Raw genomic sequence first — 115,343 nt, 5'->3', positions numbered from 1 at the left:
GTGCCTTCGAGGCCATCGAGCTCCGCGACGGCGACCCCAACCGCTACGGCGGCAAGGGTGTCGAGAAGGCCGTTCTCGCCGTCATCGAGCAGATCGGCCCGGAGCTCGTCGGCTACGACGCCACCGAGCAGCGCCTGATCGACCAGGCCATGTTCGACCTGGACGCCACGGACAACAAGGGCTCGCTCGGCGCCAACGCCATCCTCGGCGTCTCGCTCGCCGTCGCGCACGCCGCCTCCGAGGCCAGCGACCTGCCGCTGTTCCGCTACCTGGGCGGTCCCAACGCGCACCTGCTGCCCGTCCCGATGATGAACATCCTCAACGGTGGGTCGCACGCCGACTCCAACGTCGACATCCAGGAGTTCATGATCGCCCCGATTGGCGCGGAGTCCTTCTCCGAGGCCCTTCGCTGGGGTGCCGAGGTCTACCACACGCTCAAGAGCGTCCTGAAGCGCAAGGGCCTGTCCACCGGCCTCGGCGACGAGGGCGGCTTCGCGCCGAACCTGGAGTCCAACCGCGCCGCCCTCGACCTCATCCTTGAGGCCATCAAGGAAGCCGGTTACGCCCCGGGCAAGGACATCGCGCTCGCGCTCGACGTCGCCGCGTCCGAGTTCTACAAGGACGGCAAGTACGAGTTCGAGGGCAAGTCCCGCTCGGCCGCCGAGATGACCGAGTACTACGAGGAGCTCGTCTCCGCGTACCCGCTGGTCTCCATCGAGGACCCGCTGTTCGAGGACGACTGGGCCGGCTGGAACACCATCACCTCGCGTCTTGGCTCGAAGGTCCAGATCGTCGGCGACGACCTGTTCGTCACCAACCCCGAGCGCCTCTCGCGCGGCATCGAGGAGGGCTCCGCCAACGCCCTGCTCGTCAAGGTCAACCAGATCGGTTCGCTGACCGAGACCCTGGACGCCGTCGAGATGGCCCAGCGCAACGGCTTCAAGTGCATGATGTCCCACCGCTCCGGCGAGACCGAGGACGTCACCATCGCCGACCTCGCCGTCGCGGTGAACTGCGGCCAGATCAAGACCGGCGCCCCGGCCCGCTCGGACCGCGTCGCCAAGTACAACCAGCTGCTGCGCATCGAGGAGATCCTCGACGACGCCGCGGTGTACGCGGGCCGCAGCGCCTTCCCGCGCTTCAAGGGCTGAGCGGCTTCACAGGCTGAGCAGCTTCGAGTCCAAGGCTGATCAGTGTGAAGGGCCGACGCCCTAGCCAGTCGTACGTACGTCCCCGGCCGCGGTCCCGTACCGTGTCCGGGGACGTCCGTGTGTAACGGGGAGGCGCGAGAGCGATGCGCAAGAACGCCAAGGGTAAGGACCGCGACCGGTTCTCCACCGCGGCTCGGCTCAAGGCGCTCGGCGAGCAGACCGCCGCCCGCGTCTACCGCTCGCAGAGCAAACGACAGGCCCGCCGCTCCCGGCTCACCGGCCGGGCGGCGCTGCTCGCCCTGGTGCTGTGCTCGATGATCGTGGCGCTCGCCTACCCCATGCGGCAGTACGTCTCGCAGCGCGCCGACATCTCCGACCAGCAGCGCAGGGCCGTCGACGCCCAGAAGGCGGTCGAGCAGCTGCGGGACGAGAAGGCGCGCCTCCAGGACGACGCGTACATCGAGAAACTGGCCCGCGAGCACCTGCACATGCAGTTCCCGGGGGAGACCGGCTTCACCGTCGTCGACCCGGGCACGGCGAACAAGCACCGCGAGGACAAGGTCGAGACCGGCCGCGCCTGGCACTCCAACCTCTGGGACGGCGTCGACAACGCCGACCGCCCCGCCAACTGACCACCTGCTAGCGATAGAGACTGACCCAGGCATGGAAACGCCCCCGCCCCAGACCGAACGCACCGAGCCCACCGACGCGGACATCGCCGCCTTCAAGCAGCAGCTGGGCCGCCCGCCGCGCGGGCTGCGCGCGATCGCGCACCGCTGCCCCTGCGGCAACCCGGACGTCGTCGAGACGGCCCCGCGTCTGGAGGACGGCACGCCGTTCCCGACGACGTACTACCTGACGTGCCCGCGTGCGGCCTCCGCGATCGGCACCCTTGAGGCGAACGGCGTCATGAAGGAGATGACGGAGCGCCTCGCGAGCGACCCGGAGCTCGCCGCCGCCTACCGCGCCGCGCACGAGGACTACATCGCGCGCCGCGACGCCATCGACGTCCTGGAGGGCTTCCCGAGCGCGGGTGGCATGCCGGACCGGGTCAAGTGCCTGCACGTGCTTGTCGGTCACTCGCTGGCCGCGGGCCCGGGCGTGAACCCGCTCGGCGACGAGGCGATCGCGATGCTGCCCGAGTGGTGGGCGAAGGGCCCGTGCGTGACGCCGTGCGGCGGGGAGGACGACAAGTGACGCGCGTCGCCGCGATCGACTGCGGTACGAACTCGATCCGCCTCCTGGTCGCCGACGCCGACCCGGCGACCGGGGACATCGTCGACCTGGACCGGCGCATGACCATCGTCCGGCTCGGCCAGGGCGTGGACCGCACCGGGCGGCTCGCCCCCGAGGCGCTTGAGCGGACGTTCGCGGCGTGCCGCGAGTACGCCGCGGTGATCAAGGAGCTGGGTGCCGAGCGCATCCGGTTCGTCGCCACCTCCGCCTCGCGCGACGCCGAGAACCGGGACGACTTCGTACGCGGCGTCCTCGACATCCTGGGCGTCGAGCCCGAGGTGATCTCCGGCGACCAGGAGGCCGAGTTCTCCTTCACCGGCGCCACCAAGGAACTGCACGCCGAAGGGGACTATCTGGTCGTCGACATCGGCGGCGGCTCCACCGAGTTCGTGGTCGGCTCCCGGAGCGTGCGGGCCGCCCGCTCGGTGGATATCGGCTGTGTGCGGATGACCGAGCGCCACCACCCCGGCGACCCGGCGACCCCCGAGCAGATCGCCGCGATCCGCGCCGACATCGAGGCCGCCCTCGACCTCGCCGAGCAGACCGTGCCGCTGCGCGAGCCGCGCACCCTGGTCGGCCTCGCGGGCTCGGTCACGACCGTCGCCGCGATCGCGCTGGGCCTCACCGCGTACGACTCGGCCGCCATCCACCATTCACGTATCTCTCACGACGAGGTCGCCGCGGTCACCGAGCGCCTGCTCGCCTCCACCCACGAGGAGCGCACCCGCATCCCCGTGCTGCACCCGGGCCGGATCGACGTGATCGCGGCCGGTGCGCTGGTGCTGCTCGCCGTCATGGAGCGGACCGGGGCCCGGGAGGTCGTGGTCAGCGAGCACGACATTCTGGACGGAATCGCCTGGTCGATCGCCTGATCGTGGCCCCGCGAGTGCCTTTGGGCCCGGCCGCGCGAGAAAGTTCGTGAAGTTCTTCACAAGGAAATCGGGCCCCCGGGCCGAGGTTTGTGGTCCCAGGACCGCTTTCCGAGGCTCAGGGGCCCCTTCCGTGCGCATTCCAGACGGTGGTTGGCGCGTTACGCCTGCGTTTCATGCGGCAGTGGTCCAGCGGGCGCGGAGCCGTGCGGGCCAGTTCAGGAGGGGTGAACAACGTTCTCCCCTACACCGTGGTTCCCTCGTCGCGCCATGACCTCGGTCACGTGGGCCGCGCAGTGTAGCAGAGCCCCTGTCAGACCTTGTGAAGGGGCGCACGAGCGGGGGGTCATCGGCGGGTGGATACTCGATGGCATGAGCACCACGGAGCGTCCCAGGATCCTCGTAGTAGGTGGCGGGTACGTAGGCCTGTACGCAGCGCGACGCATTCTGAAGAAGATGCGTTACGCGGAAGCGACCGTCACGGTCGTCGACCCGCGCTCGTACATGACGTACCAGCCCTTCCTCCCCGAAGCCGCCGCAGGCAGCATCTCGCCGCGTCACGTCGTCGTCCCGCTGCGACGCGTCGTGCGCGGAGCCGAGGTGCTCACCGGCCGGGTCACCAGCATCGACCAGGACCGCAAGGTCGCCACGGTCGCGCCGCTCGTCGGCGAGGCCTATGAGCTGCCCTTCGACTACCTGGTCATCGCGATGGGTGCGGTCTCCCGCACCTTCCCGATCCCCGGTCTCGCCGAGCAGGGCATCGGCATGAAGGGCGTGGAAGAGGCCATCGGCCTGCGCAACCACGTTCTGGAGCAGCTCGACAAGGCCGACTCCACCACCGACGAGGACGTCCGCCGCAAGGCGCTGACCTTCGTCTTCGTGGGCGGCGGCTTCGCCGGCGCGGAGACCATCGGCGAGGTGGAGGACATGGCCCGCGACGCGGCCAAGTACTACACCAACGTCAAGCGCGAGGACATGCGCTTCGTCCTGGTCGACGCCGCCGACAAGATCCTTCCCGAGGTCGGCCCGGAGCTCGGCCGCTGGGGCAAGGAGCACCTTGAGGGCCGTGGCATCGAGATCTACCTCTCGACCTCCATGGACTCCTGCGTGGACGGCCACGTCGTGCTGAAGAACGGCCTTGAGGTCGACTCCAACACCATCGTGTGGACCGCGGGCGTCAAGCCCAACCCGGCGCTCTCCCGCTTCGGCCTCCCGCTCGGCCCGCGCGGCCACGTGGACGCCCAGCCGACCCTCCAGGTCACCGGCACCGACTACATCTGGGCCGCGGGCGACAACGCCCAGGTCCCGGACCTCGCCGCGATCAAGGCCGGCGTCCCGGCCGAGCGCGCCTGGTGCCCGCCGAACGCCCAGCACGCGCTGCGCCAGGCCAAGGTGCTCGGCGACAACGTGGTCTCCGGCATGCGGGGCTTCCCGCAGAAGGAGTACTCGCACTCCAACAAGGGTGCGGTGGCGGGCCTCGGCCTCCACAAGGGCGTCGCGATGATCGTCATGGGCAAGATGAAGATCAAGCTCAAGGGCCGGCTCGCCTGGTACATGCACCGTGGCTACCACGGTCTGGCCGTGCCGACCTGGAACCGCAAGATCCGCGTCTTCGCCGACTGGACGCTCGCGATGTTCCTCAAGCGCGAGGTCGTCTCCCTCGGCGCGATGGAGACCCCGCGCGAGGAGTTCTACGAGGCGGCCAAGCCCGCCCCGGCCCCTGCGGCCAAGGTCGAGGACAAGGCCGAGCAGAAGGCCAAGGCCTCCTAGCCTCAAGCAGCGTCACCCCGAAGGGGCCGTCCGCCATCCGTGGTGCGGGCGGCCCCTTCGGCGTGCCCGGCGCCATCCGGGCCGGCCCATGACCGGTTTCCGGCCAGGAAGATGGTGTATGCAGACACCTTGTCACCCCCGTGCGTGGTAGCGGGATTGCTCCGCGCCCGGGCACTGTTGACCGGGGTGCTGAGACATTTCTGCGAGGCACGGAGGTGTGCACCATGGCCGACGCGGCGCTGCGGCTGACCGCTCTTGCCGAGGAATTGCTGGGGGAGGCACTCCCGGTACGTATCCGGGCGTGGGACGGCAGTGAGGCGGGCCCGCCCGGCGCCCCGGTTCTCGTCGTACGCCACCGGCGCGCCCTGCGCCGGCTGCTGTGGAAGCCGGGCGAACTGGGCCTGGCCCGCGCCTGGGTGGCGGGCGAGATCGACGTCGAGGGCGACCTGTACGCGGCTCTCGACCTGCTGGCCGGGCTGATCTGGGAGCGCGGCGGCGAGCCCAAGGACACCGTCCACCCGGTGCGCGACCCGAGGCTGCGGGCCGCCGCCAAGGCCCTGCTCAAGCTGGGCGGCGCGCTGCCCCCGCCGGCCCCGCCCGCCGAGGAGATGCGGCGCCGCACCGGCCGGCTGCACACCAAGCGCCGCGACAAAGAGGCGATCAGCCACCACTACGACGTCGGCAACGACTTCTACGAGCTGGTGCTCGGCCCGTCGATGGTCTACTCGTGCGCGTACTGGGAGAGCCCCGAGGCGACCCTGGAGGACGCCCAGCGCGACAAACTCGACCTGATCTGCCGCAAGTTGGCCCTCAAGGAAGGCGACCGGCTGCTGGACGTCGGCTGCGGCTGGGGATCGATGGCCATCCACGCGGCCCGCGAGTACGGCGCGCACGTCGTCGGCATCACGCTGTCGCGCGAACAGGCCGCGTTCGCCCGCAAGCGGATCGCCGAGGAGGGGCTCACCGACCGGATAGAGATCCGTGTCCAGGACTACCGGGACGTCAAGGACGGCCCGTTCGACGCGATCTCCTCCATCGGAATGGCCGAACACGTCGGCATGGTGCGGTACGCGGAGTACGCCGACATCCTGTTCGCCCTGCTCAAGGACGGCGGGCGGCTGCTCAACCACCAGATCGCCCGGCGCCCCGAGCGGGACGAATCGGCGTACGAGGTGGATGAGTTCATCGACAAGTACGTCTTCCCCGACGGCGAGCTCGCCCCGGTCGGCCGCACCCTGGCCGCCCTGGAGGAGGCCGGGTTCGAGGCGCGCGACGTCGAACCGATCAGGGAGCACTACGCCCTGACGCTGCGTCACTGGGTGGCGAACCTGGAGTCCGACTGGGCCCGCGCCGTGCGGTACACCAGCCCCGGCCGGGCCCGGATCTGGCGGCTCTACATGGCCGCCTCCGCGCTCTCCTTCGAGCGCAACCGGATCGGCGTCAACCAGATCCTGGCGGTGAAGACCCCGGTGGGCGGCGCCTCGGGAATGCCGCTGAGGGCCCGCACCTGGAACTGACGGCCCCTGACATGACGGCGGAGGGGCCCGGGAGTCAGACTCCCGGGCCCCTTCAACTCCCGTATACCTAAAGGCAGTTGCCGACCTACTCGGTCTTGATGGCCGTCAGCATGTTGAGCTTCGCGGCGCTGCGGGCCGGCCACATGGCGGCGAGCACGCCCACCAGGCCGGCGAGCAGCAGGAAGATGCCGATGCGGTCCCACGGGATGACCAGGGCGTAGTTCGGGATCGACTTCTTGATGGTCTGGCCGATGGCCCAGGCGAGGAAGGAGCCGAGGCCGATGCCGATCACCGCGCCGAACATCGAGATGACGATGGCTTCCAGGCGGATCATGCGCTTGACCTTGCGGCGGTCCAGGCCGATCGCCCGCAGCATGCCGATCTCCTGCTGGCGCTCGAACACCGACATCGCGAGGGTGTTGACGACGCCGAGGACCGCGATGATCAGGGCCATCGCGAGCAGGCCGTACATGATGTTGAGCAGCGTGTTGATCATGCCGCCGAACTCGTTGCGGATGTCCTGCTGGTCCATGATGCTGATCGCCGGGTTGTCACCGAGCGCGCTGACCAGGGCCTTCTCATTGGCGCTGGTGGCGCCGCCGTCCGTCTTGACGAAGATCTGCGGGATGTAGGGCTTGGTCTGGTGCGGGTCGAGCACGGAGGTCGGGGCGAGCACCGAGTCCAGGAACTCGTTCTCCTTGTACGTCGCGCCGATCGTCAGCGAGCCCTTCTTCTGGTCCGCGAACTCGACGGCGACCTTGGAGCCGGGCTTCCAGCCGTGCTTGGCGGCGGTCTTGTCGTCGACGGCTATCTGGCCCTGGCCGAGGGTGGCCAGGGAGCCGGACACCGGCTCGACGTTGATGACCTTCTCGATGTCGCCGGGCGTCACACCTGCCACCGACTGGCCGCTGCCGTCGAGCTGGAGGTACGAGGACTCCTTGGGGGAGACCGCCGAGACGCCCGGGGCCTTGCGCAGCGCGGACAGGACGTCCTTGTCGAGCCCGGAGCCGTTGGCCGCCATCTGGACCATGTAGTCGGCCTTGATGTTGTCCGTCGTCATCTTGTCGATGGCGCTGCCGAGCGTGACGCCGAGCACGGACAGCCCCGTGACGAGGGTGAGGCCGATGGCGAGCGCGGAGGCGGTGGCGCCGGTGCGGCGCGGGTTGCGCACCGCGTTCTGGCTGGCGAGCTTGCCGGAGACGCCGAACGCCTTGCCGAGCGCGGGCCGTACGAGGGCGATGACCGGGCGGGACAGGAGCGGGATCAGGATGATGATGCCGACCAGGGCGAGGAACGCGCCGAGGCCGATGAGCATCTTGCCGTCCTTGCCGGCGGCGGCACCGGCCATGACCGCGGCCGCACCGCCGAGGGTGATGACGCCGCCGATGGAGTTCCGTACGACCAGGGACTTGGTGGTGGCCACGCCGTGCACGCTGCTCATCGCGGCGACCGGCGGGATCTTCGCGGCGCGCCAGGCGGGCAGCAGCGCGGCGATCAGGGTGACGAAGACGCCGACGGCGAGGGCGGCGATCACCGGGGTGGCCGAGATGATCAGCGGGCCGTCCGGCAGCTTGGCGCCGAAGGCGCCCATCGCGGACCTGAGCCCGGTCGCGAGGCCGAGACCGAGGGCGAAGCCGATCGCGGAGGCGATCGTGCCGACCACGAGTGCCTCGGCGAGCACCGAGCGGCGGACCTGGCCGCGCGAGGCGCCGACGGCGCGCATCAGGGCGAGCTCGCGGGTGCGCTGGGCGACCAGCATGGTGAAGGTGTTGGAGATCAGGAAGATGCCGACGAACAGCGCGATGGCGGCGAAGGCGAGCAGCGTCTGGTTGAGGCCGCTGAGGCCCTTCTCGATGTCCTTGGCCTCCTGGTCGGCGAGCTGCTGGCCGGTCTTGGCGTCGGCGTCCTTGGGGAGCAGCGGCTTGACCTCGCCGAGGATCTTCTGGGCGTCGGCGCCGGGGGCGGCGGCCACGCTCACGTTCTGGAAGTAGCCCGGCTTGAGGTAGAGCTGCTGGGCGACGGCGGTGTCGAACAGGACGAGGCTGCCGCCCGCGTTGACCTGGCCGTCCTCGGTGGTGAAGACGCCGGCGAGCTTGTACTGCTTGACCGGCCCGTTGGTGGCGACCCGCACGGTGTCGCCGACGGTGTACTTGCCCTTGTCGGCGGTGTCCTTGTCGAGCGCGATCTGGTCGTCCTCCACCGGGCCCGAGCCCTGGGTGAAGGTGTACGCCGGGTCGTTGCCGCCCTGGCCGGGGGCGAAGTTGCCGCCCTTGTTGGCCCAGCCCTGGCCGATCAGCTTGCCGTCGGTGCCGGCCACACCGGCGAAGCCGTCCACCCGGCCGGTGGCCGAGGCGACCCCGTCGAGCTTCTCGATCTTCTGCAGGGTCTGCTTGCTGACACCGGGCTCCCGCTCGGCGTCGTCACGGCTGCCGTACGTGGTGACGGCGACGGCCACCTTGTCGTAGCTCTTCGACGACTGGTTGCGGAAGGCGTTGCCGAGGGTGTCGGTGAAGACGAGGGTGCCGGAGACGAAGGCGACGCCGAGCATGACGGCAAGCACCGTCATCAACAGCCGGGCCTTGTGCGCGAGCACGTTGCGCAGGGCGGTCTTGAACATGGGGTTTCTCAGTCCTGGGTCGGGTCGGGCCGTACAGGCGCTGGGCGCCAAGAGTCAGCCCCTCCGGCGTTCGAGGAGCGGGGGTCTGGGGGCGGAGCCCCCAGGAATACCGGGTGCGGGCTTGGAAGGCCCGGCATCAACTGGCTAGGGGGTTCGGGGGCGGCGCCCCCGACGGCTCGGGGTCAGCTGGTGCGGCCCTTCGCATCGAAGGCCTTCATCCGGTCCAGCACCCCGTCCGCGCTGGGCCGCAGCATCTCGTCGACGATCCGCCCGTCGGCGAGGAATATGACCCGGTCCGCATAGGACGCGGCGACCGGGTCGTGGGTCACCATGACGACGGTCTGCCCGAGCTCGCGCACCGAGTTGCGCAGGAAGCCGAGGACCTCGGCGCCGGAGCGCGAGTCCAGGTTTCCGGTCGGCTCGTCACCGAAGATGATCTCCGGCTGGGAGGCGAGCGCGCGGGCCACGGCGACGCGCTGCTGCTGGCCGCCGGAGAGCTGGGTGGGGCGGTGGGAGAGACGGTCGGAGAGGCCCACCATGGAGATGACCTGGTCGAGCCACTGCTTGTTGGGCTTGCGGCCCGCGATGTCCATGGGCAGCGTGATGTTCTCCAGGGCGGTCAGCGTGGGCAGCAGGTTGAACGCCTGGAAGATGAAGCCGATCTTGTCGCGGCGCAGCTGCGTGAGCTGCTTGTCCTTGAGCGAGCCGAGCTCGGTCTCGCCGATGCGGACCGAGCCGGAGCTGAAGGAGTCGAGGCCCGCGACGCAGTGCATCAGCGTGGACTTGCCGGAGCCCGACGGGCCCATGATCGCGGTGAACTCGCCCTGCCGGAAGTCGACCGTGACCTGGTCCAGGGCGACCACCTGGGTCTCGCCCGTGCCGTAGACCTTCGACAGCTCGATGGCGCGGGCGGCCACCGCGGTCGCGCGGTGTGCGGTGGGGATGGTGGTCACGGAGGTACTCCTGTCGAACGGCTTTCGGGGACTTCTCCATCCTCTCCGGCGCCCGGCGCCGGATCGTCAGTCCCTGTGCCCGTTCGCTGGCCCTCTTGAGTCGGACGGAAGAACCACCTCCGTCCTCCTGAGGTATGACGACACCCCTGAGAAGACGCGGGATCGAGGCGGGCTCCGCCGTCGCTCAAGCCGGGCTCCGCCGATCTGTGCCAGCGTCAGGTGCGGGGCGCGATCGGGCATCGACTTTCCGTCATTCCGGACCCGTATATCGGGGTCCCCCGGCCGCCCTGCCAACCGCCTCCGGCATGTGCCAACACCGCCCCCAGCTGTGCTGACGCACCATCAGGCGTCAATAAAATAAGACAACATCGGGTGGTTGTTCCGCTGTTCGGGGGATGCGTCGGGCTAGGCGCGTCCCGCGAAACGCGGAGCCGCGCGCCCTTGCCCGGATGGTGGAACGCAGACACGGCGAGCTTAAACCTCGCTGGCCTTCGGGCCGTGCCGGTTCGAGTCCGGCTCCGGGCACTCATGCAGCTTCCGGCTTCCCGCGCGTCGGGTCGTCGGACCCTTGCACCCCTCCCATCGACCGGTGAAGATCCTCCCTAGGCATTACGCCGGTTTCTTTGCGTGCCCATTACCCTTGACGACAAGGCCGCGCACGGTGGCCATGGAGGAGTGAGATGAGGAGCAGCAACCCGGTCTTCTCGCGACGGGGGTTCAGCCGCGACAACGGCTACGCCGGTTTCAACACCGCGCAGCAGCCGCAGGCCGGGGGCAACCCGTACGCGCAGGCGCCCACGAACCCGTACGCGACGAACCCGTACGCGCAGCAGGACACGCAGCAGGGCGCCCCGCAGGCGCCGGCCCGGTCCGGTGTGATGACGATCGACGACGTGGTCACGCGCACCGCGATCACGCTCGGCACGGTCGTCGCCGGTGCGGTCGTGGCGTGGCTGGCGCTGCCGGTCGACGCGGCGAACATCAGCAAGTCGTACGGCATCGCGGTCGGCGCCGCGCTGATCGCGTTCGTCCTCGCCATGGTCCAGTCCTTCAAGCGCAAGCCGACGCCGGCGCTGATCCTCGGGTACGCCGCCTTCGAGGGCGTCTTCCTCGGTGTGATCAGCTCGGCCGTCACGACGCATGTGTCGGCGGGCGCGGTCCCGCAGGCGGTGCTCGGCACCATGGCGGTCTTCGCCGGAGTGCTCATCGCGTACAAGACCCGGCTGATCCGGGTCAACCGCCGCTTCACCGGCTTCGTCATGGCCGCGGCGATCGGCTTCATGCTGCTGATGCTGGTCAACCTGCTGTTCTCGGCGATCGGCGGCGGTGACGGCCTCGGCTTCCGCAGCGGTGGCCTCGGCATCCTCTTCGGGATCATCGGCATCATCCTCGGCGCGTGCTTCCTGGCGATCGACTTCAAGCAGGTCGAGGACGGGATCACGTACGGGGCCCCGCGCGAGGAGTCCTGGCTGGCGGCCTTCGGTCTCACCATGACCCTGGTGTGGATCTACCTGGAGGCGCTGCGGCTGATCTCCATCCTGCAGGGCAACGACTGACCCGGGCGCCACTGAACGCCACGAGGGGCTCCGCCCGGCCATCGCGCCGGGCGGAGCCCCTCGCCGTTGCGCGAGCGGGGTGGGGCATCAGGGGCCGAAGGTGAACCAGTTCACGTTGACGAAGTCCGCGGGCTGACCGCTCGTGAACGTCAGATACACGTCATGCGTACCGGTCACCCCGCCCATATTCGCCGGCACCGTACGCCAGCTCTGCCAACCACCCGTGTTGGCCACGGCGAAGCTGCCTATGGGCGCGCTGTCGGGGCTGTCGAGGCGGACCTCCACCAGACCGCTGACCCCGCCCGCCGCCCCGCTGGCCACCCTCGCGGAGAACTGTCTGGCCGGCGTCGTACCGAAGTTCACGCCCTTGTAGAGCGCCCAGTCGCCACTCGCGGCCGAGCCGAGGTCCTGGCCGCCGCCGCTGTCGGTGGTGGTCTCCTTCGTCAGGCCGGACTGCTGGTCGTACGACTCGGCCTGGATGGTGCCGTACGCGTCACGGTTTCCCGTCGGCGGAGTGGTGGGCGGGGTGGTGGTGCCGGAGCCCGCGGACCGCAGGACGGTGACGTAGTCGACGACCAGGGGGTGGCCCGGCTGGGTGCCCGCGTCGGGGCCGCCGCCGAACGCGTCGGGGAAGCCGCCGCCCATGGCGACGTTCAGGATGACGAAGTAGCCGTGGTTCGTTGCGTTCGCCCAGGTCGTCGCGTCGACCTGGTTCTGGTTCACGGTGTGGAAGTCGACGCCGTCCAGGGAGAAGCGCATCTGCTCGCTGGGGCCCGAGCGGTCCCATTCGACGGCGTACGTGTGGAAGCCGCCCTGGCAGGTCGTACCGGCGCAGGCCTTCTGGCCGCCGATGCCGGTGGTCTCGTTGCAGGGGCCGCCGGGGCTGGTGCCGCAGTGCATGGTGGACCAGTCGTTGTTGAGGCCCTGGACGTTCTCCATGACGTCGAGCTCGCCGATGCCGGGCCAGTTCCACCAGTTGCCGCGGAAGGGCGCGCCCAGGGCCCAGAACGCCGGCCAGTAGCCCTTGGCGGCGGCGCCCGTCACGTTCGGCATCTGCAGGCGCGCCTCGATGCGGAGCTTGCCGCCGGCCGGGGGCTGGAAGTCGGAGCGCTTGGTCTCGATGCGGCCCGAGGTCCAGTTGCCCGCGGCGTCGCGCTGCGGGGTGATGCGCAGGTTCCCGGCGCCGTCGAGCGAGACGTTGCTGGTGGACGAGGTCATCGTCTCGACCTCGCCGGTGCCGAAGTGGGCGGGGCCGCCGGGATAGCTGGTGCCGGTCGTGTACTGCCAGTTCGCGGTGTCCACGCCGGATCCGGCCGGGCCGTTGAAGTCGTCGGTGAACACCGTGGACCAGCCCGCCGGGGGCGGTGGGGCGGAGGCGCCGGCGGGCTGGGCGACGAGGGCGGCGGAGGCCGCGGCGAGGCCGAGTGCGGAGAGTACGGCGATCACGGCTCGCCTGGCCGGGTTGCGTCTGTGGGGCGTCGGGCGCATGTGGGGGTGCCTCTCTCGGAAAGAGAGCGCTCTGAGAGCGCTCTCAGCGACGGGCTGCGCGGTCACTGTGCTCCCCGTCGTCCGGAGCGTCAAGAGGTAAAGCGGTGAAACCCCTTGTGGCGATGGGGAGTTCACCTACTGAAGGCGTGCCAGGGCGTACCAGGTGGCGTGCGCATCCGGGCAGCACTTCGCCCCGCCGACCGGTCGTCGGCGGGGCGAAGGGGCGGTGCGCTTCCCTTCGGGAAGCCTTGCGGCGGAGCATTTCCTCCCGGAGCTAGAGCAGGCGGCGCGCGGCCCGCCTCAGGTCGTACTCATGGATGATCGCCTTGGCGTGCCCATAGGCGAGATCGTGCTCGCTCCGGAGCCAGCTGACCTTCTCCTCGAAACGGAAGAGGGAGGGGCCTTCCTCGACGGTGCGGAGCCAGTCGGACACTTCACGACCGGTGCAATGGGGGATGCGGGAAAGCAGGTTGCGATGGGTCTCTTCGGAGAAGACTTGGGACATCGGCGCCTCCGGAGGCATTGCGCGTACTGGTCCTTCACTGCACCGTGCCTCAGGGTTCGCGTATTGGCAACAGTGCGGGGGAGGCGCGTAGGGTCGCGGCGTGCTCGATGTGAACCCGTTGATCTTGGCCGTGGACCGCTTCGCCGACCGGCTGCGTGCCGCTCCCGAAAGCCGGCTGCGGCGCGGGGCGGCGGCCGAAGGGCTCGCGCTGGCCCGGGAGTTGGCCGTCCGCGCGCAGCGCGTCGAGGACCCCGAGGGCGAGCCGCGGATCATGCCGGACGCCGGGATGTTCGCGGTCGCGGACCAAGTCCTGCTCGCCGGAAGGGACTTGGCGCAGGCGCTCCACACGGCGAAGACCCCGCCCGGCGGGGAGCCGGACGGGGCCGTGAAGCTGGTGGAAGCCGCGGAGGAGCGGGCCTTCGGGTAGGTCCTGGGCCTCGCCCAGGTGGGTCAGAGTGAGGCGATGACCCGGTCCGCGAGGATGTAGACGCTCTCCTCGCCGCACGAGAAGGTCAGCGCGTACGCGCCGGACACGCCGGAGCCGCCGAGCAGCACCGGGGCGTCGCCGTCGCGCAGGGCGTCCGCGAGGCGCTCCGCGGTCTCGCGGTGGCCCGGGGTCATGCAGAGCGTGGTGCCGTCGGCGAAGACGTACACGTCGAGCGTGCCGAGCGGGCCGGGGCGTACGTCCGCGAGCGCGGTACGGGACTCGGCGAGCTCCTCCAGGCGGGAGACCGTGGCCTCGTGGTCGGCGACGACCGGCGTCTGGACCGGCACGAAGTCGGGGTGCGAGGGGTGGCGGCGGCGGGCCGCGGCCAGCTCGGGGGAGTCCTCGGGGAACTCCTCCGCCGTCTCCAGGGCCTCGGCCATCTCCAGCGCCTCGGCCTCCAGGCCCGCGAAGTCCGCCTGGCGGGGCAGGAAGAACCCGGCGTCCTCGCCGAGGCCCGCGAGCCCGCCGAGCATCGGGGAGGGCGCGTCGGCGGCGTCCCTGGCCTCCTGGGCGGCCCAGAAGGCGCGCGCCTCGGCCAGCTCGCGCTCCCGCTCCTCGGCGAGGGCCTCGGCGACGGCGGCACGTATTTCCGCGGCCGGGGTCGCGCTGGAGCGGGCCTGCTGGGGCAGGGAGACGCTCTGGTCGGCGCGGTGTTCGGCACGGGCGGCTGCCAGGTCTTCGCGCAGAGCCACGACCTGCTTGCGCAGCCCGTGGGCAGCGTGCAGGGCAGCGGCGCCCACGGCCGTGGCAGCGGCCGTGGTCAGCAGCAGGGCAAGAGGCATGGCGCTCACTGACTTACTCCCGGATTCAAACGATTCCCCGACTTCCTACATCAGCTTGTCGTGAGCCCGCTCCCGGTGTCAGTGCATTACGTCACGAAATGGACAGGTCTTTTGGCCTGGGGTTTAGGGCTGTAGCTGCGCTGACCTGGGAAAATACTCTTCCCTCAGGAGATACGTCACATCCTGGGGGAGATTCGGTCACGGTTAGGACGCGGAACGATTGGCTGTGAGCGACCTGTGGGACGCCGGAGCGCAGGTCAGGGGGCCGAGGGTCGCGCTGCGCGTTCAACCTGTGGCGGCTGGGGCGTCAACACTGCGTCGACCAGGGGTCAACGCAGCGCTCCGGCCGCCCGGGACCTCTTTTGGTCCAGGTCCCGGGCGACGCTTCGGTTGGGGTTCTAGCTGAGGCGCTCGATGACCATGGCCATGCCCTGGCCGCCGCCGACGCACATGGTCTCCAGGCCGAACTGCTTGTCGTGGAACTGGAGGCTGTTGATCAGCGTTCCGGTGATGCGGGCGCCGGTCATGCCGAAGGGGTGGCCGACCGCGATGGCGCCGCCGTTGACGTTCAGCTTGTCCAGCGGGATGCCCAGGTCCTGGTAGGACGGGATCACCTGGGCGGCGAAGGCCTCGTTGATCTCGAAGAGGTCGATGTCGTCGACCGTGAGCCCGGCGCGCTTCAGTGCCTGGCGGGACGCCTCGACCGGGCCGAGGCCCATGATCTCGGGCGACAGGCCCGTGACGCCGGTCGAGACGATGCGGGCCAGCGGGGTCAGGCCGAGCTCGCGCGCCTTGGTGTCGCTCATGATCACGAGGGCGGCGGCGCCGTCGTTCAGCGGGCAGCAGTTGCCGGCGGTGACGAGTCCGTCCGGACGGAAGACGGGCTTGAGGCCCGCGACGCCCTCGACGGTGACGCCCGCGCGAGGGCCGTCGTCCTTGCTGACCACGGTGCCGTCCGGCGTCGTCACCGGGGTGATCTCGCGCTCCCAGAAGCCGTTCTTGATGGCTTCCTCGGCGAGGTTCTGCGACCGCACGCCGAACTCGTCCATCTCCTGGCGGGAAATGCCCTTGAGCCGGGCGAGGTTCTCGGCGGTCTGGCCCATGGCGATGTACGCGTCCGGGACCAGGCCGTCCTCGCGCGGGTCGTGCCAGGACGCGCCCTCGGACTGCGCGACGGCGGCGGTGCGCGCCTCGGCGTCGGCGAAGAACGGGTTGTGGGTGTCGGGGAGCCCGTCGCTGCTGCCCTTGACGGACCGGGACACCATCTCGACGCCGGCCGAGATGAACACGTCGCCCTCGCCCGCCTTGATGGCGTGCAGGGCCATGCGGGAGGTCTGGAGCGAGGACGAGCAGTACCGGGTGATCGTGCAGCCGGGGAGGTGGTCCATGCCCATCTGCACGGAGACGATGCGGCCCAGGTTGTGGCCCTGCTCGCCGCCGGGGAGGCCGCAGCCGAGCATCAGGTCGTCGATGTCGCGGGGGTCAAGGCCGGGCACCTTGGCGAGGGCGGCCTGGATGATCGTGGCCGTGAGGTCGTCCGGACGGAGGTCCTTGAGCGAGCCCTTGAAGGCGCGGCCGATGGGGGAGCGGGCGGTCGAGACGATCACGGCTTCGGGCATCACGGCTCCAGGGGATGGGAAGGCAGGACTCCCTGGGAAGTTACCCGCACGTAGTGGATTGGTCATCCGGGGCGGCGTGTGATGCGGGACTCTTTTCTAAGCGGTTGCTCAGGGGCGCTCAGCAGTTGCTCGGCGGTTTGCTCAGTGGCCGCCCGGTGGAGTTCTCGGCGGGCTGCTCGGTGACGGGCCGGCACGTCGCCCAGGACCCCGGGGCACCCCGGGGCCGCCCCCGTCAGGGCCTGGTCAGCGCCTCGTGTGCGAGCCGTTGCGGGCCGGCTCCACCGGGGTCGGCAGCCGGCGTCGGCGCCGGTGCTTGAGCAGGGCCCAGGGCGCCCGGGCCGCCGTGACCTCGGTGCCCGCCTGGGCCGCCGCGGCCGAGGCCGCCTTCGCCACCGGCAGGATGTCCTCGTCGCGCGAGGCGTCGGGGTGGTCGGACTCCGGCCACAGGCCGAGCGAGGCGCACAGCGTGGGCAGCACCGCCATCGCCGCGGTCGCGTACCCCTCGGCCGAGGGATGGTAGTTGTCGGGCCCGAACAGCTCCCGGGGGTTCGCCTCGAACTCCGGGCCGAGCAGATGCCCGAGCGACACCGTGCGGCCGCCCTGCTCCACCACCACGATCGTCTGCGCCGCGGCGAGCTGGCGCGACACCCGGCGGGCCAGCCAGCGCAGCGGCTGGTAGACGGGCTCGATGGTGCCGAGGTCGGGGCAGGTCCCGACGACCACTTCGGCCCCTGCGGTACGCAGTCGGCGCACGGCGGTGGACAGGTAGCGCACCGACGTCGTGGGCGCCATCCGGGTGGTGACGTCGTTCGCGCCGATCATGATCACGCAGACGTCGGGGAGGTGGGCGGGGTCGGCGAGCAGCAGGGACACCTGGCGTTCGAGGTCGTCCGAGCGGGCCCCGGGCAGCGCCACGTTCCGCAGCGTCACCATGCGCTCGGCTACCGCCGCGAGTCCCGAGGCGAGCAGCGCGGCCGGGGTCTGGCCCGCTCTGCGCACGCCCTGGCCGGCCGCCGTGGAGTCGCCCAGCATGCCGAGCCTGATCGGCTGCGTACCGTTGGCGAAGGCCGTTCCGTACAGCCCGTCCGCGTTCGGGGCCTGCGGGGAGCCGACGCCCACCGAGCGTTTCGCGAGCGCCACCTCGGCCAGGACGACGCCGACCGCGGCCCCGGCGAGCAGCCCGATGCCGCCGCCGCCGAACGCCGCGCCCGTCGCGATCCGCCGTGCCACCCTGGCCCTCGACAGAGTCCCCGCCACCGCCACCTCCCGGAAGCTCGCAGTCGTACAACAGCTAACTGCCCGGTAGCGGGTGTCGCTCAATCCCGTGCAAAGGTGAACACCCCGTCGTGGTCCGCATACGCTGGCGGTACCTAATCGGAGACCCGGAGACAACGGTGCGATTCCACGACTCGATGATCAGCCTCGTAGGCAACACCCCGCTGGTGAGGCTCAACAGTGTGACCCAGGGCATTCAGGCGACAGTCCTGGCCAAGGTCGAGTACTTCAACCCGGGCGGCTCGGTGAAGGACCGGATCGCCGTCCGCATGATCGAGGCGGCCGAGCAGTCCGGCGCGCTCAAGCCCGGCGGCACGATCGTGGAGCCGACCAGCGGCAACACGGGCGTGGGCCTGGCCATCGTGGCCCAGCAGAAGGGCTACAAGTGCATTTTCGTCTGCCCTGACAAGGTCTCCACGGACAAGATCAACGTGCTGCGGGCGTACGGCGCCGAAGTCGTGGTCTGCCCCACGGCGGTCGACCCGGAGCACCCGGACTCGTACTACAACGTCTCGGACCGCCTGGTGCGCGAGACGCCGGGTGCCTGGAAGCCGGACCAGTACAGCAACCCGAACAACCCCCGTTCGCACTACGAGACCACCGGTCCCGAGCTGTGGGAGCAGACCGAGGGGAAGATCACCCACTTCGTCGCGGGCGTCGGCACCGGCGGCACCATCTCCGGCACCGGCCGCTACCTCAAGGAGGCCAGCGACGGCAGGGTGAGGATCGTCGGCGCGGACCCGGAGGGCTCCGTCTACAGCGGCGGCTCCGGGCGTCCGTACCTGGTGGAGGGCGTCGGCGAGGACTTCTGGCCGACCGCCTACGACCAGGACGTCACCGACGAGATCGTCGCCGTGTCCGACAAGGACTCCTTCCAGATGACCCGGCGCCTGGCCAAGGAGGAGGGCCTCCTGGTCGGCGGCTCCTGCGGCATGGCCGTCGTGGCCGCGCTCAAGGTCGCCGAGGGCCTCGGCCCCGACGACGTGGTGGTCGTGCTCCTCCCGGACTCGGGCCGCGGCTACCTGTCGAAGATCTTCAACGACGAGTGGATGGCCGACTACGGCTTCCTGGAGGAGGCCGGTCCCTCGGCGCGCGTCTCCGACGTGCTCGGCTTCAAGGAGGCCGGCCACCTGCCCTCGCTGGTGCACATGCACCCCGAGGAGACGGTCGGCGAGGCCATCGAGGTGCTCCGCGAGTACGGCGTCTCGCAGATGCCCATCGTGAAGCCGGGCGCGGGTCACCCCGACGTGATGGCCGCCGAGGTCATCGGCTCGGTCGTCGAACGCGAGCTGCTCGACGCCCTGTTCACCCAGCGCGCCTCCCTCGGCGACGCGCTGGAGAAGCACATGAGCGCGCCGCTGCCGCAGGTCGGCTCGGGCGAGCCGGTCGGCGACCTGATGTCCGTGCTCGGCAAGGCGGACGCGGCGATCGTGATCGTCGAGGGCAAGCCGACCGGTGTGGTCAGCCGCCAGGACCTGCTGGCCTTCCTGGCCCGCACCCCGCAGTAGTCCGGAGGCTTCCCCGGCTTCCGCAACCCCCCTACGGGGAGCGGGAGTCGGCGAAGCAGCCGAAGTCGCGCAACTGGTACGAGCGCGACATGTGCGCGCAGCACCCGCTTAACACGGCTCGTGCACAGTGGTGGATGTCGGCAGGGGAACCCGGGCAGGGGGCCCCGGCCGACGCCACCAGCGGCGTCGAGGGACCTCCGGAGCGGCTCCCGGACTTCCAAGGACGCCCAGGACGCGGAGACCGGCCCTGACCCGGGACCGTGTCCCTCGCGGGGACCGCCGTCGTCCCGCCCTCCGGGCAACCGGGGGTGCGGCGGTCCCCGCGATCACCCTTTTCCGGGGCCGGCCGAGCCCAACACGGGGGTCCCGTACGGGAGTTGCGGCGCAGAAGTCCTGGCGGTCCCGACGACCCCGGCGAGCCGGTGCTTCCGCGCGGAAGCCATGGCTCAGCCGTCTCGGTGTTCTCGTACGGAAGCCACGCCTCAGCCCGTCGCAGACACGGGCTCTCAGCGCTCCCGTACCGAAGTCATGCCTCAGTCGTCCTCGCGGGGCCGCCGTATGCGCTGCCACGGCCAGAGGTGTGCCGCGTGTACGGCGTTCACGGCGACGATGCCGAGCCATGTGGTGAGCAACCCGGAGTAACCGGCGTTCACCGCGCCGATCGCGGAGAGCGGTACCGCGAGGATCAGCGAGACCATGGCGAAGCCGAAGCGCTCGCCGAAGTTGCTCTCCGGACCGCCGCGGTCCGGGCGGCCGCCGCGGGCCACGACCATCTGCTGCTCCGCCAACTGCCGCCGCACCCGCCGGTCCACCGAGCCGTCGACCCGCTGCTCGACCTTCTCCAGGAAGGAGTCGACGAGCGCGGACTCGTACTCGGGGCCGAGGTCCCTGCGGGCGTGCAGGGTGGCGTCGAGTTCCTTCTTGAGCTCGGTGTCCTTCAGGAGGCTGGGCCTGGGCTCGGTGTCACGGGCATCCATGCACTTCACGGTACGGACCCGAAGCCGTTTCCACACGGGGGGTACCCCCCGTATTTCTTCCTCGTGCCAGCACGAAGAAGAGCGCCGCCGAGACGTTCTTGCCCGCCGGCGCCACCGCCGTGCCGGCCGGCATGATGCCGCCGATGCGGAGGGCGCGGGCGCGCGGCCCGATCAGTACGTGGCGCGGGTGCCGGTCGTGCGGGGCGGGTAGCGCGAGCAGTCCGCGTCCTGGTCAATCAGATCCGCGGCACTCGACCCAGATCGGGAGTTCGGCGAGACCGTTCATGACCGCAGTGTCGTGGAAACGCAGCTCTGACGGCTCCATGGTCAGGCCGAAACCCGTTGTTCCCGAGAGAATCGCGCGCAGGGCCTGCGCCGCGATCAGGCGCGTGACGGGAATTCCCAGGCATGAATGCCGCCCGCGGCCGAACGTCAGATGCTCGAAATCCTGACCGCGAGTGGGGTCGAACCTGTGAGCATCGGGAAGTGCCGAGGTGTCCCTGTTGCAGGCGTCCACCCCGATGATGAGCAAAGTACCTGCGGGAACCGCGTACTTGCCTATCACCGATGGCTCTTTCGTCATCCGATAGATTCCCCGCCCGATCGGGCTCGCGTACCGCTGTACCTCATGGATGAGGCCAGGCAGCAGCGTCTCGTCATCGCGTACGAGACTCTGAGTCCTCGGATCTTGCGCCAGGCAGAGGATTCCGTTCGTAATCAGTGCCGCCAACACCTCGACACCCGACAGCGCGAGCAGTCGAGTGTTCGCCGCGACCTGTCGATCGTGGAGAGAGGGCAGTTCCGCCATCAGGTCCGACACGAGGTCATCGGCGGGGTGGGCACGCCTGTCGCGCACCCAGTCGACGAGTGTGCCGTCGAGTTCGCGCACCGGGCATCCCTGGTAAACCGCGGTCCTCAGGGCCGAGACGAGGTTTGCGTCAAGTCCGAGCAATCGCGACATGACACTGTTGGCGATGGGCTCGCCGATCGACGCGACCGCGTCGAACCTCTCCAGGGTGAGAGCGTTGTCGATCGTGTGTTGGACATCCTGAATCAGCTGTTCCGATACATCGCGCACGCGAGTGTCGATGACCCGCCGAAGTGCGCGCCGCACGCGACGATGCTCTTCCCCGTCGGTTTGGTTGACCGAGAAGACCATCTCGGACACCGAATCCGGATGCGAATCGGCCGGCTCGTCGAAAACGCTCGCCATGAGTTCGCCGGCACTGCCGTAGGTGTCGACGTCGGACAGGATGCGGGTGGCTTCGCGGTGATCGTTGACAAGCAGCCCCACTCCTGCCGATCCCATACGCATCGGAACGACGGCAGCGGCGGGATCCGCCGACCCTCGCGACATGGTCCGCTCATCGAGTGTCTTGCGGAAGAGAATGTTGCCTTCAGACACACCAGACTCCTTGCCTTACGGCAATACCCACACAGTGATCGCCGGATCGAAAGACGAGATCGTGCAATCCAAGAGCGTGCAGACTGGCTGCCTCTACCGGGGTGATCGTGTGCCCCCAACGGCTTTCGTCGAGAACGGCTGCCGCCGGTTCCGAGCGGTCGACATCGACGCGGCGACGCTCCCCGTAGCGTGTGTCCTCAACGGCCAGGAACGTCGGGCCGCGCCGAAGGACAAGGGATTCTCCCTGCCGCGCCGACCACGCGAAGGTGCCGTCCGACTGCCGTGGCGGGTCGAGGTGGCGAAGGCACCCGACATCGAGGCCGCCACATTCGCCGCTCCACGAAACCCGCAAACCAACGCCGCGCGCGTCGCGGAGCAGCGCGATCAAGGAGACGAGTTCGCGATCGCCCATCTCCGACATGGCGAAGTGCCCGACCAGTCGAACCCCGGCGTATCCCGACCGGGTCAGGGCGACGAGATTCTCCCTGCTCCGCATCGAGTGGAGATGGACTGGCGCGAAGAGCCTTCGCCGGTTCGACCGCCGCTCTGCTGTCTGCTTTGTCACCAGCGCAATCCTGTCGCGAGCGCCAAATAGGTGGAATCCTCGTGAAAAATGATTCCGAGCTCCTTCCAATTCTCGACGAGCTCTTCGAGCCGACCTTCCGGCACTGAAATCCCGAGTGAGCACATCGTGGAAGCGAGTGCGGGAAGCGTTTTGCCCTTGGCCAGTGCACGGTAGGCCTCGGCTTCGAGACCTGGTTGCAGCACCACCTCGCGGGAGGGCCAGGCGGGCCGGTCATCGACGACGACGAGCGAGTCGTCCGGCGCCGGCAGGGCGACCAGCCGGGACATCGATCCGTTGGCCTTCCAGTTCGCGACCGCTTCGCGCAACATCTCAAGCGTCTCAGGCGATATGCCGGCGGGCTCGGACTCGAATACGTAGACGAAGTCGTCGAGGGAGTCCACCACTCCCTCGTAAGCGCTCACCAGGTTGCGCGAGGGACCGAGAGCCTGGAGACCGAGTTCCGGATCGTCGAAGTAGGGGCTGAAGCGTTCCAGTTTGATCGGGAACACCCCGGCGGGCGGTGTCAGATGGTGGAGGGACGGCAGCGAGTCGATCAATGCCGTGTATTCGTGGTCATGCTCCCCGGGGAAACCCACGAGGATGTTCCACGAGGGATAGATCCTGCAGGTGGCACAGTCTCGTAGGAATCGCACGTTCTGCCATCCGGTCACCCCCTTGCGCATGATGCGCAGGATGCGTGTGCAGAGGCTCTCGATGCCTGGTTGTAGTTGTGTGAAACCGGCGCGCGCAAGGGATTCGAGTTGAGTGAAATTGAGGTTCGACTTCACCTCGGCGAACAGCCGGACGTCCCATTCGGCGGGCAGTGCCATATCCGTGGTCAGTCGAACGACATGGTCGGGCGCCAAGATGTTGTCAGAGAACACCAGGTCAAGCACATTGTGCCGAAGGACAGCCCGGCTGGCCTCCGCTTGCACGCGCTCGGCGGACTTTGCGCGATGTGCCATGGCCGACCCGTTCAAGCCGCAAAATGTACAGTGGTGCTTCGCACCCCACCAGCATCCGCGGCTGGCCTCCAGAGGAATCTTCACGTCTACGAGTTGACCGGCCGGAGACTTCCGCAAATCGCGGAAATAGTGATCGTAGACGGGCTCCGGAACCGCGTTCATGGAGACGGGTGTCGGTCCGATGGGGTTGCTTACCGAGGCTCCGTCGATGTCGGATCGCCAGCACAGGCCAGGCACGGCGCGCAGCAGTTCGTCATGCCTGTCCTTGTCACCGCTACGGAATCCTGCGATGTGGGCGATGAGTGGCGCGATCGAGCGCTCCGCCTCGCCCCGGATCACGTAGTCGAACTCCGTGCGAGCGCGGTGGACTGCCGTACCTTGAACGCCGTCGCAGTTCGCCCCGCCGAGAATCGTGACCATGCTCGGGCACAACTCCTTGACGCGGTGCGCGAGCGCGAACGAGGCGATGTTCTGATCGAATGTCGTCGTCAATCCCAGGACATCGGCACCTGACGCTACGAGATCTCGGGCCAACTCGTCGATGAAGGCGGGCGCCGCGCGGAACATCGCGCAATAGGCATCAACGTGCTCACTGTCGCTCACGAGGTCATAGAAACTCGTGTGGCGTGGGTCGATACCGGGACGGAAACAGCTGGAGAAGACCCATTCACCGACCCCGAACACCTCGGCATCGACGATCAGTTCGTAGTGTTCACGTTGGAGGCCCGCCTCCCGGATCAAGAAGTCGAGCCACTGGATATTGGCATAGACGACGTCGAGCTTCTCGACTTCTCCGCGCTGCTCGAACAGCGGGGCGATCGTGCTCAGCGCCAGTGAGGGCATGTCGACCACGGCCCAGGGCATGCAGACCAACGCAACCGAAAGGACATCCTCGTGCACGACCGGCGGGCTTGGATCCAGCACCGGTCGGTTGTGCCCGATCTGCATCAATTCCACTTCGGCTCCTCTTCGTTGGTCTGTTTCAGGATGCCTTTTGGTCGGCGGGCTTTTCGATCGTGGTGGTCACCCGGGCGCCTCGGAAGAGCACCGGGATCCACAGGAGGCATGCCAGCAGGGGGACCGCGGCGTAGGTGGCCATGCCCACACTGGCCCCCAATCCGTCCATGAGCGCGCCGAGGACGAGATAGCCGGTGCCGATGAGTACCGATTCCACGAATGCGATCATTGACAGCAGGCTCGCCCGGTGGCGCGACGGCACTGCCTCGTTGAACACGTTGTCCACGAGCACGGCGGTGATCTCGGGAATTCCGACCAGGACCAGGAACGCGGCGATGGTGACCCAGACAATGCCGAAGCCGCTCAGGCCGAGTGCCCCGGCGAGCGTCACGAGAGACACCGGGACGATGACCCGATACCCGATGCGCCGGTTCGCTCGGTCCGACAGCAAGGGAACGAGTCCCCCGACGAAGAATCCCGCCGAGATGACCACGCTGACCAATGCGGTGCCCGCTCCCTGATCGGAGAGGGTCTTCTGGGTGAAGATGATGTAGGGAGTCAACGTCGCATGCATCAATCCGGACACCGCGACAAGCGTCACGAGCGCCGGCGTGGCGACCCGAAGCATCGCCCGCCATGCTGTGGCGTCGCCGTGCTCCTTCTCGGCTCCGTCCTGCTCGTCCACCGCGTCCACGCCGCGGATCTCGGGCACCCGTGACATCAGCACCACCACGGCCAGCACGAGGCACGACGCCGAACCGACGTAGACAACTCCCCAGGAAAACCGCTGCAGTTGGCCGCCAAGGACGATGGCGACTCCCGAGGTGACCGTCCCGAGCATCGTGAACCGGGACTTGATCTTGACGTAGCCGGCCGTCGCACCGCGACGCACGAGCAGGTCGTACAGCAGGGCGGTGTCCGAACCGGATACGCATGCCATGCCCACGCCCTGGCCGATGAACAGCGTCAGGAACATCCAGTAGTTGGAGGACGCCACCTGGCCGAGCAGGCATCCAGCTACCAGCACCTGACCGATCACGATGCTGGCACGTCTGCCGATGCGGTCGGCGATGATTCCCGTCGGCATCTCGGCAAGTCCGCTGACCAGGTAGATCAGTGTCTGCAGCAGGGCCACTTGTGCGACGGAGAAGCCTCGCTGCTGAAGGAAGAGGACGAACACGCCACGCTGGAAAAGCGAGTTGGCGAGCACGGCGTATACGTAGAACGGGCGCGCAACGCTTCGTACCGCATCGTCGACCGCAGCCGACCCGCCGAGGGCCTCAGTGGTGGTCATGCTGCGGGTTCCCCCTGGTGACTCCGGTGATCATTTGGTGTTGGGCCTGTGCCGTCGACCGGCGTGCATCTCCTGGAAGCCCTCCACCACCGGCAGACTCGGCTCCGGCCGGCCGTGCCCGATCCGCGACGACTCCGCGACAACTCCGCTCCGGCTCCTGTCACCGGCTCGACCTCATTCGCTCACCAGCTCACGGGCATCTTCTTGACGCCGTACCCGAGCCCGTCGTCCATGAACGGGAGGTCACCGAGGTCGACGGCCAGGGTCAGTGTCGGAATGCGCCGGAACAAGGCGGCGAACACGACCTGGAGCTCCAGGCGGGCCAGCGGTTGGCCGGTGCACTTGTGCACGCCGAACCCGAAGGCGAGCTGCTGGCTGGCATCGCGGCGCAGGTCCAGCTCCCCGGCACCGGGGAACACGCTTTCGTCGCGGTTGCCGATCTCCTCCGGGAGGATCAGACCCTCGCCGGCGCGGATCACCTGCCCGGAGATCTCGATGTCCTCCACGGCCACGCGGCGACGGCCGGGCTGGACGGTGGTCAGGTACCGCAGCAGCTCGTCGACGGCCGCGGCGACCCCGGGTCCGTCGGATTCCTTCAGCACAGGGATTTGGTCGGGATGCTGGAGCAGGGCCAGCGTGCCCAGCGCAATCATGCTGGCCGTGGTCTCGTGCCCCGAGACCAGCAGGAACAGGACCAGCATCACCAGCTGGTGCCGGTTCAGCTGGCCGGTGGCCAGCCGTTCGGTGGCCAGCTGGGACAGCAGGTCGTCCTCGGGGGCAGCGAGCTTGCGGCCGATCAGTTTGGCCAGGTAGTGATACAGCTCGCGCTCGGACTTGCTCACGAGGTCGTCCGGAACGTCGCTGCCGGTCATCGTCCTGATGGCGTGCTGGAAGAAGTCGTGGTCCTCGTAAGGGACGCCCAGCACGTGGCAGATGGTGATGGACGGAATCGGCAGGGCGAAATCCGCCACGAAATCCGCCGGCTTCGGGCCGGCCAGCAGAGCATCGATGTGGTCGTCGACGACTTGCTGGACCGTGGGCCGCAGTTGCTCGACCTTGCGGGGGGTGAACGGCCGGGCGATCATCCGGCGCAGCCGGAGGTGCTCGGGGCCTTCCATGGCGGTCAGGAACTGGCCCTCTTCATGGTGGTCCCGCAGAAACTGACTGTGGAACGGGTAGCCCGGCTGCATCCAGTCCGCGCTGACCCGGCGGTCCGACAGCAGCGCGCACTGCTCCGCATGCCTCGTCACCAGCCACGGAGTGCTGTCGTCCCAGAGCCGAACCCGGACCAGCGGCGCCCGGTCCTGTAGCTCGGCGAGCTCAGGTGCCGGATCCAGCGGACAACCAGGCGCCCTGGGAATCGGAAAGTACGGGACTGCCGTGGATTCCAGATGAGGAACGTTGGCCTGCGAAGACGTCACAATCCTAGCTCCGTCCCGAATGTCACATAACGGAAGACGCATTAAAAGTGGGGCCAGTCATTCAGGGGCATTTCCAGACCGCAGCAGCCTACCCAGACTCGATCAAGCCTTACAAGGGGCGGGAAAGGCCCGGCAGTTGTCGGTCGAGGGTCCGCGGGGCGGGTACGTGGCGCGGGAGCCCCATGAATGTGAGTAGCCGTCAGAACGCCTGTCCGGTGGATAGTTGCTCCCATGACATACCCCGCTTCGTGGGGCGTCCCCGAGAAAAAAGGGATCAACCCCTACAAGCCGGCCCCGCCGGGATCGACGAACCGGAAGCTCGGAAAATACTCATCGTCGCAGGCCCCGGGGCCCGGGGATCAGGGGGGTGCCGGAAAATGTGTGCACGCCCCATTGACGGGACATCAAAGGTTGTATGAGATAAGGCCGTTCATGCCACTCAACGCGAAGAGGGGTCAAAAATGGCGCAGGCAGTGCAGGAACGTTCGGTGTCCGTGATGGACGAGGCCGAGCCGGACATGGTGCTCTTCACCGACGAGGAAGGTCTTGACCTTGCCGACGATGTCGAGTTGATCAGCCTGTCATCGGCTACTTTGGGTGCCATCGTTGCGCGGCGCTGCTGATCGCATCTGATGCCGACTCAGAAGCGACTGGCCCTCTCGTTTGCTGGGGAGGGCCAGGTGTCGGTTCGATCGTCCACGCGGCATGCTCGCGTGACGCTCGGCCGGCCCTTGATCAATTCCGATGTCAATTCCCCTTTCTTCGTTCCTCTCGGACTGCTCTGCATTGCCTCACCACTGACGGCGCATGGTCATCCCGCCGTCGTCGTCGACCTGGAGTACGAGCACCGGATCGGTGCCTTCGAGCCCGGTGATGCCGACTGGCTCGACCAGACCTGCGCCCGCTTCCTCGCCGCCGATCCCGACATTCTCGGCCTCACCTGTCTCGCGGACACCCTCCCGGCATGCCTTCTCATCGGGCGTGAGGTCAAGCGGCTCCGGCCCGATGTCACGGTGGTCCTCGGTGGACCCGGGACGTTCGGTGTCTTCCCCGATGCCCTCCCGCGCTTCGCCGACTGCGTCGACTTCGTGTGCCGCGGCGAGGGAGAGCTCGCGATCACCGACCTCGCGGACGCCATTGCCGACGGGGCCGATCCCACCGGGGTACGCGGCTTCTGGTCGTGCAAGAACGGCCAGGCCGTGTCCAGCGGGCCGCAGCCGACCACGAACCTGAACCTCGTGCCGATGCCCGCGTATGACGCCGTCCCGATGGGCGACTACATCCGGCTGTCGACCCCGCACATCTTCGACGTGCACATCGGCTCCGGATGTACCTACTCGTGCAAGTTCTGCATGACGTCGACGTTCTGGGACCGGGACTTCCGGATCAAGGATCCCGCGGTCATCCTCGATGAGCTTCGCTTCCTGCACCGCACGTACGGGGTGACCCAGTTCAACTTCCTGCACGACAACTTCGCCAACAAGCGTACGTACCTCGACGAGTTCGTGTCCTATTTCTCCGAGCACAACGACATGTTCGAGTGGGGCTGCGCGGTCCGACCGGACAATGTCAACCCGTCCCTGCTGCGGCGCATGGCCGACGCGGGATGCTTCAACATCTTCTGCGGCACGGACGCGGGGTCGGAGAAGATCCTCAAGGCCATGCTGAAGATGCCCTCGACGAAGCGGACCTACGAGTTCTTCCGGTCCGCCCAGGAAGTGGGCATCCAGTTCGAGACGAACACGATCGTGGGCTACCCGGACGAGAGCGCCGAAGACCTCGAAAAGGCGCTGGAGGTCGTCTTCGACGCGATCGCCTACGGTGCTGTCAACAGTGACCTCAGTGTGCTTCAGCCGCTTCCCGGCGCTGAGATCACGGATGAATACCGGGCCGACCTCGAACCGCTCGAAAGCGGACTCGACGTCATGGGCACCTTCCTCCCGTCGGACGTCCGCGCGCTCATCAAGGACGATCTGGCGACCTTCACCGGATTCAGCTTCATCCGTAGAGGGAATCGGGACTACGAGTACTACCAGGACGTGCTGCGCCTTTCCCGGTATTTCACGCGCCGCTATTACCACCTGCTGCGATTCCTCAAGCAGGGTGCGGGACACACGTACGTCGCATTCATCGACGCACTGCTCGAACGGGCCGCCATGCCCATCGAGGAAGCGCTCGCCGAGATCCTGACGGGCATCGAGGGTGTGCATGCGCAAGCCGCCAAGGCGCTGTTCGCCTACGACTCGATGCTTGCGGAGTTCCGGGGGGACGAGGTCGAGGAAGAGCTCGTCAACGTGTACCGGCGGCCCGCCACCGTGGAGGAAAAGCCGCATTTCCTGATCGCGGACTTCGATGTCGACGTCGTCACGATGATTTCCGACCCGCGCGAAATCACCTGGAAGCCGGAGCTGAGCCGTCCGACGGTCGTGGTCGTGTATCGGGCGAGTGAGGCAGAGGTGTCGACTCTCCGTCTGACGCCGGCGCAGGCCAAGGTGTTCAAGGCCCTCATGCCGCGCGGGCGGGAAGAACGCGAGGCGCTCCTCGCGAACGTCGCCCCCGGCCGGCCGCGCGAGGTCGCGACGGCGGTGGCAGGGTTGTGTGCGCGCATCGACGCCTCGCCGGACGCCCCCCAACGGACCCCTCCGGTGGTCGACAGCCCCCTCGTGGCCACGTGAACGTGACGCGCCCCGTCATCGTCGAGGTCGACGACGACCCGATCCGATGGCACGGACCCACGGGAGGCGACTACCTGAGCCGTTGGTTCGCCGCGGCGAGCCAACGCAGCCGGCTCGATCTCATGTGGGTCGCCGACGACGGGCTGAGCCAGCACTACCGCGTCCAGCAGGGCGCGTCCTTCTCCGACGGGAGCCCGGTGCGTGCGCGCGATCACGCCCGGGCGATCCGGACCGCGCTCACGGTCCCGTCGCTCCAGCGGTTCCTGCGCGACATCCGCGCGGTCCGCACATCGAAGGACGCACTCGTCATCGAGCTCCGCCGCCAGGCGCCGCACCTTCCCAGCCTGCTCCGGAGCGTCGATCTCGCTCCGATCTCGTCGTGCGGGCAACTGTCCTCCGGCACGTACGAGCGTGCCGTGCGCACCGCCGATGACGAGTACTGGCTCGAACCCGTCAAGGCCGGCACGCCACCTGTGCGGGTGCTCGTCCGACGGGATCCGCACGACGCCCCGGAGAGGTTCCGGCGCGGCGAGGTCGATGTGACGTGCGCGACGGCGTTTCCGCTCGACCGCGTCCCGGACTTCGCGGACAGCCAGGTGTTCCACACGGCACCGACCGCGATCGAGATGTGTCTGGAGATCAACCCCGACAGCCCGTCGGTGGCGGGTGACGCGGAGTTCCGTCGCCGGCTTCTCGGCGCGATGCGCTACGACCGCCTTGTCGCGCGGTGCTGGAACGGTGCGGAGTCGGCGGCGCCCGACCACCACGTCGAGGCACCGCCGAGCACCGTCGGTTCCGGCGTACGGCTGCGCCTGGGGTACTGGGACTACTACCCCAACCGGGACGTGGCCGAAGAGGTCGCGGCCCAGCTGACCGAGAACCTCGGTGTCGAGGTCGAGCTGGCGCTCGCCGACTACGTCTCGGGCTCGGCGCAGTCCTGCGATGTGCTCCTCGCGTTGCGAGGCCCGCTCTTCGAGGATCCGATCTGTGCTCTGGACCTGCTCGACCCGGCGCGCCGTGACCCCGTCCTCGCGCCGCTGCTGCACCGGCTGTCCGAAGTCCCGGACGACGATGCGGCGTACGACGAGTTGCGTCGAGCGGTCCGCGAGCGGTGTCCGGTCCTGCCGCTCCTGCGTCTTAGAGGCCACTGGCTGCAACGCGAGGCACTGGTGGGCCGGCCCTGGCCGCCGATGGGCGCCGTGCGCTTCCCCCGGTTCAGCTGGAACGCCGATTCCTCCTGATCTTCGTCAAACGGTGATCTCGCTACGAAGGAAGGCCAGGGATGGCTGACGGAATCGAGCGCTACGTTCTCTCGCCCGCGGCGACCTGGTCCCGCGACGGCGACGAGCTGCGCGTTTTTTCCGACGAGGTACTGCTGGTCCGACGCTGCCCCGAAGCGATGTTCGCCTGGCTCGAAGCGGTCTCCGACGAGCCGGCCGGCCTCCCCGCGCCGAGCGGAAGCCGAGTGGACGCCATCGTGCGTACGCTTCTTCGGCTTCGCCTCGTAGTCGCACCGTTCGACCGCTCGTGGCACTCGTCCGCCTGGAGGAACCAGGTCGAGTACTTCGCGGCCCTCGGCCTTGATGCCGGCGCGGCACAGGACCGGCTGCGCGCGGCGCACGTGACCGTTCTCGGCGTCGGCGGCATCGGCGGCGCGGTGCTGGCCGAGATCGTGGGCGCGGGAGTGGGCGGGCTCACGCTCGTGGACGGCGACCGGGTCGCGCTGGAGAACTTGAACCGCCAATATCTCTACCGGCGTTGTGACGTCGGACGGGCAAAGGTCGATGTGGCCCGCGAGTGGGTGCGTGAGCGCCTCCCCGAAGCGGAGCCGACCGCTGTCATGGAAACCATCACGACCAGCGAGGCGCTGGTGCCGTACCTGCGCGAAGGCGGGTTCCTCGTTGTCGCGGCCGACCGTCCCGCATCGCTGCCGGAACTGTGCGCTCAAGCATGTCTGGAGCGCGGAGCGTCGATGATCACGGGAGGCTGCGGCCTCCGAGTGGGGTCGAGCGGCCCACTGATCCGGCCCGCCGACGTCCCGGCCTTCATCGCGTCACGCCAAGAGGCGAAGGCCACGGCCGGAGCCGCGGTCACACCGATGGCGGCCTCGTTCGGCCCGGTCAATACGCTGGTGGGCGCGACGATGGGCCGCGATCTCATCTTCGGCATACTCGGTGTGAGCGCCCGAACGACTTCTCATCGCGTCGAGCTCCTGGGGACGGCTTTGGCCTGAGAGTGCGGGAGGTGAGCTCTGGCCTCGATCTTTCGTGAGGGTCCGTCAGCTTTTCGGCGGACCTTTCGGCTTGCCCGGCTGCATATTGTCATGCAGAGTTCTGGGTGTCTGAATAGCTTGTCGATGGCTCAGGTCCCGGGCCATAGGTGCCGTGTCCCGGAATGGTGGTGTTCGCGCATGGTGTCTTCCTGCGTCGTGAACGCCGGGCCCGCCTCGTCGGGCGTGATGACCCTGCGGTACGCGGCCGGCGCCGCCCCCGGTGAACGGCGGGCCTTCGCCGCCCCGGCCTCGCCGGGCCACGCTGTACTCTCTCGGGGCGTCGAGGAGCAGACCGGCTTCGCCTCGCTCGCGGCCCGCCGGACGCCCGGGCCGGTGGTGGGGCGTGAACTCGTCGCGGCACTAGGGGAGTTGCGCCGACGCGATCCGCGGCCGGACCCGGAACTTCCGGTAGGGCGGGCGGCCGCACCGCTCGACCGGTTCAAGGATCTGTACGTATGAAGGGGGACGGCATGAGCGAGGGCCCTGCCGCACGGCTGCAACAGCTCTTCGAAGGGCGCAGGCTGACCCCGACCCAGCGGCGCATCGCGCACTGCATGGTGCGCCGCGCCGCCGACGTGCCCTTCCTGTCCAGCGTCGAACTCGCCGAACTCGCCGGAGTCAGCCAGCCGTCGGTGACCCGGTTCGCGGTCGCCCTCGGCTTCGACGGCTACCCGGCACTCCGCCGCCACCTGCGCGAAGTGGCCCCTGCCACGACCGGCGAGGAGGCCGAGACCTCGTACAACGAGTACCAGCAGGCGGTGCTCGCCGAGATCGAGAACCTCCAGCACCTGGCCGGGCTGCTCGCCGACCCGCGCCCCGTCGAGGAGGCGGGCCGGCTGCTCGCCGCCTCCCGGCCGCTGCCCGTGCTCGGCCTGCGCGCGGCCTCCTCGCAGGCCCGCGGCTTCGCCTACTTCGCGGCCAAGGTCCACCCCGACGTCCGCCTGCTCGACGAGGGCGGCACCATGCTCGCCGACCGGATCGACGCCGCGCTGCGGGCCGGGGCCTCGGCGCTGCTGTGCTTCGCGCTGCCGCGCCACCCCAAGGAGGTCGTCGAGGCGCTCGCGTACGCGCAGTCGGTCGGGCTGACCGTGGTCACGGTCGCCGACTCGGCGTTCGCGCCGGTCGCCAAGTACAGCGACCTGCTGATCCCGGCGGCCGTCGGCACCGGCCTCGCCTTCGACACGGCGTGCGCGCCGATGCTGCTCGGCCGGGTCCTCCTGGAAGCCATGTGCGACGACCTCCCGGACGCGCAGGCCCGCCTGGAGGAGTTCGACGCGAAGGCCGCCGCGCGCGGCCTGTTCGTGGAGTAGCCCCACCCGGGTCGCTCTAAGAAACCGCTCATATTGCCCCGCTAACCTCCGCGCCAGTATGTGGAACGCACGGAGGTGGGACGTGGGTCGCGGAGGGCAGGCGCTGGCGCGCGTGGCGGTGATCGTACGGGCCGGGGCGGCCCCGCTGTGGTGGTTCGGCCTGCTGGCCGCGGGCCTCGGGGCCGTGCTGCCCGTGAGTCTGACGGGCCGCCGGATCGGGCTGCTCGCGGGAGCGGCGCTGTTCCTCGTCGCGGCTGCCGTCGTGTTCGCGGCCCGGCGCCGCCGCTACACGCACTTCGCGAAGGCCGCGTCCCGCGCCGCCAAGGCGGACTTCCTCCAGGACCGTTCCGTGACCGTACGCACCTGGCGGCGGGCCTGGCGCTGGTGGTTGCTGCTCGGCTTCCTCGCGGCGGCGGGCTCCTCCTTCGCGCTGCCCGGAGCCGGCGGCCTGCTGATGGCGGGTGCGGGCGCGGGTCTGTGGCTGAAGGCGGGCTGGCTGGGGCGCCTGGAGCGTACGGGCGACGCGCTGATCTGGGTGCGCACCGACTGGGTGCCGAAGGGCGGGCCGGTGGGCAAGAAGGTGCGGGGCTTCCGGACGACCGGGCTCGGCGCGGGCGACGCCGCACCCGGCGGGGCGCGGCGTCACTGAACGGGCCCGCAGAGGGCCGGAGTTCACACTTCCAGTTCGTTCTCGATCTTCTTGAGCTGGTGGCGGGCCATCGCGAGGTTGGCCCGCTTCTTGTCCAGCGCCATGTAGAGGAACAGGCCGCTGTTGCCCCGGCCTTTCAGGAGCCGGATGAGGTGGTACTGACCGCCCAGCGTGATCAGGATGTCCTCGATCTCGTCCTTGAGGCCGAGCAGCTCCATGGTCCGCACCTTGGCGCGCACCACGTCGGTGTTCCCGGCGGCGGCCACCGCCAGGTCGAGATCCTTGCCACCGCCCAGGGTGCCGAGCGCCATGCCGCTGCTGTAGTCGACGAGGGCCGCGCCCAGGCTGCCCTCGATCAAGGTCATCGCTTCCTTGAGGGTGGTTTCGGTGTTCGTCATCGGCGTTGTACTTCCTTTCCTTCGGGGGCTGTTCCGGCTCGGTGTGCCGGTGCCGTTCATGGGGTCTCCTGCCGGTCGAGCGCGCCGTCGATCAGCTCGCCGACGCGCGTACTGGAACGGCGTGCTTCGAGGTGCAGCCGGCCGACGTTGACGCGGGGGTCCGCGAGGAGCGTGAGCACGGCGCTGGAACCCGCCGCGTAGGTGGCGACGTAACCCGATTCGCCGCGCACGACCAACTCGCGGAAGCCGCCCTGGCCGGTGGTCTCGGTCAGCCGCTGGGCGACGCCGAGTGCGGCGGCGGTGAGCGCGGCGATCCCTTCGACGGCCTGCGGGGCGCCGTCCTGGGCGACCACGAAACCGTCGGAACTCGCCGCGAGCGCTCCGATGAGCTGGGGCAGCCTGGCTCTCAACCTCCTCAGCTCTTCGAGGACTTCAGCAACTTCCGCCTCCGCCGCCATCAGCTGTCTCCTCTCGGCGCGCTGCCGCAGTGCGCGGATCACAGCGTGGCCTCCAGTGCGTCGCGCAGTCGCCGGAGCAGCGCGACATCGGGGTCGGCCGTCTCCGCCGACATCCGGGCGAACCACGCGGGGACGGCGTCCGGCGGCGGCGTGCGGGCGCGCGGAGTCTCGACGGCCCCGACGGCCGCCAGCCTTCGCACGTCGATCAGGGTGTGGAACGCGGGGCGGCCGAGCGCCCGGGCGATGTCCTGCGGGGTGCGCGCCCCGTCGGCCCGTGTCAGCACCGCCCGCTGGCGCGGGGTGAGCGGGACGTCCGGGCGACGCCGGCTGCGCACCACGGGGGCGGCGTCCAGGTCCGGGCAGGGCCAGAGCCGGTCGAGGAGCTCTCTGCGGCGAGCCGCCTCCCGCTCCACCGCCGCGGCGGACACGGGCCTGACGGGACCGATCCAGTGGGCCACCCCGTACCGGAAACGGGTGGGGCCGCTGCTGGGGGCCAAAGCGAAGAACGCCGCGTCGTGCAGTGCGCCGAGGTGGCAGATCTCCAGCTCGCCGTCGCCGACCTGGCCGCTCTCCACCAGGAACCGGCCGACCCGGCCGCGCGGGCCCGCCCGGTCGACGGCCTCCCGCCAGCCCTCGGGCCGCAGGCGCCCGGCGGTGGTGAGCAGGACGTCTATGCCGGGCGCCGCGGGACTCTCCGCGTGCACCACCTGGCCGTCGCAGAGGTACAGGGTGCCGCGGTCGCGCAGCAGGGCACCGGTGGCCCGCTCGGCGACCAGGCGGACGAGCATGGGGGAGACGGGCGTTCGCGCCCGAGGGGCCGGCCCGGCCGGGGCGTCCGTCGCCGCGCTCATCACAGCACCAGCCGTTCGGCCAGGTCGCGCAGCCGCAGCCGGGCCAGGGCGAGATTGCCCTCCTCGCGGTCGAGCCACAGGTGCAGGAAGACGCTGCTGTCGAAGACCGTCTCGACGAAGCAGAGCACGTGGTAGGCGGTACGGGTGGTGATGATCAGGTCCTCGACGGACAGCACCGTCGCGGGCGGGCCCACGGCCGACAGGTCTTCGCCGCCGTCCGAGGGGGACGCGCCGAAGTCGGGGTGCTCGGCGGCCGTCCGTGCCAGCTCGGCGGTCTCGGCGGCGGTGACCTCGTGGTCACCGCCGGGCGAGTCGCCGATGACGCCGAGGGAGAGTCCGCTGGCCCAGTCGACCACGCCCGCCCCGAGCGCTCCGGGCAGCAGCATCGCCTCAAGCAGGAACTCGTCGATTCCGGGCACGCGGAATCCCCTCCCGGCGCGGCACATGGATGTGTTCGGCCCGCCGGAAAGAGCGTGCGGCGGTGACGGTGACGTTACGCACCGTGGCATCCCAGGGCGGGAGTTCTGGCATTTTCCAGTGGCGCATGCCCGGCTTGGCTAGAGTCCGACCCTTTGGGCAGAACCGAACTCCCGGAGTGCGTCCGCGAGTTCGGCCCCTCGCCCCGACGGCCGGCGCGGCCTTCTGTGCGTCCGCGGCTCTTTCGTGCGGGTCAGAGCAGGGCGTCCGCGTGGGCGCCGCCGGCCTCCTCGACCAGGTCCGCGATGGGCTGCGGGCTGCGTACGGTCGCGAACCTCACGCCCTCGGATGTGGCCGTGAAGCCGTAAATGCCGGGCCTGGCAAGGGAGTTGTACGAGTAGTGGTGGGCGAAGTAGTACGCGCCCGTGTCCAGGACCGCGGTGTAGTCGCCCTGTTCGAGCAGGGGCAGCGGGCGGTTCTCGGCGAGCAGGTCCCCGGCGAAGCAGGCGGGCCCCGCGATGTCCTGGGCGACGGTCGGGCCGGGCTTGGGCCGGCCCTTCGCGTCGTACGCCTCGATCCGCAGCGGCCAGGAGGCGGGCGCGTACACGGTGCGGGCCGCGATCTGCACGCCCGCGTGGGTGACCGCGATGGGGCGGCCGCCCGAGCTCTTCGCGTACTCGACCCGGGCGAGGACCAGACCGTGCTTGGCGAGCAGTGAGCGGCCGAACTCCGTCACCAGGCCGTACCGCCCGTCGAACAGTCCCGGCACCTCCTCCTTGAGGAGGCGTGCGTAAGCGGCGTACGTCGGCGTCTCCTCGTCGGAGCCGAAGTTGACGGGGAGGCCGCCGCCGATGTCGATGGTGTCGACCTGCTGCCGGCCCACCGCCGCGTTGATCTCCTCGGCGAGCTCGTAGACGGCCCCCACCCCCCGCGCCATGAGGGAGAGCGCCACGCCCTGCGAGCCGGAGTGCGTGTGCAGCCGGGTCAGCCAGGGGCGCTCCGCATACGCCCGTACGACCCAGTCCCGGGCGCCCTCGTCGAGCAGCGCCACCCCGAACTTGGACGTGGCCGTCGCGGTGGACAGCGCGTCGATGGACCCCGCGCCGAGCTGTGGGTTGACCCGGATGCCGATGGGCGAGGTGTTCGGCGCCGAGGCGGCCAGGGCGTCCAGGCGGGCCAGCTCCTGGGGGTTGTCCGCGTTGACGGCGATGCCCAGGGCCAGCGCCTCGCGCAGCTCGGCCGGGGTCTTGGCGGGGGAGTCGAGCACGGTGTCGGCGGGGCGCATCCCGGCGGCCCTGGCCAGCGCCAGCTCGCCGGGGCTCGCGACCTCCGCGCCCAGGCCCTCGGCGAGCAGCAGCCGCAGGACCGGGACCAGCGGGCAGGCCTTCACGGCGAAGGCGTGCAGCACCGGGGCGTTGGTGACGGCGGCGAAGGCGGCCCGCAGGGCGGCGGCGCCCGCGCGGATGCCGGCGGTGTCGAGGAGGGCGACGATGGGGACGTCGGGCCCGGCCAGGCCCTGCTCCACCGCGGCCCGCACGGCCTGTTCGCGGCGCTCCGCCGCGGCGGTCCCGGCGGCGCGGGACGTTGCCTGGGAAGTCATGCGATCAAGCCAATCACCGGGTGGCCCCGAGCGCAGAGGCTACGCATCTATTGACTAGTTCTATTCAGTGACCCAGGATGTGAATATCTGGATCAGGTCACGAGGAGGCATCGCCATGTCAGGACCCCGCCCCGTACGGGCACCGCGCGGTACGGAACTGAGCGCCCTGGGATGGCAGCAGGAAGCCGCGCTGCGCATGCTCCAGAACAACCTCGACCCCGAGGTCGCCGAGCACCCCGACAAGCTCGTCGTCTACGGCGGCACCGGCAAGGCCGCCCGCGACTGGCGCTCCTTCGACGCCATGGTGCGTACGCTGCGCACGCTCAAGCAGGACGAGACGATGCTGGTCCAGTCCGGCCGCCCCGTCGGCGTCATGCAGACCCACGAGTGGGCGCCGCGCGTCCTGATCGCCAACTCCAACCTGGTCGGCGACTGGGCCAACTGGGAGGAGTTCCGCCGTCTGGAGGCCCTCGGCCTCACCATGTACGGCCAGATGACGGCCGGCTCCTGGATCTACATCGGTACGCAGGGCATCCTCCAGGGCACGTACGAGACGTTCGCCGCCGTGGCCGCCAAGAAGTTCAACGGCACGCTCGCCGGGACGATCACCCTGACCGCCGGCCTCGGCGGCATGGGCGGCGCCCAGCCGCTCGCCGTCACCATGAACGACGGCGTCGCGATCTGTATCGACGTCGACCCGCGCGCCATCGAGCGCCGCATCGAGCACCGCTACCTGGACGTGAAGGCGGACTCCCTGGAGCACGCACTCCAGCTCGCAGTGGAGGCCCGCGACGCCCGCCGCCCGCTCTCGATCGGCCTCCTCGGCAACGCGGCGGAGCTGCTCCCGCGCATGCTGGCCGAGGGCGCCCCGATCGACATCGTCACGGACCAGACCTCGGCCCACGACCCTCTCGCGTACCTCCCCATCGGCGTGGACTTCGACGACATGGCGTCGTACGCGGCGAAGGACCCGGCGGGCTTCACGACCCGGGCCCGCGAGTCGATGGCCAAGCACGTCGAGGCGATGGTCGGCTTCATGGACGCCGGCGCCGAGGTCTTCGACTACGGCAACTCCATCCGAGGCGAGGCCCAACTGGCGGGCTACGAGCGGGCGTTCGCGTTCCCCGGCTTCGTGCCGGCGTACATCCGCCCGCTGTTCTGCGAGGGCAAGGGCCCGTTCCGCTGGGCGGCCCTTTCGGGCGAGGCGTCCGACATCGCGAAGACGGACAAGGCGCTCCTGGAGCTGTTCCCCGAGAACGAGTCGCTGCACCGCTGGATCAAGATGGCCGGCGAGCGGGTCCATTTCCAGGGCCTCCCCGCGCGTATCTGCTGGCTCGGCCAGGGGGAGCGCGACAAGGCGGGCGACATGTTCAACGACATGGTCGGCAACGGCACCCTCGCAGCCCCCCTCGCGATCGGCCGCGACCACCTGGACTGCGGCTCGGTGGCCTCCCCGTACCGCGAGACCGAGGCGATGCTGGACGGTTCCGACGCGATCGCCGACTGGCCGCTCCTGAACGCGATGGTGAACGTCGCCTCCGGTGCGTCCTGGGTGTCCATCCACCACGGTGGCGGCGTCGGCATGGGCCGCTCCATCCACGCGGGCCAGGTGTCCGTGGCGGACGGCACGAAGCTCGCGGGCGAGAAGATCCGGCGCGTCCTCACGAACGACCCCGGGATGGGTGTCATCCGGCATGTCGACGCCGGGTACGACATCGCGGAGCGGGTGGCGGACGAGCGCGGGGTCCGCATCCCGATGCGGGAGGGCGAGTGACCCCGCCGGGCCCCACCCCGGGGGCGCTGCCCCCGGACCCCCGTTCGCGCCGTGAGAGCGCTCGTCCTCAATCGCCGGACGGGCTGGGTATGCCTGGTTACGGCGCTGCCAGGGGCGCGGGGAACTGCGCGACCGGCCACGCACGGCCCGCGGCCGAACCGCACCCCCCGGAGGCCCGCGGCGGCGCCGCTGAGTGTCACAGCGGGAAGGGGCGGGGTGGGGACTCCTCCCAGGGGGCCTCCTTCCAGGAGATGTGGCGCCAGCTCGCGCCCATCGGCCGCGACCCCGACACCCGCGGCTACCGCCGCCACGCCTGGACCGCCGCCGACGCCGACTGCCGCGCCTGGTTCCGCGCCCAGGCCGAGGCACGCGGACTCACCTACGAGCTCGACCGCAACGGCAACCAGTGGGCCTGGGCCGGAGACCCGGCGGCCGGAGACGCCGTCGTCACGGGGTCGCACCTGGACTCCGTACCGGACGGCGGCGCCTTCGACGGCCCCCTGGGCGTCGTCTCGTCCTTCGCCGCGCTCGATGAACTCCGGCGAAGGAACGCCCAGTTGAACCGTCCCCTCGCCATCGCCAACTTCGGCGACGAAGAGGGCGCCCGCTTCGGCCTCGCCTGCGTCGGGTCCCGGCTCGCCGCCGGACAGCTCACCGTCGACGCCGCGCACCGTCTCCGCGACGCGGACGGCGTCAGCCTCCCGCAAGCCATGGAGCGCGCCGGGTACGACCCGGACACCATCGGCCCGGACCCCGAACGCCTCGCCCGCATCGGCGCGTTCGTGGAGCTGCACGTCGAGCAGGGGCGGGCGCTCGACCTGAGCGGGGACGCCGTCGGCATCGCCTCCGCGATCTGGCCGCACGGCCGCTGGCGGTTCGACTTCGCGGGGGAGGCCAACCACGCCGGCACCACCCGCCTGGTCGACCGCCGAGACCCGATGCTGACGTACGCCGAGACCGTCCTCGCCGCCCGCCGGGAGGCCGAACTCGCGGGCGCCGTCGCGACGTTCGGCAAGATCTCGTGCGAGCCCAACGGGGTCAACGCCATCCCCTCACTGGTGCGCGGCTGGCTGGACTCGCGGGCCGCCGACCAATCCACCCTGGACACGGTCGTCGCCGCGATCGAGCAAGCCGCCAAGGAGCGCGCCGAGCGGGACGGCGTCGATCTCGCCGTCGTACGCGAGTCGTTCACGCCCGTCGTGGAGTTCGAGCACGCGCTGCGGGACGAGATCGCCAAGATCCTCGGCGGTCACACCCCGGTCCTGGGGACCGGCGCGGGACACGACGCCGGAATCCTGTCCGGCTCGATCCCGACCGCCATGCTGTTCGTACGCAACCCCACCGGCGTCTCGCACTCCCCGGCCGAGTTCGCCGGCGAGGACGACTGCGTCGCCGGGGTGCTCGCACTCGCCGATGTACTGGAGGGCCTGGCGTGCAGGTGACGTACTGGCTGGAACACGCCTGGCTCGACCCCGACGTCGAGCCGGGCGTGGTCGTGGAGGTCAACGACGGCCGAATCGCCGCTGTCCGCAAGGGATTTGAGGCGCCGCCGCCCGGTGCAGTGGTGCTGCGCGGGTTCACGATCCCCGGGCTCGCCAACGCCCACTCGCACGCCTTCCACCGCGCCCTGCGCTCCACCGTGCAGGTCGGCTCCGGGACGTTCTGGACCTGGCGCGAGGTCATGTACCAGGTCGCGTCCCGGCTCACCCCGGACACCTACCACGCCCTCGCCCGCGCCGTGTACGCGGAGATGGCGCTGGCGGGGATCACCGCGGTCGGCGAGTTCCACTACGTCCACCACGCGCCGGGCGGCACCCCGTACGACGACCCCAACGCGATGGGCGAGGCGCTGATCGCCGCGGCCGCCGAGGCGGGCATCCGCATCACCCTGCTCGACACGGCCTACCTCTCCTCCGGCTTCGGCGCCGCCCCCGACCGGCACCAGCTCCGCTTCTCGGACGGTACGGCCGAGGCCTGGGCGGAACGCTGCTCGGCCCTCAAGGACCGCGAGCACGCCAGGATCGGCGCGGCCATCCACTCCGTACGGGCCGTCCCCGCACGGGAGTTGGGCACGGTCGCGGGGTGGGCCGGGGCGCGGCGGGCCCCGCTGCACGTGCACCTGTCCGAACAGACGGCGGAGAACGACGCCTGCCTCGACGCGTACGGCATGACGCCGACCCAGCTGCTCTCCGAGCACGGGGTGCTGGGGGCCCGTACGACGGGTGTCCACAACACCCACCTCACCGACGGGGACATCTCGCTGCTCGGCTCCACCGGTACGGGCACCTGCATGTGTCCCACCACCGAGCGCGACCTCGCGGACGGCATCGGCCCCGCGCCCGCCCTCCAGCGGGCCGGGTCCCCTCTGTCGCTCGGCAGCGACAGCCATGCCGTGATCGACATCCTGGAGGAGGCGCGGGCGATGGAACTCGACGAGCGGCTACGTACGCGGACTCGGGGGCACTGGACGGCGGCGGCGCTGCTGCGTGCCGCGACCGTGGACGGGCAGGCGGCCCTCGGCTGGGCCGAGGCGGGCCGCATCGAGGCGGGGTCTTTGGCGGACCTCACGACGATCGCGCTCGACTCCGTCCGGACGGCGGGGCCGGTGCCTCGGCTCGCCGCGGAGACGGCGGTGTTCGCGGCGTCTTCGTCCGACGTCCGGCATGTGGTGGTCGGCGGCCGTCAGGTGGTGCGGGACGGCTCCCACGCCCTGATACCCGACGTGCCGTCGGAACTGGCGACGGCGATCGCAGCGCTGAGATCGTAGGCATCTCTCGGGCGGGGTGCCCTGGGGCTCCGCCCCAGACCCCGTATCGCGCCTGAAGGGCGCTCGTCCTCAAACTCCCCAAGGCATTAAGGGCCAGGGGGGACCCCCATGACAGGCTGAAATGCTCCGACGCGGGCCAGCACAGAGGTAGTTAGGGGCGCGGGGAACTGCGCGATCAGCCTCCACCGGGCCGCAGGCCATCAACCACCGACTCAGCCCCTCCGGCGTTTGAGGAGCGGGGGCCCGGGGGCAGCGCTCCCGGCAACGGAGCTCAGCCCTCTCCCACCCCCGGAGGGTCTCGGGAAGGGGCGGGGTGGGGAAAAGAAAGGACACCAATGAGCAGCACCCTCGTACACAACATCACCACCCTCGTCACCAACGACCCCGAAAGGGGAAACGGCCCCCTGGGCCTCATCCAGGACGCCGCCCTGGTCGTCGAAGACGAAAAGATCGCCTGGGTCGGGCCCAGCCAGGACGCCCCGCCCACCGACACCGCCCATGACGCCAAGCGCCGAGCCGTGATCCCCGGATTCGTCGACTCCCACTCCCACCTGGTCTTCGCCGGCGACCGCACCCAGGAGTTCAACGCCCGCATGTCCGGCCAGGCGTATGCCGCCGGCGGCATCCGTACCACCGTCGCCGCCACCCGCGCCGCGAGCGACGAGGAGCTGGGGGACAACGTCGCCCGGTATCTCGCCGAGGCGCTGCGGCAGGGCACCACGACCCTGGAGACCAAGTCCGGGTACGGGCTCACCGTCCAGGACGAAGCCCGCGCGCTGCGCATCGCCGCGGAGCACACCGACGAGGTCACCTACCTCGGCGCGCACATCGTGGCCCCGGAGTACGCCGACGACCCGGCCGGATACGTCGCCCTGGTCACCGGCGAGATGCTCGACGCCTGCGCCCCGTACGCCCGTTGGGTCGATGTGTTCTGTGAGAAGGGTGCGTTTGATGGGGATCAGGCTCGTGCCGTCCTCACTGCCGGCAAGGCCAAGGGGCTGATGCCGCGTGTTCACGCCAATCAGCTGACGTACGGCCCGGGCGTGCAGCTCGCCGTCGAGCTGGAGGCCGCGTCCGCCGACCACTGCACCCACCTCACCGACGCGGACGTCGACGCCCTCGCCAACAGCGCGACGGTCGCGACGCTCCTGCCCGGCGCCGAGTTCTCCACCCGGGCCCCATGGCCGGACGCCAGGCGGCTGTTGGACGCGGGCGCGACCGTCGCGCTGTCCACCGACTGCAACCCCGGGTCGTCCTTCACGTCCTCGATGCCGTTCTGCATCGCGCTCGCCGTACGGGACATGAAGATGACCCCGGACGAGGCGATCTGGTCCGCCACCGCGGGGGGCGCCGCCGCGCTGCGCCGCACCGACATCGGCCGTCTCACCCCGGGCGCCCGCGCCGACCTGGCGTTCCTGGACGCGCCCTCGCACGTCCACCTCGCCTACCGGCCCGGCGTCCCGCTGGTGAGCGAGGTCTGGCGGGCGGGCCGCAGGGCCTGACCGGGACCGTTCGGACACGGGTTCTCACGGCGCCGGGGCCCGCCGCTCCAGGCGGGCCACCCAGCGCCGCAGGCCCAGCGAGAACACCCAGGCCAGGACGAACAGGCCGGTCGCCACGGCCACCGTCAGCCAGCGCAGGTCCTTCGACACCAGGAGATGCGCGCCCGCGCCCGGGTGCACCTGGTTGAGCAGCACGTGGAAGAAGAAGGCCAGCGCGACCAGGTACAGCCCGTACCAGGCGAACCGGTTCCATTCCTTGAGCACCCGCCCGTCCATGCCGGCCAGCGGCAGCATCCCGAACACCACGACCTCGACGCCGCCCACCACGGCCACGCCGACCGTGTACGCGAGCACGTACGCCATGCTCCCGGGATCGGCGCCGCGCCCGGCCTCGACGAGGGGCGCGCCCAGCGTCCAGACCAGCAGCGAGGCCGCCAGCGTGCAGATCGCGGCAACCAGCATGGCCTGCCCCTTCGGCACACCGCCGGAGACGCGCGGCGGCGTGCCGAGCACCAGGTACACCGCTACGAGCCCGTAGACGTACGGCACGGGAGACTCCAGCCACCTCGAAAGCCCCGCCATCACCACGGCGAGCATCAACCCGGCCGGAACCACGCGGAGTTCGGCCGGGACACCACCCCGGCCCGGACGCAGCAGGGAGTCCTTCGTCTTCTCGTACGTCGTGAGGATGAGCAGCATCCCGGCGGCCGCACCGATCACCTTGACGGCGGTCTGCGCGCTCCAGTGGGTCGTGGCGTCGGCCCACACGACGAGCGTCCCGCCGCCGACGGCGTAGCAGCTCATCCGCAGCCAGCCGGGCACCCTGGCGCGCTCGGTGTCCTGCCGCCGCCTGCGCCACCAGCGGGTCAGCGCGTTCTCGGCGAGCTGCGAGGGGAACGCCTTCTCCAGGAGCAGCACCATGAACAGGAACCAGACGGCGAGCCCCGCCGAACCCGCCAAGTCCTTGAGCGCCCAGGAGACTTCGGCGGGCGTCCGCAGACTCCCGACGAGGCCGGTTCCGTGACCGCCTCCGGTCCCGCTGTTCCCGCCCGTGGGCGTGGGCGTGGGCTTGGTCGAGGTCGAGGGGGAAGGCCCGGGGGCCGGGTCACCCGAGGCCTCCTGCGAGCGGGTCGGGCCCGGCGAGTCGCGCTCCGTGACGGGGGTGTCCCCTGTCGCCTGTGCCCGTGGACTCGGGCTCGGGCTCGGATCCTGGCCCGGGTGGCGGTCGGTGCCGTCGCCCTGGCCGGGGGACGAGTCCCGGGAGCCCTTCTCGTCAGGCGGAGGGGGAGGCGGTGGTGGCTGAGGGGGCGGGGGAGGCGGCACCGGCGGGGTGACCGCCGGCGCGGTCACCGTGAACGGCGCCGAGGCCGTCAGCTCCTTTCCCGGCGTGGTGCGGCCCCCCGAGACGGCAACCGACAGCCCCTGGCAGGTCACGGTCACCTTGTGCCGGCCGGCCGCGGACCCCGCCGGTACCGCGAAGGAGGTCCTGAGCGTCCAGTCCGCCCTCGACGCGGTTCCGGAGGCGACGGCCGTTCCGTCCCACAGGACAGTGGCCGCCGCACCGCACTGGAACGCCGTACCGAGGACGTTCACGGTGCTGCGGAGTGCGCCGGACCCGGGTGTGAGCGAGACCGAGGGCGGTGGCAGAACCGGCGGCGGTGGTGGCTCCGGCGCGAGGACCCGGAAGGTCCCGCTCCGGCGCACCGACGGGCGCGACGCGCAGGTGGCGACCACCGTGTACGTCCTGGGCGCCGCGTCGGCCGGCACGACGTACCGGTACGTGAAGGCGCCCGACGCGTCGGTCCGACCCGTGACCGGTGGGAAGAGGTCGCTGGTCAGGGTGAGCGGCCCGGCGAACCCGTCACCCTTGCCCGCACAGTCGAAGCCGCTCCCGTTCACATGGAGGGGTCCGCCGCGCTTGGCCGTCGGGTAGACCGAGAACACCGGGTTCGCGGACGGCTGCGGTGCCCCGATGTGCGGCGGAGCGGGAGATGTGGGCCCGGCCAGTGGCGTGGAAGGGCCGGGCCCCGGCGTGGATCCAGAGGATGCGGAGCCGACCGCGGCGGCCGTCGCCGCCGTGGTCACCATGCGTTCGGGCGCCGCCGGATCCGGCACCCAGGTGACGGCCGGCAGCACTGCCGCCGAGCACACCGCCACGCACAAACTCCGCCGCCACAGCCTCTTCTCCATCGGCTGCGCCCCCTTGGATCCGCACGGCCCTCCCCGGACCGTTCCGCCTCCCGGTTACGTGCCATGGGACGCCCGGGACCCGCATCCACGGTTCCGGAGCGTGGGCGGCGCACAGGAGCGCGATGTCCCAGTGGATATGCGCTGTGCGCCCCTCAGGGCCTCAGAGCCTGTGTCCGGACCCCGTCCGCATCAGACACGGGCTCACAGGCGGAGGCCGTCAAGAACTGGCCAGGCGCTCGATCTCCGCCGTCTCGCCCGTCGCGAGCAGCCCGAAGAGCCGCAGCACCTCGTCCTTGGACACGCCGGACAGCTGGCGCGGGGGCGCGTCCGGGTCGTCCAGGTTCTCCCAGAGGAGCCAGAGCAGCTCGCCGCTCGGGAAGGCGCTCAGGGACCAGCCGTTCTCGTGGGTCAGGGAGACGTCGGGGTGCTCGTCGTCGGCATCGGCCAGGCCGTCGAGAATCGTGCGCATCGTCGCCTCGTCGGGCTCCTCGACGGAGGTGCCCGAGAGGTCGGTCATGAAGTAGCTCATACCGTGCATTAGCTCACGCCGAGCGCCACAGCCGTACGTCCGGGCCCACCCGCCCCGGTCGCCGTCAAGCCCAAGAAGGGGCCAAATCGACGACGGCGTACCAACCTTCACCGTATGGTCACAAACTGCGGGAGGGTACCTACCGTCGGGTGAAATCGACCGGTACCGTCCAGGTTCAGCGTGGCTCAGGGGGAGACCGGGGGGTCGAAAGTTGAGCAGTCTGCGCGGAAGCGGCGCCGCCGAGGGCGCACGGGGTCGGATACGAGTGGCGAGGCCCGGCGATCTGAGTGCCGGGGAACTGGAAGTCTGGCGCGAGCTGCGGGCCAAGTCGCAGTCGCCGGAGAATCCTTTCATGGAACCGGAGTTCACCCTGGCCGTCGGCCGGGTGCGGTCGTCGGCGCGGGTGGCCGTGGTGTACGAGGACGGCGAGCCGGTGGCCTTCTTCCCTTACGAGAAGGGGAAGTTGGGGCAGGGGCGCGCCATCGGGTTCGGTGTTTCGGACTGCCAGGGGGTGATCGCGCGGCCTGAACTCACCCTGGAACGCGATGAGTTGATGCGTGCCTGTGGGCTGTCGTCCTGGGAGTTCGACAACCTGGAGGCCGGCCAGTCGCTGTTCGTGCCGGACGCCGCCGCCGAGTACGCCTCCTTCGTGATCGACGTGGGGGCCGGTTACGAGGCGTACGAAACGATCCTGCGTCAGCAGTCGCCGAAGTTCTTCAAGACGACCACCGCCAAGGAGCGCCGGCTCGGCCGGCAGGCCGGGGAGGTGCGGTTCGTCTTCGACGAGCGGGACCCGGCGGCACTGGCCCGGCTCATGGAGTGGAAGTCCGCGCAGTACCGCCGCACCGGGCGGCGCGACCGGTTCGCCCAGGAGTGGATCAACACCCTGGTGCAGCAGCTCGCCCACACCCGCGCGCCCGGCTGCTCGGGGGTGCTCTCCGTGCTCTACGCGGGGGAGCAGCCGGTGGCCGCGCACTTCGGGCTGCGCTCGCGCACCGTCCTGGCCTGCTGGTTCCCGGCGTACGACCCGGAGTTCGCCAAGTTCTCGCCGGGTCTGGTGCTCCATCTGCGGATGGCCGAGGCCGCCGCGGCCGAGGGCATCGGGATGCTCGACCTCGGGCGGGGGGCCGCCGAGTACAAGGACGCGCTGAAGACCGGCGAGATACCGGTGTACGAGGGGGCGTCCACCCGGCCCGGCGCGGGCGCGGTGCTGCACTGGATCGGCCGCGAGCCGTCCCGCCGGGCGCACGGATTCGTACGGAAGCGGCCGAGGCTCGCCGAGTTCGCGCAGCGCGGCCTCAAGCGGGCCGGGCAGCTGCGCGGCGCCGGAAAGTAGCCCCCGTGGGGGGTGTTGAGCACTTCAGGAGACCCAGCACGGGGGGAACGCAGTGTCGGACAGGTCGTCGTATTCATCGCACGGGCCGGAGGCCCAGGGCCTTGTGAGACAGCAGGGCATCAGGCAGGGGATCAGCGTGGGGGAGCTGGATCTCGACGGCCTGGACGGGGACGTGCTGTCGCTGACGCCCGCGCCGGGCGGGCCGCCGGTCGGGCCCGGCGAGGTGTACGTCCTGGTCAGGCTGCGGGGGCGGCCGGTCGGGACGGTGATCGGGCAGGTCAGGGAGGGCGAGGACGCGGCCGAGGTGCTCGCGACGGCGGCCCGCAAGCAGCTCACCGGGTTCGTGCCCGATGAGCGGCCCGCGCCCGCGCTCCTGCCGCGCGCCAGCGTCGTCGTCGCCACGAGGGAGCGGGCGAGCCAACTCGCCCGCGCGCTCGACTCGTTGCTCGGCCAGGACCACCCCGACTACGAGATCCTCGTCGTCGACAACAACCCCGCCACCGACCAGACCCGCGAACTCGTCGAGCAGCGCTACAAGGCGCTCGGCGTGCGCTACGTCGTCGAGCCCGTGCCGGGTCTCGCCGCCGCCCACAACCGGGGCGTCGCGGCCGCGCACGGCGAGATCCTCGCGTTCACCGACGACGACGTGATCGCCGACCGGCGCTGGCTGTCCTCGCTGGCCGCGCCCTTCGCCGACGACCCACGGCTCGGCTGCGTCACCGGCCTGATCCTGCCGGCCCGCCTCACCACCCCGGCCCAGATCCTCCTGGAGAGCCACGGCGGCTTCACCAAGGGCTTCGCGCCGCGCCACTTCGACCCGCGCAGGCCCCCGGCCGACGAGCCGCTGTTCCCGTTCACGGCGGGCCGGTTCGGCTCCGGCGCCAACATGGCCTTCCGGGCGAGCGCCCTCCGCGCGGTCGGCGGCTTCGACCCGGCCACAGGCACCGGAACCCCGGCGAAGGGCGGCGACGACCTGTACGCCTTCGCCCGGGTCGTCGTCGCGGGCCACCGGCTCAGCTACACGCCGGAGGCGCTCGTGTGGCACCACCACCGCGAGACCTGGCAGGACCTGGAGAACCAGGCGTACGGATACGGCGCCGGGCTCACCGCCTACCTCACCGCGATCATCGTGCGCCGCCCGGCGCTGCTGCCCGCGCTGCTCGCCCGGGTGCCGCGCGGCCTCGCGCACGCCCTGGCGATCAGCGCCCACCGCGACGCGGGCGAGCAGTCCGTGCCGGGCGAGCACGGCTCGCAGAGCTACCCGTGGCCGCGCTCGCTGTCCCGTCTTGAGCGCCGGGGCATGCTGTACGGGCCGCTCGGCTACCTCCGCGCCCGGCGCCGGGTGCGCGGCCACCGGCTGCCCTGGGAGGCGGCCCGATGAGCCCGCCGCGCACCGACGCACCCCGCATCCCGGTGCTCCTGTACCACGCGGTGATGGACGACCCGCCCGACTGGATCGCCGAATTCACCGTCGCACCAAGGGAGTTCGAGGCCCAGCTCGACGCGATCCGCGACAGCGGACGTACGCCGGTGACCATCAGCACGCTCGCCGCGCACTTCGCCGGGCGGGCCCCGCTGCCGCCGAGGCCCGTCGCGCTCACCTTCGACGACGGGTTCGCCGACCTGCCGGGCCGCACCGCCGAGGCGCTCGCCGAACGCGGCATGCCCGCCACCGCCTACCTCACGACCGGCGCGATCACGCCCGGCAGGCGGAGCCTGCTGCCGCCCGCGCCGATGATGACCCTCGACCAGGCGAAGCCGCTTGAGGAGTACGGCCTTGAGATCGGCGGGCACACCGTCTCGCACCCCCAGCTCGACACCCTCACGGCGCGGGCGCTGAGGCGCGAACTCACCGAATCCAAGGCCGAGTTGGAGGACGCGCTCGGCCATCGCGTCGACCATCTCGCCTACCCGCACGGCTACAACAGCCGCGCGGTGCGCAGGGCCGCGCGCGCCGCCGGGTACGAGACGGCCGTCGCGGTACGGCACGCGCTCAGCTCGGAGCGCGACGAGGCGTACCGCATCGCCCGGCTCATCCTGCGCCGCACCCACACCGTCGCAGACATCGAGGCATGGATGCGCGGGGAGGGGGCACGGGTCGCCCCGTACAACGACGCGCCGCGGACGGTGGGTTGGCGGCTCTACCGGCGCACCAGAGCCCTGGTGAAGGGGCCGGTTTTCGCGGGGTGACGGGAGCGGGGGCGGTCTGCGGTGTAGCCACACAAACGCGAAGAGTGTTCCTATACTTCGCTCAGGCGCAGGATCTCAAGGGGAACAGCCAGTAGAACAGCCAGGGGACAGCGGCGTGACGGCCGTGACCACATCTGTGGGGGGAGTCGCACTGTGCAGCAACGTGTGCCCACGCCGGTCCAGGGGAGCAAGCAGCAGCCCCCCGACGACCCGGCCAAGGAGCAGACGGCCGACGCGCCGACGAAGGGCTCGCGACGCTGGCCGAGACCGGATCTGATACAGCCTCAAATCCTGTTCAGCTGGCTCCCGTTGGTGATCGCGACCGCCTTATGGTTGTACGCGCTGCCGCACATCGACTACCGGCACATGGGCGACTGGGGCCTGCTCGACCAGCTGCCCGCCGCGTTCTACCTCTCGCTCGCCGTCCTCACCGGCGGCTTCGTCGTCAGCCTGCGGCGGGCGGGCACCGCACCCTGGTGGCCGGGCCTCTACAGCGTCGCCCTGCTCCTCGCCCTCAAGGCGCCGACCGCGATCCTGTACGACTCGGTGCGCTACCCCTGGTCCTCCAAGCACGACGCGGTGGTCAACCACCTCCTCGCCAACCAGGAGCTGCGGCCGGGCGTGCCGCTGTCCGGAAACATGGCGGCGTACGACCAGTGGCCCGGCTTCTTCACGCTCAACGCGGGCCTGGTGCGGGCCTTCGGCGTGGACACCGCGGCCTCGTACCTCAACTGGGCCTCGCTCTTCTACGGCGTCGTCCTCATCCCCGTACTCGTCCTGATCTACCGCACCTTCGCCGAGGACTGGCGCCTGGTGTGGACCGGCGTGTGGATCTTCGAGGTCGCCAACTGGGTCGGCCAGGACTACTTCTCGCCCCAGGGCATGGCGCTGATCCTGGACCTGGCCGTACTGGCCGTGGTCTTCCGGCACTTCGTACGCCCCGGCTCCGCGGGCGAGCTTCGCTCGCGGGCCAACCTCGACCCGGCGGCGGCCAGCGTCCCGCCGCCGACGACCGGGCGCCAGCGCGCGGTCTGCATCGCGATCCTGGCCCCGCTGATCGCCGCCATCAACTTCACCCACCAGCTCACACCGGTGATGCTGTGCGTCGCCCTGGTCGCCCTCAACCTGACCCGGCGCTACCGCAACCCCGGGCTGCTCGTCGTCACGGCCGTGATCATGCTGATCTGGGACGTCACGATGGGCCGGCCCCTGTTCGTGGAGACGCTCTCCTCCCTGAAGGAGTCGGTGGGCAACCTCCTCAACAACTCGCGGGCGGGATACGCGGGTGAACTCACGGGCCCCGGACCGGTGTTGCAGGGCCGCGCAGATGTCGTCATGGTCCTGGTGATCGCCGGGTTGGCGGCCGTCGCGGTCGTCCTGCGCCGAAAACTGGTGAAGAGCGCCCTGCCGCTGCTGTTGGTGTCGATCGCGCCGGTGCCGCTGTTCGCCGTCAACGACTACGGCGGCGAAATGCTCTTCCGCGTCTACCTGTTCGGGCTGCCGGGCGCCGCGTTCTTCGCGGCGGCGGCGCTCGTGCCCGCGGCGGCGGGGCAGGGGAAGGGGCGGATCAGACCCGTCGTACGCCAACGGGTCGCGGCCGTCGCCCTGCCGCTGGTGCTCGTCCTCCTTGTGGCCGGGTTCATCCCCGCGTACTACGGCAAGGAGCGCATGTACTACACGCCGCCCGCCGAGACGGCGATGGTGACCAAGGTGCTCGACAACGCGCCCAAGGGCTCGATGATCCTGGCCGTCACCGGCTCCTTCCCGCAGGCGCTGCACCGCTACGACCAGCTGGAGCACTGGTACGTCGCGGAGCAGGAGGAGCCGCAGAACGCGATCATGCTGCGGGATCCGGTGGGGTACGTGGTGCCTCAACTGCCCAAGGACGGGCGGCCCGTGTACTTCATCCTCACGCGGACGCAGGACGTCTACACGGCGGGCGAGGGGCTGCTTCCCGCGGGGGGCTTCGCGGAACTGAAGTCGAAGCTTGAGGCTTCGCCGAGGTTCAGGGTGATTGATGGGAATGCGTACGGGACGGTGCTGCAGTATGTGGCCCCGCGCCCTGGGTGACCCCTCCGGGGGTGGCGTACTCGGGCGCGGCCCGGTGGTCGTCCTGGGGCTCCGCCCCAGACCCCGTTCGCGCCTGAAGGGCGCTCGTCCTCAATCGCCGGACGGGCTGAAGATGCCGATCCGGGCCAGCACGATCCCGCTGGGGGCGCGGGGCTGTGACATTTGCGGCTCCGCCGCGTGGGCACGACCAGCCACCCACGGCCCGCGGACGAAGGCGGGTTCAGGCGCGCGGGGAACTGCGCAAACCAGCTGCCACCGCCGCCGCCGAACAGCAACGCATGTTAAGGATCACCAGCCCCGATGACCCGGAGGTCGTCGCAATGACCCTCACCCAGACCCACGTCAGAGCCACCGTCGCCCTCTCCGGCTGGCTCGCGCTCGCGGCCACCGCGTTGCCCGGGGCCAACCCCGCCCGCTGGGTCCCCGTGCTGCTCTTCGTGACCCTCGGCCCCGGCTTCGCGCTGCTCTATCCGCAGCCCGACACCCTGCGGCCCGGGGCCCGCCTGGAGGCGCTCGCGTTGGCCGCGCCGCTGAGCCTCGCGTTCGGGGCGCTCGTGTCCACCTGCCTCTTCCTGGTGCACGGGTTCTCGGCGACCGCGTTCCTGATCTCGCTCGCCGCGTTCTCGACCGTGGCCTGCGCCTTCCCGGGGCTGCCCCTGCCGGCCGCGACCCGGGGCGCCGTGGAGCGCAAACGCGCCAAACCCGGGCCCGCGCGGTGAGCCGGGGGCGCCGCGCGGTCACCGCCGCCGCACTGCTGGTCGTGGCCGGGCTCGTCGCAGGGCTCGCGGTCTGGCTCGCCCAGCCGGAGAAGAAGAGGGCGGGGGCCGAGGGGGCCGCCTGGGACGCGCTGCCCGCCAACGCCGCCTCCGGGCCCGCGCCTAGCGGGAGTTGCGCCCCCGACGCGAAGCTGGCGCCGCCGTGCGGAGCCTGGTGGGGCGCGTACGTCCCGTACGCCAAGAACGGCTCCCTCAAGGACGCCGTGCTCGGCTTCGAGGGCAAGATCGGGCGCAGGCTCGACCTGCTGTACACGTACCACGACATGTCCGACAAGCCGCTCGACGGCGAGCTACTCACCCCCGACGAGCAGGAGCTCGGCCGGGACCGGCTGCTCATGCTGGCCTGGGAGTCCACGGTCTGGCGCAAGCCGCACCACGACGGGTACACGGAAGACCAGCTGGGGTGGGCGAAGGTCGCGTCGGGAGCGTACGACGAATCGATCATCGATCCGCAGGCGCGGCGCATCAAGGCATACGGGAAGCGGGTCTTCCTCTCCTTCGACCAGGAGGTCGACGCGCGCACCCCGGACGCGGGGACGCCCGAGGAGTACGTAGCCGCCTACCGGCACCTCCACGACCGGTTCAAGGAGCTGGGTGTGGACAACGTGGTGTGGGTGTGGACGGTGTCCGGCTATCTCGCCAACGCCGACCTCTTCAAGCGGCTCTACCCGGGCGACGCTTACGTCGACTGGCTAGGCATGGACCAGTACAACTACTTCCTCTGTCACAAGACGACCGACTGGAAGGACTTCTCGCGCAGCCAGAAGCCGACCTACGACTGGCTGCGGGCGAACATCTCCGACAGCAAGCCGATCATGCTGTCCGAGTTCGCCACCGCGCCCGACCCGAAACAGCCCGAGCGGGCCCGGCAGTGGTACGAGCAAGTGCCCGAGACCGCCAAGTCCGCCCTGCCCGACGCCAAGGCGATGGTCATGTGGAATCGGTCCGTGCCGGGGAAGGACTGCGATCTCACCGTCAACTCCGGGCCCCCGCTCGCCGGTTACAAGAGCGCCGGCGCGGACGGCTATTTCAAGCAGCCCGTTCCCGGTCGCTGAACCAGCGGTGGACCAGGGCGGCCGCCGTGACCGCGCACAGCCCGGCGAAGACCGGCAGTGCGACCTCGGCGAACGTGCGCTGGGCCGCCCAGCCCGCCACCGCGAGCACCCACACCACGACCGAGGCGAACCGCCAGTGCGCCCGCAGCGCGCGCAGGGCCACCGTCACCAGGGCCAGGCAGAGCAGTTGCAGCACCGCCGGCAGCCAGCGCTCGATTCCGCTCCGCGAGGCGAGGCCGGCGGTCTCGGCGAGGAAGCGGACCAGCGGGGTGTGCCAGGGCCCCGAGACCGGGTCGGGCGGTACGCCGAGGATGACCGGCGCGGTGTGCAGGCCCGCCACCGTCACCCAGAGACCGGCCACGAGCAGACCCGGGCGCGGCCGGTACAACGACACCGCCGCGCTGCACACCACGATGAGCAGCACCCCCGCGGTCAGGCTGACCGGCGGCAGGTAGTGCAGGAGGCCGGTGCCGTTGAGGTTGCCGCCGGGGACGTCCGCGGCGCGTGACAGCGGCACCCAGAACAGGCCCGCGGCGAGCCCGAGCAGCAGCCACAGGGCGGTCGTCAGGAGCGACTCGTCGCTCTCGCGGGCCGCCGGGTCGGGCAGGGTGCGCAGATGCAGGGTGGTGGCGGAGCCCTGCTCCGGATGCGTTCCCGGTACGTACACGGGGATGCCGAGCGCGGGGGTCGCGGTGTCCATGCCGCCGCGCAGGTACGCGGTCTGGGTGGCCCAGCGGGTGCCGTACTCCTGGGCCTCCTCGGTCCGGGCGGCCTGCGCGAGCATGGCCCAACTGGTCCCGAACTCGGCCGCCTTGGAGGGGCGCGGGGGCCGGACGGCGGCGCGGCCCGCGAGGGCCGCGCGCAGTCCGGGCACGCAGCACAGCGCCATCACGGTCATCGCGCACAGCTGGGCCCACCCGGCGCCGGAGATGCCGAACACACCGAGCAGCACGGCGGCGCTGCCGAGGACCAGGGTGCACATCGCGCCCTGGAGGATCGCCAGCATGCCGGTGCGGCCCTGGACGCGGAGCACCCCGATGTACAGCTCGACGGCGACCCGGGGAATCGCGGCCGCGGCCAGCAACTGGAGTACCAGCGTGCCGTGCTGGGCGTAGTCGCCGCCGAACGGGCCGAGGATCTGCTGGGCGAACAGGACGAGGAACAGCACGACCGGGATCAGCAGGAGCGCCATGCGGCGCAGCGCCCCGCGCACGCCGTCGGCGAGCTTGTCGGGGCTGTGCGAGGAGTGCGCGGTGAGCGAGGAGGCCATGTTGATGGCCATGAACTCCATGGTCCCGCCGACCGTGTACGCGATGAAGAAGAAACCGTTCTGCGCGGCCGGGAAGCGCACCGCGACCATCACCGGAAGCAGGTTGATCATGGCGAGCGAGAACAGCGCGCCGACCGAGTCCCCGGCCAGGAAGCGGCCGATCTCGCGCAGTTCCGGGACCGGCCGGTCGTGGTCGGCGGCGGCCTGCGCGGGGATCAGCCGGCGGAAGATCAGCCAGCCGAGCGGCAGGATGGAGAGGGCCATCGCCGCGGCCCAGGAGATGAAGACGCCGAGGGCGAGCGCCGAGAACACGGCGAGCAGGAGCAGCTTGCCGAGCGAGAACACGGCGTTGCCGACCGGCACCCAGATCGCCTTGCGCAGGCCGGTCAGGACGCCGTCCTGGAGCGTCAGGATCGCCCAGGCCACCGACGACACCGTGAAGACCACCCCGGCGGTGAGCCCGGACAGCGGCTCGTACGAGGGCCCCCACAGCGGCAGCGTGAACAGGAAGACGACGCAGGCCACCGCCACCACGACGGTGCTGGCCACATAGGCGCGCCGCACCAGCGGCCCGGTCGAGCGGCCCGCCCGCGGTACGTAGCGGACCACCGCGCCGATCATGGTGGTGGCGGTGATCGAGGCGAGCAGCTTCATCGCGGCGATGGCGGCCGAGCCCTGCCCGACCGCCTCCTCGCTGTAGTAGCGGGCCGCGACCAGCCAGAAGCCGAGGCCGAGCGCGGCCGACACGGCTGTGGACAGCATCAGGGCGTAGGCGTTGCGGAACATCGAGTCGCCGCCGGTGGGCGGGGGGCCGTCCGTGACGGGCTGGTCGGACGGCACGGCGGCGATGTCCTCGATCTCGGATCTGGCCGTGTCAGACACCGGCGGGGCCGCCCCTCGCGGGCCGGGTGTCCGCCGCGCGCAGCACCTCGATGGTGCGCGCTGCCTTCAACGGGTCGACGGGCAGGGCGTGTTGGGCGAACCAGCGGCCCGCTCCGGGCGCGGGCGAGGGGTCGGTGAAGGCCTCGCCCGCGTAGTCGTCGAGCGGCGGGTCGTACAGATAGCCCACCGTGATCCGCTCCCGGGCAAGCGCCGCGCGGGCCGCGTCGCGGTCCTCGACGAGCAGCGGCACCCGGAACAGCGGCTGGACGGGGCCCGGCTTCGGCCGCGCCCACTCGGTGGCGAGCAGCCGCTCGGCGCCCCGGCGGTGCGCGTCGAGCACGGCGTCGAGCCTCCCCAACTTCCGCTGGATGCGGGCGAGTCGGCCCCTGCCGGGGGTCGCCCGGTAGTCGTGCATGTCGACCCGGGCCCAGGAGTGGAAGGCGGACAGGTCGGGCGCGGCCTCCATCGCGCGGCGCAGCTCGTCGGGGCGCAGCGCCATCCGGATGTCCTCGCGCTCCTGCTGCCCGAGCATCCGGAGCACCGCCCAGGCGGCGGGCGCGAGGCGCAGGCCGCGTACGGCCGCCTCCGCGTACGGCCTTGCCCAGTAGGCGAGTTCGGCGCGGGAGCCGCGGGGGGTCAGGAGTTCGTCGCGGGTCTTGGCGAGGGCCTCGCGCAGGCCGGGGTCGGCGAGCGCGAGGAAGCCGCCCGCCTTGGCCGCGGTGTGCTTGGAGAGGCTGAAGACGGAGGCCTGGCCGAACGTGCCGACCTTGCGTCCGGCGACCTCGCTGCCGATGGCGTGGGCCGCGTCCTCGATGAGCGGAATCCCGAACTGGCCGCATTTGGCGGCCAGTTCGGGTGCCGGGTCGGGGTTGCCGTACAGGTTGGTGGTCAGGACGGCGGACAGTTGCGGCCAGAGTTCGTCCGGTACGGCGGCCAGGTCGATGGAGCCGTCGTGCGGATCGAGCGGCGCCTGCACCGGGCGCAGCCCGGCCGCGAGCACCACGAAGAAGATGACGTCGTCGTTGACCGGCGACATCAGCACCCGGCCGCCGGGCGGGCACCAGTGTCTGAGCGCCACGTACAGGCCGAGCCGGCAGGACGGCACATAGAGGCACTCGCGCCCCAGCCGTTCGCGCATCGACGCTTCGAGCTCTTCGTACGCCATGAAGTCCCCCCAGACCCACCGCATCCCCAGCGCTCAATGTGACCCAGTCCGCACCGCTTCGTCAACAATGCGGAAGGGCCCGTACCTTGACGGAACGGGCCCTTCGGACAGGTGTGCGGCACGGGCGTGCGTGCGGCACTCCTATTCTTCGAGTGTCAGCCCCTTGCGGAGCTTGCGCAGGGTGCGCGAGAGCAGCCGGGAGACGTGCATCTGGGAGATGCCGAGCTCCTCGCCGATCTCGGACTGCGTCATGTTGGCGACGAAGCGCAGCGAGAGGATCTTCCGGTCCCTGGAGGGGAGTTCCGCGATCAGGGGCTTCAGCGACTCGACGTACTCGACGCCTTCGAGGTCATGGTCCTCGTAGCCGATGCGGTCGGTGAGCGCGCCTTCGGAGTCGTCCTCCTCGGGCTGCGCGTCCAGCGAGCTCGCGGTGTACGCGTTGCTCGCCGCCATGCCTTCGACGACTTCTTCCTTGGTGATGCCCAGGCGTTCGGCGAGCTCGCCCACCGTGGCCGAGCGGTCCAGCTGCTGGGCGAGTTCGTCGCCCGCCTTGGCGAGGTCCAGACGGAGCTCCTGCAGCCTGCGCGGGACGCGCACGGACCAGGAGGTGTCGCGGAAGAAGCGCTTGATCTCGCCGACGATGGTCGGCATCGCGAAGGTGGGGAACTCCACGCCGCGGTCGAACTCGAACCGGTCGATCGCCTTGATCAGGCCGATGGTGCCGACCTGGATGATGTCCTCCATCGGCTCGCTGCGGGAGCGGAAGCGCGACGCGGCGAACTTGACCAGGGCCAGGTTCAGTTCGACGAGGGTGTTGCGCACGTACGCGTACTCGTGCGTGCCCTCTTCGAGGGCGTCGAGACGGGCGAAGAGCGTCTTCGAAAGGGCCCGTGCGTCGACGGGGCCGACCTCGGTGAAGGGCGGGATCTCGGGAAGGCCCTCAAGTCCCTCTGATTCGTGCGATCGTGCATGTGGGGGGCGGATGTCCTGCGGTTCCTGCTTGATCGACGTATCCGCTTGCGATTCGTCGAGCCGGGGTGACATGGGTCTCCTCCATCGTTCTCGGCATATGGCTGCCGATGCCCATACGTGTTGTCCGCGGTGTGCGGCGCCTCCGTGGCCGGTCGTGTTGAATAGCTGTCCCTACTACCCCTACCCGCTTTGAGCACGCTCTCGCAAGGCTTCTTTGTCCCTCTATGTCCGCTTTGTAGGGATGTTCGGGTTCCAGAAGGCGTAGGGAAGGCGTAGTGTTCTTGGGAAGTTACGACGAATCGGCGAAGAGGGACGGCATGGACCGCGGCACGGTCGGCAGCACGAATCGGGGCCGGCTCCGGGTCGGAGTCCGCACTGTGGGCCGCAGCGAGGTCCTGACGCCAGTGGGTGAGCTCGATCACCACACCGCGGATCTGCTCAGGGAACCCCTGGAAGAAGCCATCGCCCAAGGACGCACCCGGCTCGTCGTCGACTGCTCGCAGCTCGACTTCTGCGACTCCACCGGACTGAACGTGCTGCTCGGCGCCCGCCTCAAGGCGGAGGAGCTCGGCGGCGGGGTCCACCTGGTGGCGATGCAGCCCGTCGTGGCCCGAGTATTCGAGATCACGGGGGCGGAGGCGGTCTTCACCGTGCATGATTCGCTCGATACCGCTCTGAGCGACTGACCCCGATTCGTCCGGGCAGGAGAGCAGACTGAAGACATTGGCGAATCGGTGAGGTGAAGCGCTGATGAGCACCACCCGGGAGCAGGCTCCGGGCGACCGCGGGCCCGAGCCCCACGGCGCCCGGCCCGGCGCCGTGCCGTCGGAGTCCGACGGTGCGGGCCCAGCCGTGTCCGCGCGCGTCCTCGCGCTGAACGGGGCGAGCGGCATCGTTCCGATGGCCCGCGACTTCACCCGGCAGGCCCTCTACGACTGGGGCTGGCTGCCGGCGGCGACGGCCGAGGGCCGCGCCGCCTGCGAGGATGTGCTGCTCGTCGTCTCCGAGCTGGTCACCAATGCCTGCCTGCACGCCGAGGGCCCCGAAGGGCTGCGGGTCTCGCGCACCTCGAAGGTGCTGCGCCTTGAGGTCAGCGACCTCGGTACGGGCCAGCCCGCGCCGCGCACCCCGCACCGCGCGGGGCGGCCCGGGGGGCACGGGATGTTCATCGTGCAGCGGCTGTGCCTCGACTGGGGCGTGGTGCGCACGCCGGGGGTGACCGGCAAGACGGTCTGGGCGGAACTCGCGGCACCCGCGTAACTCCTGCTCACGGTTACCGCTGGCTCTGTTCACGGTGACCGGTTGCTCCTGTTCGTGGTCACCCGTAACTCCTGTTCACGGTTATTGGTAACTCCTGTTGATGGTTACCGGCGGTTCGGACCGTCGGTCCACAGGCGTGTCCGCACCTCGATCCCACCCTGTTCTTTGTCTTCCCTCGACAAGGTCCCCGGCGTACCTTGAGCGCCCAATCTGATGTGCCGTCAGTAACTTGGCGGCCTCCGGCAGAACCGGTATGAGGGGAACCAGAGGTGTCGTACCAGAAGAGGACAGCTCTCGCGCTGGCGGCGGCGGTCGCGGGCTCGGTGGTGCTGATCACCGCACCGGCGGCCCAGGCCTCCGTCGTGGACGTCAACTACAACTGCCAGACGCCGATCGGCGCCAAGAGCGCCGTGTCGCCCATCGACATCAAGGCGGTCAAGAGCGGCAGTTCCTACAACGTGACCATGACCTTCCAAAAGGGTGTCTCCTCCAGCCCGGTCGCGCTCGGCCCGGGTGCGATGAACCCCAGCGCGGTGATCAACCTCGGCGGCGCCGACAAGGGCACCGTCGCGGTCAAGGGCCCCGCCAACTCCGCGGAGATACCCGCCAACACCCCCATCAAGATCAGCGACTTGTCGGGTACCTACGTACCGAAGGCCAACGGCAAGGTCACCTTCACCGCGGGCGTCCTCACCATCAAGGCACTCGGCACCACCACGACCTGCACCGCCGGCAACAGCCCCGGCCCCTCCCTGGAACTCGACGTCACCGGGGCCACCGGCTCGGGCGGCACCAGCGGCGGCTCGGGCGGTGGCGACCCGGCCGCCCTCCCCAAGACCGGCCCCCTCGACTCGGCCGTGGCCCTCGGAACCCTCGGCGGCACCGTGGTCCTGGTCGGCGCGGCCGGAGTGCTGTGGCTGACCCGCCGGGGCCGGCGGGCCTGACCCCCGCTCCCGTACGCCCCGAAACCCTCGCACCCGAGGAGCCGCCGATGCGTCCGATCCGCCTGGCCCTGCCGGCCACGGCCCTGCTGCTGTGCGCGCTCTGGGCGCCCGCCGCGCAGGCCGCACCGGCAGCGAGCGGGGACTGGACCGCCGCGCCCGCATCCGGCGGCGGGACCCGCCCGAGCGCCGACGGGAGGCCCTGCTTCTATCTGGAGGGCGCACCCGGCACGGTCCTGGAGGACACGGTCTCGCTGAGCAACCCGACCGGCATCCCTGTGACGTTGAAGCTGCGCGGAGCCGCCGCCTACAACACCGCGACCGGGGCCTTCGCCGTGCGCCAGGCGCCCGACCCCTGGATCGCGCTCGCCGCACCCGAGGTGAAGATCCCGCCGCACACCCGCGCCGATGTGCCGTTCGCGGTCACCGTCCCGGCCGGCGCACAGCCCGGCGACCACCCGGCGGCCCTTGTGGCCACGGCGGGCGGCCGCGAGGTGGGCGTACGCCTCCAACTCCGGGTATCGGGGCCGACGTTGAGTGCCCTGACCGTCGAGTCCGTACGCATCGACAAGGGGCGCGGCCTCATCTGGTACGCCCTGGTCAACCGGGGCAACACCGCCCTGACCCCGCGCCTCGCGCTGCGCGCCGACGGGATGTTCGGCCGCGCCCTGGACCGCCCGGCCAGGACCCTGCCGGTCGAGCTCCTCCCCGGGCAGCGCGTCGAGCTGAGCGAACCCTGGCCGCACCCGCCCGCCCTCGACCGGGTCACCGTCCACCTCGACGTCACCGCCGACGGCGGCGCCCACTCCACCGTCGAGGCGAGCGCCGCCTTCGTGCCGTGGGGTGTGGTCGGCGGGGCGGCCCTGGCGCTGCTCGCGGGCGCGGCGGGAGTCCTGCGACTCGTGCGGCGACGCGGACGCCGCGTCGCGGAGAGCCCTGAACCACCCGTAAGGGAACGTGAGTTGGCGCAGACAGGAGCTGGTCAGTGAAGCCACGCCCGAGGGGCCCGGCCCTCGCCCTGCTGCCGCTCGGTGTGCTGCTCGCTCTGCTGGGCCTGCTCGCGCTGCCGATGGCCGCGCTCTCGTACGCCGCTGCCGACAAGCCCACCGTCGCGCTCTCCAGGGCCGAGGCCGCCAAGGGGGCCGACGTCACCGTCACCGGCCAGGGCTGGCGGCCCGGCGCGCTGCTCATGCTGCTCGTCTGCGGGCAGTCCGACCCCGACAAGGGAGTCATCGGCGGCACCAATTCCTGCTCCAACGCCGACGGCCAGGCCGTCACCACTGACGCCAAGGGCTCCTTCAGCAAGGTCCTCCCCGCCGCGCCGCCGCCCAAGCCCTGCCCCTGCGTTGTCCATGTGGCCACCGTGCAGGGAGAACAGGCTGTCGTGGACGCCGAGTTGAGGATCACCGGGCATCCGGTGGCCCCGCTGCCCACCCCGACCGGCGACGGAAAGCTCGCGGTGCTCGCCGAGCCCCGCCTCGACGGCAGCAGCTCCCTGCTGACCTGGTTCGGCGCGCCGCCGCGCCGCACCCTGGTCTTCACCGTCGGCAACCTGGGCTCGGCCCCCGTCAAGGACCCCGTCTTCCAACTCGGCACCGCCCACGGCGTGTTCGCCCCGCAATGGGAGGACCGGCAGTGGAAGGGCACCATCCAGCCCGGCCAGAAGGCCGAGGTCAGGCTCGACTTCGAGCTGGCGGCCGGCGCCCACGGCGACTACCAGGTCTCGCTCCAGTACGCGAAGACGCTGCTCGCCACCGAACCGTGGGGGGTGGACCGCCCCTGGGGCGTGACCTTCTTCTGGATCCTGCTCTGCCTGGTGGTGCCCGCCGCGGTCTTCCGCATCGGCATGGCAGTGGTCGACCGGCTGCGCCCGCGCGACCCGAAGCGGGCCGGTCCCGCCCGGCACCGCGGCGTACGGCTGCCCGAAGTGACCGTACGGCTCCCGAAGGCGGGCCCCGCGCCGAGCGAGCGGAAGAAGCCGCCCGCCGAGCCGGACCGGGGCGCCCCGAACGGCACCACGGCCGCACTGCCGTGGTTCACCCCCGACTCCGCACCGACCGAGAACCACCCCAACCGTCCATGACGTCCCACGACGAAGGGAATTCCGTGACCACGCAACGGAGGATGAGCGCGGCCGGTCTCGCGCTGATGCTCGGCGGCGCGGGGATCATGCTGGCCGCAGGCCCCGTACAAGCAGCCGAAGTCTCGTACGCCACCGAATGCATACCGCCGCCCATCTCCGGTCTGCCGCCGGTCCAGGGGACGACGAAGGTGCAGATCACCGCGCCCGCCACGGCCAAGGTGGGCGATGTGGTGGACGTCGTCTGGAAGTTCACCCAGGCCGCGTCGAACAACCCGAACGTCCTCGACCTCAACAAGGACGTCGTCCAGCCGACCGGCACCCTCAAGGCGGGCGGCGCGCAGAGTGCCGACATCCCCATGAAGGGTCCCCGGCAGAACCCGCCGATCCCCAAGAACAGCCCGATGATCCTGCCGGACATGACGGCCAAGCTGAAGCTGACCAAGGCGGGCGACGTCACCCTGACGCCGGACGCGTACAACATCAACGTCAACCAGATCATGTCGACGGACACCAAGTGCACGCCGAAGGCGGCCGTCGGGGTCGGCGCGACGATCAAGGTGACGGACGCGGGAGGAACGACCGGCGGCACGTCAGGGGGGACCTCCGGCGGCACCACGTCCGGAGGCACCACCGGTGGCTCCACGTCGGGCGGCACGACGACCTCCGGGGGCACGTCCGGCGGGTCCACCACCGGCGGCACGACGACCTCGGGCGGCACCACAGGCGGCACCACTGGCGGCTCGACCTCCGGCGGCTCGACCTCCGGCGGCTCGACCTCCGGTGGTACGACGGCCGGTGGCACGACGGGCGGCAGCGGGGGCCAGACCGACTTCCCCGGCAAGGAAGTCGCCGTCAACTTCGCCTGCACGTCGCCCGGGCCTGCCAGCATCCAGTCCAAGGTGACCGTCAACGCCAAGAAGAACGGCGGGAGTTACGACCTCACCGTCAAGACCGCCAAGGGCGTCATGAACAGCCCGGCCGACCTTCCGGCGGGCGCGCTCAAGCCGTCCATGCAGGTCGTCGTCGGCGGCGCCGACAAGGGCTCGGTGGCCGTCACCGGTCCCGCCAACCCCGACCCGGTCAAGGCGGGCGCCCCGGTGAGCCTCACCGATATGACGGGCACCTACAAGCCGGGCGCCTCCGGCAAGTCCACGCTCAGCCCCGGCGACCTGTCCATCGACGTCACCCTGGGCGGCTCGCCGATCCACATCCCGTGCAAGGTCTCCGGCTCGGCTCCGGTCTCCCTGGAACTCGACACGGCGGCCCAGCCCGGCGGCGCGGCCGGCGGCGGCTCCGCGGGCACGTCGGGCACGGCGGGCTCCGCGGGCACGTCGGGGGCCACCGGCTCCTCGACCTCCGGCGGCCTGGCCCAGACCGGCGCGAGCGACACGGGCGCCCTGCGCGCGCTCGGCCTGGTCGCGGGCACGGTGATCCTGCTGGGCGGCGCGATCTTCACCTTCACCCCGTGGAAGCGGCTGCGCGGCACGCGCTGACGTACCCCGGCGGGCATACGAAGGGGCCCGGCACGGAAGCCTTCCGTGCCGGGCCCCTTCGGGGTGCGGGCGTGCCTAGTTGACGCTGCCCATCAGGCGCTTGACCTTGCTGCGGTACATCCAGATGCCGATGCCCGCCACGACCGCCACGATCGCCTCGACGCTGACCGCGCCGACGGTGTTCAGGTTGACGTTGAGCTGCGGCGAGGTGAGCAGACCGGCCAGGGAGTCACCGGCGGTGACCGCGAGGAACCAGACGCCCATCATCTGCGAGCTGTACTTCGCGGGGGCCATCTTCGTGGTGACGGAGAGGCCGACCGGGGAGAGGCAGAGCTCGCCGACGGTCTGGACGAAGTAGATGGCCACCAGCCACATCGGGCTGACCCGGCCGCCGTTGTTCGCGGTGTCGATCAGCGGGATGAGGAAGACGACGAAGGAGATGCCGATCAGCGCGAGGCTGGAGGCGAACTTCACCGCCGTGCTCGGCTCCTTGCCGCGCTTGTTCAGCCACAGCCAGCCCGAGGCCACGAGCGGGGCCAGCGCCATGATGAACACCGGGTTCAGCGACTGGTACCAGGACGTCGGGAAGTGGAAGCCGAGCAGGTCGTTGGTGGTCGAGTTCTTGCCGAAGATCGACAGCGTCGAGCCGTTCTGGTCGTAGATCATCCAGAAGACGGCGGCGACCACGAAGAACCAGACGTAACCCGAGAGCTTGGACTGCTCGACCTCGCTGAGGTCCTTGTCGCGCTTCATGCGGGCCAGCACGGCGATCGGGATGATCAGACCGGCGATGGTGACCGGCATCATCGCCCAGTCGGCGAAGTTCCCCGTCACGGCGAGACCGATGTAGAGGGCCGCAGCGACGATCAGCCAGATCAGACCCTTGCGGAGCACGGACCGCTTCTCCTGCTGCGTCACGGGCTGCGCGACGACGTCGCTCTCCGCGCTCAGGTGCCGGGAGCCGAGCATGAACTGGGCGAGGCCCAGCGCCATGCCGATCGCGGCGAGGGTGAAGCCGAAGTGCCAGTTGACCTTCTCACCGACGGTGCCGATGGTCAGCGGGGCGAGGAAGGCACCCATGTTGATGCCGATGTAGAAGAGCGTGAAGCCACCGTCGCGGCGCGGGTCCTCGGGGCCCTTGTAGAGGTGCCCGACCATCGTCGAGATGTTGGCCTTCAGGAGGCCGGAGCCGAGCGCGACGAGCACGAGACCAGTGAAGAACGAGGCCGTCGAGGGCAGCGCCAGCGTGATGTGGCCGAGGATGACGATGCCGGCGCCGATCGCGACCGTCTTGCGCGGACCCCAGAAACGGTCCGCCATCCAGCCGCCCGGCATGGCGAGCAGGTAGACCATCGCCATGTAGACGGAGTAGATCGCGGTGGCGGTGGTGGGATTCATGTGAAGGCCACCGGGCGCGATCAAGTACAGCGGGAGCAGGGCCTTCATGCCGTAGAAGCTGTAGCGCTCCCACATCTCGGTCATGAACAGAGTGGCCAAGCCGCGGGGGTGGCCGAAGAAGGTCTTCTCGGTGCCAGTGGTGCTGGCGGAGTCCTTCGTCAGGCTGGACGCCATGGTCGATCCTTGCTTGCTCGGGACGCGCGCTTCGTGAGCGTTGAGTCGCGCCCGGTGGGGGAGGGCCGGCACCGGCATGGAGACTGTCCCCCCAACGCCTTTGGGGTCCGGCTCCGTGGGGGAGCGCGGGAAGGACAGACCACACCGGGATCCACACCCCCGCGCTTCTTCGCGCTGGGGCCCGGCCCGTAGGTCATTCACTGAATCTCAAGACTGGCGAAGCCCGTCCTGTGCAGAAAAGAGACCCTTGGCGCGCCAAGCAAGCCAAAGGTCCCCGTGTAGTGCTATAGGCGTTGGCACACCATACGTCACCCAACTGCGGCATATGGAAGGACTTGAGAGATGGATCACAGGCCACCCTGGAACCACTGACCCTGATTCGAAGGTGTTAAACAAGATCGCTTGGTAGACCCGCAGGCTGGGTGGATCACCTGACGCGTTGTCGCCGCCGCGGACTACCATCACCCCCATGACCCGTGTACTGCTCGCCGAGGACGACGCGTCCATCTCGGAGCCACTGGCCCGCGCCCTGCGCAGGGAGGGTTACGAGGTCGAGGTGCGCGAGGACGGCCCGACCGCCCTCGACGCCGGACTGCAGGGGGGCGCCGACCTGGTCGTGCTCGACCTGGGGCTTCCCGGCATGGACGGCCTCGAAGTCGCCCGGAGGCTGCGCTCCGAGGGACACACCGTCCCCATCCTCGTGCTCACCGCCCGCGCCGACGAGGTGGACACCGTGGTCGGCCTCGACGCCGGCGCCGACGACTACGTGACCAAGCCCTTCCGGCTGGCCGAACTGCTCGCCAGGGTCCGGGCGCTGCTGCGGCGCGGCGCCACCGAGCCGGTGCCCCAGCCCGCCACCCACGGCGTGCGGATCGACGTCGAGTCGCACCGCGCCTGGATGGGCGACGAGGAGCTCCAGCTCACCGCCAAGGAGTTCGACCTGCTCAGGGTCCTGGTGCGGGACGCCGGCCGGGTCGTGACCCGCGACCAGCTGATGCGCGAGGTCTGGGACACCACGTGGTGGTCCTCGACCAAGACGCTCGACATGCACATCTCGTGGCTGCGCAAGAAGCTCGGCGACGACGCGGCCAACCCGCGCTACATCGCCACGGTCCGCGGAGTCGGCTTCCGCTTCGAGAAGAGCTAGAGCACCTGGGCACATGCGCCGTCGACTGATCAACTCCACGCTCGCGGTCGTTCTCGTGGTGATCGCGGTCTTCGGCGTCTCCCTCGTCATCGTCGAGACACGGACCATCAGCAGCAGTGCCCAGGAGAGCGTCACCTCCGAGGCGCTGCGGCTGGTCTCCGTCGTCGACAGCCGCACCCTGGCCAACGAGACGATCAACGTGCAGGTCCTGGACGAACAGATCGACCCCAAGCGGTACGCCCGCATCGAGATCCCGGGCCGCCCGGTGATGGAGATCGGCGAGAAGCCCGAGGACTCCGTCATCAAGGGCACCGCCGTGGGCGAGCGCGGCGAGTCCGTCCTGGTCGAGGAGTCCCGCTCCACGGTCACCAAAGAGGTCGGGCGCACGCTGCTGATCATCGGCGCGGTGGCCCTGCTCGCCATCGTCTCCGCGGTGCTCCTGGCCGTACGCCAGGCCAACAAGCTGGCCTCCCCGCTCACCGACCTCGCCGAGACCGCCGAGCGGCTCGGCTCCGGCGACCCGCGCCCGCGCCACAAGCGGTACGGGGTGCCCGAGCTGGACCGGGTCGCCGATGTGCTCGACTCCTCCGCCGACCGGATCGGGCGCATGCTCACCGCCGAGCGCCGGCTCGCCGCCGACGCTTCGCACCAGTTGCGCACACCGCTCACCGCGCTCTCCATGCGCCTGGAGGAGATCGCCCTCACCGACGACCTCGACACGGTCAAGGAAGAGGCGACGATCGCGCTCACCCAGGTCGAGCGGCTCACCGACGTCGTGGAGCGCCTGCTCACCAACAACCGTGATCCGCGCACCGGTTCGGCCGTGGTCTTCTCGCTCGACGAGGTCGTCAAGCAGCAGCTGGAGGAGTGGCGCCCGGCCTACCGCAGCGCGGGCCGCGCGATCGTGCGCTCCGGGAAGAGCGGCCTGAAGGCGGTCGGCACGCCGGGCGCGGTCGCCCAAGTACTCGCCGCGCTGATCGAGAACTCGCTGATGCACGGCGGCGGCACGGTCGCGGTGCGCACCCGCGTCACCGGAAACCAGGCCGTGGTGGAGGTCACCGACGAGGGCCCGGGCGTTCCCCCCGACCTCGGCGCGCGGATCTTCGAGCGGACCATCAGCGGCCGCAACTCCACGGGCATCGGCCTCGCCGTCGCCCGCGACCTCGCGGAGGCCGACGGCGGCCGCCTCGAAATGCTCCAGCAGCAGCCCGCGGTGTTCGCGCTGTTCCTCAGCAGGGAGGCGCGGGGGCGCCGGGAGCCGGAACGTACGGAAACGATTCGCTGAGCCGCTGCCGATCCGAGCTCGGCCAGAGGCCCTGAACCCGCCCCGGTCGAGCGGGCGCGGTCAGCGCTTGGCGGGGACGGCGGGCCGCTGGTCGTCGAGAAACGATTCGGCCGTCTGCACGGCCTCCCGGGCGGGCAGCGCGCGGAACACCCAGGTGCGGTACGACCAGAACCGGAACAGGGTGCCGATGCCGATGCCGAGGAACTTGAAGAAGTTGTTCTGCCACGGGCTGTTCCAGCCGAAGCCGTACGTCGCCGCGTACAGGATGCCGTTCTCGATCACCGCGCCGACCACGCTGAACAGCAGGAACAGGGTCAGCTCACGGGCCCGGCCGCTCTTGTCGCGGTCGCGGTAGGTGAAGTAGCGGAAGCCCACGTAGTTGAAGGCGACCGCGATCGCGGTGGCCAGCAGGCTGGCCCGTACGACCTGGAGGTCGGTCGTGTGCCGCAGCACGTTGAAGGCGCCCATGTTCACGAGCACCCCGAGCCCGCCGACGGCGCCGAACTTGGCGACCTCGCGGACGAGCAGTCGCAGTCGCGATGGCGACGCGCCCTGTGCACTCATGGTGATCGCCCAGCCCCGTCCGAGTAGGTGTGCTTTTCGTGCCAGTCAACCCGCCCATGCTAACCACCCCCTCCGCGAGACGCCTGTGCGCACCCTTGTTCCCCTGGGCGGACCCCGGCCATGGAGGGCCCACGGAGGCGGCGGATACCCTGGAGGCGTGACGTTCCCGGTAGTCGGCATGGTCGGCGGCGGTCAGCTCGCCCGCATGACCCACGAGGCGGGCATCCCCCTCGGCATCAGATTCAAGCTCCTCAGTGACACCCCGCAGGACTCGGCGGCCCAGGTGGTGAGCGACGTCGTCATCGGCGACTATCGCGACCTGGACACGCTGCGTGACTTCGCGCGCGGCTGTGACGTGATCACTTTCGACCACGAGCACGTGCCCACCGATCACCTGCGGGCCCTGGAAGCGGACGGCGTCGTCGTCCGGCCGGGGCCCGACGCGTTGGTGCACGCCCACGACAAGGGGGTGATGCGCGCCCGGCTCAGCGAGATCGGAGCGCCCTGCCCCCGCCACCGCATAGTGGCCGACCAGGCGGACGTATCGCGGTTCGCCGCGGAGGGCGACGGCTTCCCCGTCATCCTCAAGACCGTCGTCGGCGGCTACGACGGCAAGGGCGTGTGGTTCGTACGCTCCGAGGCGGACGCGGCGGACGCCTTCAAGGCGGGCGTCGCGGTCCTCGCCGAGGAGAAAGTGGACTTCGTACGGGAGCTGGCGGCCAACGTCGTACGGTCCCCCAGCGACCAGGCCGTGGCCTACCCGGTCGTCGAGTCGATCCAGGTCGACGGGGTCTGCGACACGGTGATCGCCCCCGCGCCGGACCTGAGCGAGGAACTCGCCGGTCAGGCCCAGCAGCTGGCCCTGCGCATCGCCTCCGAGCTCGGTGTCGTCGGCCACCTCGCGGTCGAGCTCTTCGAGACGAGGGACGGCCGCATCCTCGTGAACGAGCTGGCGATGCGCCCGCACAACTCCGGCCACTGGACCCAGGACGGCGCGATCACCTCGCAGTTCGCCAACCACGTCCGCGCCGTCCTCGACCTCCCCCTGGGCGACCCGCGCCCGCGGTCGAAGTGGACCGTGATGTGCAACGTGCTCGGCGGCGACTACCCGGACATGTACTACGCGTACCTGCACTGCATGGCCCGCGACCCGCAGCTCAAGATCCACATGTATGGAAAGGGCGTGAAGCCCGGCCGCAAGGTGGGCCACGTCAACACCTACGGCGACGACCTCGCGGACGTCCGCGAGCGGGCCCGCCACGCAGCCGACTACCTCAGAGGAACGATCACCGAATGAGTGCCCACCCGTCACCCGGCCGCCACCCCTCATCGAGCGCTGACGCGCACCCCTCTTCCACTGGTCCTGTTGTCGGCATCGTCATGGGCTCGGACTCCGACTGGCCGGTCATGGAGGCCGCCGCCAAGGCGCTGGACGAGTTCGAGATCCGGTACGAGGTCGACGTCGTCTCCGCGCACCGGATGCCGCGCGAGATGATCGCGTACGGCGAGCACGCCGCGGACCGCGGCCTGAAGGCGATCATCGCGGGCGCGGGCGGCGCCGCCCACCTGCCCGGCATGCTGGCCTCGGTCACCCCCCTCCCGGTCATCGGCGTCCCGGTCCCGCTCAAGTACCTGGACGGCATGGACTCTCTGCTCTCCATCGTGCAGATGCCGGCGGGCGTGCCGGTGGCCACCGTCTCGGTCGGCGGCGCGCGGAACGCGGGCCTGCTCGCGGCCCGCATCCTGGCGACGCAGGACAGCGAACTCCTCGCCCGCATGCGGGAGTTCCAGCAGGAGCTGAACGACCAGGCCACCGAGAAGGGGAAGCGGCTGCGGGCGAAGGTCGAGGGTTCGGCGGCCTTCGGATTCGGAAAGTGAGCGGCATGACCTTCCTCGAAGAAGCCAGGACGCTCCTCACCGCGCACCCCGTCGTCGACGGCCACAACGACCTGCCCTGGGCGCTGCGCGCCAAGGCCCGTTACGACCTCGACCGCTGCGACCTCGCGACCGACCTGACCGGCCGCACCCACACCGACCTCGCCCGGCTGCGGGCGGGCGGGGTCGGAGCGCAGTTCTGGTCCGTGTACGTCCGTACCGACCTGGCGGGCGACGAGGCGGTCAGCGCGACCCTGGAGCAGATCGACTGCGTCGACCAGATGCTGGCGCGCTACCCCGGCGACCTGGCGCCCGCGCTCACCGCGGACGACATGGAGAAGGCCCGCTCCGAGGGGCGCATCGCGTCCCTGAAGGGCGCGGAGGGCGGCCACTCGATCAACAACTCCCTCGCCACGTTGCGGGCGTTGTACGCCCTCGGCGTGCGCTACATGACCCTCACCCACAACGACAACCTGCCGTGGGCGGACTCGGCGACGGACGAGCCGGGGGTGGGCGGCCTCTCGCCCTTCGGCCACGAGGTCGTACGCGAGATGAACCGCATGGGCATGCTGGTGGACCTGTCGCACGTGGCGGCGACGACCATGCGGGACGCCCTGTCGACGTCGGTGGCGCCGGTGATCTTCTCCCACTCGTCCTCGCGGGCGATCTGCGACCACCCGCGCAACGTGCCGGACGACGTACTGGCGATGCTCCCCGCCAACGGCGGCGTGGCCATGGCCACCTTCGTCCCGAAGTTCATCCTGCCTGCGGCGGTGGCCTGGACCCAGGCGGCCGACGAGAACCTGCGGGCGCACGGTCACCACCACCTGGACACCTCGCCGGAGGCGATGAAGCTCCACGAGGCGTTCGAGGCGACGAATCCCCGCCCCATCGCGACGGCCGCGACGGTGGCGGACCACCTGGACCACATGCGCGAGGTGGCGGGCGTCGACCACATCGGCATCGGCGGCGACTTCGACGGCACGGCGTTCACCCCCGCGGGCCTGGACGACGTCTCGGGCTACCCGAACCTGGTGGCCGAACTGCTGTCCCGCGGCTGGTCCCAGGCGGACCTCGCGAAGCTGACGTGGTCGAACGCGGTGCGGGTGCTGCGGGGTGCGGAGTCCGTTTCGAGGGAGCTGCGGGCTCGACGGGGCCCGTCGAACGCGACGCTGGAGGCCCTGGACAACTGAGAGCCTGTGTCTGAACCCCGCCCGGGCCCGGGGCGTCTGGCACGCACTCCCCCAAGGCCTTAAGGGCCAGGGGGGACCCCCATGCCGCGTTGCCGAAACGCCCTAGTAGCTCCTCCCCCAAGGTCTTGAAGACCAGGGGGGACCCCCATCGAGGACCTTCCGGCGCCTTGCGATCGCACGCACCAGACGCCCCGGCCTGATCCGGACGGGGTTCAGACACAGGCTCTGACCCGGGGCGCCTCCGGGGGCGCTGCCCCCGGACCTCCGCTCCTCCAATAGCTGGAGGGGCCGAGTGGGTCGTCGATCAGCCGCGGACCGTGCGTGGTTGCTCGCGCAGTTCCCCGCGCCCCTAGCGGGGTGCGGTGCGAGCATCCCCAGCCCGTCATGGGGGTCCCCCCTGGCCCTTAAGGCCTTGGGGGAGATTGAGGACGAGCGCCCTTAAGGCGCGAACGGGGTCTGGGGCGGAGCCCCAGGTCACGACCACCGGGCCGCACCTGAGCCACCCACCCCCGGCGGGTTTCGGGAAGGGGCGGGGTGGGGGAGAGTCCCCCGAACGGCCCACCCGCCGCGACCCCACCGCCCCCGCGTGCCACCGTGTCCATGACTGCCGCCGCCGAACACGCCCGGAGCCCGTCATGGCAGATCTGCAGGACGACCCCCAGGACACCCCGGGCGTCGGTGAACGCGACCCGCAGACCCCCGCACCCCCCAACCCCGTACCCGTGCCGCAGGCCGACCCCGAATGCCTGGCCAGGGCCCGGACGCTGCTCGCGGAGCACCCCGTGGCCGACGGGTACAACACGCTGGCGAAGGCCCTCGCACTGATCCCCTGGCACGATCTGGAGGTCGGCGAGAGCGCGCTCGACACGGACATTCCCCGGCTGCGGGCCGGCGGGGTCGGCGCGCAGTTCTGGGCGCTGACGGCCGACGCCGACTGCCCCGACCCGGCCGGCGTCACCCTGGAACGGCTCGACCGGATCCGCTCGCTGATCACCTCGTGCCCGGACTGGCTGCGGCTCACGCTGTCCGGCGGGGACCTCGCGGACGCCCGCAACTGCGGCCGCATCGCCTCGTTCCTCGGCCCCGTGGCCGCGCACGCGCTGGGCGACTCGCTGGGCACGCTGCGGGCGTTCCACGTCCTCGGCGTGCGGATCCTCGCGCTGAGCCCGGGCACCCGCTGGACCGAGCCGGGGCTCACCCGCTTCGGCCTGGAAGTGGTGCGCGAGGCGAACCGGCTCGGGATCCTGCTCGACCTGACGGGCGCGGCCCCGGGCACCTGGCGCCGTACCCTCGACTGTTCCAAGGCCCCGGCGCTGCTCTCACGCTCGGCGGCGGCCTCGCTCACCGAGCACCCGCTGAACGCCTCCGACGAGCTGCTCGCCGAGCTGGGCGTGAACGGCGGTGTCTGCCTGGTGAGCTTCGCCCCCGAACAGATCGTGCAGGGCGGCCCGGCCGTCTCCGTACGCGATGTGGCGGACCACATCGAGCGGGTACGGGACGTGGCCGGCCCCTCCCACGTGGGTCTTTCGGGGACGTACGGGCTGATCACGGGCGCGCCCCGCCCCCTCGGCCTCGAAGACGCCTCCTGCTATCCGACCCTGATCGCGGAGCTTCTCGGCCGGGGCTGGACCGACCCCGAAATCGCGGCGCTGACCTGGCAGAACTTCGCCCGGGTCGTCCGCGACACGGAGTTCGCGGCCCGCACCACGGCACCGCGCACGGCCCCGTCGAGAGCCACCATCGAGGACCTCGACGGGCCGGGAGACGGCCCGGGAGACGGCCCGGGAGACGGCCCGGGAGACGGGCCCGGAGAGGGGTCCCGAGCGGGGGCCGTGAGAGGCGTCACGAGCGCGATGCTCAGGCGCGCGGCCGACCCATCGCGCGGTACGTCCAGCCCGCCTCGCGCCACTTGACCGGGTCCAGCGCGTTGCGCCCGTCCAGGATGATCCGGCTGGAGGTCGCCTTCGCGAGTTCGGCCGGGTCGAGGTCGCGGAACTCGCGCCACTCGGTCAGGTGCAGGACGACATCGGCGCCGCGCACCGCGTCGTACGCCGAGTCTGCGTAGCCGAGCGTCGGGAAGAGGCGGCGGGCGTTGGCCATGCCCTTCGGGTCGTACACCGTGACCTGGCCGCCCTGGAGGTGGATCTGCCCGGCGACGTTCAGCGCGGGGGAGTCCCGTACGTCGTCGGAGTCGGGCTTGAAGGTGGCGCCGAGGACGGCGACCCGCTTGCCGAGGAAGGTCTCGCCGCCCACCGCCTCGCGGGCCAGCTCCACCATGTGGCCCCGGCGGCGCATGTTGACCGAGTCGACCTCGCGCAGGAACGTCAGAGCCTGGTCGGCGCCGAGCTCGCCGGCCCGCGCCATGAACGCCCGGATGTCCTTGGGCAGGCAGCCGCCGCCGAAGCCGATGCCGGCCCGCAGGAACTTCTTCCCGATGCGCTCGTCGTGGCCGATGGCCTCGGCCAGCTTCACCACGTCGCCGTCGGCGGCCTCGCACACCTCGGCCATGGCGTTGATGAACGAGATCTTGGTGGCGAGGAAGGAGTTCGCGGCGGTCTTGACCAGCTCGGCGGTCGGGAAGTCGGTCACGACGAACGGCGAGCCCTCGCCGACCGGCCCCGCGTACACCTCGCGCAGCACCTTCTCGGCGCTCTCGCTCTCCACGCCGACCACGATGCGGTCCGGGTGCAGGGTGTCGTCGACGGCGAAGCCCTCGCGCAGGAACTCCGGGTTCCACGCCAGCTCCACGCCCTCGGGCAGCGTGGCGGCCAGCCGGGCCGCAGAGCCGACCGGCACCGTCGACTTGCCCACGACAAGGGCGCCGTCGCGCAGGTGCGGGGCGAGCGAGCCGAAGGCGGAGTCCACGAAGCTCATGTCACAGGCGTACTCGCCGTGCTTCTGCGGGGTGTTCACGCAGACGAAGTGCACATCGCCGAACGCCCCGACCTCCTCCCAGGAGGTGGTGAAGCGCAGCCGGCCGGTCGCGCCCTCGATGCCCGCGACGTGCTTGCGGAGCAGCTCTTCGAGACCCGGCTCGTACATGGGGACGCGCCCCTGGCCCAGCATCTCGATCTTCTCGGGGACCACGTCCAGACCCAGCACCTCGAACCCCAGCTCCGCCATGGCCGCGGCATGGGTGGCTCCGAGGTATCCGGTGCCGATCACGGTGATCTTGAGGGCCATGCGGTGCTCCTGGAAGTGCGGGCTCGGGAGGCGGGCAGCGTACGGGCGACAAACGCGCTGCCCGAGCATAGTCGGGCCCCCGGCGGGCCCCCTTTTCGGGCTGTCGCCAAGCTCACGTATGCCTACGGCGGTGCAGCCCCCTAAAATTAGGTTACTTAACGGTAGTTAGCGTCCCTTGGGGAGTGAGAGACCTTGGCCGGAACGGCTGGCAACTCGGAGTTCGACCTGTACCGCCCGTCCGAGGAGCACGACATGCTCCGCGACGCCATCCGCTCGCTCTCCGAGGCCAAGATCGGCCCGTACGCGGCCGAGGTCGACGAGCAGGCCCGCTTCCCCCGGGAGGCGCTCGACGCGCTGGTCGCCAACGACCTGCACGCCGTGCACGTGCCGGAGGAGTACGGCGGCGCAGGCGCCGACGCGCTCGCGACCGTCATCGTGATCGAAGAGGTCGCGCGGGTCTGCGCCTCCTCCTCCCTCATCCCCGCCGTGAACAAGCTCGGCTCGCTCCCGGTGATCCTCTCGGGCTCCGAGGAGCTGAAGAAGAAGTACCTGGGCCCGCTCGCCAAGGGCGAGGGCATGTTCTCGTACTGCCTCTCTGAGCCGGACGCCGGTTCGGACGCGGCCGGCATGAAGACCAAGGCCGTCCGCGACGGGGACTTCTGGGTCCTCAACGGCGTGAAGCGCTGGATCACCAACGCCGGTGAGAGCGAGTACTACACGGTCATGGCCGTGACCGACCTCGAGAAGCGCTCGAAGGGCATCAGCGCCTTCGTCGTCGAGAAGTCGGACGAGGGCGTCTCCTTCGGCGCCCCCGAGAAGAAGCTCGGCATCAAGGGCTCGCCGACCCGCGAGGTCTATCTCGACAACGTCCGCATCCCGGCCGACCGCATGATCGGCGAAGAGGGCACCGGCTTCGCGACCGCCATGAAGACCCTGGACCACACCCGCATCACCATCGCGGCCCAGGCCCTCGGCATCGCGCAGGGCGCCCTCGACTACGCCAAGGGCTACGTCCAGGAGCGCAAGCAGTTCGGCAAGGCCATCGCCGACTTCCAGGGCATCCAGTTCATGCTGGCCGACATGGCCATGAAGCTGGAGGCCGCCCGCCAGCTCACCTACTCGGCCGCCGCCAAGTCCGAGCGCCTCGACTCCGACCTGACGTTCTTCGGCGCCGCCGCCAAGTGCTTCGCCTCCGACGTCGCCATGGAGATCACCACCGACGCCGTCCAGCTCCTCGGCGGCTACGGCTACACCCGTGACTACCCGGTCGAGCGCATGATGCGCGACGCGAAGATCACCCAGATTTATGAAGGTACGAACCAGGTCCAGCGCATCGTGATGTCGCGCAACCTGCCGTAGCGGCAAGGGAGTTGACGAAAGGCCCGCATCCATGGCGCATGGATGCGGGCCCTTCCGTCGTGCGGTCTCGCGGCGGCTACTTGACCGTGACCGCCTCGTCGTTCTTCAGCTGGTTCACCAGCTGGGTGACCTTCGGCTTGTCCCAGAGGAGGGAGGTCTGCGGGCCGTCGCCCGCGACCGGCATGTTCATCGAGATGCCGTCGCCGCCGGTGATGCCCTTCATCGCCCAGAACATGGAGCCCAGGTCGAACAGACCCATGTCCTTGTCGACGATCAGGGTGTCCAGGCCCGCGCCCATCACCGGGTACAGCTTGAACGGGTTGAGGATCGTCGTCGGCGTCGCCGTCTGGCTGGCCAGGGCGGACAGGAACTTCTGCTGGTTCTTCGTGCGCTCCAGGTCACCGGCGGCGTAACCGTGCCGGTTGCGGACGAACGCGAGGGCCTGCTGGCCGTCGAGGGTCTGCTTGCCCTTCTTGAAGTCCGCGCCGGAGTCCTTGTCCTTGATGTCCTGCGGAATGTCGAGTTCCACACCGCCGACCGCGTCCACGATGTTCGCGAATCCCGCGAAGCCGATCTCCGCGTAGTGGTCGATGTGCAATCCGGTATTCGCCTCGACGGTACGGACGAGGAGCTCGGGGCCGTCGATCGAGAACGCCGCGTTCAGCTTGTCCTTGCCCTTGGACGGGAACGACTTTCCGGAATCGGAGCCCTTGAAGCTGGGGATCGTCACCCACGAGTCACGGGGCAGCGAGACCATCGTGTTCCCGTTGTCGCCGACGTGCAGCAGGATCATCGAGTCGGTCCGCTTGCCGTCGGCCGAGCCGGTGTGCAGCTTCTTCTTCTCCTCGTCGGACATGCCGTCGCGGGAGTCGGAGCCGACGATCAGGTAATTGGTGCCCTTGCCCTCGGCGGGCCGGTCGATGACCTTGGACAGGTCGACCTCGCGGCGCACCTTGCCGTCCGCCCAGAAGTACGTGCCGACCGCGGTGACCAGCAGCACGACGACCAGGGACAGCACCCCGATGGTGATCCGCCTGCGCCAGTTCGGCGCGGCCCCGGGCCTGCGCCCGCCGACGCGCCGCGGCCCCTCGGGACCACCCGGCCCGCCGGGACCCGCCGGACCCCGGTTCGCCGGGCTGCCGTAGACGTGGCCCTCGCTGTAGCCGCTGTCGTACGAGCCCTGCCCGGGCACGGCGCCCCGGCCGTACTGCTGCGGCTGCCCGTAGCCGTCGTCGTACCCGGGCTGCTGCTGCGGGACGGGGCGCTGCGGGGGAGGGACGGGGGCGGGCCGCTGGACGTGCCGCATCCGGCGCGCGCCCTCGGGCCGCGCGGCGGAGCTGCCGCGGCCGTAGGCGTCGTCGCCGTTTCCGCGGGCGTTGCCATTGCGGGCGTCGGGCCATTCATTCATGCCGTCCAGCATGCACGGCGGCCCCGGGCCGCTGACAGGGCAGGGGGGAGTTCGGGGCAGGGCTGTTGCAAGGCTGATGCAAAGAGGTTCGGCGGGTCGCCGCCTAAAGTGGATCGCATGACTGATCTTCCGGGCAAGCCGACCTCGGCCTCCCGAACCACCCTGAGCCACATCATGACCACCCATGACACCAACCTCCTCGGCACGGTGCACGGCGGCGTGATCATGAAGCTGGTGGACGACGCCGCGGGCGCGGTGGCCGGACGCCACTCGGGCGGCCCGGCCGTCACCGCCTCCATGGACGAGATGGTGTTCCTGATGCCGGTCAGGGTCGGCGACCTGGTGCATGTGAAGGCGCAGGTCAACTGGACGGGCCGGTCCTCGATGGAGGTCGGCGTGCGGGTGCTCGCCGAGCGCTGGAACGAGTCGACCCCGGCCCAGCAGGTGGGCTCCGCCTACCTCGTCTTCGCGGCGGTCGACGCCGACGGCAAGCCGCGTCCGGTACCGCCGGTGGTCCCCGAGACCGAGCGCGACGAGCGCCGCTACCAGGAGGCCCAGATCCGCCGCACCCACCGCCTCGCCCGACGCCGCGCGATCATGGAACTCCGCGAGAAGCGGGCGGCCGAGGGGCTCGACGACTGAGCACTGCCGCTGGTGCTGGGCATGTGCCTGCGGGCCGTCGCGGCGGAGCCGCACCATGTCACGGCTCCGCGTACCTTCAGAGCCCCTCAGACAGGGCCCCTCAGAGGCTCAGGGACAGATCACCTTGTCGCCCGTCATGGTGCCGAAGTCACCCTGCGGCTGTTCCTCCGCCCTCACCGGCACGACGTCCTTGAAGTCCGCGCCCGCCGTCACCTTCAACGTGGCTCCCAGCCCCTTCACCGGGCGCAGCTCACTGCCCGGGAGGGCGGCCGCAAGGGACCCGGCCGAGCGGTCCCAGCGCGGGTCGTACTCGATCAGGGTGCGGCGCATGCCGAGGTTGGTGCTGGCCCGGGGGATGCCGGTGGTCTGGAAGCCCGTGGCGTGCAGCGCGTCGTCGACGCGGCGGCCGAGCCCGTCGGTGTGGGTCCCGTTGTAGACCTGGACCTTGATCCGCTCGGGGGCGACCTCGACGAGCGAGCCCGGCTCCTTGCGCGGCGGCTTCTCGTCCTTGGACGCCGGCTGCGGCGAGGGCTTCGGCGCGTGCGGGGCCAGCGGCTTGTCGTCGTGGAGCAACTGGAACAGTTTCTTCGCCTTGGCGGCGTCCCACTTCACGGTCGATCCGACGCCCTTGATCTGGATGCCGAGCTGCCCGAGCGGCACCGTCGTGAAGTCGGACGAGGAGGGCGAGAACCCCTTCATCGCGGAGGCGAAGTTCAGCATCTCCTCCACCCCGAAGCCCTCGTCGGCCCGTACCGAGGACAGCAGGGACGAGGCGAACTCGCGGAACTTCACCGGGTTGAGGAGCACCCCGTTGCCCGTCGCCTTCGCGGCCAGGGCGGCCAGGAAGCGCTGCTGGCGCTGCATCCGGCCGAGGTCGGACGAGCCGTCGGTGTGCCGGGAGCGCACGTACTGGAGGGCTTCGCCGCCGTTCAGCTGGTGGGTGCCCGCGGCCAGGTCGAGGCCGGTGTAGGAGTCCTTCATGGGGCGGGCCGTGCAGATCTGCACGCCGCCGACCACGTCGACCGTCTTCATGAAGCTGGTGAAGTCGACCTCCAGATAGTGGTTGATCTTCAGCCCTGTCATGTGCTCGACGGTGCGCACGGTGAGCGAGGGCCCGCCCTCGGCGTAGGCCGCGTTCAGCTTCACGGGGTGCTTGCCGTAGTGCCGGCCAGTGGTCTCGTCGGTGTGCTCGGGGACCTCGGCGTAGGAGTCGCGCGGCAGGCTCACCACGCTGATGCGGTCCCGCTCCTCCGAGACGTGCACCATCATGATCGTGTCGGTGCAGTGGCAGGGCGCCCCGCCGAGCCGGTACTTCTGCTTCTCCTCGGGCGTGATCTTGTCCCGCCCGTCGGTGCCGACCAGCAGGATGTTCGTGCCCCGGCTGCCCTGCGGACGGTTCTTCATGTCCCGGAACGGGTCCACGCGGCCGATCCCGCCGTCCAGGCTGGTGACCACCGCATGGCCGACCCCGCCCGCGCCGAGCACCAGGACGGACAGCGTCGTCGCGAGCCGCAGGCCCCAGCGGGGGCGCTCGTCCTGCTGCTGTCTGCTGCGGGGCTGAACGGGGCGTACGGAGCGCGGACGGGGCGGCGTGGGCACGGGGACCTCCGCGGGTGGCAGGGGGATCTTGAGCACCGTAGGCCCATACGATCAGCTACCCCGCGCACCACCCGGCCGCCGCGCGACCGTGTCCCCCATTCGCGGTAACGTGACCACCGATGAACGCCACGCCTGCTGTTTCCGTGATCATGCCGGTCCTCAATGAGGAGCGGCATCTGCGCAACTCGGTCCGTCACATCCTGGAGCAGGAGTACGCGGGCGAGATGGAGGTGGTGATCGCGCTCGGCCCGTCCAGTGACCGTACCGACGAGATCGCCGCCGAGCTGGTGCGGGAGACCGCGTCCAACGCACGGGCCCGGGTCCACACCGTGCCCAATCCCACCGGGCGCACGCCCGCGGCCCTGAACGCCGCGATCAAGGCCTCGCGCCACCCGATCGTGGTACGCGTCGACGGCCACGGCATGCTGTCGCCGAACTACATCGCGACCGCCGTGCGCCTCCTTGAGGAGACCGGCGCCCAGAACGTCGGCGGCATCATGCACGCCGAGGGCGAGAACGCCTGGGAGGACGCGGTCGCCGCCGCGATGACCTCGAAGATCGGCGTCGGCAACGCGGCCTTCCACACCGGGGGCGCGGCCGGGCCCGCCGAAACCGTGTATCTGGGTGTCTTCCGCCGCGAGGCCCTTGAACAACAGGGCGGCTACAACGAGGAGTTCATCCGCGCCCAGGACTGGGAGCTGAACTTCCGGATCAGGGAGGCCGGCGGCCTCATCTGGTTCTCGCCCGAGCTCAAGGTCCAGTACCGACCCCGGCCTTCCGTGAAGGCGCTGGCCAAGCAGTACAAGGACTACGGGCGGTGGCGCCACGTGGTGGCCCGCTACCACGAGGGCTCCATCAACCTGCGCTATCTGGCGCCGCCGACCGCCGTCTGCGCGATCGCCGCGGGCGTGGTGGTGGGCGCCCTGCTCACGCCGTGGGGGTTCGTGGTCCCGGCCGGCTATCTGGCCGCGATCGCGGCGGGCTCGCTCCCCGCCGGCAAAGGCCTCTCGCTCAAGGCCCGCGCCCAGATCCCGGTGGCGCTCGCCACCATGCACATGTCCTGGGGCTACGGCTTCCTGACCAGCCCGAAGGCGCTGGCCAAGAAGGTCATCGCGAGCCGCCGCCCGAGCGTGCGGACCACGTCCGTCTGAGCGGACGAAGCGCAGAGCCGACGGAACAGAGCGTACGAAACAGGGGGCGCCCGGTGCCGAAAAGCACCGGGCGCCCCCTTTCGCCTACGTACGCGGGCTAGAAGCGGTAGGGCGCGTACACCTCCATGCAGGCGCCCTTGTCGGCTCCGTTGACCGACTCGGTGTCCTTGAGCGGGTCGCTCGCCTTGGGGTCCTGCTTCGGGTAGCTGTCGCCGGTGCGCCAGTCGCCGCCGACCACCAGGGTCAGGCCCTTGACGTCGGTGGCCTTGACTGCGGAGGCGGGCAGGCCGAGCGCCGCGGCGACCGACTCCGCGTCCGCCTTGCCCTGGGCGCCCGCGGCCTTGGGATAGTCGACCTCACTGGTGGAGGCGGGGCCGCCGGAACCCGTGTCGGCCTTCTTGAAGCCCTTCGCCTTGAGCGCGGTGACCACCTCGGTGGCCCGGCCCTTGGCGGCGAGGCGGCCGCCCGTGCCGGTGCCGTTGACCACGGTCACCGCGAGCGAGTCGGGAGCCGCGGCGGCCGGGCCCTTGGAGGGCGCCGGGGCGGGCTTGCCGTCGTCCTTGCCGTCCAGCGGCTTGTCGTCGCGCAGCATCGCCCACAGCGCGTCGGCCTTCGCCTTGTCCGGCACCACGTGGGCGTCCGGGTCCTTGGGGTCGGGCAGGCGCGGCATGGTCAGCATGTTGATGCGGTCCATGGGGATGTTCTTGAGCTCCATCCCCAGGTCGAGCAGCTTCTTGACGGTGCCGAGCTCGGAGGAGACCTTGAGCACGTCGACCGCGGTCTCGGCGATGTTCAGCAGGCGGCCCGTGTCGGTGAACGCGTTCTGGTCCTTGAGGTTGCGGATCACCGAGTTCATGTACATGTGCTGGGCCTGGGAGCGGCCGATGTCGCTGCCGAAGGCGTGCCGGGTGCGCAGCCACTGCAGGGCCTGCTCGCCCTTCACGGTGTGGTTGCCCGCGGTCAGGTGCAGGTGCGAGCCACCGGGCTGGAGCTTGGTGGGGTGGTCGTCGACGTTCTGCTTCACGCAGACGTCGGCGCCGCCCACGGCGTCGGAGATGGCCACGACACCGGCGAAGTCGACCATCATCCAGTGGTCGATGTAGATGCCGGTCAGCTTCTCCCAGGTGTCCAGGACACAGCCGGCTCCGCCACGCCCGAGTGCCTCGTTGATGATGGCGTTGGTGGCCGGATTGACCTTGTTCTTCTCGGTGTCCTTGCACTCGGGCACGTCCACCCGGGTGTCGCGCGGGATGCTCACGACCGAGGCGTTCTTGCGGTCGGCGGAGACGTGGAGCAGCATCTGTACGTCCGCGTGCGGATCGCCGCCCCGGTCCTGCTTCGCGCCGCCGAGCTTGACGTTCTCGTCCGAGTTACGGCTGTCGGAGCCGATGAGCAGGATGTTCAGCGGCGTCTGGCCGTCGGCGTTCGGCGCGGTCTTCTTGGCGTCGCTGCCGCCCGCGCTGCGGTCGCCCTTGCGGATGCTGTTGTTCAGGTGCTGGTAGTACAGGTAACCGGCGGTGGCCGTCCCGAGTATGAGGACCGCGAGCGTGATCGCGGTCCATCTCAGTATTCGGTGCTTGCGTTTGCCGCGTTTGCGGCGGCCGCCCCGGCGGTGTCCGCTGCCGGACGCCGCCGCGTCTCCGGGCGCGTCGCCGCCGCCGGACGCGCCGGAGCCGCCCGCCGGCCCCGAACTGCCGGACTTCTTCGGGGAGTTGGCCTCGACCGGCTTGGCCTCGCCGGGCGCGTCGTCCCCGTACAGGCTCTCGTCCCAGCCGAGTTCGCCCGCGTGCTCGACGCGTCCGCGCGCCCCCTCTCCGCGCACGCTGTTCCTGCCCACCCCAATACCCCCTGTCGTGTCGACTCCCCCTGAGGCCCGGGCGGGCCGTGAGTCCCTTACTTGGCGCACACCGACTTGTCGGCTTCGACCTTCTGAATGCCTTCCGGTGCCTTGGCCGGAGCGGAGATGGGCGTTCCCGCCTCCTTGAAGTCGGGGCCGAGGGTCAGCACCATCGGCTCCTTGCCCACGGCGTCCTTCGTGCCCGGCTGCAGCGCGGAGGCGGGCAGGCCGAGCAGATCCGCGAGCTTGCGGGCCTGGTCGGCCTGGTTCGGTGCGTAGGCCAGGACCGTGGCGGGCACCTTCGCCGGCGCGTTGGAGCCGTTGCTCGACTTGAGCACGCCCTGCTGGTTCTGCAGCCAGGTCACCATCACGCCCGCGGCGCCCGCCTTCGCGCCGCCGTTGAGCACGGTGACCCGTACGTCGGAGGCCTGGGCACGGGGTCCGTTGAGGCGGGCGGCCTCTTCGGCGGCGGCCGCGCTCTTGGCGTCCGCCTCCTTCTTCTTCACCTCGGTGAGCGAGGTGTCGGAGCGCATCATCGCGAACAGCGCGTCGGCCTTCGTCGGGTCGGGCACGACCGTGATGTGCTTCTTGCCCTCGGCAGGATTGTCTATGACCGGCAGCGTGGTGAAGGTGATGTTCTTCGCGTCGATCTTGCCGAGCACCTGGGCGAGGTCGGTCAGCTTCTTGATGCTGCCTATGCCGGAGTCGACCGTGAGCGCCTTGGTCGCCACGTCCGCGAGGCTGTACATCTTGGTCGGGCTGCCCAGGGTGTCGTCCGACTTCATCTGCCGGATCATCGAGCTCAGGAACTGCTGCTGCTGCTTGATCCGGGAGAGGTCGCTCTCGTCGCCGAAGCTGTGCCGGGTCCGTACGAACGCGAGGGCCTGCTCGCCCTTGACGACGCTCTCGCCGGCCGGGAGCTTCAGATGCGACTTGGGGTCGCTCACCGGCTTGGTGAGGCAGACCTTGACGCCGCCGACAGCCGTGGACAGCTCCTTGACGGCGTTGAAGTCGGCCATCATGAAGTGGTCGACGTTGAGCCCGGTGAGCTGCTTGACCGTACGCATCGTGCAGCCCGGGTCGCGACCCTCCTGGCCCAGGCTCGTGTTGAACCGCACGTTCTTCTCGGCCCGCACCGTCTTGGTGGTGCCGTCCTTCTGCCTGGTCGGGCAGGCGGGGATGTCGGTCACCATGTCGCGCGGGATGGACATCGCGGTCGCGTTGGTCCGGTCCGCCGAGACGTGGAAGAGGATGTTGGTGTCGGCGTGGCCCTCGCTGCCCGCGTCGCCGTAGCCCTCGTTGCCCTTGCCGGTGCGCTTGTCGGTGCCGATGACGAGGATGTTGAACGCCCCGTCCGGCACCGAACTCTTGCTGCCCGCGTCACCGACGTCGACGGTGTTGAGGTTGCCGTTGAAGTGCTGGTAGAGCCAGTACGCGCCGCCCGCGCCGACGACGAGGACGAAGCCCATCACGCCGCCCGTCCACAGCAGGGCCTTCTTCTTGCGCGTCGTCTTGGGCTTGCGCTTGCGGCGGCCCTGCGCGTCGGGGGACTCCTCGGGGGAGCGGTTCGATCGGCGATTGCGCTGCCCGGGCACCTCACGACGCCCGGAACGCCCGGACTGCCCTGATTTTCTGCCCGACGCAGTACCTGTCGACGATCGCCCGGAACCGGAATTCGACTGCGTTCCGGAAGGATTCAGTCGCAATTCGTAAGTGCCGGTATCCGGGTTGAGGACCCACTGGTCTGCGGGGTCGACATCATCGGCCCGCCCACGGCTCTGCGCATCCACGGTTGCTTCTGTCCTCCGTCGGTGCCGAGTCGCTTCCCCCAAAGCGCTCAATCATTCGCTCCTGCGGTGCGCGGCCCGTTGGCCTTGTCGCACCGGATCGCGTCACACTATCTGGCCAGTTCAGCGAAGAGCGACGACCGTGACAAATTCCACGCCCTTTACAAGCGGGCATTTGGCCCCAATCCGCTGGTCGTTGCCTGCATTTCACAGGTTGTCGACATACACGCCCGGCTAGCCGCACATGCCCGTGGCGGCGTTCGTCCCCGAGTAGAGGGGGGTCGCCGAAGCGCTCTGCGACGGGTCCGGATCGTCGGGCTTGCCGTCCCCGCCGGAGCCGGTCCCACCCTTCGCGCCCTCCTTGGCCCTCGTCACGTCCGCGGAGGGCGCCACCTTGATCGGCCGGTCTTCGCGCAGCTGCTTGAAGAGCTTGTCCGCGTCCGGCTGCACGAGCTCGTCGCGGTCGCTGTCGTACGCATAAGGCTGACGCGGAACGGTCAGGAAGCGGATGTTCTCGGTCGGAATCCCGCGCACCGAGCGCACCAGGTCGTACAGGTCCTTCAGCGTGTTCAGACCGGGGTCCGTGGTGATGGACCTGGTCGCCGCGTCCAGGACCGGGAAGAGCCGGGTCGGGTTGAGCAGCACCCCGTTGCTCTGCACCTTCTTGATCAGCGAGCCGAGGAACTGCTGCTGGCGGTCCATGCGCTGGGTGTCACTGCCGTCCCCGAAGCCGTGCCGGGAGCGCACGAAGCCCAGCGCCTGCTCCCCGCGCAGCAGTTGGCGCCCCGCGGGGAGTTTCAGGTGGGCCTGCCGGTCGTCGACCGGCTCCTTCAGGCAGACCTCGACGCCGTCCACCGCGTCGACCATGTCCTTGAACCCGCTGAAGTCGACGACCATGTGGTGGTCGATCCGGATGCCGGTCATGTTCTCGACCGTACGGATCGTGCAGGCGGCGCCGGCCATCTCGAACGCCGAGTTGAACTGGGTGAATTGGGCCTTGGTGCTGGTGCCGTCGGGCCTGCCGCAGGCGGGGATGTCGGTCATCAGGTCGCGCGGCAGCGAGACGGCGGTGGCGCTGAGCCGGTCGGCGGCCAGGTGCAGCAGGATCGTGGTGTCCGAGCGCTGGCTGCCGCCGTCGTCCCTGCCGTACGAGGAGTTGTTGCCCGCGCGCGAGTCCGAGCCGATGAGCAGCAGGTTCTGCGCGCCGTGCACGACGGAGGCGGGCCGGTCCCGCTCGTACTTGTCCAGCTCGTGCGCGGCGGTGGTGTCCGTCTGGATGTTGCCGTCGAGCTTGCGGTAGAACCACCAGCCGGTTCCGGCCGCCGCGAGGACGACGACGGAGACGCCGATCGCGGTCCAACGCAGCCAGCGGCGGCCGCCCTTGGCGTCTGCGGGCTCCGCGCCCGGTGCGGCCTCCGCTGCGTTGGGCTCGGTGTCCGTGGGCTCCGTGACCGTGGGCTCGGCTTCCGGTCCGGTCTCTGTGGGCTCTGCTGCCGCGGGCTTCGCGTCCGGTCCGGTGCCGGTGGCCGGTGGTGGCTGCTCGGCCCCGGCCCGGTCTTCCGGCTCGGGGGGCGTGTCAGCACTGTCGGTCACGTCGGCGTCCATCCTCACGGGCCATCACGGGTCGGCGGGCGCGCTGCGCCGCCGGGCACCCCGATAGACGGCCGAATCGCGCGCATGGTTGTGCGTACGGTCGATCATGTACCGGAGGTGGTGCCGGGGCTCGGGGGCCGGGCCCGGCGGTGGGCCACAAGGGTGGAGATCGGCGGACCGTCAGGGCCGCGGGAAGGGTCGCCGGATCACAGCGAGCGGTGCGTGACCCTCTCGCTCTCGGCCCGCTTCTCAAGCCCGCCGTCGGCCAGTTGGGCCAGATTGCGGCACAGGACGACCGAGCCGCCCGAGGCGAGCGGGGCGTACAGACCGTGGGCGAGCCCTTGCCAGGTGTCGTACGGGAGCGCCGAAAGGAGCCGCGAACCGGAGCCGAGGCCGAGCTCGGAGGCCCCGGCGCGGGCCCGCGCGACGAGTTCGGCGGCGCTCAGTTCGAGGCCGTCGACGGCGAGCGCGGGGGCGTCGGGGTCGACGGGCACGAAGGGCGCGAACCGGTCGCCCTGGCTCGGCACCTCGACGGCGTAGTCCGCGAAGCCGGCGGGCGGCTGCGGGAAGCGGCCGCCGAGCGGGCGCAGCGCGAGCGCCACCCGCTCGCCGGTGCAGGCGCGGGCCTCCTCAAGGGTGTCGGGGCCGCTGACCACGAGGTCGGCCGCGGCCGCGTCGCCGCCGATCTCCACGGTCACGCCCACCGAGTGGCAGGCCATCAGCCACACCGCGCTCTGCCAGTGCGCGGGGAGCAGCAGCGCGAGCCGGTCGCCGGGTGCGGCGGCGAGATCGCCCTGGAGCAGATTCGCGGTCTTGGCCACCCAATTGGCGAAGGTGGCGACGGACAGTTCCACGCGCTCGCCGGTGGCGTCGTCGTAGAAGGTGATGAGGGGGCGGCCCGGGTCCGCGGCGAGCGCGGATCGCAGCAGGTCGGCAGGGGTGCGGTCGCTGGCGTTCACGCGGGCAAGGCTACGCGGCGCGCCGGGGCGGCAGCGGCACCGGTGGGCGGGTGCGTACACCGGTTTGGCCGACGGGCCGTCAGTTCCGCAATGGACAGGATTGTCCATCTATGTCCACGATCGTCAGCATGCGTAGCTTCCTTGCGTCTTCGATCGGCGTCGCCGCGGCCGCGGCCCTCGCCCTCCCTCTGGTGGTCATGACATCCGTAGCGGCATCGAGTGCCGAGCCGCCCCCCACCGCGGAACCCGCCGGCTCCACCCAGTCGCTGCGGCTGGCCCCGCTGCCCGGCGCGGACCGTGCGGCGGACGAAACCCCCGAACAAGGCCTGGCCCAACAGGAAGTCCGGCCGTTCTCGCTGGTCGGCGTGGTCTGGGACAAGCCCGACGACGAGTTGCACGGCAGCGTCCAGGTCCGCACCCGGGGCCGCGCTGACGGCACCTGGTCCGACTGGCAGGACCTGGAGACCCACAACAGCGACCACGCCGCGGACCCCGACACCTCCGAGGCCGCGCGCCCCTTGCACGGCTCGACCGCGCCGCTGTGGGTGGGCGACTCGGACGCCGTCGAGGCACGCGTACGCCCCGAGCGAGCCGGCGGCGAGCCGCTTCCCCAGGGCCTGCGCCTGGACCTCGTCGACCCGGGCACCGGACCCGCCGACGAGGACCCGGGCGACAGCACCCGCGACAAGCAGGCCCCCGACGTGCTGCCCGCCCTGGACACGGCCGCGAGCCAGGCCGAGGCCGCCGAGGTGGCCGGGCCCACGGCCCAGGCCCGTCCGTACCTCGGGAAGCGGCCGCGCATCATCACGCGCAAGGGCTGGGGCGCCGACGAGGGGCTGCGCGAGGGCGGGTTCATCTACACCAAGAGCGTCAAGGTCGCCTTCGTCCACCACACCGCCTCCGGCAACGGATACAGCTGTGCCCAGGCGCCCTCCGTCTTGCGCGGTATCTACCGCTACCACGTCAAGAGCAACGGGTGGCGGGACATCGGCTACAACTTCGCCGTCGACAAGTGCGGAAACATCTACGAAGGCCGCGCCGGGGGCGTGACCAAGGCCGTCATGGGCGCGCACACTCTCGGTTTCAACACCAACAGCGTGGGCATCGCGGTCCTTGGCACGTACAACAACACCACCCCGTCCACCGCCGCCCTCAAGGCCATCGAGCAACTCTCGGCCTGGAAGCTCGGACTGTACGGAGTGAACCCGACCGGCAAGAGCACGCTCGTCTCCGGCGGCGGCAAAGGCAACCACTACAAGAAGGGACGCAGCGTCAAGTTCAACACCATCTCCGGCCACCGCGACGGATTCGCCACCGACTGCCCGGGGGCGCGCCTGTACGGCAAGCTCGGCGCGGCCCGGGTCTCCGCGGCCCACTACCAGGGGCGGCGTTGAGACACGGGCTCCGGCCGGCGGCATGAGCAACCGGACAGTCTGCATACACTGGCCGGCCGGGAGTTCCGCCCGAGTGTGACGGAATCCGAAGGCCGGCCCCAGCAGGAAGCAGAGACGACAGGTGACAGAAGCGATCCTCCTGGTCGGCGGCAAGGGCACGAGGCTGCGCCCGCTCACGGTGAACACGCCGAAGCCGATGGTTCCGGCGGCCGGCGTCCCCTTCCTCACCCACCAGCTGGCCCGGGCCCACGCGGCGGGCGTCGACCACATCGTCCTGGCCACCTCCTATCTGGCCGAGGTGTTCGAGCCGTACTTCGGCGACGGCTCCGCCCTCGGCCTCAGCATCGAGTACGTGACGGAGGACGAGCCGCTGGGAACGGGCGGCGCCATCCGCAACGTGGCGTCCAGACTGAACTCGGGCCCCGACGACCCGGTCCTGATCTTCAACGGCGACATCCTGACGGGCCTGGACATCAGGGCGCTCGTGGACACCCACGACTCCTCCGGCGCGGATGTCTCCCTGCACCTGACCCGGGTCGACGATCCGAGGGCGTTCGGCCTGGTCCCCACCGACCCGACCGGCCGCGTCACGGCCTTCCTGGAGAAGCCCCAGACGCCGGAGGAGATCGTCACGGACCAGATCAACGCGGGGGCGTACGTGTTCCGCCGCTCGGTGATCGACGAGATCCCGGCGGGCCGCCCGGTCTCCGTGGAGAGGGAGACCTTCCCCGGCCTGCTGGCGGCGGGCGCCCACCTCCAAGGGATGGTGGACTCGACCTACTGGCTGGACCTGGGCACTCCGCAGGCGTTCGTCCGGGGCTCGGCGGACCTGGTCCTGGGCCGCGCCCCGTCCCCGGCGGTGCCCGGCCGATGCGGCGACCGCCTGGTCCTGCCGACGGCGAAGGTGGCCCCCGACGCGAAGCTGACCGGCGGCACGGTGGTCGGCCACGGTGCGGTGGTCGGCGAGGGCGCGCGGATCGCGGGCAGCACGATCCTGTCGGACGCGGTGGTGGAAGCGGGCGCGGTGATCACGGACTCGCTGGTCGGAGCGGGCGCGCGAATCGGCGCGCGGACGATCCTGGCCGGAGCGGTCGTGGGCGACGGCGCGAGGGTGGGCCCGGACAACGAGCTCCGCGAAGGGGTACGGGTGTGGTGCGACGCGGTGCTCCCGGCGGGGTCGGTGCGCTTCTCCTCGGACCAGTAGCCCTTCCCCCACCCCGCCCCTTCCCGCTGTGACACTCTGCGGCTCCGCCGCGTGGCCTCCGGGGGTGGGTGAGATCGCTGCGGGCGGTGCGTGGCTGGTCGCGCAGTTCCCCGCGCCCCTGGCAGGGTTGGTGCTGGCCCGCATCGGGCATTTCAGCCTGTCCGGCGTTTGAGGACGAGCGCCCTTAAGGCGCGAACGGGGTCTGGGGCGGAGCCCCAGCAGCCACCGGCTCGCAGCCGAATCGCATCCCCCGGCGGGTCTCGGGAAGGGGCGGGGTGGGGAAGGCCCCCGGAGCCAAAGCCGCGTACCCTCGGAGGGCAGCCCACCCCCGAGGACCCACCCGTGGCAGGACGATTCGCCCCCCGCACCCCCAGCCGCCGCCCCATCCCCGCCCCCCGAACGGCAGGACGCACGCGAGCCTGGGCCCCGAAGCACGGCCCCCTCGACCTCCCCCTGACCCTCGGCCCCCTCAGGCGCGGCCCCCGGGACCCCACCTACCGCACCACCCCCGACGGAGCGGTGTGGCGCACGTCGAGAACCCCCGCCGGCCCCGCCACCCTGCGAGTGACCGCCGCGAAGGACACCGCGCACGCCGAGGCATGGGGCGAGGGCGCGGAGTGGATGCTTGAGCAACTCCCCGCACTGCTGGGGGAGTTGGACGACCCCGGCGCCTTCACCCCCCGGCACCGCCTCGTCGCGGAGGCGCACCGCAACCGCCCGGGCCTCCGCCTGACCCGTACCGGACTCGTCCTGGAATCCCTGATCCCCTCGGTCCTGGAACAGAAGGTCACCACGACCGAGGCCTACCGCGCCTGGCAGCTCCTGGTCCGCAAGTACGGCGAGCCCGCCCCCGGCGCCCCCGACGGGATGTACGTCATGCCCGACGCCAGGACGTGGGCGCTGATCCCGTCCTGGGAGTGGCACCGCGCCGGCGTCGACTCCAAGCGCTCGGACACCGTCATGCGCGCGGTGCGGGTGGCCCGCCGGATGGAGGAGGCGGCCACGATGGACGCCCCGAAGGCCGCCGAGCGGCTCCAGCTCATCGCGGGCATCGGCCCGTGGACGGCCGCCGAAACCCTCCAACGGGCCATCGGCGCCGCCGACTTGGTGACGGTCGGCGATCTCCACCTGCCCGGCATCATCGGCCACGCCCTCGCGGGCAACCGGAACGCCGACGACGCCGAGATGCTGGCCCTGCTCGAACCGTACGCGGGCCAACGCCACCGGGCTGCCCGCCTGATCCTGCTCAGCGGACGCACCCCGGAGCGCCGGGCCCCGCGCATGCAGCCCCGCGACATCGCCCCGCTGTAGTCGGAGCCTGCTCTCAGCGCACCTCGATGAACGCCGACGCCTCGCGTGCCGGGCGCTCCTTGGGCGGCTCGGCCGCATGCCCCACGGCCACCGCGCCCATCGGGTCCCAATGGGCAGGCAGGTCAAGGCAGTCGCGTACGACATCGCGGCAGAACATCGTCGAGGACACCCACGCCGAGCCGAGCCGCTCGCCCGCGAGGGCCACCAGGAAGTTCTGGACGCCCGCGCCCGCCGCGACCACGAACATCTCGCGCTCGGCGCCGTCGCGGCGGGCGTCGCCGTAGGAGTGCGAGCCGTCCATCACGAGGCAGGGCACCACCAAGTACGGTGCGGCGCGCAGGACTTCGCCCCGCGCGACCCGCTTGGCGATCGACTCCTCGGACTTGCCGTCGCGGCGCAGGTCTTCGATCCAGGCGTCCCGCATCGCGTCGAGCAGCCGCGTGCGCGACTCCTCCGATTCGAGCAGCACGAACCGCCACGGCGTCGTGTGGTGCGGGGCCGGCGCGGTGACCGCCGCCGCGACGGCGCGCCGTACCGCGCCCGGGTCGACGGGCTCGGCCGTGAAGGCCCGTACCGTACGCCGCTGGGTGACCGCCTCTCGTACCGCCTCCGAGGTTCCCAGGCGGAACATGTCGTCGACCGGGGCGCGGACCATCTCGCGGGCCGCGCCCTCGCCCGCGAGGTGCCCGAGGCCGCGGACCACGGCGACCGGAAGACCGCCGGCCTTGCCCTTCACCAGGTCGCCCGCGGCGGCCAGTTCGTCGGCGAGCGAGACCACCGTCGCGCTCAGCGGGTTGCCGTGCCCGTCCGTGCCGCCCCGCAGGTCGTCGAGGACGCGTACGCCGCTGGCGCCGATCGCCACGTCGGTGAGCCCGTTGCGCCACGGCCGCCCGAAGGTGTCCGTGACGACCACACCGACCTCGACGCCGAGCGCGTCGCGCAGCCCCGCGCGGATCGCGGCGGCCGAGGCGTCCGGGTCCTCGGGGAGCAACAGGACTGTCCCGGCAGGGGTGTTGGAAGCGTCGACGCCCGCCGCGGCCATGATCAGGCCCTGCCGGTTCTCGACTATGCGCAGGGCGCCGCGCCGGGCCACCACCCGTACCGTCTCGGCGTCTATGGCCGCCTCGCGGTCGGCGGCCTCGGTGATCCGGCCCTCCGCCTTGGAGACGATCTTCGAGGTGACGAGCAGGATGTCGCCGTCGGCGAGGCCGGGCTCGGCCGCCGCGATCAGCTTCGCGAGGTCGTCACCGGCCTGCACCTCCGGCAGCCCCGGCACCGCCCACACCTGGAAGGAAGGGTTCACGCGCGGACCTCCTCGGCCAGCGTGAGGGCCTCGCGGGCCATCGCGGCCGTCGCCTCCAGGTCCGTCATCATCAGCGGCACGGCCAGGCAGCGGATGCCCGCTTCCTCGATCCGCGCGACCGATCCGGCGTCCACGCTGTCGACGAGCCAGCCGTCGAGCAGCCCCGAGCCGTAGTGCTCGGCGACCGCGGCCGCGGTGGACTCCACGCCGACCGCGGCGAGGACCTTGTCGGCCATGCCGCGCACCGGGGCGTCACCCACGATGGGGGAGAGGCCGACCACCGGCACGCCCGCCTCGGCGATCGCCTCGCGGATGCCGGGCACGGCCAGGATCGTGCCGACCGAGACGACCGGGTTGGACGGCGGGAAAAGGATGACGTCGGCCGAGGCGATCGCTTCGAGGACGCCGGGCGCGGGCTTGGCCTGCTCGGCACCGACCGGCACGACGGCCTGTGCGTCCACGGAGGCCCGCAGCTTCACCCAGTACTCCTGGAAGTGGACCGCCTTGCGCTCGCCGTCCACGTCGACGGCCACATGGGTCTCGACGCGGTCGTCGGACATCGGGATGAGCCGGACACCGGGCTGCCAGCGGGCGCACAGCGCCTCGGTGACGGCGCTCAGCGGATAGCCCGCGCCGAGCATCTGCGTACGGACGATGTGGGTCGCGAAGTCGCGGTCGCCGAGCCCGAACCACTCGGGCCCCACCCCGTACGCGGCGAGCTCCTCCTTCACGGTGAAGGACTCGTCGGTACGCCCCCAGCCCTGCTCCTCGTTGATGCCACCGCCCAGGGTGTACATCACGGTGTCGAGGTCGGGGCAGACTTTGAGGCCGAACAGATGGATGTCGTCACCGGTGTTGCCGATGACGGTGATGTCCGCGTCGGGGGCGGCGGACTTCAGACCACGGAGGAAGCGGGCACCACCGATGCCGCCTGCCAAGACCACAATGCGCATGCACAGAGTCTGTCAGGCGGGTACGACATCCTGGGTCGCCGGGGAGGCACTCTGGCTGGCATGCATCGGCATGTCGGTCAGGCCCGGATAGTAGACGTGCAGGCTGATGGCCGGCTCCAGGGAATCGTTCACGACGTCGTGCACGTAGCCCGGCGCGAAGACCCGCTGGGATCCGGCGCCCAGGTTCTGTACGCCGCGCTCGGTGTGCTCGGTCAGCTCGCCGTCCAGGACGGTCAGTACGCCCGATGAGGCGCCGTGGTCGTGGGCGCCGCTGCCCTGGCCGGGCACCCAGGACAGGAGCCAGACCTCGTAGCCGGGCCCGGTGCGCAGGCGGTGGTACCAGCGGGAGACCGCGTCGTACTGGACGAGGTGGGCCCACTGGGAGCGGTCGGCGGCGATGGAGCGGGCGAGTCCGGCGAACTCGGCGACCGTGGCGGGGTGCTCGCGGGTGGGCTGCAGGAGGTGCTGGACCTCAAGGATGTCGCCGGCGATCTGGAGGTCGCTGTGGCTGCTGTTCATGGTGCGGGGGTTCCTCGGCAGGAGTGCTGGGGTGTCGCAGATGAGGTGTCTCGCGGAGACGGCGGCCGCCCGGAGCGGACGCGTGGCGTCTCAGGGGAGGCGAGAGGAGAAGCTGGATCGCACGTGGGGCAGGAGGTGCGGAATCAACAGCTGGAACAGCAACAGCGCGCCTGGACAGCGCTGCGGAACCCACGGAGGTGGGTCGCTCGGTGCGCTGCGGTCACTGACATGCGGTCCAGGAGACCGGGTCGGTGGGTGTGTTGTCAACCCAATGCCCGATTTGGCGGCAATGTTTCACCTCATCCGGTTACTGGAGTCGGAGAAAGGTTTGTGCAGTCGTGGGGCGGGAGATGTGGCGCAGCAACTGCGCAACCAAACGTCGTTGCCTTCTCGTGATCTGAATGTGATCCGGGCCGCTTTCCGGGTACGGGCGCAACAAGATCAACACTCGTCTCGTCCTCTTCTGTAGTCAGAGTCGAGCGGGAGTCGAGTGAACCGGCGAGGAACTGGTGAGGAGGGGCGTCGGCGTGGCTCAGTGGCGGGTGTCACCTTTTTACCGATTTGAACACTTTCCGCATAGCCTTGGTTCCGCAGAGTGAATACGGGGCCCAATAGCAGATCTCGGCTTGACTGGCCCGGATCCACGCACTTGTAATTTCACTCGTGTCGTTCGGCCGGATTCGGTAACGGCAACATCACGGGGCAGCAAAGACAGACGAGGGGCGCACATGACCGAGCTGTTTCAGGAACTGCTGGTCGACGAGGCCGAAGAGGAGCTCGGCTGGCAGGAACGGGCCCTCTGCGCCCAGACCGACCCCGAATCCTTCTTCCCCGAAAAGGGCGGCTCCACCAGGGAGGCCAAGAAGGTCTGCCTCGCCTGCGAAGTGCGCTCCGAATGCCTTGAGTACGCCCTCGCCAATGATGAGCGGTTCGGCATCTGGGGCGGCCTGTCCGAGCGCGAGCGCCGCCGTCTGAAGAAGGCCGCTGTCTGAAGTCGCCGAAGAGGGCCCGCAGGTGGTCGCCGAAGAGGGCTCGCGGATGGTCACCGAAGAAGCCTTCAGGTGATCCCGGAAGAGGGCTCGCAGGTGATCCCCGGGCTCGCGGGTGGTTCCCGAAGAAGGCCCCCAGGTAGTCCTCCAGTCCTCGAAGAAGGGCCCTCGGGAAGGGCCTCAGGAACGTCGCCGTCCGACCTCGGCGGCCACCCTCGGGGGCTCAAACCGCCCAACTCCGTACACAACCAACGGTCCGTCCCCTGTGCCCCGTCCGCAGGCGGCGGACCGTTTGTGCGGCAGCCGTTAGTGTGGGGCGCTGTCCACGGCACTCCGGTCACGTCAGAGCCCGTCTCGCAACACCGGCCGCGCCGACCGCAGTCAGCACAGCAGCCTTCCGGGGCGGAGGGGCCCGTACCTCGATGTCCGTGCACAGCCAGTCGACGGCCCCGTACGAGGCGGCCGCGACTCCCGAGTTCCCCCGACACGTCGTCACCGCCGTGGTCGTCTCGCACGACGGCGCACGCTGGCTCCCCGACGTGCTGGCCGGACTCCTCGGCCAGGAACGCCCCGTACAGAACGCGTACGCCGCCGACACCGGCAGCGCGGACGACTCCGCCCGCCTGGTCACGGAGGCCCTCGGCGCCGAACGCGTGCTGCACCTCGCCCGCCGCACCGGCTTCGGCACCGCCGTCGAGGAGGTTGCCCGCACCGCACCCGTGCTCGGCCCCGAGGAACTGCCCTACCTGAAGCGCCCCAGCGGCTGGGACCCGGTCTCGCGCACCTGGCGCGACGACAGCTACGACCTGCCCGAACTCCCGCACGGCGAGCCCGTGCAGTGGCTCTGGCTGCTCCACGACGACTGCGCGCCCGAGCCCGACGCCCTCGCCGAAATGCTCCGCGTCGCCGACTCCAACCCCTATGCCGCGATCGTCGGTCCCAAACTCCGCGGCTGGTACGACCGCAAGCAGCTCCTCGAAGTGGGCGTCTCCATCGCCCACAGCGGGCGCCGCTGGACGGGCCTGGACCGGCGCGAACAGGACCAGGGCCAGCACGACCAGGTCCGGCCCGTTCTGTCGGTGTCGTCCGCGGGCATGCTGATCCGCCGCGACGTGTGGGACGAGCTCGGCGGCTTCGACCGCAGGCTGCCGCTGATGCGCGACGACGTCGACCTGTGCTGGCGCGCCCACGCCGCAGGCCACACGGTCCTCGTCGCCCCCGACGCCGCGGTCCGCCACGCAGAGGCCGCGGCCCGCGAGCGCCGCACCGTCGACTGCGCGGGCCGCTCGGTCGTCAACCCGCACCGGGTCGACAAGGCGGGCGCCGTCTACACGATGCTCGTCAACTCCCGTCCCGCGCTGCTCCCTTACGTGCTCCTTCGTATCGTGATCGGCACGCTGCTCCGCACCGTCGCCTACCTCGTGGGCAAGGTGCCGGGGCAGGCCGTCGACGAGGTGATGGGCCTCTTCGGCACCCTGCTGCGGCCCGGCCGGATCCTCGCCGGACGCAAGAAGCGCGGCAAGAGCGGCGTCGAGGCGAGCGAGCTGCGCCCGCTGTTCCCGCCGCCCGGCGCCACCATCCGCGCCACCGTCGAATCCGTGGCGGGCAGCCTCGGCGCGGGCACCGAGGACACCGGCGGCTCCCGGCACGGCGCCGTCGAGTCCGGACCCGGCGGCGACGACGCGGACTTCCTGGAGATCGAGCAGTTCGCCCGCCTCAAGAAGATCGCCCGCAAACCGGCGCCGATCCTCTTCGCGCTCCTGCTGGTCGTGTCCCTGGTCGCCTGCCGCGATCTGCTCGGCGGTGGCACCCTCATGGGCGGCGCCCTGCTGCCCGCACCCGACCACATCGGCAGCCTGTGGAGCCGCTACGCCGACGCCTGGCACCCCATCGGCGCGGGCGGCACCCAGAGCGCGCCGCCCTACCTCGCGATCATCGCCGTCCTTTCCGCGCTCTGCCTGGGCTCGACCGGCTTCGCGCTGACCCTGCTCCTGGTGTGCTCGGTCCCGCTGGCCGGACTCACCGCGTACTTCGCCTCACGCCCGCTCGTCGCATCCCGCCAGCTGCGCGCCTGGGCGGCCATCGCCTACGCCTTCCTGCCCGCCGCCACCGGCGCGCTCGCCGCGGGCCGGCTCGGCACCGCGGTCCTCGCGATCCTGCTGCCGCTGATCGCCCGCGCCGGAGTGTCCGCCGCCGGGTTCCGCGGCGACGGCACTCGCGGCAGCTGGCGCGCCACCTGGACCTACGCGCTGCTCCTGACCATCGCGATGGCGTTCACGCCGGTCGTCTGGCCGGTCGCGTTGGTCCTCGGCATCGGCGTGCTCGCCCTGCGTCGGGGCGACATCGGGGCGTACGGGCTGCGCTTCCTGGCCGTCGTCGGCACCCCGCTCGTGATGCTCGCGCCCTGGTCGCTCACCCTGCTCACCGGCCCCTCGGGCTTCCTCAGGGAAGCGGGCCTGGAGTACGGGGACGGCTCGGCCGGCGCGCTCGACCTGCTCGGGGCCAGCCCGGGCGGGTCCAAGACCATCGGCGGGCTGCTGCTCATCGGCCTCGTCGGGGCGGCGCTCGCGGCGCTGCTCCGCTCGGAGCGCACCTTCGCGATCCACACCGCCTGGGCCGTCGCGCTCACCGGCTTCCTCTTCGCGATCCTGTCGAACCACAGCGCCTGGGCGGGCCCGGCGACCCTCGTGTACGGGCTCGCGCTGCTCGCCGCCGGGGCGCTCGGCGCCGAGAACGGCCGGACCCGGGTCGCCGGGCACGGCTTCGGCTGGCGCCAGCCGGTCGCCGCGCTGATCGCGCTCGCGGCCGCCCTCGGCCCCGTGTACTCCGCCGCGAACTGGATGATCGGCGGCGCCGCCGGCCCGCTGGAGCGGCGCAACCCGGTGCAGGTGCCGGCGTTCGTCGCCGAGGAGAGCGGCACCCGCGACCAGGCCCGCACCCTGGTCCTCGGCGGCACCTCGCCCGCCAAGGTCGCGTACACGCTGGTGAGGGGCTCGGGCGCACAGCTCGGCGACGCCGAACTCGCCGCGTCCGCAGGGGGCGACGCCGGGCTCGGCAAGGTCGTCTCCAACCTCGTCGCGGGCTCCGGGGCCGACCAGTCGACCCAGCTCAGCGGCTACGCCGTGCGCTATGTGCTGGTCCGCGACGGCGCGCCCCGCTCCTTCGCGCGCACCCTCGACTCGACGCCCGGCCTCAGCCGCCTCAGCCAGCTCGACGGCAGCGCGCTGTGGCGGGTCGACCGCCAGGTCGCCCGCGCCGTGATCGTCCCGGCCAAGGGCGGCGAGAGCCTGCCGGTCGCCGCGGACCCCGTCGACATCCACACCAAGATCCCGGCCGGCGTGGCGGGCCGCGTCCTGCGCGTCGCCGACAAGGCGGCACCCGGCTGGAGCGCCACCCTCGACGGCAAGGCGCTCAAGAAGACCACCGTCGACGGCTGGGCCCAGGGCTTCGAACTCCCCGCCGACGCGGGCAAGTTGGACGTCACCTACGACGCGCCGTTCACCCACACCGCCTGGATCTGGCTCCAGGCCGTGCTTGCCCTCGTCCTGTTCGTGCTCGCCCTGCCGGGCCGTCGCCGCCAGATCGACGACGACCTGCCCGAGGCGGAGGAGGCGCCGGCCGCCGTCCCCGCGCAGCCCGTCGCGGGCGAAGGCCGCCGGGCCCGCAGGCTCCGCGCCCAGGCCGGAGCCGAGGCCGCCGGCGAACAACAGCCCGCAGAGCAGGCCGAGATCCCGCAGCAGCCCGCGTACGACGAGTGGGACGCGGCGCGGTACGCCACCACCTCCCCGGCCGCCGACCCCGCCCAGCACGACCAGCAGACGCAGCAGCAGTACGACCCGTACCAGCAGCAGTACCCCGGCTACCAGCAGTACCCCGACGGCCAGTACGCCCAGGTCCCGTACCCCGAGCAGCACTACCCCGAGTCCCCGTACCCCCAAGTCCCTGGCACCGAAGGGCAGTTCGGGCAGGGCCAGTACGCCGACGGGCAGGGGCAGCAGCAGTACGACCCCTACCAGCAGCAGCCGCAGGGCTTGCCGTTGCCGCCGGACGGGAGCTACGACCCGTACGGCTACGGATACCCGCCCGAGCCGCCCGAGCAGCAGCCGCACCGCCCCGACGGGAGCCAGCAGTGAAGCGCACCACCCTCTCCCTCGCCGCGGGAGCCGTCGCCCTCGCCGCGCTGACCGGCTTCGCCTCGCTCACCGCGCCCAGCGGGTCCGCCGACACCGGCGCCCAGTCCCCGGCACGACTGCCTGTCGAACGCTGGGGCCTGCTGTGCCCGGCGCCCAGCAACTCCGACCTGGCCCAGACGACGTACACCGCGTTCACCCCGAAGGGCACCTCGCAGGGTGCCGTGCCGGGCAAGCCGGGCACGGCCGTGCTGAGCCCGGCGGTGCCGCCGCCCGCCGACACCGGCGCCCCCTCGCCCTCCGCCTCGACGGACAAGGCGAAGGACGACAAGGCGAAGGACGGCAAGGGCAAGGACGGCAAGGACAAGAAGCCGGCCGACAAGCCCGCCCCGGACAAGCCGGTCATCGCCCTGAAGGAGCCCGGCAAGCCGGCCGCCGCCACCGCGAACGGCGCCGACGCCCCCGCCCTCACCGGCTCCGCCGACGGACTGCTCGCCCCGGGCTGGGCCGCCCAGCAGACCACCCAGATCACCGGCGGCGCCGGGCGCGCCCTGCTCGGCACCAGCTGCACCGCACCGGACGCCGACTTCTGGTTCCCCGGCGCGTCCACGGCCAAGGACCGCCAGGACTACGTCCACCTGACCAACCCGGACGACACCGCGGCCGTCGCCGACATCGAGCTCTTCGGCAAGGACGGTGTCATCAAGGCCGACATCGGCGAGGGCATCACGATCCCCGCCAAGTCGAGCGTTCCCGTTCTCCTCTCCACGCTGACCGGCACGGTGGCCGACGATCTGACGGTGCATGTCTCCACCCGCGCGGGCCGGGTGGGTGCGGTGGTGCAGGCCACGGACGCGAAGGCGGGCGCGGACTGGCTGCCCGCGTCGGCGGACGCGGCCGCCTCCCAGGTGCTTCCGGGCATCCCGGGCGACGCCACCGACGTACGCCTGATCGTTCACGCCAAGGGCGCGGACGACGCGGACCTCAAGGTGAAGCTGATGGGCAAGGGGGGCGGCTTCACACCGGCGGGGCTGGATACCGTCCACGTGAAATCGGGGATGACGGCGTCCTTTGATTTGAAGAACGTCATGAGGGGCGAGGCGGGTTCCCTTCTGCTCACCCCGGTTTCGGACGCTGGCACTCCGGTTGTCGCGGCGCTACGTGTGGTCCGCGGCACCGGTGACAAACAGGAAATCGCCTTCATCCCGGCGACCGCCCCGGTCGGCACCCGCTCGACAGCCACCGACAACCGCGACAAGGCGGCCACGCTCGCGCTGACGGCGCCGGGCACCAAGGACGCCACGGTGAAGATCACCTCCTCGGCGGGCACCGAGGGCGGCGAGCCGCAGTCCAAGACGTACACCGTGAAGGCCGGCACCACCCTCGCCGTCGACCCGCCGGTCCCGGCCGGCCTCAAGGGCTCGTACGCGCTGACCGTCGAGCCCGATCCGAACGGCGGGCCCGTCTACGCCTCGCGCACGCTGGCCATCACGCAGGACGGCGTCCCGATGTTCACGGTGCAGACGCTGGCCGACGACAAGGGCACGGTCGCCGTACCGGCCGCCTCCCAGGACCTGTCGGTCCTGGAGAGGTAGCGGGCGCGGGGTCAGTCCTGCCCGTACCGCGGGTCGACCGACTCCGGTGCCAGGCCCAGGAGTTCGGCGACCTGCTCGACCACGACCTCGTGGACGAGCAGGGCGCGCTCGTCCCGGTTCTTGGTGCGGATCTCGACCGGCCTGCGGTAGACCAGGATCCGGGCGGGCCGGTCCTTGCCCGCCGGGAGCGCACGACCCAGCGGCACCGTCTCGTCGCTCCAGGCCGCCGCGTCCCCGTCGTCGTCCGCGGTGCCGGGGGCGTCCCTGAACGGCACGTCGGTGACCATGAACTCCACCTCCGCCAGCTGCGGCCAGCGCCGCTCCAGGCGCTCGACGGAGTCCAGTACGAGATCGCGGAAGGTCTCGGCCCTACTGGCCGACAGCGGCACCTGGGGCGGCGCCACGGGCCCGCGCATGCCACGGCCGTGCCGGTCGCGGCGCCGGGGCCCCGATCGGGAGTCAGTACCTTCGGCTGAGCTGGTGCTGTCCATCACTGACGCAGCGTAGCCCTCCGGAGCCGGTGTCGATCGCGGCGACGGCCCGGGAGACCGTATGTCGCGGGCATGTCGCGGCCATGGCGTGGGATGACCATTTCAGCCACGCATGAGAGCGGTTACCGGCCCGTCGGCTACCTAGGATTTCGCGACGTTTGACCGAATCGTTCTCAAGTGGCGGTCCGCACAAGGCCGGTAACCGCCCGTGGCCCTCTGTTCCCGTGCAGGTCAGCGCAGTTGCTCGGGCACCCCCTGTGCGCGAGCTCACACCGCGACACGGGGGAGTGACCTGGTGGAGAGTCGTCGCGGCCCGGTCAAGAGTGCGGTACCGTCCAACGTCGTGAGCCCTGTACGTCGCTGTTCGCGCACCGCGTGCGGCCGCCCTGCCGTCGCGACACTGACGTACGTCTACGCGGACTCGACCGCAGTTCTCGGTCCGCTCGCCACCTACGCCGAACCACACTGCTACGACCTGTGCGCCGAGCACAGCGAGCGCCTGACCGCGCCCCGCGGCTGGGAGGTCGTCCGCCTGACCGACGCCTCCGCCCCGGCCCGCCCCAGCGGCGACGACCTGGAAGCGCTCGCCAACGCCGTACGTGAGGCCGCGCGTCCCCAGGAGCGCCCCGCCGAGCCCGGCGGAGCGCGCGCGGCGGACCCGGCGGAAGTCGGCCGCCGAGGCCATCTGCGCGTCCTGCGCTCGCCCGAATCCTGACCCCGGTTCCGCCGTCGTCCGCAGGATTCCCTCCCTCGGCTCCGCGGCCGTCCCGCAACCCACAGGTGTCGCGGCCGAGTTGACACAGTCGTGCCGGGTCTACCGAAGCTGTGGCCGGCGCACAGGTGGCGGCGGGTAGTTTGGGAGCCCGGTCGGCGCTCCGGGGAGGGCGCCGTCGACGACATCAGGGAAGGTTGGGCCGTGGCTGCTGATCTGTCGCAGATCGTGAAGGCGTACGACGTCCGCGGAGTGGTGCCGGATCAGTGGGACGAGTCCCTTGCCGAGCTCTTCGGCGCGGCCTTCGTCACCGTGACGCAGGCGGACGCCATCGTCGTCGGCCACGACATGCGGCCCTCGTCGCCCGGCCTCTCGGCGGCCTTCGCGCGCGGCGCGGCCGCCCTGGGCGCGGACGTCACCCTCATCGGCCTCTGCTCCACGGACCAGCTGTATTACGCGTCCGGCGCCCTGGACCTGCCGGGCGCGATGTTCACCGCCTCGCACAACCCGGCCCAGTACAACGGCATCAAGATGTGCCGCAAGGGCGCGGCCCCGGTCGGCCAGGACACCGGTCTCGCCGAGATCCGCGAGCTGGTCGAGCGGTGGTCGGAGCAGGGCGCCCCCGCCCCGGCGGCCGAGGCGGGCACGATCGGCGAGCGCGAGACGTTGACGGACTACGCGGCCCATCTCCTGTCCCTCGTCGACCTCTCGGCCATCCGCCCCCTGAAGGTCGTGGTCGACGCGGGCAACGGCATGGGCGGGCACACCGTGCCCACCGTGTTCGCAGGGCTGCCCCTCGACCTGGTCCCCATGTACTTCGAGCTCGACGGCACCTTCCCCAACCACGAGGCCAACCCGCTCGACCCGGCGAACATCGTGGACCTCCAGGCCCGCGTCATCGCCGAGGGCGCGGACCTCGGCCTCGCCTTCGACGGCGACGCCGACCGCTGCTTCGTCGTCGACGAGCGGGGCGAGCCGGTCTCGCCCTCCGCGATCACCGCCTTGGTCGCGGCCCGCGAGCTGGCCCGCCACCCCGGCGGCACCGTGATCCACAACCTGATCACCTCCTGGTCCGTCCCCGAGGTGGTCCGCGAGAACGGCGGCACCCCCGTCCGCACCCGGGTCGGCCACTCCTTCATCAAGCAGGAGATGGCGGCCACCGGAGCGATCTTCGGCGGCGAGCACTCCGCGCACTACTACTTCGCCGACTTCTGGAACGCGGACACCGGCATGCTCGCCGCGCTCCACGTCCTGGCAGCGCTGGGCGGTCAGCAGGGCAGCCTCTCCGCCCTTGTCGCCCAGTACGACCGCTACGCGGGCTCCGGCGAGATCAACTCCACGGTCGAGGACCAGGCGGCCCGCGCGGCCGCGGTCCGCGCCGCCTACGAGGGCCGGGCCGGCCTCACCCTGGACGAGCTCGACGGCCTGACCGTCACCGCCCAGGACTGGTGGTTCAACCTGCGCGCCTCCAACACCGAGCCCCTGCTCCGCCTGAACGTCGAGGCGCGCGACGTCCCGACGATGGCGAAGGTACGCGACGAGGTGCTGGCGATCGTCCGGGGCTGAGGCAGGCCCCGACGGGGGCGGGAGCCGGGATTCCCGCCCGGTGGGCGTGGGCGGCGGGGCTGCCCAACGCCCGCGCCCATCGCGCGTGAGCCCCCCGGCAGCCACTCCCTTCACCAGGCACGCACCCCGCCCACCCCGGCGGTAGGCTGAGAGCCTGTGTCTCGACCCCGCCCGGATCAGGGTGTGGACACGGCTCTGACCTGGCCCGACCCCCGTACGCGTTCCGGCGTCGTACGGAACGAAGAATCGCCGAAGGGAACCCCATGCCGCTCGAAGCCGGCCTCCTTGAGATCCTCGCCTGTCCGGCGTGCCACGCCCCGCTCAGCGACGCGACTTCGGCGGACGAGCCCGAGCTGATCTGCACCGGCAAGGACTGCGGCCTCGCCTACCCCGTGCGCGACGGCATCCCGGTCCTCCTGGTGGACGAGGCCCGCCGCCCCGCGTAAGCAGGGTGCGGGCCCCGCCCGCGCACTCCCGGTAACCCGCCAAGCCAGAGCCGGAGGCCGACCCACATGCTCGACGAGTCGCTGCTCGATGCACCGGAAGCCCTCGCCAGGGCCGATCGCCGTGGGCTGCTGCGCGGCGCGGCGGAGGCGGGCGCCCGCGTCCGTACCGCGGCCCGGCACGCGGCCGAGGCCGGCATCGCCGAGCTGAAACCGGAGGGCCGCCCCCGGTCCGTACTGATCGCGGGCCCCGGCACCGCGGCGGCCGGCGTGGCCGACCTGATCAGGGCGCTCGTGGGCGCATCCGCGCCCGTCACCCGCCTGGAGTCGACCGGCGTCGCCCCCGCCGCGGGCGCCCTGCGCTGGAGCCTGCCGGGCTGGGCGGGCTCCGTCGACCTGCTCCTCATCACCACGACCGACGGCACCGAGCCGGGCCTCGCCCTCCTCGCCGAGCAGGCCTACCGCAGGGGCTGCAACGTCGTCGCGGTCGCCCCGCAGCGCTCCCCGCTCGCGGAGGCCGTGGACGGGGTGCACGGCCTGGTCGTGCCGATGGCCTCGGCCCCCTTCGAACCCGACGAGGCGGAGATGTCCGCCGCGAGCCCGGGCGCCCTGTGGTCACTCTTCACGCCCCTGCTCGCGCTGCTCGACCGGGTCGGCCTGCTCAGCGCGCCCCCCGAGACCATCGAGAAGGTCGCCGCCCGCCTGGACCGCACCGCCGAACGCTGCGGCCCCGCGATCGCGACGTACAGCAATCCCGCGAAGACGCTCGCCTCCGAGCTCGCCGAGTCGCTCCCGCTCATCTGGACCGAGGGCGTGGGCGCGGCCTCGGCCGGGCGCCGGTTCGCCGCCGTGCTCAGCGAGCTGTCCGGCCACCCGGCGCTCGCCGCCGAACTCCCCGAGGCGCTCCCCGCGCACGGCGTGCTGCTCGCGGGCTCGCTCGCGGCCGGCGCCGACCCGGACGACTTCTTCCGCGACCGCGTGGACGAGCCCGAGCGCCTGCACGCCCGCGTCGTCCTCCTGCGCGACCGGCCCGTCGGCGGCCTCTCCGCCGCCCCCGCCGCACGCGAGCTCGCACTGAGCCACGACACCCCGATCAGCGAGCTCGAACCCGAGGAGGGCAACGAGCTCGAATGCCTCGCCGAGCTCCTCGCCATCACCGACTTCGCGACCGTGTACCTGACAATCGCCTCGACCTGACACTGCTGTGCCGCGCGGCCGGGGTCTGCTCAGGGACGGGGCGTCTGCCCCAGCCAGTCCGCCACCGGGAAGCCAATGGCCTTCGGCAACCCCCGAATGCGGAAGTCTCCCGGAACCACCTTCCGGAACCGTCTCCCGGAACCCGAAAGAGAACGCAGGACGACCCATGGACCGTCTCACCAACACCATCCGTCCCTACGCCTGGGGCTCCACGACCCTCATCCCGGAACTCCTCGGCACCGTCCCCAGCGGCGAGCCCCAGGCCGAGATGTGGATGGGCGCCCATCCCGGAGCCCCGTCCCGGCTCGACCGCGGCACAGGACCGACATCGTTGTCAGACGTCATCGCGGCGGATCCGGCGGGCGAACTGGGCCGCGCGGCCGTGGCCCGGTTCGGCCCCCGCCTGCCCTTCCTGCTCAAGATCCTCGCGGCCGGCGCCCCCCTCTCCCTCCAGGTCCACCCCGACCTCGCGCAGGCGAAGGAGGGGTACGACGCCGAGCAGGACGCCGGGGTCCCGATCGACGCCCCGCACCGCAACTACAAGGACGCCAACCACAAGCCCGAACTGATCTGCGCGCTCACGCCCTTCGAGGGCCTGTGCGGCTTCCGTACGCCGGAGGAGGCCGCGCAGACCCTGGCCGCGCTAGAGGTCGACTCGCTCAAGCCATACGTCGACCTGCTGCGCGCCCACCCCGTCGAGGCCGCCCTGCGCGAGGTCCTCACCGCCGTACTGAGCGCCGACCGCGAGGACATGGCGGCGACGGTGAACGAGACGACCACCGCGTGCGAGCGCCTGGGCGGCGCGCAGTACACGGCGTACGCCTCTCTCGCGCACCACTTCCCCGGCGATCCGGGTGTGATCGCGGCGATGCTGCTCAATTACGTCCAACTCCAGCCCGGCGAGGCCCTGTTCCTCGGCGCCGGGGTTCCGCATGCCTACCTGAGCGGCATGGGCGTGGAGATCATGGCCAATTCCGACAACGTCCTTCGCTGCGGCCTGACTCCCAAACATGTCGACGTCCCCGAACTGCTCCGGGTCGTACGCTTCGAGCCGACCGACCCGGGCGTGCTGCGCCCCGAGGCGTCGGCGGCGGGGGAGGAGCTGTACGAGACCCCGATCGACGAGTTCCGGCTGTCCCGTTTCGTACGGGCGGAGGGCGCCGCCCCCACCGAACTGACGGCCCCGACCCCGCAGATCGTCCTCTGCACGGCGGGCAGCCCCTCGGTCGGGGGATTGACGCTGACCCCGGGCGCGTCCGTATTCGTACCGGCCGAGGAAAAGTCCGAACTGTCCGGTACGGGAACGGTGTTCCGCGCCACGGTGGTTGCCTGATGTAACAATGTGCCGCCGCGGGATCCGGCACCGGCCGGCCCCCGCAGAGGGCAACCGACGAAGGGAAGACGGCAACTCCATGAGCGCGTCAGGCGGAACCAAGGCCATCGTGGCGGCGCTGAGCGCCAACCTCGCCATCGCGGTGGCGAAGTTCGTGGCGTTCCTGTTCAGCGGTTCGTCGTCGATGCTCGCGGAGAGCGTCCACTCGCTCGCCGACTCCGGCAACCAGGGCCTCCTGCTGCTCGGCGGCAAGAAGGCCCAGCGCGAGGCGACGCCCCAACACCCCTTCGGCTACGGCCGCGAACGCTACATTTACGCGTTCCTGGTCTCGATCGTGCTGTTCTCGGTCGGCGGCATGTTCGCGGTCTACGAGGGCTACGAGAAGATCAAGCACCCGCACGCGATCGAGGCCTGGTACTGGCCGGTCGGCGTGCTGGTCTTCGCGATCATCGCGGAGGGCTTCTCCTTCCGTACCGCGATCAAGGAATCGAACGTCACCCGGGGCGGACTCTCCTGGAAGGAGTTCATCCGCCGGGCGAAGGCGCCCGAACTCCCCGTCGTCCTCCTGGAGGACTTCGGCGCCCTGGTCGGCCTGGTCCTCGCCCTCCTGGGCGTGGGCATCGCGCTGGCCACGGGCGACGGCGTCTGGGACGGCGTCGGCACCCTGTGCATCGGCATCCTGCTGATCCTGATCGCCCTCATCCTGGCAGCGGAGACCAAGTCGCTGCTGCTCGGGGAGTCGGCGGGCACGGACGAGGTGGAGAAGATCAAGGCGGCGATCGTGGACGGCGACACGGTGACCGCGGTCATCCACATGCGCACCCTCCACCTCGGCCCTGAGGAACTCCTGGTAGCCGCCAAGATCGCCGTCCAGCACGACGACACGGCCCAGGAGGTCGCCACCGCGATCAACGCGGCGGAATCCCGAATCCGCGCGGCCGTCCCCATCGCCAGGGTGATCTACCTGGAGCCGGACATCTTCAGCGCGGAGGAAGCGGCAGCGGGCCCGGACCCGATGGCAACACCGGGCGGCCGCTGAGGTCACTGGGGGCCCGGGAAGGCTGCCCCGACGCCCGACGCCCGACGCCCGACGCCCGACGCCCGACGCCCGACGCCCGACGCCCGACGCCCGACGCCCGACGCCCGGCGCCCGGCGCCCGACGCCCGGCGCCCGGCGCCCGGCTGCGGGCGAGCCCGGGCCCGTTGCGACTGCTGCGGCCGCATGATCCCAGCCGACAGCCGGAGCCAAGCTCAGCACCTCTGGCGTTTGAGGAGGGGATCTGGGGGCGGAGTCTCCGGCGCCACCGACTGGCCTGAGGCCGATGAAGGCTTCTGCGGGGGGCTTGGCGGGGGCCGAGTGCGGCTTCTGCGGCCTTCCGGGGGATTTGGTGGGGACCCAATGCAGCTCCTCCGGCGTTTGAGGAGCGGGGTCTGGGGGCGGAGTCCCGGCACCACCCACCGGCCCGAGGCCGATGAACGCTCCTGCGGGGGTTTGTCGGGGGCACCCAAATCAGCCCCTCTGGCGTTTGAAAGCAGTGGCCTGGGGCGGAGCCCCCGCACCACCCACCGCCCTGCCCCACGACCAATCCCCCGGAGGGTCTCGGGAAGGGGCGGGGCGGGGAGAAAACCCCCACCCCAGCCTCCCACCGGCCTACCGAATCTCCCCCAGCACCTCCAGAACCGCCGCCGCGTCCCCCGCCCCCGACAACCGCCCCCGGAACCCCGCATCCATCAACTTCCGCGACAGCAACGCCAGAATCCGCAGATGCTCGTCTCCCGCCGCAGCCTCCGGCACGGAGATCATGAAGATGAGCTTGGCCCGAGTCCCGTCGAGCGACCCCCACTCGATGCCCTCGGCAGACCGGGCGAACCCCACGGTCGGCACGGACACCGCGTCGGTCTTCGCATGCGGAATGGCGATCTCCTCGCCGAGCCCGGTCGTCCCCTGAGCCTCCCGCGCGAGCGCGACCCGTACGAGCTCGTCGACGTCCCGTACGTTCCCGGTGGAAGCCAGCATTTCGGCCATCTCCCGGATCGCGCCGCCCTTGTCGCGTGAGTCGAGCTGGACCTTGACGGTCTGGGCGGTGAGATACCCGGAGAGCACCTCGGGGGCAGTGGCGGAGGCGGCAGCGGAGGCAGAACGGGCCGCGGCCCCTACGGCCAGGGCACCCGCACCGGCACCCGCATCACCGGCAACCTCATCACCGGCACCCTCATTGCCAGCACCAGCACCAGCACCAGCACCCCCGCCCACCCCGGCAGCCACACCAGCCAGAGCAGGCTCAGGAATCAAGGCGGCAACCCCGTCCCCACCCCGCCGAGCCTTCCGCTCCTTGAGGTCGATCAGCCCATTCGTGGTGAGCGCGGTGACGGCCGTACCGATGGCGATGGCCAGGAAGAACATCGCTGCCCCGCCCACGGCCCCGAACAGCGAAACGATCGGCCCGCCGTGCGGAACGGAGTCCGACACCCCGGCCACACCCGCGACCGCACCGGCCACCGCACCACCCAGCATGTTCGCGGGGATGACCTGGGCCGGCCGGGCCGCGGCGAACGGAATCGCACCTTCCGAGATGCCGAAGAAGCCCATGAACAGCGCCGCGATACCGGTCTCGCGCTCCTGGTCGCTGTAGAGCTTGCGCCGCAGCAGCGTGGCCAGACCTTGACCGAGCGGCATGACCGGAATGGCCGCGGCGGCCATGCCCATGACGGCGTTGTTCGTACCGATCAGACCCACCGCGACGAGGAACGCCGTCTTGTTGACCGGCCCGCCCATGTCGAACGCGATCATGAGCCCGATCAGCGCACCGAGCACGATCGCACTGGACCCGGTCATGCCGTTGAGCCAGCTGGTCAGATGCGTGAACACCCAGGAGATCGGCTGCCCGATCACGTAGATGTAGAACAGGCCGAGCGCCAGTGTCGACACGATCGGAATCACGATGATCGGCATGATCGGCTGGACGAACTTGGGCACCTTGACCTTGCGGATCCCCAGCACCAGGTACCCGGCGAGGAATCCGGTCGCGATCGCCCCGAGGAATCCGGCGTTCGCGTCCGCGCCGTAGATGTTCACCGCGTCGGCGGCGAGGAAGCCGCCGATCATGCCGGGCACCAGGGCGGGCCGGTCGCCGAGTGCGAAGGCGATATAGCCGGAGAAGATCGGCAGCATCAGCTTGAAGCCGAGCGTGCCGAGCGTGTTGACGTAGAACCAGAACGAGTCCTTGTCGAACTCGATGCCCTTCGGCGTGCTGTGACCGCCCAGCGCGATCGAGACGGCGAGCAGCAGACCGCCGACCACCACGAACGGGATCATGTGCGAGACGCCGTTCATCAGCGCCTTGTACGCGGCGCTCCGCTCCTTACCGCCGACGCGGCCCGCACCGCCGCCACCGCCGGCCGGAAGGCCATGGCCGCCCGTGTGCACAGCCGCGCTCTGCACCTGCTCGATGAGCTGCTCGGGCCGGTGAATGCCGTCGGCGACGGGCACGCTCAGCACCTTCTTGCCCGCGAACCGGTCGAGTGCGACGTCCTTGTCGGCCGCGATGATGACCCCGTCAGCCTCTCTGACATCGTTGTCAGTGAGTACGTTTTCGGCCCCGATGGAGCCCTGCGTCTCCACCTTCATCTCGATGCCGAGCGCCGCCGCAGCCCCGGCCAGCTTCTCGGCGGCCATGTAGGTGTGAGCGATGCCGGTCGGACAGGCGGTCACCGCGAGCAGCTTCAACTTCCGCTGCCCCTCGCTAGCCGGACTGGTCACGTGGGGGTCTCCTAACGCTTCGCGCCTCGTCGCGCAGATCGTGCGTACGGTCCGCTCGTATCCCGAGTCGGGCCGACCCAAGCATCCTCCACCCGTCAAGGACCGGATCAAAAGTCCCGTTGGGCCCGGTTCGCCCGGACTGTGGTCCCGATTTTCAGCCGAGGCTCTTGGCCGGGCAGGCTGGGGCACGCTCGGCCGATCGGTGTAGATTCGTGACCAGAGCCAGACGTCGCTGCTGATGGCGGTCGGTCGGTCCTTCATGGACCCGGCCGAGGGAGAGAGGGCCTCCGACGGACTGCGCTGCGAGCGCGTTCGGGCACTCCCATGCCCATCGCCGCGCCCGCAGACCAGCCGTACCCACCCTCGCCACCAACCCACGAGGAGCAGCCCGCCATGACGACTGACGCCACCGGCGCCGGCCAGGACTTCAAGGTCGCCGACCTCTCCCTCGCCGCCTTCGGCCGCAAGGAGATCACCCTCGCCGAGCACGAGATGCCCGGCCTGATGTCGATCCGCAAGGAGTACGCCGCCACGCAGCCGCTGGCCGGCGCCCGCATCACCGGCTCGCTGCACATGACCGTGCAGACCGCTGTGCTGATCGAGACCCTGGTCGCCCTCGGCGCCGAGGTCCGCTGGGCCTCCTGCAACATCTTCTCCACCCAGGACCACGCCGCCGCCGCCATCGCGGTCGGCCCGAACGGCACCCCGGACGCCCCCGCCGGCGTCCCGGTCTACGCCTGGAAGGGCGAGACCCTTGAGGAGTACTGGTGGTGCACGGAGCAGGCGCTGACCTGGCCGAACACCCCGACCGGCGGCCCGAACATGATCCTGGACGACGGCGGCGACGCCACCCTCCTGGTGCACAAGGGTGTCGAGTTCGAGAAGGCCGGCGTGGCCCCGGACCCCTCGACGGCGGACTCCGAGGAGTACGCCCACATCCTCACCCTCCTGAACCGCACCCTGGGTGAGAACCCCCAGAAGTGGACCCAGCTCGCCTCGGAGATCCGCGGCGTGACCGAGGAGACCACGACGGGTGTGCACCGCCTGTACGAGATGATGCGCGACGGCGACCTCCTCTTCCCGGCGATCAACGTGAACGACGCCGTGACGAAGTCCAAGTTCGACAACAAGTACGGCTGCCGCCACTCCCTGATCGACGGCATCAACCGCGCCACCGACGTCCTCATCGGCGGCAAGACCGCGGTCGTGTGCGGATACGGCGACGTCGGCAAGGGCTGCGCCGAGTCCCTGCGCGGCCAGGGCGCCCGCGTGATCATCACCGAGATCGACCCGATCTGCGCGCTCCAGGCGGCGATGGACGGCTACCAGGTCACGACGCTGGACGACGTCGTCGAGACGGCGGACATCTTCATCACCACGACCGGCAACAAGGACATCATCATGGCCGCCGACATGGCCAAGATGAAGCACCAGGCGATCGTCGGGAACATCGGCCACTTCGACAACGAGATCGACATGGCAGGCCTGGCCAAGATCCCCGGCGTCGTCAAGGACGAGGTCAAGCCCCAGGTGCACACCTGGACCTTCCCCGACGGCAAGGTCCTGATCATCCTGTCCGAGGGCCGCCTGCTGAACCTCGGCAACGCGACCGGTCACCCCTCCTTCGTCATGTCGAACTCCTTCGCGGACCAGACGCTGGCCCAGATCGAGCTCTTCACCAAGCCGTCGGAGTACCCGACCGACGTCTACGTGCTGCCCAAGCACCTCGACGAGAAGGTCGCCCGTCTCCACCTGGCATCGCTCGGCGTCAAGCTCACCGAACTCCGCCCGGAGCAAGCCGCGTACATCGGCGTCGAGGTAGAAGGCCCGTACAAGCCGGACCACTACCGCTACTGAGCCCGACACCGTCACTCCGAGGACTGCGGGACGCCAGGCCCAACAGCCCCTGCAGTCCCCGGAGTTGACGGCACGGTCGGCTAGGACGCCACCAGCATCCGGCCGCCACCGGCACTCGGCTCCACCGGTACGTCATCGGCACCCGGTACGCCATCGGTACTGAGGCAGGCCCCCGCACCCCCGTGTCGGGGGCCTGCCCCATACCGCCCCCCCACCGAGTCAGCGCCCGACTCCCGAGGACCCCGAGATCCCATGCCCCGCGGCCGATATTCGCTTCACGATCCCCACGACCACACCCCTCTCGGCGAAGAACACTTCCACTGCGCTCCCGGCCCTTCCGGCTGGCGCTACGTCTCCCAGCTCACCACCCCCTCCGGAGACCACGCGGGCTCCGTAGACCTCGCACTCGACGAACTCGGCCGACCCATCCGCCTCGAACTCCATGCCGCCGGCTGGCAGGTACGAGGCGCCGCCCTCGACGGCGTCACCTGGGTCCGCACCGACCCCTCCGGGGCTCACGCCACCGAAGGCAATGTCCGCGCCCACGCCTTCGCCGGCAGTTCCCCCGCGTTCCTCGTCGCCACCTCCCGTCTGCTCCGCCTCACCCCCCAGTCCCCGACGACGCGCGTCCGCCTCGTCGCCTTCACGGACCCGGTCCTCGCCCCCCGAACGATCGACCAGTCCTGGGCCCTGCTGAATAGTGAAGCGCACGCCACTGACAATGGCCCCCTGACCGTGGACGAGTACCAGGTCAGCGCCCTGGACACGGGGGAGCAGCACACCGTCCACATCGCGGGTGACGTCGTCCTCGCGGCCCCTGGAATCGAGCTGGAATCCCTGGAATCCCCACCCTCGACGTTCCCCACGCCGTAGCCCTGACCACAGAACGCTCGAACACTCCGGTCCGGACGGCTCGCCGCCCGTCCACCTCGCCGCCCGCCGCCCGACTCCGGCCCCACAACGTCGGACAGGCGGCAACATCGGACAGGCGGCAGCGCCAGGCCGGCGGCAATGTCAGGCAGGCGGTGCGAACCCTGTTGAACGCCCGGGAGAATCAGCGCTGTTGGAGGCTTCGATCCCCGGCGCTCCGGACCCAGCCGGCTCAGCGGCACCACCTGAAGCCGGCCGATCCGCCGCAGGGGACACCACAGCCGGGGCAGAGGCCAGGCGCGCCTCCGCGCCCGAATCCGGAGCCGACCTCGCGAATCCAGGCGGAGCAACCGCAGCGGCCGAGCCGTAAACCGGGCCGGAAACAGGCCGAGGACCTCCACCCTGAACCCCCGCCCCCCTGCTCGCGGCAGCCTGACCCGCTCCGAACGCCCGTCGCGCATCCCGGGCCTGGCGCTCACCCACCACACCGGCCAGATAGGCGGCAGGCGGCACTCCCTCAGGGAGGGGCGTCCCCGTACAGGCCACCATGTCCTCGGCCAGGCGGGCCGCCATGGTCCAGCTCACCTGCGGGTCGAGCTGTCGCATACGCGTCAGGTACTGGCGTATCGCCAGCCAGAGCCCGTCCGGCACCCGTGACAGATCCAGCCCCGCGAACCGTCCTACCAGCCACGGCGGCGGAGGCGGAACGGCCGCGGTCCACCCCGTCGACACCCGCTCCCGCACGACCAGCGTGCCCGCGAAGACATCCCCGACCCGACGTCCACGCTCAGAGACGAGCGAGGCGATACAGGCGACGACGCCGAACGTCAGCAGAATCTCGATGACCCCCATGGCCCCGCGCACCAGCGCATGCCGGAACCGGATCGGCCCGCCGTCGTCCCGCACCACCCGCAGCCCGCAGGCAAGCTTCCCCAGCGACCGCCCGTGCGAAAGCGTCTCGACCGCGATCGGGCCCCCGACCAGCACGAGCACGAACAGGGCCACGGCTATCGCGGCCTGGGCAGCGGCATCGAGCGAGGCAGTGGCGAACAACATGACCAACGAGACCAATATGTACGTCGCCCACACCACCGACAGGTCGATCACCAGCGCCAGCGCGCGACTCGGCAGCCGCGCAGGCCGCAGCCCCAGTACGACCGCATCCCCCGTGACCAGCGCGCTCACCCGATACCCCACCCTTCACAGACGACGGCCTTCCACACCCCTCGGACCACCCAGTCTGCCAAGCTGGCCCGCAGCGCGCCGCAGTAGTACGGACCGTACGCACCAGTGCCTGGAGCAGCAGCAGAACATGGACCTCGACGTCTTCGTGACCGCCCACCACGCGGAGTGGGACCGCCTCGAACACCTCCTGCGCCGAGGCCGCCGCCTCACGGGCGCCGAGGCCGACGAGCTGGTGACGCTCTACCAGCGCACGTCCACACACCTCTCCCAAATACAGTCCAGCGCCCCGGACCCCCTCCTCACGGCCCGACTGACGCAACTGGTGGCCCGCGCGCGCTCCTGCGTCACCGGCACCCGCCGCGCGACCTGGCGCGACACCGCCCGCTTCCTTGTCGAGGGCTTCCCCGCGGCCGTCTACCGCTCCCGCCGCTGGTGGATCCCCGCGGCCCTGATCTCCATAGCCGTCGCCGCGGTCATCGGCTGGTGGATCGGTACCCACCCCGAGGTGCAGTCCGCGATCGCGGCCCCCGACGCCCTGCGCCAGATGACACGGCCGGGCGGCGAATACGAGACGTACTACTCAAGCCACCCGGCCGCCTCCTTCGCGGCCCAGGTCTGGACGAACAACGCCCAGGCCACCGCAATGTGCCTGGTCCTGGGCGCTTTCCTCGGCATCCCCGTCCTGTGGATCCTCTTCCTCAACATGCTCAACCTGGGCGTCGGCATCGGCCTCATGTCCTCGGCCGGACGCCTCGACACCTTCCTCGGCCTGGTCCTGCCGCACGGCCTCCTGGAACTGACCGCGGTATTCGTCGCCGCTGGTACGGGCATGCGCCTCGGCTGGACCGTCGTCGACCCGGGCCCGCGCACCCGCCGTGCGGCTCTGGCAGAACAAGGCCGCGCAGCCGTAGGCATGGCCATCGGCCTGGCCCTGGTGCTGTTCGTCTCCGGCCTGATCGAAGGCTTCGTCACCCCCTCCAGCCTCCCCACCTGGGCCCGAATCGCCATCGGCATCGCCGCCGAGCTGGCCTTTCTTGTGTACGTGTACGTCCTGGGCGGCCGAGCCGCACGAGCCGGCGAGGTCGGCGACGTAGAGGCAGCCGCCCGCAGTGCCGAGCTCCCGACAGCCGCGTGATGTGCGCACGCCCCCTCTGACCTGCTACTGTCCTCTTCGCCCACAAAAACCGTTGACACGGTCGGAGTGGGGAGGTAGATTCAAACGGTTGCCTCGGACTGGACAAGTTCGTGAGCACTGGCTAGCATCTCTCTCGCTCTCGCCAGAAATTGAATTTCTGAGCGATGAGCCATTTCGATTCACCATTCGAAGCCAATGAAGTCGATTCGATCGGCCGAAATGCTTCTGATAGAGTCGGAATCACCGAAAAGGGAAGCGCGAAAGCGAATAACGAATCGGTAGCCCGCTCCAGCGGGTGGCGGAAACGGAAATCGGATCTGCTAAGCTGGAAACACGAAATACCGAAGGGAAGCGCCCGGAGGAAAGCCCGCGAGGGTGAGTACGAAGGAAGCGTCCGTTCCTTGAGAACTCAACAGCGTGCCAAAAGTCAACGCCAGATT

94 protein-coding genes, 1 tRNA gene and 1 pseudogene (1 of these 96 running past the window's edge) are annotated in these 115,343 nt (G+C 70.6%); 58 read left to right on the top strand and 38 right to left on the bottom strand.

Features of this window, described 5'->3' with window-relative positions:
• The 6 genes from eno to ACWC2B_RS17475 form a co-directional block, all read left to right on the top strand.
• Window positions 1-1,151, top strand: partial view of a phosphopyruvate hydratase gene (gene eno / locus ACWC2B_RS17500; protein WP_114039304.1) — the 3' portion only. The gene continues 136 nt to the left of window position 1, outside the view; 1,151 of the gene's 1,287 nt are visible here — the last part of the coding sequence; its start codon lies off the left edge, out of view; its stop codon occupies window positions 1,149-1,151.
• Window positions 1,152-1,294: 143 nt separating this feature from the next.
• Window positions 1,295-1,783, top strand: a complete 489-nt coding sequence (locus ACWC2B_RS17495; protein ID WP_450717348.1) for an FtsB family cell division protein — start codon at window positions 1,295-1,297, stop codon at window positions 1,781-1,783.
• A 31-nt stretch (window positions 1,784-1,814) separates the two neighbouring features.
• Window positions 1,815-2,348: a DUF501 domain-containing protein gene (locus tag ACWC2B_RS17490; RefSeq protein ID WP_344376293.1), complete on the top strand. Its 534-nt coding sequence runs from the start codon at window positions 1,815-1,817 to the stop codon at window positions 2,346-2,348.
• The gene (locus ACWC2B_RS17485) at window positions 2,345-3,259 is read left to right on the top strand and encodes a Ppx/GppA phosphatase family protein (RefSeq protein ID WP_450717346.1); all 915 of its coding nucleotides are present in this window, start codon (window positions 2,345-2,347) and stop codon (window positions 3,257-3,259) included. Before ACWC2B_RS17490 ends, ACWC2B_RS17485 begins: the two co-directional genes overlap by 4 nt.
• A 369-nt stretch (window positions 3,260-3,628) precedes the next feature.
• Entirely contained in the window at window positions 3,629-5,026 is a 1,398-nt protein-coding gene (locus tag ACWC2B_RS17480) for an NAD(P)/FAD-dependent oxidoreductase (RefSeq protein ID WP_450717344.1), read from the top strand.
• 224 nt (window positions 5,027-5,250) lie between these two features.
• Entirely contained in the window at window positions 5,251-6,543 is a 1,293-nt protein-coding gene (locus ACWC2B_RS17475; protein ID WP_450717342.1) for a class I SAM-dependent methyltransferase, read from the top strand.
• A gap of 85 nt (window positions 6,544-6,628) precedes the next feature.
• Here the strand turns inward: ACWC2B_RS17475 and ACWC2B_RS17470 are convergent, their stop codons facing one another.
• Together ACWC2B_RS17470 and ACWC2B_RS17465 are read right to left on the bottom strand one after the other, a co-directional pair.
• Window positions 6,629-9,160 carry an ABC transporter permease gene (locus ACWC2B_RS17470; RefSeq protein ID WP_450717340.1) on the bottom strand — a complete coding sequence of 844 codons (2,532 nt, stop codon included), beginning with the start codon at window positions 9,158-9,160 and terminating at the stop codon, window positions 6,629-6,631.
• Between the two features lie 182 nt (window positions 9,161-9,342).
• Window positions 9,343-10,113, bottom strand: coding sequence for an ABC transporter ATP-binding protein (locus ACWC2B_RS17465; RefSeq protein WP_450717338.1), 771 nt, complete (start codon window positions 10,111-10,113; stop codon window positions 9,343-9,345).
• Between the two features lie 443 nt (window positions 10,114-10,556).
• Here ACWC2B_RS17465 and ACWC2B_RS17460 point away from each other — a divergent pair.
• A tRNA-Leu gene (locus ACWC2B_RS17460) sits at window positions 10,557-10,638 on the top strand.
• Window positions 10,639-10,793: 155 nt separating this feature from the next.
• Window positions 10,794-11,669, top strand: a complete 876-nt coding sequence (locus ACWC2B_RS17455; protein WP_450717336.1) for a Bax inhibitor-1/YccA family protein — start codon at window positions 10,794-10,796, stop codon at window positions 11,667-11,669.
• Window positions 11,670-11,756: 87 nt separating this feature from the next.
• On the opposite strand, the gene ACWC2B_RS17450 is transcribed toward ACWC2B_RS17455, so the two are convergent.
• On the bottom strand, window positions 11,757-13,157 hold the full coding sequence (locus tag ACWC2B_RS17450; RefSeq protein ID WP_450717334.1) for a glycoside hydrolase family 16 protein: 1,401 nt from the start codon (window positions 13,155-13,157) through the stop codon (window positions 11,757-11,759).
• 274 nt (window positions 13,158-13,431) lie between these two features.
• On the bottom strand, window positions 13,432-13,662 hold the full coding sequence (locus tag ACWC2B_RS17445) for a DUF4287 domain-containing protein (protein ID WP_053725101.1): 231 nt from the start codon (window positions 13,660-13,662) through the stop codon (window positions 13,432-13,434).
• 100 nt (window positions 13,663-13,762) lie between these two features.
• On the opposite strand from ACWC2B_RS17445, the gene ACWC2B_RS17440 reads away from it, so the two are divergent.
• A complete protein-coding gene (locus tag ACWC2B_RS17440) occupies window positions 13,763-14,089 on the top strand; it encodes a hypothetical protein (protein WP_450717332.1) in 327 nt (108 codons plus the stop codon).
• Between the two features lie 23 nt (window positions 14,090-14,112).
• On the opposite strand, the gene ACWC2B_RS17435 is transcribed toward ACWC2B_RS17440, so the two are convergent.
• The 3 genes from ACWC2B_RS17435 to ACWC2B_RS17425 all read right to left on the bottom strand — a co-directional run bounded on the left by ACWC2B_RS17435 (window position 14,113) and on the right by ACWC2B_RS17425 (window position 17,780).
• Complete coding sequence (locus ACWC2B_RS17435) at window positions 14,113-14,931, bottom strand: hypothetical protein (protein ID WP_450717582.1); 819 nt, start codon at window positions 14,929-14,931, stop codon at window positions 14,113-14,115.
• Window positions 14,932-15,329: 398 nt separating this feature from the next.
• Complete coding sequence (locus ACWC2B_RS17430; RefSeq protein ID WP_450717330.1) at window positions 15,330-16,550, bottom strand: acetyl-CoA C-acetyltransferase; 1,221 nt, start codon at window positions 16,548-16,550, stop codon at window positions 15,330-15,332.
• A gap of 243 nt (window positions 16,551-16,793) precedes the next feature.
• A complete protein-coding gene (locus tag ACWC2B_RS17425; RefSeq protein ID WP_450717580.1) occupies window positions 16,794-17,780 on the bottom strand; it encodes an SGNH/GDSL hydrolase family protein in 987 nt (328 codons plus the stop codon).
• A 164-nt stretch (window positions 17,781-17,944) separates the two neighbouring features.
• On the opposite strand from ACWC2B_RS17425, the gene ACWC2B_RS17420 reads away from it, so the two are divergent.
• Window positions 17,945-19,333 carry a cystathionine beta-synthase gene (locus tag ACWC2B_RS17420; RefSeq protein WP_450717328.1) on the top strand — a complete coding sequence of 463 codons (1,389 nt, stop codon included), beginning with the start codon at window positions 17,945-17,947 and terminating at the stop codon, window positions 19,331-19,333.
• Between the two features lie 533 nt (window positions 19,334-19,866).
• Here the strand turns inward: ACWC2B_RS17420 and ACWC2B_RS17415 are convergent.
• The 6 genes from ACWC2B_RS17415 to ACWC2B_RS17390 form a co-directional block, all read right to left on the bottom strand.
• Window positions 19,867-20,310, bottom strand: coding sequence for a hypothetical protein (locus ACWC2B_RS17415; RefSeq protein ID WP_450717326.1), 444 nt, complete (start codon window positions 20,308-20,310; stop codon window positions 19,867-19,869).
• Window positions 20,311-20,542: 232 nt separating this feature from the next.
• Entirely contained in the window at window positions 20,543-21,715 is a 1,173-nt protein-coding gene (locus ACWC2B_RS17410) for a cytochrome P450 (protein WP_450717324.1), read from the bottom strand.
• Complete coding sequence (locus ACWC2B_RS17405; RefSeq protein ID WP_450717578.1) at window positions 21,708-22,127, bottom strand: DUF5825 family protein; 420 nt, start codon at window positions 22,125-22,127, stop codon at window positions 21,708-21,710. The genes ACWC2B_RS17410 and ACWC2B_RS17405 overlap by 8 nt, the downstream gene beginning before the upstream one ends.
• A gap of 149 nt (window positions 22,128-22,276) precedes the next feature.
• Window positions 22,277-24,193 carry a RiPP maturation radical SAM C-methyltransferase gene (locus ACWC2B_RS17400; RefSeq protein WP_450717576.1) on the bottom strand — a complete coding sequence of 639 codons (1,917 nt, stop codon included), beginning with the start codon at window positions 24,191-24,193 and terminating at the stop codon, window positions 22,277-22,279.
• A gap of 34 nt (window positions 24,194-24,227) precedes the next feature.
• Window positions 24,228-25,496, bottom strand: coding sequence for an MFS transporter (locus ACWC2B_RS17395; protein WP_450717322.1), 1,269 nt, complete (start codon window positions 25,494-25,496; stop codon window positions 24,228-24,230).
• 182 nt (window positions 25,497-25,678) lie between these two features.
• Window positions 25,679-26,746: a cytochrome P450 gene (locus ACWC2B_RS17390; RefSeq protein ID WP_450717320.1), complete on the bottom strand. Its 1,068-nt coding sequence runs from the start codon at window positions 26,744-26,746 to the stop codon at window positions 25,679-25,681.
• A gap of 632 nt (window positions 26,747-27,378) precedes the next feature.
• On the opposite strand from ACWC2B_RS17390, the gene ACWC2B_RS17385 reads away from it, so the two are divergent.
• The 7 genes and pseudogenes from ACWC2B_RS17385 to ACWC2B_RS17355 all read left to right on the top strand — a co-directional run bounded on the left by ACWC2B_RS17385 (window position 27,379) and on the right by ACWC2B_RS17355 (window position 33,823).
• Window positions 27,379-27,540 (top strand): hypothetical protein, encoded by a 162-nt coding sequence (locus ACWC2B_RS17385; RefSeq protein WP_450717318.1) that lies wholly within the window; start codon window positions 27,379-27,381, stop codon window positions 27,538-27,540.
• A gap of 108 nt (window positions 27,541-27,648) precedes the next feature.
• Complete coding sequence (locus tag ACWC2B_RS17380) at window positions 27,649-29,592, top strand: B12-binding domain-containing radical SAM protein (protein WP_450717316.1); 1,944 nt, start codon at window positions 27,649-27,651, stop codon at window positions 29,590-29,592.
• Window positions 29,589-30,833 (top strand): hypothetical protein, encoded by a 1,245-nt coding sequence (locus ACWC2B_RS17375; RefSeq protein WP_450717314.1) that lies wholly within the window; start codon window positions 29,589-29,591, stop codon window positions 30,831-30,833. Before ACWC2B_RS17380 ends, ACWC2B_RS17375 begins: the two co-directional genes overlap by 4 nt.
• Window positions 30,834-30,874: 41 nt before the next feature.
• Window positions 30,875-31,825, top strand: coding sequence for a ThiF family adenylyltransferase (locus tag ACWC2B_RS17370; protein WP_450717312.1), 951 nt, complete (start codon window positions 30,875-30,877; stop codon window positions 31,823-31,825).
• Between the two features lie 207 nt (window positions 31,826-32,032).
• Window positions 32,033-32,284 (top strand): annotated as a pseudogene (locus ACWC2B_RS17365) (histidine ammonia-lyase); the annotation flags it as partial.
• Window positions 32,285-32,334: 50 nt separating this feature from the next.
• Window positions 32,335-33,174: a MurR/RpiR family transcriptional regulator gene (locus ACWC2B_RS17360; protein ID WP_450717310.1), complete on the top strand. Its 840-nt coding sequence runs from the start codon at window positions 32,335-32,337 to the stop codon at window positions 33,172-33,174.
• Between the two features lie 82 nt (window positions 33,175-33,256).
• Window positions 33,257-33,823 (top strand): hypothetical protein, encoded by a 567-nt coding sequence (locus ACWC2B_RS17355; RefSeq protein WP_450717308.1) that lies wholly within the window; start codon window positions 33,257-33,259, stop codon window positions 33,821-33,823.
• A gap of 23 nt (window positions 33,824-33,846) precedes the next feature.
• Here the strand turns inward: ACWC2B_RS17355 and ACWC2B_RS17350 are convergent, their stop codons facing one another.
• From ACWC2B_RS17350 to ACWC2B_RS17330, 5 genes are all read right to left on the bottom strand, one after another.
• On the bottom strand, window positions 33,847-34,221 hold the full coding sequence (locus ACWC2B_RS17350; protein WP_450717306.1) for a hypothetical protein: 375 nt from the start codon (window positions 34,219-34,221) through the stop codon (window positions 33,847-33,849).
• Window positions 34,222-34,277: 56 nt separating this feature from the next.
• Entirely contained in the window at window positions 34,278-34,721 is a 444-nt protein-coding gene (locus ACWC2B_RS17345; protein ID WP_450717304.1) for a roadblock/LC7 domain-containing protein, read from the bottom strand.
• Window positions 34,718-35,530, bottom strand: coding sequence for a transcriptional regulator (locus ACWC2B_RS17340; RefSeq protein WP_450717302.1), 813 nt, complete (start codon window positions 35,528-35,530; stop codon window positions 34,718-34,720). Before ACWC2B_RS17340 ends, ACWC2B_RS17345 begins: the two co-directional genes overlap by 4 nt.
• Complete coding sequence (locus ACWC2B_RS17335; protein ID WP_450717300.1) at window positions 35,530-35,949, bottom strand: hypothetical protein; 420 nt, start codon at window positions 35,947-35,949, stop codon at window positions 35,530-35,532. Before ACWC2B_RS17335 ends, ACWC2B_RS17340 begins: the two co-directional genes overlap by 1 nt.
• A 251-nt stretch (window positions 35,950-36,200) precedes the next feature.
• A complete protein-coding gene (locus tag ACWC2B_RS17330; protein ID WP_450717298.1) occupies window positions 36,201-37,547 on the bottom strand; it encodes a diaminopimelate decarboxylase in 1,347 nt (448 codons plus the stop codon).
• 115 nt (window positions 37,548-37,662) lie between these two features.
• On the opposite strand from ACWC2B_RS17330, the gene hutU reads away from it, so the two are divergent.
• From hutU to hutI, 4 genes are all read left to right on the top strand, one after another.
• Complete coding sequence (gene hutU / locus ACWC2B_RS17325) at window positions 37,663-39,321, top strand: urocanate hydratase (RefSeq protein ID WP_450717296.1); 1,659 nt, start codon at window positions 37,663-37,665, stop codon at window positions 39,319-39,321.
• Window positions 39,322-39,572: 251 nt separating this feature from the next.
• A complete protein-coding gene (locus ACWC2B_RS17320; RefSeq protein WP_450717295.1) occupies window positions 39,573-40,763 on the top strand; it encodes an allantoate amidohydrolase in 1,191 nt (396 codons plus the stop codon).
• A complete protein-coding gene (locus ACWC2B_RS17315; RefSeq protein ID WP_450717293.1) occupies window positions 40,754-42,088 on the top strand; it encodes a formimidoylglutamate deiminase in 1,335 nt (444 codons plus the stop codon). Before ACWC2B_RS17320 ends, ACWC2B_RS17315 begins: the two co-directional genes overlap by 10 nt.
• Window positions 42,089-42,423: 335 nt before the next feature.
• Window positions 42,424-43,590 carry an imidazolonepropionase gene (gene hutI / locus ACWC2B_RS17310; RefSeq protein ID WP_450717291.1) on the top strand — a complete coding sequence of 389 codons (1,167 nt, stop codon included), beginning with the start codon at window positions 42,424-42,426 and terminating at the stop codon, window positions 43,588-43,590.
• 24 nt (window positions 43,591-43,614) lie between these two features.
• On the opposite strand, the gene ACWC2B_RS17305 is transcribed toward hutI, so the two are convergent.
• Complete coding sequence (locus tag ACWC2B_RS17305) at window positions 43,615-45,780, bottom strand: FGLLP motif-containing membrane protein (protein ID WP_450717289.1); 2,166 nt, start codon at window positions 45,778-45,780, stop codon at window positions 43,615-43,617.
• A gap of 217 nt (window positions 45,781-45,997) precedes the next feature.
• Complete coding sequence (locus ACWC2B_RS17300) at window positions 45,998-46,309, bottom strand: hypothetical protein (RefSeq protein WP_450717287.1); 312 nt, start codon at window positions 46,307-46,309, stop codon at window positions 45,998-46,000.
• A 265-nt stretch (window positions 46,310-46,574) separates the two neighbouring features.
• Here ACWC2B_RS17300 and ACWC2B_RS17295 point away from each other — a divergent pair, with 265 nt between their 5' ends.
• The 6 genes from ACWC2B_RS17295 (at window position 46,575) to ACWC2B_RS17270 (ending at window position 53,736) form a co-directional block, all read left to right on the top strand.
• Complete coding sequence (locus ACWC2B_RS17295; RefSeq protein ID WP_450717574.1) at window positions 46,575-47,645, top strand: GNAT family N-acetyltransferase; 1,071 nt, start codon at window positions 46,575-46,577, stop codon at window positions 47,643-47,645.
• A gap of 130 nt (window positions 47,646-47,775) precedes the next feature.
• The gene (locus ACWC2B_RS17290) at window positions 47,776-49,026 is read left to right on the top strand and encodes a glycosyltransferase (protein WP_450717572.1); all 1,251 of its coding nucleotides are present in this window, start codon (window positions 47,776-47,778) and stop codon (window positions 49,024-49,026) included.
• On the top strand, window positions 49,023-49,835 hold the full coding sequence (locus ACWC2B_RS17285) for a polysaccharide deacetylase family protein (protein ID WP_450717285.1): 813 nt from the start codon (window positions 49,023-49,025) through the stop codon (window positions 49,833-49,835). Before ACWC2B_RS17290 ends, ACWC2B_RS17285 begins: the two co-directional genes overlap by 4 nt.
• A 153-nt stretch (window positions 49,836-49,988) precedes the next feature.
• Window positions 49,989-51,905 carry a hypothetical protein gene (locus ACWC2B_RS17280; protein WP_450717283.1) on the top strand — a complete coding sequence of 639 codons (1,917 nt, stop codon included), beginning with the start codon at window positions 49,989-49,991 and terminating at the stop codon, window positions 51,903-51,905.
• A 320-nt stretch (window positions 51,906-52,225) separates the two neighbouring features.
• The gene (locus ACWC2B_RS17275; protein ID WP_450717281.1) at window positions 52,226-52,624 is read left to right on the top strand and encodes a hypothetical protein; all 399 of its coding nucleotides are present in this window, start codon (window positions 52,226-52,228) and stop codon (window positions 52,622-52,624) included.
• Window positions 52,621-53,736 carry a glycoside hydrolase family 26 protein gene (locus ACWC2B_RS17270; RefSeq protein ID WP_450717279.1) on the top strand — a complete coding sequence of 372 codons (1,116 nt, stop codon included), beginning with the start codon at window positions 52,621-52,623 and terminating at the stop codon, window positions 53,734-53,736. The genes ACWC2B_RS17275 and ACWC2B_RS17270 overlap by 4 nt, the downstream gene beginning before the upstream one ends.
• Here ACWC2B_RS17270 and ACWC2B_RS17265 read toward each other — a convergent pair.
• The 3 genes from ACWC2B_RS17265 to ACWC2B_RS17255 all read right to left on the bottom strand — a co-directional run bounded on the left by ACWC2B_RS17265 (window position 53,711) and on the right by ACWC2B_RS17255 (window position 58,097).
• Window positions 53,711-55,864: a lipopolysaccharide biosynthesis protein gene (locus ACWC2B_RS17265; protein ID WP_450717570.1), complete on the bottom strand. Its 2,154-nt coding sequence runs from the start codon at window positions 55,862-55,864 to the stop codon at window positions 53,711-53,713. The genes ACWC2B_RS17270 and ACWC2B_RS17265 overlap by 26 nt on opposite strands.
• A gap of 16 nt (window positions 55,865-55,880) precedes the next feature.
• Window positions 55,881-57,053, bottom strand: a complete 1,173-nt coding sequence (locus ACWC2B_RS17260; RefSeq protein WP_450717277.1) for a DegT/DnrJ/EryC1/StrS family aminotransferase — start codon at window positions 57,051-57,053, stop codon at window positions 55,881-55,883.
• A gap of 141 nt (window positions 57,054-57,194) precedes the next feature.
• Window positions 57,195-58,097 carry an RNA polymerase sigma factor SigF gene (locus ACWC2B_RS17255; protein ID WP_450717275.1) on the bottom strand — a complete coding sequence of 301 codons (903 nt, stop codon included), beginning with the start codon at window positions 58,095-58,097 and terminating at the stop codon, window positions 57,195-57,197.
• 245 nt (window positions 58,098-58,342) lie between these two features.
• On the opposite strand from ACWC2B_RS17255, the gene ACWC2B_RS17250 reads away from it, so the two are divergent.
• From ACWC2B_RS17250 to ACWC2B_RS17225, 6 genes are all read left to right on the top strand, one after another.
• Window positions 58,343-58,711, top strand: a complete 369-nt coding sequence (locus ACWC2B_RS17250) for an STAS domain-containing protein (RefSeq protein ID WP_450717568.1) — start codon at window positions 58,343-58,345, stop codon at window positions 58,709-58,711.
• A gap of 64 nt (window positions 58,712-58,775) precedes the next feature.
• The gene (locus tag ACWC2B_RS17245; RefSeq protein WP_450717273.1) at window positions 58,776-59,285 is read left to right on the top strand and encodes an ATP-binding protein; all 510 of its coding nucleotides are present in this window, start codon (window positions 58,776-58,778) and stop codon (window positions 59,283-59,285) included.
• A 269-nt stretch (window positions 59,286-59,554) separates the two neighbouring features.
• Window positions 59,555-60,229 (top strand): peptidase, encoded by a 675-nt coding sequence (locus tag ACWC2B_RS17240; protein ID WP_450717271.1) that lies wholly within the window; start codon window positions 59,555-59,557, stop codon window positions 60,227-60,229.
• 47 nt (window positions 60,230-60,276) lie between these two features.
• Window positions 60,277-61,215, top strand: a complete 939-nt coding sequence (locus tag ACWC2B_RS17235; RefSeq protein WP_450717269.1) for a COG1470 family protein — start codon at window positions 60,277-60,279, stop codon at window positions 61,213-61,215.
• Window positions 61,212-62,309: a hypothetical protein gene (locus tag ACWC2B_RS17230; protein WP_450717267.1), complete on the top strand. Its 1,098-nt coding sequence runs from the start codon at window positions 61,212-61,214 to the stop codon at window positions 62,307-62,309. The genes ACWC2B_RS17235 and ACWC2B_RS17230 overlap by 4 nt, the downstream gene beginning before the upstream one ends.
• A 41-nt stretch (window positions 62,310-62,350) precedes the next feature.
• Window positions 62,351-63,802: a hypothetical protein gene (locus ACWC2B_RS17225; RefSeq protein ID WP_450717566.1), complete on the top strand. Its 1,452-nt coding sequence runs from the start codon at window positions 62,351-62,353 to the stop codon at window positions 63,800-63,802.
• A 75-nt stretch (window positions 63,803-63,877) separates the two neighbouring features.
• On the opposite strand, the gene ACWC2B_RS17220 is transcribed toward ACWC2B_RS17225, so the two are convergent.
• The gene (locus ACWC2B_RS17220) at window positions 63,878-65,374 is read right to left on the bottom strand and encodes a peptide MFS transporter (RefSeq protein ID WP_450717265.1); all 1,497 of its coding nucleotides are present in this window, start codon (window positions 65,372-65,374) and stop codon (window positions 63,878-63,880) included.
• Between the two features lie 469 nt (window positions 65,375-65,843).
• On the opposite strand from ACWC2B_RS17220, the gene ACWC2B_RS17215 reads away from it, so the two are divergent.
• Complete coding sequence (locus ACWC2B_RS17215) at window positions 65,844-66,521, top strand: response regulator transcription factor (RefSeq protein ID WP_053725082.1); 678 nt, start codon at window positions 65,844-65,846, stop codon at window positions 66,519-66,521.
• Window positions 66,522-66,534: 13 nt separating this feature from the next.
• Entirely contained in the window at window positions 66,535-67,806 is a 1,272-nt protein-coding gene (locus ACWC2B_RS17210) for an ATP-binding protein (RefSeq protein WP_450717262.1), read from the top strand.
• A gap of 60 nt (window positions 67,807-67,866) precedes the next feature.
• Here the strand turns inward: ACWC2B_RS17210 and ACWC2B_RS17205 are convergent, their stop codons facing one another.
• A complete protein-coding gene (locus tag ACWC2B_RS17205) occupies window positions 67,867-68,370 on the bottom strand; it encodes a GtrA family protein (RefSeq protein WP_450717260.1) in 504 nt (167 codons plus the stop codon).
• A 157-nt stretch (window positions 68,371-68,527) separates the two neighbouring features.
• On the opposite strand from ACWC2B_RS17205, the gene ACWC2B_RS17200 reads away from it, so the two are divergent.
• The 4 genes from ACWC2B_RS17200 (at window position 68,528) to ACWC2B_RS17185 (ending at window position 73,351) form a co-directional block, all read left to right on the top strand.
• Window positions 68,528-69,667, top strand: a complete 1,140-nt coding sequence (locus tag ACWC2B_RS17200; RefSeq protein WP_450717258.1) for a 5-(carboxyamino)imidazole ribonucleotide synthase — start codon at window positions 68,528-68,530, stop codon at window positions 69,665-69,667.
• Window positions 69,664-70,248: a 5-(carboxyamino)imidazole ribonucleotide mutase gene (gene purE, locus ACWC2B_RS17195; protein ID WP_450717256.1), complete on the top strand. Its 585-nt coding sequence runs from the start codon at window positions 69,664-69,666 to the stop codon at window positions 70,246-70,248. The genes ACWC2B_RS17200 and purE overlap by 4 nt, the downstream gene beginning before the upstream one ends.
• Before the next feature lie 5 nt (window positions 70,249-70,253).
• The gene (locus ACWC2B_RS17190; protein ID WP_450717254.1) at window positions 70,254-71,438 is read left to right on the top strand and encodes a dipeptidase; all 1,185 of its coding nucleotides are present in this window, start codon (window positions 70,254-70,256) and stop codon (window positions 71,436-71,438) included.
• A 635-nt stretch (window positions 71,439-72,073) separates the two neighbouring features.
• Window positions 72,074-73,351: a membrane dipeptidase gene (locus ACWC2B_RS17185; protein WP_450717252.1), complete on the top strand. Its 1,278-nt coding sequence runs from the start codon at window positions 72,074-72,076 to the stop codon at window positions 73,349-73,351.
• Here the strand turns inward: ACWC2B_RS17185 and ACWC2B_RS17180 are convergent.
• On the bottom strand, window positions 73,296-74,621 hold the full coding sequence (locus tag ACWC2B_RS17180; RefSeq protein WP_450717250.1) for a UDP-glucose dehydrogenase family protein: 1,326 nt from the start codon (window positions 74,619-74,621) through the stop codon (window positions 73,296-73,298). The two genes, ACWC2B_RS17185 and ACWC2B_RS17180, sit on opposite strands and share 56 nt — an antisense overlap.
• Before the next feature lie 192 nt (window positions 74,622-74,813).
• Here ACWC2B_RS17180 and ACWC2B_RS17175 point away from each other — a divergent pair, with 192 nt between their 5' ends.
• A complete protein-coding gene (locus tag ACWC2B_RS17175) occupies window positions 74,814-75,980 on the top strand; it encodes an acyl-CoA dehydrogenase family protein (protein ID WP_450717248.1) in 1,167 nt (388 codons plus the stop codon).
• Between the two features lie 76 nt (window positions 75,981-76,056).
• Here ACWC2B_RS17175 and ACWC2B_RS17170 read toward each other — a convergent pair whose 3' ends face one another.
• The gene (locus tag ACWC2B_RS17170) at window positions 76,057-77,388 is read right to left on the bottom strand and encodes an LCP family protein (protein WP_450717246.1); all 1,332 of its coding nucleotides are present in this window, start codon (window positions 77,386-77,388) and stop codon (window positions 76,057-76,059) included.
• 117 nt (window positions 77,389-77,505) lie between these two features.
• Here ACWC2B_RS17170 and ACWC2B_RS17165 point away from each other — a divergent pair, with 117 nt between their 5' ends.
• Window positions 77,506-78,030 carry an acyl-CoA thioesterase gene (locus ACWC2B_RS17165; protein ID WP_053725090.1) on the top strand — a complete coding sequence of 175 codons (525 nt, stop codon included), beginning with the start codon at window positions 77,506-77,508 and terminating at the stop codon, window positions 78,028-78,030.
• Between the two features lie 108 nt (window positions 78,031-78,138).
• On the opposite strand, the gene ACWC2B_RS17160 is transcribed toward ACWC2B_RS17165, so the two are convergent.
• Window positions 78,139-79,629 (bottom strand): LCP family protein, encoded by a 1,491-nt coding sequence (locus ACWC2B_RS17160; protein ID WP_450717244.1) that lies wholly within the window; start codon window positions 79,627-79,629, stop codon window positions 78,139-78,141.
• A 119-nt stretch (window positions 79,630-79,748) separates the two neighbouring features.
• Here ACWC2B_RS17160 and ACWC2B_RS17155 point away from each other — a divergent pair, with 119 nt between their 5' ends.
• Window positions 79,749-80,780 (top strand): glycosyltransferase family 2 protein, encoded by a 1,032-nt coding sequence (locus ACWC2B_RS17155; protein ID WP_450717242.1) that lies wholly within the window; start codon window positions 79,749-79,751, stop codon window positions 80,778-80,780.
• Between the two features lie 97 nt (window positions 80,781-80,877).
• Here the strand turns inward: ACWC2B_RS17155 and ACWC2B_RS17150 are convergent, their stop codons facing one another.
• The 4 genes from ACWC2B_RS17150 to ACWC2B_RS17135 form a co-directional block, all read right to left on the bottom strand.
• Window positions 80,878-82,602: an LCP family protein gene (locus ACWC2B_RS17150; RefSeq protein WP_450717240.1), complete on the bottom strand. Its 1,725-nt coding sequence runs from the start codon at window positions 82,600-82,602 to the stop codon at window positions 80,878-80,880.
• 71 nt (window positions 82,603-82,673) lie between these two features.
• Entirely contained in the window at window positions 82,674-84,407 is a 1,734-nt protein-coding gene (locus tag ACWC2B_RS17145; protein WP_450717239.1) for an LCP family protein, read from the bottom strand.
• 231 nt (window positions 84,408-84,638) lie between these two features.
• A complete protein-coding gene (locus ACWC2B_RS17140) occupies window positions 84,639-85,997 on the bottom strand; it encodes an LCP family protein (protein WP_450717238.1) in 1,359 nt (452 codons plus the stop codon).
• A gap of 206 nt (window positions 85,998-86,203) precedes the next feature.
• On the bottom strand, window positions 86,204-86,956 hold the full coding sequence (locus ACWC2B_RS17135; protein WP_450717237.1) for a TIGR03089 family protein: 753 nt from the start codon (window positions 86,954-86,956) through the stop codon (window positions 86,204-86,206).
• A gap of 128 nt (window positions 86,957-87,084) precedes the next feature.
• Here ACWC2B_RS17135 and ACWC2B_RS17130 point away from each other — a divergent pair, with 128 nt between their 5' ends.
• The 3 genes from ACWC2B_RS17130 to ACWC2B_RS17120 all read left to right on the top strand — a co-directional run bounded on the left by ACWC2B_RS17130 (window position 87,085) and on the right by ACWC2B_RS17120 (window position 90,865).
• Window positions 87,085-88,350 (top strand): peptidoglycan recognition protein family protein, encoded by a 1,266-nt coding sequence (locus ACWC2B_RS17130; RefSeq protein WP_450717236.1) that lies wholly within the window; start codon window positions 87,085-87,087, stop codon window positions 88,348-88,350.
• 121 nt (window positions 88,351-88,471) lie between these two features.
• The gene (locus ACWC2B_RS17125; RefSeq protein ID WP_450717235.1) at window positions 88,472-89,554 is read left to right on the top strand and encodes a sugar phosphate nucleotidyltransferase; all 1,083 of its coding nucleotides are present in this window, start codon (window positions 88,472-88,474) and stop codon (window positions 89,552-89,554) included.
• Between the two features lie 342 nt (window positions 89,555-89,896).
• On the top strand, window positions 89,897-90,865 hold the full coding sequence (locus ACWC2B_RS17120; RefSeq protein WP_450717234.1) for a DNA-3-methyladenine glycosylase family protein: 969 nt from the start codon (window positions 89,897-89,899) through the stop codon (window positions 90,863-90,865).
• 13 nt (window positions 90,866-90,878) lie between these two features.
• Here the strand turns inward: ACWC2B_RS17120 and ACWC2B_RS17115 are convergent, their stop codons facing one another.
• The 3 genes from ACWC2B_RS17115 to ACWC2B_RS17105 are packed head-to-tail and all read right to left on the bottom strand — an operon-like array spanning window position 90,879 to window position 93,640.
• Entirely contained in the window at window positions 90,879-92,168 is a 1,290-nt protein-coding gene (locus ACWC2B_RS17115; RefSeq protein ID WP_450717233.1) for a coenzyme F420-0:L-glutamate ligase, read from the bottom strand.
• On the bottom strand, window positions 92,165-93,121 hold the full coding sequence (cofD, locus tag ACWC2B_RS17110) for a 2-phospho-L-lactate transferase (protein ID WP_450717232.1): 957 nt from the start codon (window positions 93,119-93,121) through the stop codon (window positions 92,165-92,167). The genes ACWC2B_RS17115 and cofD overlap by 4 nt, the downstream gene beginning before the upstream one ends.
• 12 nt (window positions 93,122-93,133) lie before the next feature.
• Entirely contained in the window at window positions 93,134-93,640 is a 507-nt protein-coding gene (locus tag ACWC2B_RS17105; RefSeq protein ID WP_450717231.1) for a cysteine dioxygenase, read from the bottom strand.
• 728 nt (window positions 93,641-94,368) lie between these two features.
• On the opposite strand from ACWC2B_RS17105, the gene ACWC2B_RS17100 reads away from it, so the two are divergent.
• The 3 genes from ACWC2B_RS17100 to ACWC2B_RS17090 all read left to right on the top strand — a co-directional run bounded on the left by ACWC2B_RS17100 (window position 94,369) and on the right by ACWC2B_RS17090 (window position 100,354).
• Complete coding sequence (locus ACWC2B_RS17100) at window positions 94,369-94,632, top strand: WhiB family transcriptional regulator (RefSeq protein WP_053723761.1); 264 nt, start codon at window positions 94,369-94,371, stop codon at window positions 94,630-94,632.
• 419 nt (window positions 94,633-95,051) lie between these two features.
• Entirely contained in the window at window positions 95,052-98,762 is a 3,711-nt protein-coding gene (locus ACWC2B_RS17095) for a glycosyltransferase (protein WP_450717230.1), read from the top strand.
• Entirely contained in the window at window positions 98,759-100,354 is a 1,596-nt protein-coding gene (locus ACWC2B_RS17090) for a DUF5719 family protein (RefSeq protein WP_450717229.1), read from the top strand. Before ACWC2B_RS17095 ends, ACWC2B_RS17090 begins: the two co-directional genes overlap by 4 nt.
• A gap of 11 nt (window positions 100,355-100,365) precedes the next feature.
• On the opposite strand, the gene ACWC2B_RS17085 is transcribed toward ACWC2B_RS17090, so the two are convergent.
• The gene (locus ACWC2B_RS17085) at window positions 100,366-100,845 is read right to left on the bottom strand and encodes a metallopeptidase family protein (RefSeq protein ID WP_450717228.1); all 480 of its coding nucleotides are present in this window, start codon (window positions 100,843-100,845) and stop codon (window positions 100,366-100,368) included.
• Window positions 100,846-101,140: 295 nt separating this feature from the next.
• Between ACWC2B_RS17085 and ACWC2B_RS17080 the strand changes: the two genes are divergently transcribed.
• From ACWC2B_RS17080 to ACWC2B_RS17055, 6 genes are all read left to right on the top strand, one after another.
• Window positions 101,141-101,560: a DUF3499 domain-containing protein gene (locus tag ACWC2B_RS17080; protein WP_450717227.1), complete on the top strand. Its 420-nt coding sequence runs from the start codon at window positions 101,141-101,143 to the stop codon at window positions 101,558-101,560.
• Window positions 101,561-101,761: 201 nt separating this feature from the next.
• Window positions 101,762-103,123: a phosphomannomutase/phosphoglucomutase gene (locus tag ACWC2B_RS17075; protein ID WP_450717226.1), complete on the top strand. Its 1,362-nt coding sequence runs from the start codon at window positions 101,762-101,764 to the stop codon at window positions 103,121-103,123.
• A gap of 263 nt (window positions 103,124-103,386) precedes the next feature.
• The gene (locus ACWC2B_RS17070) at window positions 103,387-103,569 is read left to right on the top strand and encodes a Trm112 family protein (RefSeq protein ID WP_053723767.1); all 183 of its coding nucleotides are present in this window, start codon (window positions 103,387-103,389) and stop codon (window positions 103,567-103,569) included.
• Window positions 103,570-103,635: 66 nt separating this feature from the next.
• Entirely contained in the window at window positions 103,636-104,763 is a 1,128-nt protein-coding gene (locus tag ACWC2B_RS17065; RefSeq protein ID WP_450717225.1) for an SIS domain-containing protein, read from the top strand.
• 166 nt (window positions 104,764-104,929) lie between these two features.
• Window positions 104,930-106,096 carry a mannose-6-phosphate isomerase, class I gene (gene manA, locus ACWC2B_RS17060; RefSeq protein ID WP_450717224.1) on the top strand — a complete coding sequence of 389 codons (1,167 nt, stop codon included), beginning with the start codon at window positions 104,930-104,932 and terminating at the stop codon, window positions 106,094-106,096.
• Between the two features lie 79 nt (window positions 106,097-106,175).
• Window positions 106,176-107,135, top strand: coding sequence for a cation diffusion facilitator family transporter (locus tag ACWC2B_RS17055; RefSeq protein ID WP_450717223.1), 960 nt, complete (start codon window positions 106,176-106,178; stop codon window positions 107,133-107,135).
• A gap of 612 nt (window positions 107,136-107,747) precedes the next feature.
• Here ACWC2B_RS17055 and ACWC2B_RS17050 read toward each other — a convergent pair.
• A complete protein-coding gene (locus ACWC2B_RS17050; protein ID WP_450717564.1) occupies window positions 107,748-109,772 on the bottom strand; it encodes a fructose-specific PTS transporter subunit EIIC in 2,025 nt (674 codons plus the stop codon).
• Window positions 109,773-110,249: 477 nt separating this feature from the next.
• Between ACWC2B_RS17050 and ahcY the strand changes: the two genes are divergently transcribed.
• Both ahcY and ACWC2B_RS17040 read left to right on the top strand, forming a co-directional pair.
• Window positions 110,250-111,713 carry an adenosylhomocysteinase gene (gene ahcY, locus ACWC2B_RS17045; protein ID WP_450717222.1) on the top strand — a complete coding sequence of 488 codons (1,464 nt, stop codon included), beginning with the start codon at window positions 110,250-110,252 and terminating at the stop codon, window positions 111,711-111,713.
• A gap of 252 nt (window positions 111,714-111,965) precedes the next feature.
• The gene (locus ACWC2B_RS17040) at window positions 111,966-112,586 is read left to right on the top strand and encodes a hypothetical protein (RefSeq protein WP_450717221.1); all 621 of its coding nucleotides are present in this window, start codon (window positions 111,966-111,968) and stop codon (window positions 112,584-112,586) included.
• A 141-nt stretch (window positions 112,587-112,727) separates the two neighbouring features.
• On the opposite strand, the gene ACWC2B_RS17035 is transcribed toward ACWC2B_RS17040, so the two are convergent.
• Window positions 112,728-113,768 (bottom strand): RDD family protein, encoded by a 1,041-nt coding sequence (locus ACWC2B_RS17035; RefSeq protein ID WP_450717220.1) that lies wholly within the window; start codon window positions 113,766-113,768, stop codon window positions 112,728-112,730.
• A 127-nt stretch (window positions 113,769-113,895) separates the two neighbouring features.
• Between ACWC2B_RS17035 and ACWC2B_RS17030 the strand changes: the two genes are divergently transcribed.
• Both ACWC2B_RS17030 and ACWC2B_RS17025 read left to right on the top strand, forming a co-directional pair.
• Complete coding sequence (locus tag ACWC2B_RS17030) at window positions 113,896-114,903, top strand: stage II sporulation protein M (protein WP_450717219.1); 1,008 nt, start codon at window positions 113,896-113,898, stop codon at window positions 114,901-114,903.
• Between the two features lie 164 nt (window positions 114,904-115,067).
• Window positions 115,068-115,343: hypothetical protein (locus tag ACWC2B_RS17025; protein ID WP_450717218.1), on the top strand; the 276-nt coding region annotated here is incomplete at its 3' end.

This window comes from Streptomyces sp. NPDC001415 (genome assembly GCF_053597395.1).
Note: the sequence above shows the minus strand (reverse complement) of the source record. Positions and strands in the feature narration are given on the sequence as shown.

Excerpts from the sequence above, each read along its gene's own strand:
- ACWC2B_RS17495 (WP_450717348.1), top strand. The coding sequence starts at position 1,295 with ATGCGCAAGAACGCCAAGGGTAAGGACCGCGACCGGTTCTCCACCGCG.
- ACWC2B_RS17490 (WP_344376293.1), top strand. The coding sequence starts at position 1,815 with ATGGAAACGCCCCCGCCCCAGACCGAACGCACCGAGCCCACCGACGCG.
- ACWC2B_RS17480 (WP_450717344.1), top strand. The coding sequence starts at position 3,629 with ATGAGCACCACGGAGCGTCCCAGGATCCTCGTAGTAGGTGGCGGGTAC.
- ACWC2B_RS17475 (WP_450717342.1), top strand. The coding sequence starts at position 5,251 with ATGGCCGACGCGGCGCTGCGGCTGACCGCTCTTGCCGAGGAATTGCTG.
- ACWC2B_RS17470 (WP_450717340.1), bottom strand. The coding sequence starts at position 9,160 with ATGTTCAAGACCGCCCTGCGCAACGTGCTCGCGCACAAGGCCCGGCTG.
- ACWC2B_RS17455 (WP_450717336.1), top strand. The coding sequence starts at position 10,794 with ATGAGGAGCAGCAACCCGGTCTTCTCGCGACGGGGGTTCAGCCGCGAC.
- ACWC2B_RS17450 (WP_450717334.1), bottom strand. The coding sequence starts at position 13,157 with ATGCGCCCGACGCCCCACAGACGCAACCCGGCCAGGCGAGCCGTGATC.
- ACWC2B_RS17445 (WP_053725101.1), bottom strand. The coding sequence starts at position 13,662 with ATGTCCCAAGTCTTCTCCGAAGAGACCCATCGCAACCTGCTTTCCCGC.
- ACWC2B_RS17435 (WP_450717582.1), bottom strand. The coding sequence starts at position 14,931 with ATGCCTCTTGCCCTGCTGCTGACCACGGCCGCTGCCACGGCCGTGGGC.
- ACWC2B_RS17430 (WP_450717330.1), bottom strand. The coding sequence starts at position 16,550 with ATGCCCGAAGCCGTGATCGTCTCGACCGCCCGCTCCCCCATCGGCCGC.
- ACWC2B_RS17415 (WP_450717326.1), bottom strand. The coding sequence starts at position 20,310 with ATGGATGCCCGTGACACCGAGCCCAGGCCCAGCCTCCTGAAGGACACC.
- ACWC2B_RS17405 (WP_450717578.1), bottom strand. The coding sequence starts at position 22,127 with ATGGGCGATCGCGAACTCGTCTCCTTGATCGCGCTGCTCCGCGACGCG.
- ACWC2B_RS17400 (WP_450717576.1), bottom strand. The coding sequence starts at position 24,193 with ATGCAGATCGGGCACAACCGACCGGTGCTGGATCCAAGCCCGCCGGTC.
- ACWC2B_RS17395 (WP_450717322.1), bottom strand. The coding sequence starts at position 25,496 with ATGACCACCACTGAGGCCCTCGGCGGGTCGGCTGCGGTCGACGATGCG.
- ACWC2B_RS17385 (WP_450717318.1), top strand. The coding sequence starts at position 27,379 with ATGGCGCAGGCAGTGCAGGAACGTTCGGTGTCCGTGATGGACGAGGCC.
- ACWC2B_RS17370 (WP_450717312.1), top strand. The coding sequence starts at position 30,875 with ATGGCTGACGGAATCGAGCGCTACGTTCTCTCGCCCGCGGCGACCTGG.
- ACWC2B_RS17360 (WP_450717310.1), top strand. The coding sequence starts at position 32,335 with ATGAGCGAGGGCCCTGCCGCACGGCTGCAACAGCTCTTCGAAGGGCGC.
- ACWC2B_RS17350 (WP_450717306.1), bottom strand. The coding sequence starts at position 34,221 with ATGACGAACACCGAAACCACCCTCAAGGAAGCGATGACCTTGATCGAG.
- ACWC2B_RS17340 (WP_450717302.1), bottom strand. The coding sequence starts at position 35,530 with ATGAGCGCGGCGACGGACGCCCCGGCCGGGCCGGCCCCTCGGGCGCGA.
- ACWC2B_RS17330 (WP_450717298.1), bottom strand. The coding sequence starts at position 37,547 with ATGACTTCCCAGGCAACGTCCCGCGCCGCCGGGACCGCCGCGGCGGAG.
- hutU (WP_450717296.1), top strand. The coding sequence starts at position 37,663 with ATGTCAGGACCCCGCCCCGTACGGGCACCGCGCGGTACGGAACTGAGC.
- ACWC2B_RS17320 (WP_450717295.1), top strand. The coding sequence starts at position 39,573 with ATGTGGCGCCAGCTCGCGCCCATCGGCCGCGACCCCGACACCCGCGGC.
- hutI (WP_450717291.1), top strand. The coding sequence starts at position 42,424 with ATGAGCAGCACCCTCGTACACAACATCACCACCCTCGTCACCAACGAC.
- ACWC2B_RS17305 (WP_450717289.1), bottom strand. The coding sequence starts at position 45,780 with ATGGAGAAGAGGCTGTGGCGGCGGAGTTTGTGCGTGGCGGTGTGCTCG.
- ACWC2B_RS17300 (WP_450717287.1), bottom strand. The coding sequence starts at position 46,309 with ATGAGCTACTTCATGACCGACCTCTCGGGCACCTCCGTCGAGGAGCCC.
- ACWC2B_RS17285 (WP_450717285.1), top strand. The coding sequence starts at position 49,023 with ATGAGCCCGCCGCGCACCGACGCACCCCGCATCCCGGTGCTCCTGTAC.
- ACWC2B_RS17275 (WP_450717281.1), top strand. The coding sequence starts at position 52,226 with ATGACCCTCACCCAGACCCACGTCAGAGCCACCGTCGCCCTCTCCGGC.
- ACWC2B_RS17260 (WP_450717277.1), bottom strand. The coding sequence starts at position 57,053 with ATGGCGTACGAAGAGCTCGAAGCGTCGATGCGCGAACGGCTGGGGCGC.
- ACWC2B_RS17255 (WP_450717275.1), bottom strand. The coding sequence starts at position 58,097 with ATGTCACCCCGGCTCGACGAATCGCAAGCGGATACGTCGATCAAGCAG.
- ACWC2B_RS17250 (WP_450717568.1), top strand. The coding sequence starts at position 58,343 with ATGGACCGCGGCACGGTCGGCAGCACGAATCGGGGCCGGCTCCGGGTC.
- ACWC2B_RS17245 (WP_450717273.1), top strand. The coding sequence starts at position 58,776 with ATGAGCACCACCCGGGAGCAGGCTCCGGGCGACCGCGGGCCCGAGCCC.
- ACWC2B_RS17235 (WP_450717269.1), top strand. The coding sequence starts at position 60,277 with ATGCGTCCGATCCGCCTGGCCCTGCCGGCCACGGCCCTGCTGCTGTGC.
- ACWC2B_RS17225 (WP_450717566.1), top strand. The coding sequence starts at position 62,351 with ATGAGCGCGGCCGGTCTCGCGCTGATGCTCGGCGGCGCGGGGATCATG.
- ACWC2B_RS17220 (WP_450717265.1), bottom strand. The coding sequence starts at position 65,374 with ATGGCGTCCAGCCTGACGAAGGACTCCGCCAGCACCACTGGCACCGAG.
- ACWC2B_RS17215 (WP_053725082.1), top strand. The coding sequence starts at position 65,844 with ATGACCCGTGTACTGCTCGCCGAGGACGACGCGTCCATCTCGGAGCCA.
- ACWC2B_RS17210 (WP_450717262.1), top strand. The coding sequence starts at position 66,535 with ATGCGCCGTCGACTGATCAACTCCACGCTCGCGGTCGTTCTCGTGGTG.
- ACWC2B_RS17205 (WP_450717260.1), bottom strand. The coding sequence starts at position 68,370 with ATGAGTGCACAGGGCGCGTCGCCATCGCGACTGCGACTGCTCGTCCGC.
- purE (WP_450717256.1), top strand. The coding sequence starts at position 69,664 with ATGAGTGCCCACCCGTCACCCGGCCGCCACCCCTCATCGAGCGCTGAC.
- ACWC2B_RS17190 (WP_450717254.1), top strand. The coding sequence starts at position 70,254 with ATGACCTTCCTCGAAGAAGCCAGGACGCTCCTCACCGCGCACCCCGTC.
- ACWC2B_RS17185 (WP_450717252.1), top strand. The coding sequence starts at position 72,074 with ATGGCAGATCTGCAGGACGACCCCCAGGACACCCCGGGCGTCGGTGAA.
- ACWC2B_RS17180 (WP_450717250.1), bottom strand. The coding sequence starts at position 74,621 with ATGGCCCTCAAGATCACCGTGATCGGCACCGGATACCTCGGAGCCACC.
- ACWC2B_RS17170 (WP_450717246.1), bottom strand. The coding sequence starts at position 77,388 with ATGAATGAATGGCCCGACGCCCGCAATGGCAACGCCCGCGGAAACGGC.
- ACWC2B_RS17165 (WP_053725090.1), top strand. The coding sequence starts at position 77,506 with ATGACTGATCTTCCGGGCAAGCCGACCTCGGCCTCCCGAACCACCCTG.
- ACWC2B_RS17155 (WP_450717242.1), top strand. The coding sequence starts at position 79,749 with ATGAACGCCACGCCTGCTGTTTCCGTGATCATGCCGGTCCTCAATGAG.
- ACWC2B_RS17130 (WP_450717236.1), top strand. The coding sequence starts at position 87,085 with ATGCGTAGCTTCCTTGCGTCTTCGATCGGCGTCGCCGCGGCCGCGGCC.
- cofD (WP_450717232.1), bottom strand. The coding sequence starts at position 93,121 with ATGCGCATTGTGGTCTTGGCAGGCGGCATCGGTGGTGCCCGCTTCCTC.
- ACWC2B_RS17105 (WP_450717231.1), bottom strand. The coding sequence starts at position 93,640 with ATGAACAGCAGCCACAGCGACCTCCAGATCGCCGGCGACATCCTTGAG.
- ACWC2B_RS17100 (WP_053723761.1), top strand. The coding sequence starts at position 94,369 with ATGACCGAGCTGTTTCAGGAACTGCTGGTCGACGAGGCCGAAGAGGAG.
- ACWC2B_RS17095 (WP_450717230.1), top strand. The coding sequence starts at position 95,052 with ATGTCCGTGCACAGCCAGTCGACGGCCCCGTACGAGGCGGCCGCGACT.
- ACWC2B_RS17085 (WP_450717228.1), bottom strand. The coding sequence starts at position 100,845 with ATGGACAGCACCAGCTCAGCCGAAGGTACTGACTCCCGATCGGGGCCC.
- ACWC2B_RS17070 (WP_053723767.1), top strand. The coding sequence starts at position 103,387 with ATGCCGCTCGAAGCCGGCCTCCTTGAGATCCTCGCCTGTCCGGCGTGC.
- ACWC2B_RS17065 (WP_450717225.1), top strand. The coding sequence starts at position 103,636 with ATGCTCGACGAGTCGCTGCTCGATGCACCGGAAGCCCTCGCCAGGGCC.
- manA (WP_450717224.1), top strand. The coding sequence starts at position 104,930 with ATGGACCGTCTCACCAACACCATCCGTCCCTACGCCTGGGGCTCCACG.
- ACWC2B_RS17055 (WP_450717223.1), top strand. The coding sequence starts at position 106,176 with ATGAGCGCGTCAGGCGGAACCAAGGCCATCGTGGCGGCGCTGAGCGCC.
- ACWC2B_RS17050 (WP_450717564.1), bottom strand. The coding sequence starts at position 109,772 with ATGGCCGCCGAGAAGCTGGCCGGGGCTGCGGCGGCGCTCGGCATCGAG.
- ahcY (WP_450717222.1), top strand. The coding sequence starts at position 110,250 with ATGACGACTGACGCCACCGGCGCCGGCCAGGACTTCAAGGTCGCCGAC.
- ACWC2B_RS17040 (WP_450717221.1), top strand. The coding sequence starts at position 111,966 with ATGCCCCGCGGCCGATATTCGCTTCACGATCCCCACGACCACACCCCT.
- ACWC2B_RS17030 (WP_450717219.1), top strand. The coding sequence starts at position 113,896 with ATGGACCTCGACGTCTTCGTGACCGCCCACCACGCGGAGTGGGACCGC.